This window comes from Streptomyces sp. 3N207, assembly GCF_052246355.1.
GTDB lineage: Bacteria > Actinomycetota > Actinomycetes > Streptomycetales > Streptomycetaceae > Streptomyces.
In genome coordinates this window covers 222030-336056 of the sequence record NZ_JBQQBV010000006.1, presented here as the reverse complement: position 1 = coordinate 336056, position 114027 = coordinate 222030, and the positions used below count along the sequence as shown (strand labels likewise).

Annotated in this window: 96 protein-coding genes and 6 pseudogenes (2 of these 102 running past the window's edge); 40 read left to right on the top strand and 62 right to left on the bottom strand. The window is 71.6% G+C overall.

The features are described 5' to 3' along the window. From kdpB to ACTWP9_RS12950, 4 genes are all read right to left on the bottom strand, one after another. Positions 1-668, bottom strand: the 5' end (the start) of a protein-coding gene (gene kdpB, locus ACTWP9_RS12965) for a potassium-transporting ATPase subunit KdpB (RefSeq protein ID WP_443246223.1). 1489 nt of this gene lie to the left of the window's left edge; 668 of the gene's 2157 nt are visible here — the first part of the coding sequence; its start codon is at positions 666-668; the stop codon falls past the left edge of the window. Next, complete coding sequence (gene kdpA / locus ACTWP9_RS12960) at positions 665-2329, bottom strand: potassium-transporting ATPase subunit KdpA (protein WP_443246222.1); 1665 nt, start codon at positions 2327-2329, stop codon at positions 665-667. Before kdpA ends, kdpB begins: the two co-directional genes overlap by 4 nt. 8 nt (positions 2330-2337) lie before the next feature. After that, on the bottom strand, positions 2338-2427 hold the full coding sequence (gene kdpF / locus ACTWP9_RS12955; RefSeq protein WP_443246221.1) for a K(+)-transporting ATPase subunit F: 90 nt from the start codon (positions 2425-2427) through the stop codon (positions 2338-2340). 263 nt (positions 2428-2690) lie between these two features. Continuing rightward, positions 2691-4661, bottom strand: a complete 1971-nt coding sequence (locus ACTWP9_RS12950) for an APC family permease (protein WP_443246248.1) — start codon at positions 4659-4661, stop codon at positions 2691-2693. A 172-nt stretch (positions 4662-4833) separates the two neighbouring features. Between ACTWP9_RS12950 and ACTWP9_RS12945 the strand changes: the two genes are divergently transcribed. Beyond that, a complete protein-coding gene (locus ACTWP9_RS12945) occupies positions 4834-5523 on the top strand; it encodes a DUF6882 domain-containing protein (protein WP_443246220.1) in 690 nt (229 codons plus the stop codon). Positions 5524-5650: 127 nt separating this feature from the next. Here the strand turns inward: ACTWP9_RS12945 and ACTWP9_RS12940 are convergent, their stop codons facing one another. Together ACTWP9_RS12940 and ACTWP9_RS12935 are read right to left on the bottom strand one after the other, a co-directional pair. After that, positions 5651-6283: a helix-turn-helix transcriptional regulator gene (locus tag ACTWP9_RS12940; RefSeq protein ID WP_443246219.1), complete on the bottom strand. Its 633-nt coding sequence runs from the start codon at positions 6281-6283 to the stop codon at positions 5651-5653. Continuing rightward, entirely contained in the window at positions 6280-7443 is a 1164-nt protein-coding gene (locus ACTWP9_RS12935; RefSeq protein ID WP_443246218.1) for a threonine synthase, read from the bottom strand. Before ACTWP9_RS12935 ends, ACTWP9_RS12940 begins: the two co-directional genes overlap by 4 nt. A gap of 104 nt (positions 7444-7547) precedes the next feature. Between ACTWP9_RS12935 and ACTWP9_RS12930 the strand changes: the two genes are divergently transcribed. Further along, positions 7548-8246, top strand: coding sequence for a formylglycine-generating enzyme family protein (locus ACTWP9_RS12930; RefSeq protein ID WP_443246217.1), 699 nt, complete (start codon positions 7548-7550; stop codon positions 8244-8246). Here the strand turns inward: ACTWP9_RS12930 and ACTWP9_RS12925 are convergent. From ACTWP9_RS12925 to ACTWP9_RS12910, 4 genes are all read right to left on the bottom strand, one after another. Next, on the bottom strand, positions 8234-9157 hold the full coding sequence (locus ACTWP9_RS12925) for a glycosyltransferase family 2 protein (RefSeq protein ID WP_443246247.1): 924 nt from the start codon (positions 9155-9157) through the stop codon (positions 8234-8236). The two genes, ACTWP9_RS12930 and ACTWP9_RS12925, sit on opposite strands and share 13 nt — an antisense overlap. Positions 9158-9204: 47 nt before the next feature. Continuing rightward, positions 9205-10152 carry a glycosyltransferase family 2 protein gene (locus ACTWP9_RS12920; protein ID WP_443246216.1) on the bottom strand — a complete coding sequence of 316 codons (948 nt, stop codon included), beginning with the start codon at positions 10150-10152 and terminating at the stop codon, positions 9205-9207. A 48-nt stretch (positions 10153-10200) separates the two neighbouring features. Beyond that, positions 10201-10392: a DUF2795 domain-containing protein gene (locus ACTWP9_RS12915; protein ID WP_443246215.1), complete on the bottom strand. Its 192-nt coding sequence runs from the start codon at positions 10390-10392 to the stop codon at positions 10201-10203. A gap of 142 nt (positions 10393-10534) precedes the next feature. Continuing rightward, positions 10535-11881, bottom strand: coding sequence for an MFS transporter (locus tag ACTWP9_RS12910; RefSeq protein WP_443246246.1), 1347 nt, complete (start codon positions 11879-11881; stop codon positions 10535-10537). A gap of 571 nt (positions 11882-12452) precedes the next feature. Between ACTWP9_RS12910 and ACTWP9_RS12905 the strand changes: the two genes are divergently transcribed. The 12 genes and pseudogenes from ACTWP9_RS12905 (at position 12453) to ACTWP9_RS12850 (ending at position 25428) form a co-directional block, all read left to right on the top strand. Beyond that, the gene (locus ACTWP9_RS12905) at positions 12453-13433 is read left to right on the top strand and encodes an NAD-dependent epimerase/dehydratase family protein (RefSeq protein WP_443246214.1); all 981 of its coding nucleotides are present in this window, start codon (positions 12453-12455) and stop codon (positions 13431-13433) included. Between the two features lie 46 nt (positions 13434-13479). Next, positions 13480-15168 (top strand): annotated as a pseudogene (locus ACTWP9_RS12900) (carbamoyltransferase family protein). After that, positions 15165-16247 (top strand): glycosyltransferase family 2 protein, encoded by a 1083-nt coding sequence (locus tag ACTWP9_RS12895; protein WP_443246213.1) that lies wholly within the window; start codon positions 15165-15167, stop codon positions 16245-16247. The pseudogene ACTWP9_RS12900 and the gene ACTWP9_RS12895 overlap by 4 nt, the downstream one beginning before the upstream one ends. Next, the gene (locus ACTWP9_RS12890; protein WP_443246212.1) at positions 16244-16957 is read left to right on the top strand and encodes a D-glycero-alpha-D-manno-heptose-1,7-bisphosphate 7-phosphatase; all 714 of its coding nucleotides are present in this window, start codon (positions 16244-16246) and stop codon (positions 16955-16957) included. Before ACTWP9_RS12895 ends, ACTWP9_RS12890 begins: the two co-directional genes overlap by 4 nt. Further along, the gene (locus ACTWP9_RS12885; protein WP_443246211.1) at positions 16954-18033 is read left to right on the top strand and encodes a glycosyltransferase family 9 protein; all 1080 of its coding nucleotides are present in this window, start codon (positions 16954-16956) and stop codon (positions 18031-18033) included. Before ACTWP9_RS12890 ends, ACTWP9_RS12885 begins: the two co-directional genes overlap by 4 nt. Continuing rightward, positions 18030-18995 (top strand): glycosyltransferase, encoded by a 966-nt coding sequence (locus tag ACTWP9_RS12880; protein WP_443246210.1) that lies wholly within the window; start codon positions 18030-18032, stop codon positions 18993-18995. Before ACTWP9_RS12885 ends, ACTWP9_RS12880 begins: the two co-directional genes overlap by 4 nt. Further along, the gene (locus ACTWP9_RS12875) at positions 18995-20320 is read left to right on the top strand and encodes a glycosyltransferase (protein WP_443246209.1); all 1326 of its coding nucleotides are present in this window, start codon (positions 18995-18997) and stop codon (positions 20318-20320) included. Before ACTWP9_RS12880 ends, ACTWP9_RS12875 begins: the two co-directional genes overlap by 1 nt. A gap of 11 nt (positions 20321-20331) precedes the next feature. After that, the gene (locus ACTWP9_RS12870) at positions 20332-20940 is read left to right on the top strand and encodes a D-sedoheptulose-7-phosphate isomerase (RefSeq protein WP_443246208.1); all 609 of its coding nucleotides are present in this window, start codon (positions 20332-20334) and stop codon (positions 20938-20940) included. A gap of 147 nt (positions 20941-21087) precedes the next feature. Next, complete coding sequence (gene rfaE2, locus ACTWP9_RS12865) at positions 21088-22596, top strand: D-glycero-beta-D-manno-heptose 1-phosphate adenylyltransferase (RefSeq protein ID WP_443246207.1); 1509 nt, start codon at positions 21088-21090, stop codon at positions 22594-22596. Continuing rightward, a complete protein-coding gene (locus ACTWP9_RS12860; protein ID WP_443246206.1) occupies positions 22593-23762 on the top strand; it encodes a glycosyltransferase family 9 protein in 1170 nt (389 codons plus the stop codon). Before rfaE2 ends, ACTWP9_RS12860 begins: the two co-directional genes overlap by 4 nt. Then, positions 23759-24715 (top strand): polysaccharide pyruvyl transferase family protein, encoded by a 957-nt coding sequence (locus tag ACTWP9_RS12855; RefSeq protein ID WP_443246205.1) that lies wholly within the window; start codon positions 23759-23761, stop codon positions 24713-24715. The genes ACTWP9_RS12860 and ACTWP9_RS12855 overlap by 4 nt, the downstream gene beginning before the upstream one ends. 149 nt (positions 24716-24864) lie before the next feature. Continuing rightward, positions 24865-25428 (top strand): type 1 glutamine amidotransferase domain-containing protein, encoded by a 564-nt coding sequence (locus tag ACTWP9_RS12850; RefSeq protein ID WP_443246204.1) that lies wholly within the window; start codon positions 24865-24867, stop codon positions 25426-25428. 125 nt (positions 25429-25553) lie between these two features. Here the strand turns inward: ACTWP9_RS12850 and ACTWP9_RS12845 are convergent, their stop codons facing one another. From ACTWP9_RS12845 to ACTWP9_RS12780, 14 genes are all read right to left on the bottom strand, one after another. Continuing rightward, the gene (locus ACTWP9_RS12845) at positions 25554-26135 is read right to left on the bottom strand and encodes a universal stress protein (RefSeq protein WP_443246203.1); all 582 of its coding nucleotides are present in this window, start codon (positions 26133-26135) and stop codon (positions 25554-25556) included. Positions 26136-26474: 339 nt separating this feature from the next. Continuing rightward, a complete protein-coding gene (locus tag ACTWP9_RS12840) occupies positions 26475-27431 on the bottom strand; it encodes a lantibiotic dehydratase C-terminal domain-containing protein (RefSeq protein WP_443246202.1) in 957 nt (318 codons plus the stop codon). Next, positions 27428-29932: a hypothetical protein gene (locus ACTWP9_RS12835; protein ID WP_443246201.1), complete on the bottom strand. Its 2505-nt coding sequence runs from the start codon at positions 29930-29932 to the stop codon at positions 27428-27430. Before ACTWP9_RS12835 ends, ACTWP9_RS12840 begins: the two co-directional genes overlap by 4 nt. After that, positions 29929-31038 (bottom strand): PqqD family peptide modification chaperone, encoded by a 1110-nt coding sequence (locus tag ACTWP9_RS12830; RefSeq protein WP_443246200.1) that lies wholly within the window; start codon positions 31036-31038, stop codon positions 29929-29931. Before ACTWP9_RS12830 ends, ACTWP9_RS12835 begins: the two co-directional genes overlap by 4 nt. 187 nt (positions 31039-31225) lie before the next feature. Further along, positions 31226-31396, bottom strand: a complete 171-nt coding sequence (locus ACTWP9_RS12825; protein ID WP_443246199.1) for a thiocillin family RiPP — start codon at positions 31394-31396, stop codon at positions 31226-31228. A 49-nt stretch (positions 31397-31445) separates the two neighbouring features. Continuing rightward, complete coding sequence (locus tag ACTWP9_RS12820; RefSeq protein ID WP_443246198.1) at positions 31446-31622, bottom strand: thiocillin family RiPP; 177 nt, start codon at positions 31620-31622, stop codon at positions 31446-31448. A 64-nt stretch (positions 31623-31686) separates the two neighbouring features. Continuing rightward, a complete protein-coding gene (locus ACTWP9_RS12815; RefSeq protein WP_443246197.1) occupies positions 31687-31866 on the bottom strand; it encodes a thiocillin family RiPP in 180 nt (59 codons plus the stop codon). A gap of 38 nt (positions 31867-31904) precedes the next feature. After that, the gene (locus ACTWP9_RS12810; RefSeq protein WP_443246196.1) at positions 31905-32072 is read right to left on the bottom strand and encodes a thiocillin family RiPP; all 168 of its coding nucleotides are present in this window, start codon (positions 32070-32072) and stop codon (positions 31905-31907) included. A gap of 97 nt (positions 32073-32169) precedes the next feature. Next, positions 32170-32907 (bottom strand): nitroreductase family protein, encoded by a 738-nt coding sequence (locus tag ACTWP9_RS12805; protein ID WP_443246195.1) that lies wholly within the window; start codon positions 32905-32907, stop codon positions 32170-32172. Next, a complete protein-coding gene (locus tag ACTWP9_RS12800) occupies positions 32904-34679 on the bottom strand; it encodes a TOMM precursor leader peptide-binding protein (RefSeq protein WP_443246194.1) in 1776 nt (591 codons plus the stop codon). The genes ACTWP9_RS12805 and ACTWP9_RS12800 overlap by 4 nt, the downstream gene beginning before the upstream one ends. Beyond that, positions 34631-35317, bottom strand: a complete 687-nt coding sequence (locus ACTWP9_RS12795; RefSeq protein ID WP_443246193.1) for a TOMM precursor leader peptide-binding protein — start codon at positions 35315-35317, stop codon at positions 34631-34633. The genes ACTWP9_RS12800 and ACTWP9_RS12795 overlap by 49 nt, the downstream gene beginning before the upstream one ends. An 84-nt stretch (positions 35318-35401) precedes the next feature. Continuing rightward, on the bottom strand, positions 35402-36802 hold the full coding sequence (locus ACTWP9_RS12790; protein ID WP_443246192.1) for a YcaO-like family protein: 1401 nt from the start codon (positions 36800-36802) through the stop codon (positions 35402-35404). Continuing rightward, positions 36802-37917, bottom strand: coding sequence for an ABC transporter permease (locus ACTWP9_RS12785; RefSeq protein ID WP_443246191.1), 1116 nt, complete (start codon positions 37915-37917; stop codon positions 36802-36804). Before ACTWP9_RS12785 ends, ACTWP9_RS12790 begins: the two co-directional genes overlap by 1 nt. Further along, complete coding sequence (locus ACTWP9_RS12780; RefSeq protein WP_443246190.1) at positions 37914-38909, bottom strand: ABC transporter ATP-binding protein; 996 nt, start codon at positions 38907-38909, stop codon at positions 37914-37916. Before ACTWP9_RS12780 ends, ACTWP9_RS12785 begins: the two co-directional genes overlap by 4 nt. A 360-nt stretch (positions 38910-39269) precedes the next feature. On the opposite strand from ACTWP9_RS12780, the gene ACTWP9_RS12775 reads away from it, so the two are divergent. After that, positions 39270-39587 (top strand): LysR family transcriptional regulator, encoded by a 318-nt coding sequence (locus ACTWP9_RS12775; RefSeq protein ID WP_443246245.1) that lies wholly within the window; start codon positions 39270-39272, stop codon positions 39585-39587. 145 nt (positions 39588-39732) lie between these two features. Here the strand turns inward: ACTWP9_RS12775 and ACTWP9_RS12770 are convergent, their stop codons facing one another. Together ACTWP9_RS12770 and ACTWP9_RS12765 are read right to left on the bottom strand one after the other, a co-directional pair. Continuing rightward, entirely contained in the window at positions 39733-40068 is a 336-nt protein-coding gene (locus tag ACTWP9_RS12770) for a winged helix-turn-helix domain-containing protein (protein WP_443246189.1), read from the bottom strand. Beyond that, the gene (locus tag ACTWP9_RS12765; RefSeq protein ID WP_443246188.1) at positions 40065-40493 is read right to left on the bottom strand and encodes a hypothetical protein; all 429 of its coding nucleotides are present in this window, start codon (positions 40491-40493) and stop codon (positions 40065-40067) included. The genes ACTWP9_RS12770 and ACTWP9_RS12765 overlap by 4 nt, the downstream gene beginning before the upstream one ends. Before the next feature lie 482 nt (positions 40494-40975). Between ACTWP9_RS12765 and ACTWP9_RS12760 the strand changes: the two genes are divergently transcribed. Both ACTWP9_RS12760 and ACTWP9_RS12755 read left to right on the top strand, forming a co-directional pair. Then, positions 40976-42046: a PucR family transcriptional regulator gene (locus ACTWP9_RS12760; RefSeq protein ID WP_443246187.1), complete on the top strand. Its 1071-nt coding sequence runs from the start codon at positions 40976-40978 to the stop codon at positions 42044-42046. A gap of 20 nt (positions 42047-42066) precedes the next feature. After that, positions 42067-42486, top strand: a complete 420-nt coding sequence (locus ACTWP9_RS12755; protein ID WP_443246186.1) for a pyridoxamine 5'-phosphate oxidase family protein — start codon at positions 42067-42069, stop codon at positions 42484-42486. A gap of 21 nt (positions 42487-42507) precedes the next feature. Here the strand turns inward: ACTWP9_RS12755 and crcB (ACTWP9_RS12750) are convergent, their stop codons facing one another. Genes crcB (ACTWP9_RS12750) through crcB (ACTWP9_RS12740) form a run of 3 tightly spaced genes read right to left on the bottom strand, consistent with a single transcriptional unit; the run spans position 42508 to position 43744 of the window. After that, positions 42508-42882, bottom strand: coding sequence for a fluoride efflux transporter CrcB (gene crcB / locus ACTWP9_RS12750; RefSeq protein WP_443246185.1), 375 nt, complete (start codon positions 42880-42882; stop codon positions 42508-42510). Then, entirely contained in the window at positions 42879-43298 is a 420-nt protein-coding gene (locus ACTWP9_RS12745; protein ID WP_443246184.1) for a DUF190 domain-containing protein, read from the bottom strand. The genes crcB (ACTWP9_RS12750) and ACTWP9_RS12745 overlap by 4 nt, the downstream gene beginning before the upstream one ends. Beyond that, positions 43295-43744 (bottom strand): fluoride efflux transporter CrcB, encoded by a 450-nt coding sequence (crcB, locus tag ACTWP9_RS12740; protein ID WP_443246244.1) that lies wholly within the window; start codon positions 43742-43744, stop codon positions 43295-43297. Before crcB (ACTWP9_RS12740) ends, ACTWP9_RS12745 begins: the two co-directional genes overlap by 4 nt. A 393-nt stretch (positions 43745-44137) precedes the next feature. Here crcB (ACTWP9_RS12740) and ACTWP9_RS12735 point away from each other — a divergent pair, with 393 nt between their 5' ends. Together ACTWP9_RS12735 and ACTWP9_RS12730 are read left to right on the top strand one after the other, a co-directional pair. Further along, positions 44138-44950, top strand: a complete 813-nt coding sequence (locus ACTWP9_RS12735) for an endonuclease I family protein (RefSeq protein ID WP_443246183.1) — start codon at positions 44138-44140, stop codon at positions 44948-44950. Between the two features lie 289 nt (positions 44951-45239). Next, positions 45240-45905 carry a LysM peptidoglycan-binding domain-containing protein gene (locus ACTWP9_RS12730; RefSeq protein WP_443246182.1) on the top strand — a complete coding sequence of 222 codons (666 nt, stop codon included), beginning with the start codon at positions 45240-45242 and terminating at the stop codon, positions 45903-45905. Positions 45906-45992: 87 nt separating this feature from the next. On the opposite strand, the gene ACTWP9_RS12725 is transcribed toward ACTWP9_RS12730, so the two are convergent. From ACTWP9_RS12725 to ACTWP9_RS12675, 11 genes and pseudogenes are all read right to left on the bottom strand, one after another. After that, positions 45993-47522, bottom strand: a complete 1530-nt coding sequence (locus ACTWP9_RS12725; protein ID WP_443246181.1) for a YfbK domain-containing protein — start codon at positions 47520-47522, stop codon at positions 45993-45995. 105 nt (positions 47523-47627) lie between these two features. Beyond that, positions 47628-51371: a hypothetical protein gene (locus ACTWP9_RS12720; RefSeq protein ID WP_443246180.1), complete on the bottom strand. Its 3744-nt coding sequence runs from the start codon at positions 51369-51371 to the stop codon at positions 47628-47630. Positions 51372-51432: 61 nt separating this feature from the next. Beyond that, positions 51433-51915 (bottom strand): Tad domain-containing protein, encoded by a 483-nt coding sequence (locus tag ACTWP9_RS12715; RefSeq protein WP_443246179.1) that lies wholly within the window; start codon positions 51913-51915, stop codon positions 51433-51435. Then, positions 51912-52337, bottom strand: a complete 426-nt coding sequence (locus ACTWP9_RS12710) for a TadE/TadG family type IV pilus assembly protein (RefSeq protein WP_443246178.1) — start codon at positions 52335-52337, stop codon at positions 51912-51914. Before ACTWP9_RS12710 ends, ACTWP9_RS12715 begins: the two co-directional genes overlap by 4 nt. Continuing rightward, positions 52337-52798, bottom strand: coding sequence for a TadE family protein (locus ACTWP9_RS12705; RefSeq protein WP_443246177.1), 462 nt, complete (start codon positions 52796-52798; stop codon positions 52337-52339). The genes ACTWP9_RS12710 and ACTWP9_RS12705 overlap by 1 nt, the downstream gene beginning before the upstream one ends. A 5-nt stretch (positions 52799-52803) precedes the next feature. Continuing rightward, entirely contained in the window at positions 52804-53058 is a 255-nt protein-coding gene (locus tag ACTWP9_RS12700) for a hypothetical protein (protein WP_443246176.1), read from the bottom strand. A 76-nt stretch (positions 53059-53134) separates the two neighbouring features. Then, entirely contained in the window at positions 53135-54064 is a 930-nt protein-coding gene (locus ACTWP9_RS12695) for a type II secretion system F family protein (protein WP_443246175.1), read from the bottom strand. Further along, on the bottom strand, positions 54061-55053 hold the full coding sequence (locus ACTWP9_RS12690) for a type II secretion system F family protein (RefSeq protein ID WP_443246174.1): 993 nt from the start codon (positions 55051-55053) through the stop codon (positions 54061-54063). Before ACTWP9_RS12690 ends, ACTWP9_RS12695 begins: the two co-directional genes overlap by 4 nt. 4 nt (positions 55054-55057) lie before the next feature. After that, positions 55058-56359: a CpaF family protein gene (locus ACTWP9_RS12685; RefSeq protein ID WP_443246243.1), complete on the bottom strand. Its 1302-nt coding sequence runs from the start codon at positions 56357-56359 to the stop codon at positions 55058-55060. Positions 56360-56883: 524 nt separating this feature from the next. Beyond that, positions 56884-57768, bottom strand: a pseudogene (locus tag ACTWP9_RS12680) (hypothetical protein); the annotation flags it as partial. A gap of 168 nt (positions 57769-57936) precedes the next feature. After that, positions 57937-58695 carry a hypothetical protein gene (locus tag ACTWP9_RS12675; protein WP_443246173.1) on the bottom strand — a complete coding sequence of 253 codons (759 nt, stop codon included), beginning with the start codon at positions 58693-58695 and terminating at the stop codon, positions 57937-57939. 418 nt (positions 58696-59113) lie between these two features. Between ACTWP9_RS12675 and nhaA the strand changes: the two genes are divergently transcribed. Together nhaA and ACTWP9_RS12665 are read left to right on the top strand one after the other, a co-directional pair. Further along, a complete protein-coding gene (gene nhaA, locus ACTWP9_RS12670) occupies positions 59114-60472 on the top strand; it encodes a Na+/H+ antiporter NhaA (protein ID WP_443246172.1) in 1359 nt (452 codons plus the stop codon). A gap of 140 nt (positions 60473-60612) precedes the next feature. Beyond that, complete coding sequence (locus tag ACTWP9_RS12665; protein WP_443246171.1) at positions 60613-61083, top strand: YbaK/EbsC family protein; 471 nt, start codon at positions 60613-60615, stop codon at positions 61081-61083. 21 nt (positions 61084-61104) lie between these two features. Here the strand turns inward: ACTWP9_RS12665 and ACTWP9_RS12660 are convergent, their stop codons facing one another. Continuing rightward, positions 61105-62328 (bottom strand): hypothetical protein, encoded by a 1224-nt coding sequence (locus ACTWP9_RS12660; protein WP_443246170.1) that lies wholly within the window; start codon positions 62326-62328, stop codon positions 61105-61107. Between the two features lie 187 nt (positions 62329-62515). Between ACTWP9_RS12660 and ACTWP9_RS12655 the strand changes: the two genes are divergently transcribed. The 3 genes from ACTWP9_RS12655 to ACTWP9_RS12645 all read left to right on the top strand — a co-directional run bounded on the left by ACTWP9_RS12655 (position 62516) and on the right by ACTWP9_RS12645 (position 66189). Continuing rightward, positions 62516-63880 carry a hypothetical protein gene (locus ACTWP9_RS12655; RefSeq protein WP_443246169.1) on the top strand — a complete coding sequence of 455 codons (1365 nt, stop codon included), beginning with the start codon at positions 62516-62518 and terminating at the stop codon, positions 63878-63880. Continuing rightward, positions 63880-64692 (top strand): SDR family NAD(P)-dependent oxidoreductase, encoded by an 813-nt coding sequence (locus tag ACTWP9_RS12650; protein ID WP_443246168.1) that lies wholly within the window; start codon positions 63880-63882, stop codon positions 64690-64692. The genes ACTWP9_RS12655 and ACTWP9_RS12650 overlap by 1 nt, the downstream gene beginning before the upstream one ends. Positions 64693-64797: 105 nt before the next feature. Continuing rightward, positions 64798-66189 carry an alkaline phosphatase PhoX gene (locus ACTWP9_RS12645; RefSeq protein ID WP_443246167.1) on the top strand — a complete coding sequence of 464 codons (1392 nt, stop codon included), beginning with the start codon at positions 64798-64800 and terminating at the stop codon, positions 66187-66189. A gap of 45 nt (positions 66190-66234) precedes the next feature. Here ACTWP9_RS12645 and ACTWP9_RS12640 read toward each other — a convergent pair whose 3' ends face one another. The 3 genes from ACTWP9_RS12640 to ACTWP9_RS12630 are packed head-to-tail and all read right to left on the bottom strand — an operon-like array spanning position 66235 to position 69551. Next, entirely contained in the window at positions 66235-68640 is a 2406-nt protein-coding gene (locus ACTWP9_RS12640; RefSeq protein WP_443246166.1) for an ATP-binding protein, read from the bottom strand. Positions 68641-68668: 28 nt separating this feature from the next. After that, positions 68669-69289, bottom strand: a complete 621-nt coding sequence (locus ACTWP9_RS12635; RefSeq protein WP_443246165.1) for a DUF6879 family protein — start codon at positions 69287-69289, stop codon at positions 68669-68671. Next, a complete protein-coding gene (locus ACTWP9_RS12630; RefSeq protein WP_443246164.1) occupies positions 69282-69551 on the bottom strand; it encodes a hypothetical protein in 270 nt (89 codons plus the stop codon). The genes ACTWP9_RS12635 and ACTWP9_RS12630 overlap by 8 nt, the downstream gene beginning before the upstream one ends. A gap of 162 nt (positions 69552-69713) precedes the next feature. Here ACTWP9_RS12630 and ACTWP9_RS12625 point away from each other — a divergent pair, with 162 nt between their 5' ends. Continuing rightward, a complete protein-coding gene (locus ACTWP9_RS12625) occupies positions 69714-70172 on the top strand; it encodes a MarR family winged helix-turn-helix transcriptional regulator (protein ID WP_443246163.1) in 459 nt (152 codons plus the stop codon). A 255-nt stretch (positions 70173-70427) separates the two neighbouring features. On the opposite strand, the gene ACTWP9_RS12620 is transcribed toward ACTWP9_RS12625, so the two are convergent. The 6 genes from ACTWP9_RS12620 to iolC form a co-directional block, all read right to left on the bottom strand. Continuing rightward, positions 70428-72743, bottom strand: coding sequence for an FUSC family protein (locus ACTWP9_RS12620; RefSeq protein WP_443246162.1), 2316 nt, complete (start codon positions 72741-72743; stop codon positions 70428-70430). Positions 72744-72803: 60 nt separating this feature from the next. Further along, positions 72804-74300, bottom strand: coding sequence for a CoA-acylating methylmalonate-semialdehyde dehydrogenase (locus tag ACTWP9_RS12615; RefSeq protein ID WP_443246242.1), 1497 nt, complete (start codon positions 74298-74300; stop codon positions 72804-72806). A gap of 86 nt (positions 74301-74386) precedes the next feature. Continuing rightward, the gene (iolD, locus tag ACTWP9_RS12610) at positions 74387-76273 is read right to left on the bottom strand and encodes a 3D-(3,5/4)-trihydroxycyclohexane-1,2-dione acylhydrolase (decyclizing) (RefSeq protein WP_443246161.1); all 1887 of its coding nucleotides are present in this window, start codon (positions 76271-76273) and stop codon (positions 74387-74389) included. Further along, positions 76270-77217 (bottom strand): 5-deoxy-glucuronate isomerase, encoded by a 948-nt coding sequence (gene iolB, locus ACTWP9_RS12605; protein WP_443246160.1) that lies wholly within the window; start codon positions 77215-77217, stop codon positions 76270-76272. Before iolB ends, iolD begins: the two co-directional genes overlap by 4 nt. 15 nt (positions 77218-77232) lie before the next feature. Further along, complete coding sequence (locus tag ACTWP9_RS12600; RefSeq protein ID WP_443246159.1) at positions 77233-78120, bottom strand: Cgl0159 family (beta/alpha)8-fold protein; 888 nt, start codon at positions 78118-78120, stop codon at positions 77233-77235. Positions 78121-78186: 66 nt separating this feature from the next. After that, positions 78187-79194: a 5-dehydro-2-deoxygluconokinase gene (gene iolC / locus ACTWP9_RS12595; RefSeq protein ID WP_443246158.1), complete on the bottom strand. Its 1008-nt coding sequence runs from the start codon at positions 79192-79194 to the stop codon at positions 78187-78189. A gap of 185 nt (positions 79195-79379) precedes the next feature. Here iolC and ACTWP9_RS12590 point away from each other — a divergent pair, with 185 nt between their 5' ends. Together ACTWP9_RS12590 and ACTWP9_RS12585 are read left to right on the top strand one after the other, a co-directional pair. After that, positions 79380-80324: a sugar phosphate isomerase/epimerase family protein gene (locus ACTWP9_RS12590; protein WP_443246157.1), complete on the top strand. Its 945-nt coding sequence runs from the start codon at positions 79380-79382 to the stop codon at positions 80322-80324. 181 nt (positions 80325-80505) lie between these two features. Next, complete coding sequence (locus ACTWP9_RS12585; RefSeq protein WP_443246156.1) at positions 80506-80700, top strand: helix-turn-helix transcriptional regulator; 195 nt, start codon at positions 80506-80508, stop codon at positions 80698-80700. A 243-nt stretch (positions 80701-80943) separates the two neighbouring features. Here ACTWP9_RS12585 and ACTWP9_RS12580 read toward each other — a convergent pair. After that, a pseudogene (locus ACTWP9_RS12580) lies at positions 80944-81351 on the bottom strand (DedA family protein); the annotation flags it as partial. Between the two features lie 305 nt (positions 81352-81656). On the opposite strand from ACTWP9_RS12580, the pseudogene ACTWP9_RS12575 reads away from it, so the two are divergent. Next, positions 81657-81872 (top strand): annotated as a pseudogene (locus ACTWP9_RS12575) (heavy-metal-associated domain-containing protein); the annotation flags it as partial. Between the two features lie 494 nt (positions 81873-82366). Here ACTWP9_RS12575 and ACTWP9_RS12570 read toward each other — a convergent pair. Continuing rightward, positions 82367-83683, bottom strand: coding sequence for a citrate synthase (locus ACTWP9_RS12570; RefSeq protein WP_443246155.1), 1317 nt, complete (start codon positions 83681-83683; stop codon positions 82367-82369). Positions 83684-83846: 163 nt separating this feature from the next. Then, a complete protein-coding gene (recD2, locus tag ACTWP9_RS12565) occupies positions 83847-86084 on the bottom strand; it encodes an SF1B family DNA helicase RecD2 (RefSeq protein ID WP_443246154.1) in 2238 nt (745 codons plus the stop codon). A 269-nt stretch (positions 86085-86353) separates the two neighbouring features. On the opposite strand from recD2, the gene ACTWP9_RS12560 reads away from it, so the two are divergent. The 5 genes and pseudogenes from ACTWP9_RS12560 to rbsD all read left to right on the top strand — a co-directional run bounded on the left by ACTWP9_RS12560 (position 86354) and on the right by rbsD (position 92434). Beyond that, positions 86354-87361, top strand: a complete 1008-nt coding sequence (locus ACTWP9_RS12560; RefSeq protein ID WP_443246153.1) for a LacI family DNA-binding transcriptional regulator — start codon at positions 86354-86356, stop codon at positions 87359-87361. Next, positions 87358-88923 carry a sugar ABC transporter ATP-binding protein gene (locus ACTWP9_RS12555; protein WP_443246152.1) on the top strand — a complete coding sequence of 522 codons (1566 nt, stop codon included), beginning with the start codon at positions 87358-87360 and terminating at the stop codon, positions 88921-88923. The genes ACTWP9_RS12560 and ACTWP9_RS12555 overlap by 4 nt, the downstream gene beginning before the upstream one ends. Then, positions 88913-90901: pseudogene (locus tag ACTWP9_RS12550) on the top strand (ABC transporter permease/substrate-binding protein). The gene ACTWP9_RS12555 and the pseudogene ACTWP9_RS12550 overlap by 11 nt, the downstream one beginning before the upstream one ends. 109 nt (positions 90902-91010) lie before the next feature. After that, positions 91011-92048 carry a ribokinase gene (locus ACTWP9_RS12545; RefSeq protein WP_443246151.1) on the top strand — a complete coding sequence of 346 codons (1038 nt, stop codon included), beginning with the start codon at positions 91011-91013 and terminating at the stop codon, positions 92046-92048. After that, a complete protein-coding gene (rbsD, locus tag ACTWP9_RS12540; RefSeq protein WP_443246150.1) occupies positions 92045-92434 on the top strand; it encodes a D-ribose pyranase in 390 nt (129 codons plus the stop codon). Before ACTWP9_RS12545 ends, rbsD begins: the two co-directional genes overlap by 4 nt. Before the next feature lie 204 nt (positions 92435-92638). Here rbsD and ACTWP9_RS12535 read toward each other — a convergent pair whose 3' ends face one another. From ACTWP9_RS12535 to ACTWP9_RS12525, 3 genes are read right to left on the bottom strand one after another with little or no spacing between them, the layout of a single operon-like run. Then, a complete protein-coding gene (locus ACTWP9_RS12535) occupies positions 92639-93487 on the bottom strand; it encodes a sugar phosphate isomerase/epimerase family protein (RefSeq protein WP_443246149.1) in 849 nt (282 codons plus the stop codon). Next, positions 93484-94701 (bottom strand): dihydrodipicolinate synthase family protein, encoded by a 1218-nt coding sequence (locus ACTWP9_RS12530; protein ID WP_443246148.1) that lies wholly within the window; start codon positions 94699-94701, stop codon positions 93484-93486. Before ACTWP9_RS12530 ends, ACTWP9_RS12535 begins: the two co-directional genes overlap by 4 nt. Then, positions 94698-95870 (bottom strand): Gfo/Idh/MocA family protein, encoded by a 1173-nt coding sequence (locus ACTWP9_RS12525; RefSeq protein WP_443246147.1) that lies wholly within the window; start codon positions 95868-95870, stop codon positions 94698-94700. Before ACTWP9_RS12525 ends, ACTWP9_RS12530 begins: the two co-directional genes overlap by 4 nt. A 175-nt stretch (positions 95871-96045) precedes the next feature. Between ACTWP9_RS12525 and ACTWP9_RS12520 the strand changes: the two genes are divergently transcribed. Both ACTWP9_RS12520 and ACTWP9_RS12515 read left to right on the top strand, forming a co-directional pair. After that, positions 96046-97224, top strand: coding sequence for a LacI family DNA-binding transcriptional regulator (locus ACTWP9_RS12520; protein WP_443246146.1), 1179 nt, complete (start codon positions 96046-96048; stop codon positions 97222-97224). Positions 97225-97306: 82 nt separating this feature from the next. Continuing rightward, on the top strand, positions 97307-98134 hold the full coding sequence (locus ACTWP9_RS12515) for a sugar phosphate isomerase/epimerase family protein (protein ID WP_443246145.1): 828 nt from the start codon (positions 97307-97309) through the stop codon (positions 98132-98134). Positions 98135-98182: 48 nt separating this feature from the next. On the opposite strand, the gene ACTWP9_RS12510 is transcribed toward ACTWP9_RS12515, so the two are convergent. Next, positions 98183-99607 (bottom strand): S28 family serine protease, encoded by a 1425-nt coding sequence (locus tag ACTWP9_RS12510; protein WP_443246144.1) that lies wholly within the window; start codon positions 99605-99607, stop codon positions 98183-98185. 158 nt (positions 99608-99765) lie between these two features. Between ACTWP9_RS12510 and ACTWP9_RS12505 the strand changes: the two genes are divergently transcribed. Continuing rightward, positions 99766-100263, top strand: a complete 498-nt coding sequence (locus ACTWP9_RS12505; protein ID WP_443246143.1) for an NUDIX hydrolase — start codon at positions 99766-99768, stop codon at positions 100261-100263. Between the two features lie 202 nt (positions 100264-100465). Here the strand turns inward: ACTWP9_RS12505 and ACTWP9_RS12500 are convergent, their stop codons facing one another. Further along, on the bottom strand, positions 100466-104266 hold the full coding sequence (locus tag ACTWP9_RS12500; protein ID WP_443246142.1) for an ABC transporter ATP-binding protein: 3801 nt from the start codon (positions 104264-104266) through the stop codon (positions 100466-100468). A gap of 624 nt (positions 104267-104890) precedes the next feature. Beyond that, complete coding sequence (gene speB / locus ACTWP9_RS12495) at positions 104891-105883, bottom strand: agmatinase (protein WP_443246141.1); 993 nt, start codon at positions 105881-105883, stop codon at positions 104891-104893. A 113-nt stretch (positions 105884-105996) separates the two neighbouring features. Between speB and ACTWP9_RS12490 the strand changes: the two genes are divergently transcribed. Then, the gene (locus ACTWP9_RS12490) at positions 105997-106821 is read left to right on the top strand and encodes a phosphatase (protein ID WP_443246140.1); all 825 of its coding nucleotides are present in this window, start codon (positions 105997-105999) and stop codon (positions 106819-106821) included. Positions 106822-106830: 9 nt separating this feature from the next. On the opposite strand, the pseudogene tesB reads toward ACTWP9_RS12490, so the two are convergent. The 3 genes and pseudogenes from tesB to ACTWP9_RS12475 all read right to left on the bottom strand — a co-directional run. Then, a pseudogene (gene tesB / locus ACTWP9_RS12485) lies at positions 106831-107712 on the bottom strand (acyl-CoA thioesterase II); the annotation flags it as partial. A 76-nt stretch (positions 107713-107788) separates the two neighbouring features. Further along, complete coding sequence (locus ACTWP9_RS12480; RefSeq protein WP_443246139.1) at positions 107789-108946, bottom strand: acyl-CoA dehydrogenase family protein; 1158 nt, start codon at positions 108944-108946, stop codon at positions 107789-107791. A gap of 199 nt (positions 108947-109145) precedes the next feature. After that, the gene (locus ACTWP9_RS12475; protein WP_443246138.1) at positions 109146-109769 is read right to left on the bottom strand and encodes an SACE_7040 family transcriptional regulator; all 624 of its coding nucleotides are present in this window, start codon (positions 109767-109769) and stop codon (positions 109146-109148) included. 173 nt (positions 109770-109942) lie between these two features. Between ACTWP9_RS12475 and ACTWP9_RS12470 the strand changes: the two genes are divergently transcribed. The 3 genes from ACTWP9_RS12470 to ACTWP9_RS12460 all read left to right on the top strand — a co-directional run. Beyond that, positions 109943-111619, top strand: coding sequence for a carboxyl transferase domain-containing protein (locus ACTWP9_RS12470; RefSeq protein ID WP_443246137.1), 1677 nt, complete (start codon positions 109943-109945; stop codon positions 111617-111619). A 92-nt stretch (positions 111620-111711) separates the two neighbouring features. Further along, a complete protein-coding gene (locus tag ACTWP9_RS12465) occupies positions 111712-113898 on the top strand; it encodes an ATP-binding protein (RefSeq protein ID WP_443246136.1) in 2187 nt (728 codons plus the stop codon). Further along, on the top strand, positions 113895-114027 hold the beginning of the coding sequence (locus ACTWP9_RS12460; RefSeq protein WP_443246135.1) for a hydroxymethylglutaryl-CoA lyase. Its footprint extends 1037 nt past the window's final position; 133 of the gene's 1170 nt are visible here — the first part of the coding sequence; it begins with the start codon at positions 113895-113897; its stop codon lies beyond the right edge, outside the window. The genes ACTWP9_RS12465 and ACTWP9_RS12460 overlap by 4 nt, the downstream gene beginning before the upstream one ends.

The window sequence follows — 114027 nt, the reverse complement described above, 5'->3', positions numbered from 1 at the left end:
AACGACTCACCGGGCTTGGTCGTGATCTTGACGACGATCCGGTCGGAGAGCACCTTCGTACCGCCGGTGACGGCGGACCGGTCGCCGCCCGACTCCCGGATGACGGGAGCGGATTCGCCGGTGATCGCCGACTCGTCGACACTCGCGACGCCCTCGACGACATCGCCGTCGCCGGGGATGATGTCGCCCGCCTCGCAGACGACGAGATCGCCGACGCGCAGTTCGCTACCGGGCAGCTGCTCCTCGGTCTCGCCGTCCTTCGAGAGCCGCCGGGCAACCGTGTCCGTCTTCGCCTGGCGCAGCGTGTCGGCCTGCGCCTTGCCGCGCCCTTCGGCCACCGCCTCCGCCAGGTTGGCGAAGATCGTGGTCAGCCACAGCCAGCCGGTGATCGCCCAGCCGAACCAGTCCCCCGGGTCCTTGACGGCCAGGACGGTGGTGACCACCGAACCGACCAGCACCACGAACATCACCGGGGACTTGACCATCACCCGGGGGTCCAGCTTGCGCAGCGCGTCCGGGAGCGACTTGGCCAGTTGCTTCGGGTCGAAAAGGCCCGCGCCCACCCGGCCCTCGGGGGTCTTGTGCCCGGAGGGTACGTCGCCGTGCGGAGCCCGGGTCGAAGTGGCGGTGGACATCGAGTCCTCTTGCTTCTCTGTACGAGTGGTCATCCAGCCAGTCCTTCAGCGAGCGGGCCCAGCGCCAGCGCCGGGAAGTACGTCAGCCCCGCGACGATCATGATCACGCCGACCAGCAGACCCGCGAACAGCGGTTTGTCGGTGCGCAGGGTGCCTGCTGTCGCGGGGACCGGCTTCTGTTCGGCGAGCGAGCCGGCCAGCGCCAGGAGGAACACCATCGGCACGAACCGGCCCAGCAGCATCGCCAGCCCGATGGTGGTGTTGAACCACTGGGTGTCGGCGTTCAGCCCGGCGAAGGCCGAGCCGTTGTTGTTGGCCCCGGAGGTGTAGGCGTAGAGGATCTCGGAGAATCCGTGCGCGCCGCTGTTGGTCATCGAGTGCGCCGGGGTGGGGAGCGCCATCGCCACGGCGGTGAAGCCGAGCACCAGCGCCGGGGTGACGAGGATGTAGCAGGCCGCCAGCTTGATCTCGCGGGTGCCGATCTTCTTGCCGAGGTATTCGGGCGTACGGCCCACCATCAGCCCCGCGATGAACACCGCAATGATCGCCATGATCAGCATGCCGTACAGCCCCGAGCCCACACCGCCCGGCGCGATCTCGCCCAGCTGCATGCCCAGCATGGTGATGCCGCCGCCGAGCCCCGTGTACGAGGAGTGGAAGGAGTCGACCGCACCGGTGGAGGTCAGCGTCGTGGAGACCGCGAAGATCGACGATGCACCGATCCCGAATCGGGTCTCCTTGCCCTCCATCGCGCCGCCGGCCACCTCGAAGGCCGGGCCGTGATGCGCGTACTCGATGGCCCACATGAGGAGGATGAAACCGATCCAGATGGTCACCATCGTGCCGAGGAGCGCATACCCCTGCCGCACGCTGCCGACCATACGGCCGAAGGTGCGCGTCAGCGCGAACGGGATCAGCAGGATCAGGAAGATCTCGAAGAGGTTGCTGAACCCGTTCGGGTTCTCGAAGGGGTGGGCCGAGTTGGCGTTGAAGTAGCCACCGCCGTTGGTCCCCAGCTCCTTGATGGCCTCCTGCGAGGCGACAGCGCCGCCGTTCCACTGCTGCGGGTCCCCCAGGAACTGGCCGACCTCATGGATGCCGGAGAAGTTCTGGATGGCACCGCAGGCGACCAGCACGAGCGCGCCGATCACCGAGATCGGCAGCAGGATCCGGACCACGCCCCGGACCATGTCGGCCCAGAAGTTGCCCAGCTCACCGGTGCGGGATCGGGCGAAACCTCGTACGAGGGCCACCGCGACGGCGATACCGACGGCGGCGGAGACGAAGTTCTGCACCGCCAGACCGGCGGTCTGCACGACGTGGCCCATGGCCTGTTCGCCGTAGTAGGACTGCCAGTTGGTGTTCGAGACGAAGGAAGCGGCGGTGTTGAACGCCTGGTCCGGGTCGATGGAGGAGAAACCGAGCGAACCGGGCAGCGAGCCCTGGAGCCGCTGCAGCAGATACAGGAACAGCACGCTGACCGCGGAGAAGGCCAGAACACCGCGCAGATAGGCGGGCCAGCGCATCTCGGCGTCGGGGTTGGCGCCGATGGCCTTGTATATCCACTTCTCCACCCGCAGATGGCGGTCGGAGGAGTAGACGCGGGCCATGTGGTCGCCGAGCGGGCGGTACGCCAGGGCGAGCGCGCCGATCAGCGCGCCGAGCTGGAGTACGGCGGCGAGGAACGGACTCATATGCGTGCTCAGAACCTCTCCGGGCGCACCAGGGCGAGGACGAGGTAGCCCAGCAGGGCGACGGCCACGATCAGGCCGACGATGTTCTCGGCAGTCACAGCTTCGCCACCCCCTTGGCAATGAACGCCACCAGCGCGAAGACCGCGATCGTGGTGACAACGAAGGCCAGGTCGGCCATCGGTGCTCCTCAGTAAGGCTCGGGGTTGAGATGACCCCTTGAGGAAAGCGCCTTTTCAGCCAGTTGAGCCTTCCGTTGACGGGCCTCTTACGGCCACAAGACCGCCTTTGACGCCTTCCTGACCTTTCGCCTCGCGCGTCATGCTCTGACCTGCGGTAACGCAGGCGGAGTGGCCGGTGTCCGTCAGTGAGGCGGTTCGCCGCGGCGAACCGAGCCCGGTGCGCGGGCGGCCGGACGGTCGGCGCGGGCGGAGGAGGTGAGCTGCCAGGGCACGCTGATCACCATCACCCCCGGGGTGAACAGCAGCCGGCCCTTGAGCCACAGCGCCGACTGGTTGTGCAGCAGGTTCTCCCACCAGTGGCCCACGACATATTCGGGGATGAAGACGGCGACCACATCCCGTGGGCTCTCCCGGCGGATGGAGCGGACGTAGTCCACAACCGGGCGGGTGATCTCCCGGTACGGGGAGTCCAGCACCGTCAGTGACACATCGATGTCCAGGTCCTGCCACTGGCGCTCCAGCGTCCGCTCCTCGTCGCGGTCGACGGCCACGGTGAGGGCTTCGAGCCGCTGGGGCTTGAAGGCGCGGGCGTAGGCCAGGGCGCGCAGTGTGGGCTTGTGAAGGGTGGAGACCAGCACGATCGCCAGCACGCGGGAAGGCGGGCGGAGCAATTCCTGCGGCTCGGTGACCGCCAGCTCGGCGGCGGTGGCGTCGTAGTGGCGTTTGATGCCGTGCATCATCAGCCACAGGATCACGGCGGCGACCACCGCCAGCCAGGCCCCCTGCGTGAACTTGGTGGCCAGCACGATGACCAGCACCAGACCTGTGAACACCGCCCCCAGCGCGTTGACGACCCGGATCAGCCGATGGCGGCGGCGCAGCCTCGGGTCGGTCTCGACGCGCAGCTCGCGGTTCCAGTGCCGGACCATGCCGGTCTGGGAGAGCGTGAACGAGGTGAAGACGCCCAGGATGTACAGGTGGATCAAGCTGGTGACATCGGCCTTGAAGCCCCACAGCAGCAGTCCTGCCGCGGCAGCCAGCGCGAGGATGCCGTTGGAGAAGGCGAGCCGGTCACCGCGGCTGTGCAGCTGACGGGGCAGATAGCGGTGCTGGGCCAGGATCGAACACAGGAGCGGGAATCCGTTGAAGGCGGTGTTCGCCGCCAGGATCAGGATGAGCGCGGTCGCGCCTTGGATGAAGTAGAAGCCGAAGCTGTTCTCGCCGCCGAAGACGGAGGCCGCCAGCTGGGCGATCACGGTGCGCTGGTGGTACGAGGAGCAGTTCCCTTGGAGCCCGGTCAGATGGCAGGGGTCCTCGGTGATGTGCACCTTCGCGACGACGGCGAGGGTGGTGATCCCGGCGAACATCGTGATCGCGGTGATCCCCATGGCGGCCATGGTGGTCGCGGCGTTCTTCGACTTCGGCTTACGGAAGGCAGGAACCCCGTTGGAGATCGCCTCCACACCCGTCAGGGCCGTACAGCCGCTGGAGAAGGCACGCAGGACGAGCATCACCAGGGCGAGGCCGACCAGGTTTGCGTCGGCCGGTTCGGGTTCGATGCCGTACTTGGCGCTCTCCGAGACCGGCGCATCACCCAGCAGATAGCGGAACAACCCGGTGCCGACCATGATCAGCACCCCGCCGACGAACAGGTAGGTGGGCGCGGCGAACGTTCGCCCCGACTCGCGTACGCCGCGCAGATTCATGGCGGTGAGCAGAGCGACGAAGCCGATGGCCAGCAGCACCCGGTATCCAGCCGCTTCAGGCACCGCCGAGATGATGTTGTCCACGCCGGAGGCGACCGACACGGCCACCGTCATCACGTAATCGACGAGAAGTGAGGCGGCGACCACCAGACCGGCGTTGGCTCCCAGGTTCCGCGAAGCCACCTCGTACGAGCCGCCGCCGCTCGGATAGGCGCGTACGACCTGACGGTAGGAGATCACCACCACCGCCAGCAGAGCGACGACCGCCGCGGCGATCCACGGGGTGAAGTGCAGATACGCCATCCCGCCGAGGGTGAGGACCAGCAGGATCTCCTCCGTGGCGTACGCCACCGACGACAGCGGGTCGGAAGCGAAGATCGGCAGCGCCAGTCGCTTGGGGAGCAACGTCTCCCCCAGCTCCTCGCTCCGCAGCGCACGGCCGATCATCAGCCGCTTCAGCACGCCGGTGACCTTGACCACGGCACGAGCCTAGGCAGGTTCCCCCGGCCGCCGCCCGGGCTGTTACGCCAGCAGAGGACCCCGCGGAGAGCGGTGTGGCGATGACGGCCGACCGACCCCTGCTCGGTATGCGGTTGCCGCACCCCCCTAGGGTCGGGGCATGGCGAGTGAATTCAGCGAAGCGTTCCTCCTCGAGGCCGAACGGCATGCCGCGTGGGGCGCGGTCCAACTCGAGGCCCTGACCGCGTTCTTGCCCGAGGGGCCGTGGACCGCGGACCTGCCGTCCTGCCTCTACCAGCAGGGGGAGCTTCAGCTGCGGGTGGCCGTGCTGGGCACCTACGACATGGACGAGCAGTCCTGGATGTGGGGCTGGGCGAACCCGGGCCTGCAGGGAACCGAGGTGGTTGCCCTGAGCGCCGCCGTGGAACGGTACGGGCGGGCGCAGGGCATCGCCGAACTGTCCGAGGGGGTCCTGCAACTCTCCGGGTTCGACGACCCGCGGCGCGCGGCGGAGATGCTCGCCTTCACCGGGATGGGAGTGGCCGAGGCACCCGGGTACATCGGCGTCCCGGCGGGAGGGGGCACGCAGGTCTACTTCCTGCCCGACGACGCACAGGTTCCCCGCGTCGGCCTGGATCCGGTCACGCTGCCCCGGACGCTGCTCACCGGAGCGGGGCTGATCGGGTACTCGGCCCGGCACGTCGTCGGCGGGTACTTCGACCACCACGGCGTGCCCCGGCGCGTCGAGGGCGACCGGATCGTCGCCGACCTGCCCGGCGGCAACGCGGTCGAGGTCGACTTCGATGCTGCCGGGCGGATCGCGGGCGTCCGGGGCAAGGTCTCGCCCTGAGCGCCTCCGATGTTCCGGTAAGGGGGTGCCCCCGCCCACCGCCGCGGACTGCGGGCACGTCGTGGCTTGTCGCGCAGTTCCCCGCGCCCCTTCGGGGCGCAGTCCGGCCCTCCTGCGCGTTCGGCGTTCAGCGGCGCAGGTCGTTGTAGACGGTGGCCCGGGAGACGCCCAGGAGGCCGGTGAGGGTCTGGACGGCGCCTTTGAGTTCCAGGAAGCCCTGGTCCTTCAGGGTGTGGACGAGGGTGGCGCGGTCGGCGGTGGCCAGGGCGCGCGGGGTGGTGCCGCGGGCGGCGGCGAAGGACTCGGTGGCGGCGCGGAGTTCGTCCACCGTGCGGGCCCGCAGGGTCTCGTGGACGGGCGGCTGGTGCTCCTCCGTACGCAGCAACTCGGTGAGGCCGCGGGTGAGGGTGGACAGCAGGGAGACGTCCAGGTTGAGGCAGACGGCGGCGACGTAGGTGCCCGCGCTGTTCTTGATGCCGATCGATGTGCTCTTGGCGGGGCGGCCGTCGGGAAAGCGGCCCGGGTAGTTCTGGAGGACCTCCGGGTATGCGGGGTCCGCGATACGGGCCAGCCCGAGCTCGGTCGCGGGGTCGCCGGCCCGGCGGCCCGAGAGGTTGTTCTCCACGGTGCGCACCGCGTGGTCGGGGCGGCGCAGATCGTGCAGTACGGCCTCGCACAGTCCGGGGAACATCCGGCCGACCGCGGTGACGATCTTCTCCGCCTCCCGCAGCAGCACCTCGTCCTCGGTGAGGCTGCTCATACGACCCCCTTGACGATCTTCTCCGTGGCAGTGGGTGCCTTGAGGGCCGAGCCCGTGAGGATCACCACCGCCGTCTCGCCCGGCCGCAGATCGCCGCCTGTCGCGAAGACGTCGACGGCCGCCGCGGCGGTGGCGCTGGTGGGCTCCGCGTACAGGCCGGTGGCCGCGAGACGGCGTACGGCGGTGGCGATGTCCTCCTCCGGGATCGCGGCCATGGTCCCGCCCGAGCGGCGTACGGCGGCCAGCACCTCGGGCAGCCGGATCGGCTCCTTGATGGCCGTGCCCTCGGCCAGCGTCGGCTTCCAGGTGCCCGCGGCGGCCACGGGGCTGTCGGCGCCGGTACGGAAAGCGGCGTGCAGCGGGGCGCAGTTGGCGGGCTGGGCGACCAGGAGGCGGGGCAGCGCCGCGATCTGCCCCGCGGCGAGCAGTTCGGTGAAGCCCAGATCGCAGCCGAGGACGGTGCTGCCCGCGCCGGCGACCGTGACCACCGCGTCCGGGGCCCGGAAACCGAGGTCCTCCCAGATCTCGTACGCCAGCGTCTTGGTGCCCTCCAGGAAGTACGGGTGCCAGTTGTGGCTCGCGTACACCGTGTGCTCCGCCTGGCGCAGCGCCTCGGCGGCCGTCGCATCCCGGTCGCCGGGCACCGGGGTGACCCGCGCCCCGTAGGCCGTGGCCTGCAACGTCTTGGCCGGCGAGGTGTGTTCGGGTACGAGGATGGTGGCGCCGATTCCGGCGGCGGCGCAGTAGGCGGCGACGGACGAGCCGCCGTTGCCGGAGCTGTCCTCCAGGACCTGGCCGACGCCCTGCGCGGCCAGCGCCGAGATCATCACGCTGCTGCCGCGGTCCTTGAAACTGCCGCTGGGGTTGAACCACTCCAGCTTGAAGCCGACTTCGACCCCGCCCCACGTCCGCCGCAGCAGCGGGGTGCACCCCTCCCCCAGGCTGATTCCCGGCGCCGCGGGCGGCACCGGAAGCGCCGCGCGGTAACGCCACAGCGAACGGTCGCCCCGCTCGATGTCGCCGGGCGCCGTCCCCCGCGCAGCCGAGACGAGCAGCGGCGTCCCGTCGTCGCCGCGCCAGCGCAGCGGGTCCAGCGGATAGCGCCGCTCCGAGCGCGGGTCGTACAGATCGCGCGGCTCGCGGGGCGGGGATTCGTCCACGGCAGTTCTCCTCGGCTCGGCCCGGCTCGGTCGCGAGGCGCTTTACAGAGCGTCTAAAACTAAACCACATGCCTAGGCAAGGTCGAGCCGTAGGATCGCCTGTCATGGAGGCGCAGGCGGGGAGCGGGTTGATCGCTGTTCCGGCGGGACAGGTGACGCTGTCGGACCGGCGGACGCAGCGCAGTTGGACCGTGGGACTCGCGCCGTACGAGCTCGCCGCGGTCCCTGTCACCCAGCAGCTGTATGCGCAGGTCACCGGGGAGTGGCCGAGCACCGCCCGAGGGGACCGGCTGCCCGTCGAAGGCGTCTCCTGGTGGGACGCCGTCCGGTTCTGCAACGCCCTCTCCCGGCGCGCCGGACTCACGCCCGCCTACCGCCTGGGTACTGACGGCGAAGGCCAGGAAAGCGCCGAGTGGGACGGTGACGCCGACGGGTACCGGCTGCCGACCGAGGCCGAGTGGGAGCACGCCTGCCGGGCGGGTACGACCGGACCGCGTTACGGGCCGCTGGACGAGATCGCCTGGTACCGGGGCAACTCGCAGGAGCGCCTCCGCGAGGTGGGCGGCAAGCGACCGAACGCCTGGGGGCTCTGCGACATGCTCGGCAACGTCTGGGACTGGTGCTGGGACCGGTACGACCCCGAGGTCTACGGCGGTTACCGGGTGCTGCGCGGGGGCGGCTGGTTCGACGAGCACTGGAGCTGCCGGGCCTCGGCGCGGCGGCGCAGTCACCCGGCGTTCCAGGTGGACGACGTGGGATTCCGGATCGCACGCGGCCGGGTGCCAGGGGGTCAGCCCACGTAGCGACGGGCCGTCGACCGGCGCTGGGCGCGCTCCAGGGTGACCAGCCGTTCCTCCACGGTGGCGGGGACAGGGCGGCGGTTGGCCAGCACCCAGGGGAGCGCTGCGGCGGCCCGGGTGAAGGCGCGGGCGCTGGCCGCGTCCCGTGGGACCGTACGGGCCAGGTACCAGGTGCGGCGCAGCGCGGCGGGGAGGGGGCGGCGCAGCCAGGTGTACCAGAGGGTGTTGCGCAGCCCGTCCACCCGCCGGCCGGTGGCGTCCCGTACCAGGGAGGGGGCGTGATGGACGGTGAGCTGCTCGGCGAAGGACAGCCACCAGCCGCGTACGGCCAGGTCGGTGGCGAGCAGTTCCTCCTCGCCGCCGAGCCACAGCCGGGGCTCGAAGCCGCCCGCCGCACGGAATGCGGAGACCCGCAGACAGGTCGCCGCGGCCAGGAACGAGCCCAGCGCCGGGCCGGGCAGCCAGTCGGGGCCCGGCACCGGGGAGTTGCGCAGCTCCGCCACCACCGGGTCCTCCGTCCCCTCCGGCTCGACGACGATCCGCGCGACCACACCGGCCAGCCGGGGATGTGCATCCAGCCGGTCGGCGGCGCCCCGCAGCGAGCCGGGCGCCCACCAGGAGTCGTCGTCGCAGAAGGCCACGTACGGGGTGCCGACCTGGCGAACGGCCAGGTTGCGGCCCACCGCACCGGTGTTGCGGCCCGGCGAGAGCAGGGTGATCTGCGGATGCCGGGCCTGAACGGCCCGTACGGCACCGGCGGTTCCGTCGGTCGAAGCGTTGTCGACGACGATGACCGGGGGCCGCTCGGGCAGTTGAGCGAGCAGACCGAGGGTGCGCAGGAGTTCGTCCTTGCGGTTGCGGGTGATGACGACGACCGTCACGCGCGGGTCCGGTCCCTCCTCGGGCTGCGTCATGTGCCCCTCCGGCGCCTGGTGCGGATCGTGTGGCTCGTGTGGCTCGGTCATCGCGCCGCCCCCTCCACCAGGCGGGCCGCTTCCTCCACCGCGGGCGGGAGGGGGCGGCGGAGGCGGAGCGCTGCCGGGAGGCGGGGCAGCAGGCCGCGGGCGGCGCGGCGGGCCTGCGCGTCCCGGGCGGCCTCCGCACACAGGGCCGCCGTGCGGCGCAGCGCCACCGGCAGCGGCCGACGCAGCCAGGCGATCAGCAACTCGTTGCGGCGGATCAGCGCCCGGCGACCGGGCCGGGGGGCGTCAGAAGCCGAACCGTCGGGGCCGTCGGCCGGGGAGTGCCGGGCCACGACCTCGGGGCAGTGCACGACATCCCAGCCGGCTGCAGCCAGGTCGTACGCGAGGAGGGTCTCCTCCGCGCCGAAGAACAGCAGCGGGTGGTAGCCGCCCACATCCAGGTATGCCTGCCTGCGGGCCACGGCGGCGCAGCCGAGGAAGCCGAGGACTTTACGGCTGTGCGGTACGGCGCCGTCACCCAGGGGCGAGCCGGCCAGCACGGAGTTGAGCGGGTCGGGGCGGCCGTCCGGGCCCACGGCGATGCCCGCGGCCAGCAGCCCCGTTGCGGGGTGCGCCGCGAGGAGGTCCACCGCCTTGGTCAGGGCGCCCGGCTCCCACCAGGAGTCGTCGTCACTGAAGGCGATATAGGGGGTGTGCAGGGCGCGGACTCCGTCGTTCCGGGCCAGCGCACCGCGGTTGACGGGCAGCCGCAGCACCTGCACGGCCGGGAAGCGGTGCGCCACCATGTCGGCAGTTCCGTCCGTGGAGGCGTTGTCCACCACCAGCACGCGGGGCCGCTCCGGGAGGGCCAGCAGCCTGTCGAGCGTACGGGCGAGGGTGTCCCGTCGGTCCCGCGTGGCGATGACGACGCCGAGCCGGTCGTACAGCCCCCGCTCGGCGCCGGACACGCTCTGCTGTGCGCGGCTGCTGGGGGGAGCCGGGTCCATGGCGCCTCGTCTTCTCAGCTCGACCGGGAGGAGGTGCGGGGGCTGTGGTCAGCCCCGGAACATCTCCTTCTCGACCTGGTCGGGGCCCTCGATGCGGTCGCTCTTGAGGTGGGCGATCTTGTCGACGACCTTGTCGCTCGCGTTGTTCTTCTTGGCGAGCTCGGTGAGGGTCTTGCGGTCGGTCGGGTACGAGGCTCCCTTGAGGGCCTGCTGGACCTCGATGGGGTTGGTCTCAGCCATCGTTTCCTCCGGGTGGTCGTATGGTTCGCCGGTGGAATTCGCCGCTTGCTGCGCGTAATTCCCTTTTGCTCTTCCTGCTCACCCCATGGTGGGAGCCATTCGCGTGACCCGCAACACAAGCCCCACCCCCTCAGCGCCGCCCTCACACAGTGGCGGGCTCCACCTCGCGCGCGACCATCGCCGGAGCGGGCGTCGTACGCGGGGCAGGCACCACCGGGGCCTCCCGCAGAGCAGGCGCAGCCTCGGCAGCCACGGCCTCCGCGGCCACGACCTCCGCGGGCTGCGATGCCGTACGACGCTGCGGGAGCAACACCGCGGCGCCGGTGACGGCGACGATGGCCAGGCCACCCGCGATCAGTCCGCCCCGGGCGCCGCCGAACTCCATCAGGGCGCCCAGCAGCGGCGGGCCGACGAGGCCCCAGCCCGTGCTGGCGCTGCGCCATACGCCGAGCACCCGGCCGCGCAGATGGCTGGGCGGCTCGGTCTGCAGGACGGTGGTGCCGGCGGTGTCGGAGACCGACTCCACGACGGCCATGGGCGCCACCACCAGGATGAGGAAGACCAGCGACGGGGAGAGGCCGGCGACGGCCTGGAGCAGCGCGCCTGCCGCGGCCAGCAGCGCCACATGCCGCACCGACGGCTTGCGCAGACAGCCCGCGACCACGGCGCCGACCATGCCGCCGACCGCGAGCACGGTGGAGACGGTGCTGAACGAGCCGGCACCGGCCGCCAGCGGGCCCGTCACCAGGACGGCCAGCGTCAGCTGGTAGTTGCGGCCGAAGATCGCGGAGACCCCGGTGATCGTGGCGAGTGCCACCAGGCGAGGGTTGCGGACGAAGTAGGCCAGGCCCTCGCGGCTGCCGCCGCGGGCAGGGCGCTGCTTGCCGTCGGCGACGGCCGGAGCGGGACGCTCCTGCGCCGTCTGCGGTTCACGCTCCTCCTTGGGCACCAGCTTCAGGAAGGGGATGACAGCGGCGACCGCGAGGAACGACAGCCCGTTGACCACGTAGGCGGACGACATCCCGAACCAGGCGACGGTGGCACCGGCGGCGGCCGTACCCAGCAGCCGTCCGGCGCTGTGCACCACCGAGCCCAGAGCGATGGCCGAGGCCACATCCTTGCGCTTGACCAGGTCGTTGCCGAGCAGCGAGCAGGCCGGGTTGTCCACCGTGGCGATGGTCCCGGTGACGGCGGCGAGCACCATCAGCAGCGGCACGGTGAGCATGCCGAAGGCGACGAACGCGGCGGTGCTGAAGGCGACCACGCCGAGCAGCGCCTGGCTGACCGAGGCCGTCAGCTTGCGCGGCCAGGAGTCGACGAGGCTGCCGCCGACCAGGCTGAGCAGCAGGCCGGGGGCTGCCTGTACGGCCAGCGAGAGGCCGGTCGTGGCGGCGGAGCCGGTGAGTTGGAGCACCAGCAGGTTCTGCACCGTCAGCTGCATCCACGTGCCGACGTTGGAGACGAGGTTGGCCGCCGACCACCAGCGCATGCTGCGGTAGCGCAGAGAACGCCAGGGGCTGCGGTCGGAACGGTCGGAGTGCTCGGAGCCCGCGGAGCGGCGTCGAAAGCGCTCGGCCCAGCGGGTGGCAATCGAGTGAGAAGCCATAGGGAATTTCGCGCAGGGAGGCAGGGGACAGGAAGGGAACGGGGCGGAAAACCAGAGAACCGGAAGAACCCGAAGAACGGGGAGAACGGGAGCGGAAGCAGGACCGAGAACGGTCGCTCCCGATGCCTTCAGCCATATTCACAGACGGCTCTCGCCGAGTCGGTGCACAGCGCTGTCACCGGCGCCGGACGACACCCGTCGCACACATTCTGAGCTGGGACGAAACCCGCCCCGTTGCCTTGCTCACAGGCCCGGAAAAGGCGCGGAGCGCTGACTGTGTGTCCATGACCGACCGCGTAGCACCACCAATTCGACCACGCTGCGCAGCGCTACGGTCAGCAGCGCTCACCAGTTCTTCGGTTGCGGCTCCCGGTGGCTCACCTCAGGCTGGGGACAGCGGCGTCGAATTCCCTTGCCTCCTCCTTTCGCCCCCTCCTCACCTGTAGGAGCGCTCATGGATGTGCCCACCGCTGCGATATCCCGCTTCCGGCACTCCGTCGTCACCGGCGGTGCGGGATTTCTCGGCTCGCATTTGTGCACGGCGCTGCTGGAAAGCGGCAGCCAGGTCACCTGTGTGGACGACTTCTGCACCGGTCGCCGGGAAAATGTGGCGCATCTGACGGGGCGGCCGGGATTCACGCTGCTGGAGGCCGATATCTGCCATCCGTTCGAGGTGGATACCGCCTCTCCCCCTCCCGACCTGGTGCTGAATTTCGCGTCCCCGGCCTCTCCCGCCGACTATCTGCGGATGCCGCTGCACACGCTGGAGACGGGAAGTTCCGGCACCCGCAACGCGCTGGCGCTGGCCCGGCGGCACGGGGCGCGGTTTGTGCACGCCTCGACCTCGGAGGCGTACGGCGACCCGCAGGAGCACCCGCAGAGCGAGCGGTACTGGGGTCATGTGAACCCGGTCGGTCCGCGCAGCGTGTACGACGAGGCCAAGCGGTTCGGCGAGGCGCTCACGGCGGCGGAGGCCCGCACCCATGGCAGCAATGTGGGCATCGTCCGCCTCTTCAACACCTACGGGCCGCGGATGCGCGGCTACGACGGGCGGGCCGTCCCCACCTTCGTACGGCAGGCGCTGGCGGGCGAGGAGCTGACGGTGACGGGTGACGGGCGGCAGACCCGTTCCCTCGCGTACGTCGACGACACGGTGCACGGCGTCCTCGCCATGGCCGGTTCCGAGCTGCTGGGCCCCGTCAACATCGGCAACCCGGACGAGATCACCATGCAGGAGCTGGCCGAGCTGGTCATCGAGCTGACCGGCTCGTCCTCGGGCCTGCGCTTCGTGGAGCGGCCCAGCGACGACCCGGCCGTGCGCTGCCCCGACATCACCCTGGCCCGCGGAAAGCTGCAGTGGGAGCCGTGCGTCGCCGCCCGCGAAGGGCTGGAACGGACGATCGGCTGGTTCCGCCGGCACCACACCAGCGGCTGACCCCGGGCCCGTTCCCCGCCCCGGCCCTCCCGGCGAAAGGCAGACCATGCGCGTTCTCGGTATCAACGCCCTCTTCCACGACCCCGCAGCCGCGCTCGTCATCGACGGACATACGGTCGCGGCGGCGGAGGAGGAGCGGTTCTCCCGGCGCAAGCACGGCAAACGGCCGGTGCCGTTCGCCGCCTGGGAGCTTCCGTACAAGGCCGCCGCCTGGTGTCTGGCCGAGGCGGGGCTGCGGCCGGAGGACATCGACGCGGTCGCCTACTCCTTCGACCCGGACCTGGCCAAACCCGCCGTCGACATGGGCCTCGACGACCCATGGGACCCGCTGCGGCTGACGTACGCGCGGGAGGCACCGTCCTTCCTGTGCGAGGCACTGCCCGGCCTGGACCGCGAGAAGGTGCGCTTCGTGGCGCACCACATGGCGCACGCGGCCTCCGGTGCGTTCGCCGCGCCGGACGCGGAGCGCTCCTCGGTGCTGGTGGTGGACGGACGCGGCGAGTCGACGTCCCATCTGGCGGCGCGGCGCCGCGGCGCGGCCCTGGAGGCGCTGCACAGCCAGCAGTTGCCGCACTCGCTCGGCCTCGTCTACGAGGAGCTGACCGCGCATCTGGGGTTCCTGCGCTCCAGCGACGAGTACAAGGTGATGGCGCTGGCCTCCTACGGGAGGCCGCGGATGGCCGCCGAACTGGCCAAGTACGTGCATTCCACCGGGGACGGCGGATTCGTCGCCAAGGACGTGCCCTGGGAGAGCTTCGCCCCGGCCGCCCGGCCGGACGAGGGCTGGTCGCAGGAGCAGGCCGATCTGGCGGCCAGTGCGCAGCGCTGCCTGGAGGACACGCTGCTGGACATGGTCCGCTGGCTGCACGGCCGCACACACGACGAGCTGCTCACCATGGCGGGCGGGGTGGCGCTCAACTGTGTGGCCAACTCACGGCTGGCCGCCGAAGGCCCCTTCTCCCGCGTATGGGTGCAGCCGGCGGCCGGGGACGCCGGTACGGCACTGGGCGGCGCACTGGCGCTGGCCTCCCAGGGCGGGGATGCGACCGCACCGATGGGCGGGGCCGACCTGGGACGGCAGTGGGACGAGAGGCAGCTGCGGGAGTGGCTGACCACCGCGGGGGTGCCGTTCGAGCGGCCCGACGATGTGGCGTAGACGGTGGCGCAGGCGCTCGCCGAGGACGCCGTCGTCGCCTGGTTCCAGGGGCGCTCCGAGTACGGCCCCCGTGCGCTGGGCCACCGCTCGCTGCTGGCGCACCCCGGGCGGGCCGCCAATCTGGAACGCCTCAACGATGTGAAGGGCCGCGAGCAGTTCCGCCCGGTGGCGCCGATGGTCCTCAAGGAGCGGGCGCCGGAGATCTTCGAAGGGCCGCTGCCGAGCCCGTACATGCTCTTCGTGCACGAGGTGCGGCCCGCCTGGCTGGACCGTATCCCCGCGGTGGTGCACACCGACGGCACGGCGCGCATCCAGACCGTCGACCGCGAGCAGGAGCCGTGCCTCGCCCGGATGCTGGCGGCGTTCGAACGGCTCACCGGGCTGCCGGTCGTCGTCAACACCAGCCTGAACACGGCGGGACGGCCGATGGTGGACGGCCCGCGGGACGCGCTGGAGTGCTTCGGTTCGGCACCGGTGGACCTGCTGGCGCTCGGCCCGTACGTGGTGCGGCGGGCGAGCTTCTTCCACCGTCCCGAACCGCCCCAAGCGTTCGACGCCGTACGAGGGGAGCCCACGTGAGCACCGGACATCCGGACCCCGCGCCCGAGTTCGCCGTCGTCGTCCCCACCCTGGGCAGGCCGTCGCTGGCGCGGACGCTGCGGGCGCTGGCCGATGCCGGGCCGCCGCGCCCGCGCCGGATCGTCCTCGTCGACGACCGTCCGGCCCGCGAGTGCGGCCCGCTGCCCGTCCAGGTGCCGGCCGAAATAGCGTCACTGGTCGAGGTGGTGACGAGTACAGCTGCCGGGCCCGCCGCCGCGCGGAACGTGGGCTGGCGGGCCGCCGAGGAGGAGTGGATCGCGTTCCTGGACGACGACGTGCTCCCGGGCGAGCACTGGGCCCGGCGGCTCGCCGCCGATCTGGCCGCCGCCGACCCGGCCACGGCCGGCAGTCAGGCCCGGATCACCGTCCCGCTGCCTGTACACCGGCCGCACACCGACTGGGAGCGCAACACAGCCGGACTGGCCGACGCGCGCTGGATCACCGCCGACATGGCCTACCGGCGTACGGCCCTGGAAGCCGTCGGCGGCTTCGACGAGCGCTTCCGGCGGGCCTTCCGGGAGGACGCCGATCTGGCGCTGCGGCTGCTCGACGCCGGTTGGCGGCTGGAGCAGGGCGGACGCCATACGGTGCACCCGGTGCGGCCCGCGGACCGCTGGGTCTCGGTGCGCACCCAACGCGGCAACGCGGACGACGTGCTGATGAACCGTATCCACGGCCCCGACTGGTGGCGGCGCGCCGGAGCAGCCCGCGGCCGGCTGCCGCGGCATGTGGCCGTCACCGCGGCGGCCGGTGCCGCACTCGGCACGCTGGCCGCCGGGCGCCGCCGCGCGGCAGCCGTGCTGGGCGGGCTGTGGCTGCTGGGTACGGGCGAGTTCCTGTACGCCCGGCTGCGCCCGGGTCCGCGCACCCGCGACGAGAGCCTCACCATGCTGCTGAGCAGCCTGCTGATCCCGCCGGTCGCCAGCTATCACTGGGCGGGCGCCTGGCTGCGGGCGCTGCCCCCGCGCAGCACCGGGGCCGGGGAGCCGGGCTTCGCCGGGCAACCGGGCCGCGGTGACGAGGAGATGGCTGTCGGTGCCCGGGAGGTGCGGGCATGAACGGCCAGGCATCCGTGGAGCCCGCCTCCCGGCCCGGGGCCGCGAGTGCGCGCCCGGCCGCCGTGGTACTCCGTTCGGCGACCGCCACCTGGTACCAGGACGGCCCCGCGGAGCCACTGGTGCGGCTGCCCCACACGGATCCGGCCCCCTGCGCCGCGGTACCGGCGTGCGGGCGGCCCCGCGCCGTGCTCTTCGACCGGGACGGCACCCTGATCGAGGACGTACCGCACAACACCGACCCCGGGCGGGTACGGCCGCTCCCCTCCGCGCGGGAGGCACTGGCGACGCTGCGTGCCGCCGGAGTGCCCGCGGGCGTGGTGAGCAACCAGCCCGACATCGGGCGCGGCATCCTGCGGCTGGAGCAACTGGACGCGCTGCACGCCCGGATGGAGGCGCTGGTGGGGCCGCTCGCGGTGACCGCCGTGTGCCCGCACCGCCCGCAGGAGGGCTGCGGCTGCCGCAAGCCGGCGCCCGGGCTGGTGTTCGCCGCATGCCGGGTGCTGGGGGTACGCCCGCCCGAGACCGCCGTGGTCGGGGACATCGCCGCCGACCTGGGCGCCGCACACCGGGCCGGGGCCACCGGCGTGCTCGTGCCCAACACCGCCACCCGCACGGCCGAGACCCGCGCGGCACCCCGCACCGCGGCGCATCTGGCGGCTGCCGTCCGCGCCCTGGTCGGTGCCCCCACCCGCCCTGGAGGCCCGGCATGACCCGACCGCACACGCTCCTGGTACGGCTCGACAGCGTCGGCGACGTACTGCTGGCCGGGCCCGCCGTACGGATGGCGGCGGCCGGTTCACGGCGGGTGACGCTCCTGGCGGGGCCGCACGGCGCGGGCGCGGCACGGCTGTTGCCCGGGGTGGACGAGGTGCTCACCTTCGACGCGCCCTGGGTGGGACGGCCGCCCGCGGCGGTGGACCGCGGTGCGGCTGCCGCACTGATCGAGGCGCTCGCCCGGCGGCGCATCGACCGCGCGCTGGTGCTCACGTCGTTCCATCAGAGCCCGCTGCCCATAGCGCTGCTGCTGAAGCTCGCCGGGGTGCCGTGGGTGGGTGCGGACAGCGAGGACTACCCCGGCTCGCTGCTGGAGCTGCGACACCGCAGGGCGGCGGGCCGGCACGAGGCGGAGGCGGCCATGGAGCTGGCGGACGCTGCCGGGTTCCCGCTGCCGGAGGGCGACCATGGCGGCCTGGCGATCCACCCTCCGCCCGACACCGGCCCGTTGACCGGGACCGACCCGTACGTCGTCGTACACCCCGGCGCCTCGGCACCCGCCCGTGCGTGGAGCCGCGAGCGGGCGGCGCGCGCGGTGGCGGCGCTCGCCGGTGCCGGGCACCGGGTGGTGGTCACCGGAGGGAGGTCGGAGAAGGAGCTGACGGCCGACGTCGCCGGGGAGCACGCGTTGGACCTGGGCGGCCGGACCGGGCTGCACGAGCTGGCGGGGGTGCTGGCGGGCGCCCGCGCGGCGATCGTCGGCAACACCGGCCCCTCCCATCTGGCGGCTGCCGTGGGCACTCCGGTCGTCTGCCTGTTCTCCCCCGTCGTACCGGCCGACCGCTGGGCACCGTTCGGGGTGCCGCACGTGCTGCTCGGGGACCGGAACGCGCCGTGTGCCGGTACGCGCAAGGTGACCTGCCCGGTGCCGGGGCATCCGTGCCTGGACGCGGTGGACGACGCGGAGGTGCTGGCGGCGCTCGACCGGCTGCCGTCCGCCTCCCCCTCGCCGACGGCACGGACGGCATCCGCTTCCGCACCGGACCGGACGGCTCTGGAGGCCCGCGCATGAGGATTCTGCTGTGGCATGTGCACGGCTCCTGGACGACGGCGTTCGTCCAGGGCCCGCACACCTATCTGGTGCCCGTGCTGCCCGACCGCGGCCCGGACGGACTGGGCCGGGCCGAGACCTTCGCCTGGCCGGAGTCGGTGCGGGAGGTGAGCCCGCAGCAGCTGGCCGGAACGGACGTGGACGTCGTCGTGCTGCAACGCCCGCACGAGGAGGAGCTGGCGGCGCGCTGGCTGGGCGGGCGCCGTCCCGGCCGCGACATCCCCGCCGTCTACCTGGAGCACAACGCGCCCGACGGCAACGTGCCCGACACCCGCCACCCGTGCGCCGACCGCCGCGACCTGACGCTGGTCCACGTCACCCACTTCAACCGGCTCTTCTGGGACAACGGCGCCACGCGCACCACCGTCATCGAGCACGGCATCGTCGACCCGGGCCACCAGTGGACCGGGGAACTGGCCCGTGCGGCCGTCGTCGTCAACGAGCCCGTACGGCGCGGCCGGTATGTGGGCACCGACCTGCTGCCCGCGCTGAGCGAGGCAGCGCCGCTGGATGTGTTCGGGATGGGTACCGAGTCGCTCGCCGCGCATCTGGGCCTGCCGCCGGAGCGCTGCCGGGCACAGGATCTGCCGCAGGAGCAGCTGCACTCCGCGCTGGCGCTGCGGCGCTGCTATCTGCACCCGGTGCGGTGGACCTCGCTGGGCCTGTCGCTGCTGGAGGCCATGCATCTGGGCATGCCGGTGGTCGCGCTGGCCACCACCGAGGTGGTCGAGGCCGTACCGGAGGGCGCCGGCACCCTCTCCACCCGCCCCGAGGTGCTGGCCGAGGCGGCACGCCGGTACGTCAACGAGCCGCAGGCCGCCGCCGAGGACGGGGCCCGCGCCCGGCGGGCCGCGCTGAGCGCTTACGGGCTCAAACCGTTCCTGCACCGCTGGGAGCAGCTTCTGGAGGAGGTGACACGCTGATGACGGCCCAAAAGCCGGCCCGGACCGCCAGGACCGACCGGACCGACCGGAGTGCCCGGACCGCCCGGAAGAAGGAGCAGCTGCGCATCGCGCTCGTCTCGGAGCATGCCAGTCCGCTGGCGGCGCTGGGCGGCGCGGATGCGGGCGGCCAGAACGTACATGTGGCGCGGCTGGCCGAGACGCTGGCCGCGCAGGGGCACCGGGTGACCGTCTACACCCGCCGCGACTCCCCCGACCTGCCCGAGCGGCTGCCGCTGCGGCACGGTGTGGATGTCCACCATGTGCCGACGGGGCCGCCGCGCCCCGTACCGAAGGACGAACTGCTGCCCTACATGGGGCTCTTCGGTACTTTTCTGTCGTCCCAGTGGGCTGCCGAGCGGCCCGACCTGGTGCACTCGCACTTCTGGATGTCGGGCCTGGCCACCCTCCAGGCCGCACAGGAGCGCGCCCTGCCGTTTCTGCACACGTACCACGCGCTGGGCACCGTCAAGAGGCGGCACCAGGGCGAGGCGGACACCAGCCCCGGCGAGCGCATCCCCTGCGAGACGGCGATCGGCACCTGCTGCGACCGGATCATCGCCACCTGCCGGGACGAGGTGACGGAGCTGGCCGCGATGCAGGTGGGTGCCGAGCAGGTCTCCGTCGTCCCGTGCGGCGTCGACCCGGAGGTGTTCACCCCGACAGGGCCGCAGTGGCAACGCCCCGCACACCGCCCGCTGCTGGCGCACATCGGACGGCTGGTGCCGCGCAAGGGGGCCGCGCTGTCCATCTCCGCACTCAGCCGGATACCCGAGGCCGAACTGGTCATCGCCGGCGGCCCGAAGGGCGCGGAACTGGCCCGCGACCCGGAGGCCCGGCGGCTGCGCGAGCTGGCCCGCGAACTGGGCGTCGCCGACCGGGTGCATCTGACGGGCGGACTGAACCGGGACGAGGTACCGCGGCTGATGCGCGCCGCGGACGCCGTGCTGTGCCCCGCCGACTACGAGCCGTTCGGCATCGTCCCCCTGGAGGCGATGAGCTGCGGAACGCCCGTGGTGGCCACCGCTGTCGGCGGCCAGTGCGACACCGTCGCACACCGCGGCACCGGGCTGCTGGTGCCGCCCCGTGACCCGGAGGCGCTGGCGCAGGCCGTACGGACGCTGCTGGCGATGCCCGCGCGGGGCAGGGCGTACGGCGCCGCCGGGCGGCGGCGGGTGCTGTCCCGGTACAGCTGGGCGCGCGTGGTGGCGCAGACCGAGGACGTCTACCGGCGCGTTCTGGACGCCCGCGCGGCGCGGGCCGCCGCACAGCCGACCGCCGTGCCGGTGCTACCGGCCGTCCCCTGAGGAGCCCCGAGATGCTTTCTGCCGACCCCGCACACGCACACTGCCAGGCACTCGAACAGGCCGTGGCCGCCTTCCGGGAACAGCGCACGGCCCAAGTGACCGCCTGGGGCGAGCGGCTGGCCGAGGTACTGCGCGCCGGCGGACGGCTGCTGGCCGCGGGCAACGGCGGCAGCGCGGCCCAGGCCCAGCATCTGACCGCCGAACTCGTCGGCCGCTACCGGAGCGAACGCAGACCGTACTCCGCCATCGCGCTGCACGCCGACACCTCCGCTGTCACCGCCATCGGCAACGACTACGGCTTCGCCGATCTGTACGCCCGCCAGGTAGCCGCACACGGCCGCGCCGGCGACGTACTGCTGCTGCTGTCCACCTCGGGCCGCAGCGAGAACTTGCTGAACGCCGCGCTGGCGGGCCGCGAGGTGGGACTGCGGGTATGGGCACTGACCGGGCCCGCGCCCAACCCGCTGGCCGCCGCGGCCGATGCGGCGCTGTGCGTGACGGCGGACACCACAGCGACCGTCCAAGAGGTGCACCTGGTGGCCGTGCATCTGCTGTGCGAGGCGTTCGACGCGGCGCTGCAGCCGTCCGAAAGCCTGCTCTCTGCTGTCGAGGCTCAATGACAGACCTCCCAAGCGCAGCACGGCGCAGGGAAGACGCGCCCCGAAGGGGCGCGGGGAACTGCGCGACAAGCCACAGCTCACCCGCAGCCTGCAAGCCGTGGGGCAGGGGCACCCCCTCCCCAGGCCGACGGAACAAAGGAAGCACTCATGCCTCGCAACCGCCCGCTCGTCGTCGTCGGCGACACGCTGCTGGACACCGACGTCGAGGGCCAGGCCGACCGGCTGGCCCCGGACGCGCCCGCGCCGGTGCTGGACGTGTCCGAGGAGCACAACCGGCCCGGCGGGGCCGGGCTCGCCGCGACGCTCGCCGGGACCTTCCCGCAGGACGCGGCGGACCATCCGGAGATCGTCCTGGTCACCGCGCTGGGCCGGAGCAGGTCCGACCAGACGGTGCGGGATCTGCTCTCGCCGCGGGTGCGGCTGCTGGAGCTGCCGCTGCGCGGGAGCGTGCCCGTCAAGACACGGCTGTGCGCGGACGGCCGGCCGCTGCTGCGGGTGGATCGCGGCGGCGGCACGGTCGGCGCTGTCACCGACGAGGTGCGTACGGCGCTCGCCGGGGCGCACACGGTGCTCGTCTCCGACTACGGGCGCGGGGTCGCGGCCCGGTTGCGGGCCGAACTCGCCGTGCTGGCCGGGCACACCCAGGTGGTGTGGGACCCTCACCCGCGCGGTGAGCCGCCCGTCCCCGGTGCCCGCCTGGTGACGCCGAACGCGGCGGAGGCGATGGTGCTGTGCTCCGGGGAGTATCCGGACACCGACGGCGACGGGCTGCACGGGCACGGGTGGCGCGGCGCCTCCCTCGCCTCGGTGTGGCGCAGCGCGGCCGTCGCGGTGACGCTGGGCCGGCGCGGCGCGGTGCTGGCCCGGCCCGGGGACGAGGCGCCGCTGTACTTCCCCGCGCTCCAGGAGGCCGACGGCGACCCGTGCGGCGCCGGTGACTGCTTCGCGGCAACCGCGGCGCGGGCCCTGGCCGACGGAGCGCTGCCGGAGGAGGCCACCCATGAGGCGGTACGGCAGTCCGGCGCCTTCGTGGCCGCGGGCGGGGTACGCAACCCCGCGCTGTGGGGCGGAGTTCCCAGCCCGCCGCCGCCCGCGCCGCCGGTCTCCAAGACGGACGATGCGCGTGCCCTGGCCGCCGCCGTACGGGCGCGCGGTGGCACGGTCGTGGCCACCGGCGGCTGCTTCGACCTGCTGCACGCGGGACACGTCGGGATGTTGCAGAACGCGCGCCGTACGGGCGACTGTCTCATCGTCTGCCTCAACTCGGATGTGTCGGTGCGCAGGCTCAAGGGCGAGGGCCGGCCGATCACCCCCGAGGCGGACCGGATCTCGGTGCTGGCCGGGCTCGACTGCGTCGACGCGATCGCCGTCTTCGACGAGAACACCCCCGAACGTCTGCTGCGGGAGCTGCGCCCGCATGTGTGGGTCAAGGGCGGCGACTACGGGACGGAGCGGCTCCCCGAGGCCGCCACCCTGGAGGAATGGGGCGGACGCGTGCTCCTCCTCCCGTATCTGGACGGCCGCTCGACCACGGCACTGGCCCGCCGTGCCGCCGGCCAGCACGGCACGGTGCGGTCCGCCGGAATGGACGGTCCGAACGAACTGGACGACCTGGATGGGCTGGGTGGTCTGGGTGGGCTGGAGCAGTCGTCATGAGCCCTCGCCCGGCGGGTGACCCGCCGCCGGGCAGCGGTGCCCGGCGTGGCCGGGGTCAGCCCGGTGGGGCGTGGCCCGGGCGGCCCGGGGGTGAACCGGAGCGGCCGGGCCCGCTGGTCCTGCGGGAGGGGGCGGGCAGCGACCGGGACCGGCCGCGCGTCCTGGTGCTTCGTGCCCTGGGGCTGGGCGACCTGCTGACCGCCGTCCCGGCCCTGCGCGCGCTGCGCCGCGCGCTCCCACGGCACGAGCTGGTGCTGGCGGCGCCGGGGTGGCTGGCCGACGCGGTGCGGACGGTCGATGCCGTCGATGTCCTGCTGCCCGCCGGGGCGCCCGACCGCGAGGTCCCGGCCCGGGTGCCGTGGCCGTGGTCCCCGCCCGACCTCGCCGTCGATCTGCACGGCAACGGCCCGGCGAGCCGCGCGGTGCTCGCCCGGCTCACCCCGCGGCGGCTGCTGGCGTACGCGGACGGGTCGGCACCCCGCTGGCGGCCCGACGAGCACGAACGGGAGTGCTGGTGCCGCCTGTTGACCTGGTACGGCATCCCCGCCGACCCGGACGATCTGCAGCTGCGGCGGCCTGCCGCCGCGTCGCCGGCGCCCGGAGCCGTGGTGCTGCATCCGGGCGCCGATGCCGGGGCGCGATGCTGGCCGCCCGAGCGGTTCGCGGCCGTCGCACGGGAGATGCGGGCACGCGGCGCGGAGGTGGTGCTCACGTCCGGGCCCGGCGAGGGCGAGCTCGCCTCCGGCATCGCCGAGCAGGCCGGGTTGCCGCCCGCGGCTGTGCTGGGCACACCTGCGGGGCTGCCGTTCGGCACGCTGGCCGCGCTGGTGGCTCAGGCGCGCGTTGTGGTGGTCGGCGACACGGGAGTGGCCCACCTGGCCTCGGCCCTCGCAGCGCCGTCGGTCGTGCTGTTCGGGCCCGTTTCCCCTGCTCTGTGGGGGCCGCCCGCACGTGCGCGGCATCGCGCTCTGTGGCGGCCGTTCCCCGGTGACCGAGTACGCGCCGGTGACCCGCACGGGGCGCAGCCGGATCCGCGGCTGCTGCGGATCACACCGGAGGAGGTCGTGGAGGCGTGCGCGGCGCTGGGTGGGGATACGCCGCCGTCGTCGGACGCGGACCCGTTGTGCGCGCCCTCCCCCGGTCTCAGGGCGGAGTCGGCGCCGTGACGTACCGGCGCGCATTGCTCACGGGGTGGTTCAGCTTTGTGGAGGGGGAGGTCACGGCCGGGGACGTGCTGGCGTTGCGGCGGGCCGAGGAGGTGGTGCGGGAGGCGGGGGTGGCGTACGACGTGGCGTGGAGCCCCGGATTCCGGCCGGGGGAGCCGTCGTTGGAGACCGTACGGCCCGACGCGTACGACCTGCTGCTGTTCGTCTGCGGGCCGTGCAGCGGCCCGCAGCCGGCGGCGCTGCACGAGCGCTTCGTGCACTGCCGCCGCGTCGCCGTCGGCGTCTCCGTGATCGACCCCGAGGACCCGGCCGTGCGGGGGTTCCACGAGGTGATCGCCCGGGACGGCGGCGCCGCCCTCCCCCGGCTGACGCCGGGAGGTGCCCCCGGCCCGTCGCCCGATCTGTCGGCGGGCACCAGGCCACCGCATCCGCTGCCGCCCGTGGTGGCGACCGTCCTCACGACGGGGCAGCACGAGTACGCGGGCCGTCGGCGGCACGAGGAGTCGGCCCGCCACGTCACCGACTGGCTGGGCGGACAGGACTGTGCGCGGCTGGAGTTGGAGACCCGGCTGGACACCCGTGACTGGCGGCTGTGCGGCACCCCGGAGCAGTTGGACGCCGTGCTGGCCCGCGTCGATCTGGTGGTGACCAACCGGCTGCACGGCATGGTGCTGGCGCTGCGGTCGGGCGTGCCCGCCATCGCCGTCGATCCGGTTGCCGGGGGCGCGAAGGTCAGCGCGCAGGCACGGGCGCTCGGCTGGCCCGCGGTGATCCCCGCCGAGCGGCTGGACGACGCGGCGCTGGCGCACTGGTGGGAGTGGGCGCGCGGGGAGGGCCGGAGCCGCGCTGCCGCGTACGCCGGCACGCCGCAGCCCGAGCCGCTCGCCGCTGCCCTGCGCGATTCCCTCGGGCGGAGCGGGGAGAGCACCGATCACGCCATTCGCCCCGTTTGACACTTTTTGCAGGGATGAGAACCTGTTCGAAGAAGGTGTGGCCGGCGTTGCGAGGCCGCGCCCGCCAGCGCCGAGACCGCCATGCTCCCCCGCGCTCCTCGAGCAGGGGGTACCCCCAGGGGAGGCCCGGGGCCGAAGGGAGTCGCATCATGACCGGCGAACTGCACGGCAAGAGGGTTGCCCTCCTCGCCACCGACGGCGTGGAACGCGTCGAACTGGAGCAGCCGCGCGGCGCCTTGCACGGCGCCGGGGCGCGTACCGAGGTGGTCTCGCTGCACACCGGGGAGATCAACGCCCGCCAGATGGACATCGACCCGGCAGGCACCTTCTCGGTGGACAGGACGGTCGCCGACGCGTCCGCCGACGACTACGACGCGCTGGTGCTGCCCGGCGGCGCGATGAACCCCGACCAGCTGCGGACGGATCCTGACGCGGTCGGCTTCGCCCGGGAGTTCATGCGCGCGGGCAAGCCTGTGGCGGCCATCTGCCACGGGCCGTGGACCCTGGCGGAGGCGGACGTGATCCGCGGCCGCCGTCTCACCTCGTGGCCCAGCATCCGCACCGACCTGCGCAATGCGGGAGCCGAGGTGGTCGAGGAGGAGGTCGTCATCGACGGCAACCTCATCACCAGCCGCGGCCCCGACGATCTCCCGGCCTTCTGCTCCGCGCTTGTTGAACTGGTCGCCAAAGAGAGGGCCCCCCAACCGGCCTGACCTGGGGGTGCCCCTACCTGGCGCCCGCGGTCTGCGGGCACGTCGTGCTGGGGGTACCTCCCGGCCGAAGTCCCCCAGCCTCCGGCCGGGAGGTACCCCCCGGGGGGAGCAGTTCCCCGCGCCCTTTACGGGGCGCGTCCCCCTGCGAAGCTGAAGTCACCCGGCGAGGCATGGCGCAGCCGGGTGCGCATGTATGGGGGGAAGCGCGGCGCCGGGACGGTGAGGACCGGGCACGAGGCCCGGGCGAGGACGCGGCGCCGCGTACCGCCGTAGCGGAACAGGCCCAGGCGCCCCACCCGCGTGCCGATGACCAGGCGGTCGTCCCCACGGTCCGCCGTTCTGCACAGCGCACGCCAGGGCCGGTCCCGGACCAGCCGCCGTTCGACCGCGACGACTCCGGGCGGATCGCCCCCGAACGCCTCGTCGAACGCGCGGTCCAGCCGTGCCTCGGCCTCCCGGCGCCAGTTCTCCGCCCACACCCGGTCGGGCCGCAGCATGTACCCCGTCTCACCCTCCGGCGGTTCCCAGGCGAGCACCGCCAGCAGCGGGCACCCGCTGGTCCGCGCTTCACGCGCCGCTGCCCGCAGCGCAGCCAGACTGGCGAGGGATCCACTGACACCGACGATCAGCCGCCCCTCGCGGGCTGCGCCGTCGTTCCCGCCCGGCGTCGCCCCCCTACCTCCGGTGGCGCCACCACTGCCTCTCATCGCTCCCCCTTCCACGGGTTCCACTTCGGCGCGGTCCGCCCAACGACCGCCGTGAAAGGCAGTTTGGCGCTGATTGGACTGCTGCGACAGAGCCAATGCGCAGCAATTGGCCTGCCGTGGACCCTGGCCCTCTCAGGCCACCGGGGCGCCGATCGGCTCGGCGGGGAAGTCGGGCAGCGCTAGATCCCCGAGCCCGAGCAGCTCACCGGCTGGGAGTTCGTCAAGGACCTGGCCTCCCGGACCGAGGGCACCGCGGATGCGCCCCGTCAGAGGCGCGGGGAACTGCGCGAGCAGCCACAGCGGACCCGCAGACCGCGGACATCGGGCAGGGGCACCCCCTCACCGGAACGACGGAGCGGTGGCGCGAGCAACCACCACCAGCGCAGCCTCCTCAGCCGGCGGAAAGCCGAGCCGGTTGAAGGCCATATGGACGTGGTGCAGCAACAGTTCGACGCGGGAGACGGGGACATGGGACGCGGCGCAGTGGTCCAGGGACGCGGCCACCACTTCCGCGTGGGCTGCCAGCCTGCCGTGCACGCGGCCCCGCGGCCACGGCGCTGCCCGTACGCCGGACGCCAGGGTGCGCAGCCGGTCCCGCATCTCGTCCGCCGGGAGGACCATCCGCAGCCGGGCCAGCCAGTGGCGCCGGTGCGCCGTCCAGAACGCGTCCCGCTCCTCGGGCGCCAGACAGGACGCCACCAGCATGCCGGTGAGGTCCACGGCAGCCGCGGCCCGCTCGTAGGCGGCCGGGAGCGCCACCAGTCGGGTCTCGGCCAGCATCGCGCAGCAGTCGGTGAAGACCTCCTCGGCCGACCGGATGCCCACCGCGCCGCCGTACTTGGCCAGTTCGGGCGCGTAGGGGGCAGGGCCCACCCCGGTGGGCTGGTGCCGGGGAGCCATGGTGGGCTCGGCGGGCAGCAGACCGCCGCCGGGCTCGTCCGGCTCCTCGGGCAGGGCCGACATCAGCGCGCGCAGCTCCGGGACACAGGCGTGCAGCACGTCGGCCTGTTCGGGGGTGCAGCGGATGCGCAGCCGCAGATGGTGGCCGGTCGCGTCCCAGTAGCGCAGGAAGTGCCAGGCGGGCGCCTCCAGTTCGGCCGCGCGCCCTGCCAGCCACGGCAGCGCCGCGCGGACTCCCGCATCCATGCGTGCGGGTCCGCCGGGATAGGCCCGTACGTACCACCAGTCCGTTGCCGCGTCAGGGGCTACGTCAGGGGCTGGTTCAGGAGCCGCGTCAGGGGCCGCGTCGGTGGTCTCCTGCGGCGCTTCCCGGGCGGGGACCGAGGTCGCGGTCACCGGTTCTCCTTCCCGTGGGTGCCGGTCTCGGTGCCGGCCCAGTGCAGCAGCACGGCGTGCTCGGCGGCGCGCCGTTCGCCGTCCGCGTCGCGCAGCGGGTGCTGGTCGTGTGCGGGCAGCGCCTCGACCAGCCGTACATGGCCGGTCCCGGGGGTGATCCAGTGGGCCAGGACGTCCAGCGAGACGGCCGAGTCCAGCCGGATCCACAGCGGTTTCCGGTCGTGGTCCGGGCTCATCCCGCCCGCGGCGGCGGGCAGCAGATAGGCGAACAGTTCGCGCGGCATGCCGTGCGAACGGCGGAACGCGTCCGCTGCCGCGACGGCCTCGGCGTCGCTGCCGGACTCCGGGGAGGGAAGCGGGAGCCGGTCCACCGGAACGATCCACGACGCCCGCCGGGTCACCACGTGGCCCTCGTCGCCCAGCGTCTGCCGCTCCAGCGCGAGCACCCGTCCGGGGTCGCGGGGCAGCTGGAAGGACATCCGGTAGTCCGACAGCAGCGAGCCGTTGACCCATGGGTCGGCCAACACGGCAAGGAACCGGGCGAACTTGGGGAACAGATGCGTGGGCACCAGCCCGGTGTAGGCGGCGGCCAGCGGCAGCCCGTCCGGCGCCAGCAGCGTGAGGGTGTCCTGGTGCGGGTCGTGGACCAGGCGGGTCGCGCTCAGCGCGAGGGCGCCGGGCGCCTCCAGCTCCCCGGGGAGGGTGAGCGGGGGCAGCAGACCGGCGGACTGGGCCTGCGCGGTGCTGCACTCGGTCCACAGCACCAGCTCGTGGTGGTGCGCGGCATACGGCCAGCAGCGGCGTACGTGGGTGCGGAGCGCCTCCGCGAAACCGTCGCCCAGCAGCCCTTTGAAGCGGGTGAGCAGGCCGCCCGTACCGGGGTTGAACTGGTTGACGACCATGCGGGGGCCGCCCGCTGCCTGCACATGCTGGAACAGCACGGCAGCCGAGGGAGGCGCGCTGCTCGGGCCGACCGGGAGCCAGGCCCGCTCCCCCGGGTCCTCACGCGCGGCGAGGTCGAGCTGCACGGCCCGCTCCAGCTCCGGGTCGCGGTCGGTCTCGGCGCCGCAGCGCATGGCGAAACCGAGCACGTCGTCGCAGCTGCCGCCCCTCCCGTACACGGCGACGAACCGGCGCACCAACTCGTCGTACAGGTGCGAGCGGAACAGCCGGGGGCGGATCCGGGCGCCGAGGCGGCGCAGGTCGGCCGCCGTCTCCTCGTCCTCCAGCACGGGCGGCAGCCGCAGTTCGGTGACGGCGTCCTCGTACCAGACCTCGGTGGGCTCGAACCGGTCCCAGCCCGCGGCCCGCGCCCATCCCTGCCCCAGCTCCCGGACGCGCGCGACGGCACCGGCACGCTGCCGGGGGCCGTCCGGTGCTGCGCCGACGGGTGCCGCCAGCCGCTCCCGCTCGGTGGCCAGATCGCGCAACTGCCGTACGACTGTGAGGTCGTCGTCCCTCGCACCTTCCGTCAGTGCCAGCAGAACCGACACCGCGTCCTCGCCACGCCGCCACGGAGCGACGGGTGCCAGGACACCGCTGTCGAGCATCCGCAGGAAGCGGCGGAACGGGTCCGCGCCGCCGAGTGCGCGCAGCGCCGCCTCGTGGGAAAGCGTCCCGTCGTCCTCGTCGCAGGCCGCAGCCAGTGTGCGGGCCCACCCGGCCGCCGGGCCCGCCTCCACCACATGGTCGAGGCGCCAGGTGACGCCGCCGGTGGCGATGTACTCGGGATACAGCAGCAACTCCCCCGTTGTGGGCGAGGGACGGTAGCGCAGCAGCGGTGCCGTGTGCGGTGAGCGGGCGAGGGCGTAGAGCGCGGTGAAGGCGACCGTGGCGGACACCTGTTGCGCAGCGTGGCCGTCGTGGGCCCGGCCAGGTACGCCGACCGTGGTCAGCCGGGCGAAGGGGCTGGTTTTGGCGGCGGCGCGGGTGGTGTACGAGTACAGCGTCCGCATGGCGCGCTGCCGTTTGCGGGTCTTGTGGTGCTTGCCGGCGCTGCCGTAGCGCACCCAGTCGGGCGTGGCCAGCGCGAGGGAGTGCGCGAAGGCCGGGTCTTCCAGCGCCGCGGCCAGGGTGTCCTCCGCGGCGGCACGGTCCCGTGCGACCTCCTTGTCCAGCTCCGCAGCCACCGCCTGCGCGGCGGCGGTCAGCTCCTGCCAGCGGTGCAGCGCGGCGCGCGCTCCCTCGTCGGCGTACTCCGCGATCCGTGCCCCGGTCCGCTCGTCCCAGCCCGGCGGCGCCGCACGGTGCGCGGCGCGGCGGGCCGCCAGGACGGCACGGCGCAGTTCGCGCGCATCGTCCAGCAGCGGTACGAGGGCGTAGAGAACGTCCTCCACCCGGGGCCGCAGCTCCTCCAGCGCGCCGCTCAGCTCCGCGTGCCGGTCCAGGAGTTCGGCGGTGCGGGCGCCGGGGCGGGGACAGCAGGCGGCGGGCAGCCCGGCGACGCGGGTCAGCTCGGGGGTGCCCAGCCGGACGGGGGTCTGCGGCACCGTGGCTGTCACCGGCCCCACATCCCCTGGACGCTGCCGTACGAGAACGCCGTACCGACCACCGCCACGTAAGCGAGCACCAGTATGTACAGCGTGCACAGCGCCCCGTAGGCCAGGTACAGCCTGCGTGCGGCGGGTGTCATGGCGGCCAGGTGCGAGGGCAGCGGGCGGCGCAGCAGTGTGTGTTTGAGCAGCCCGAAGGCGCGGCCACGGGCGTCGACGGTGCCCATACCGGCCTCCAGCGCGGCGTAACCGTCACTGGGCAGCAGCGGGTTGAGGTTGGTGATGACGCTGAAGACCTGGAAGAGCAGCATCGTCGCGGCAACGGTCGCCACGGTGCCGTCCGCCATGGTGGCGACCAGCGCGGTGACCCCGGCGACCCAGCCGTCGTTGACGGGACCGGCCAGCGCGAGGACGACTCTGCTGCTGCGGGAGCGCAGCCGGTAGGCGTCCGTACGGTCGACGTACGCCAGCGGCATGAAGTAGAAGAGCAGCGCGAACCCGAAGCCCCGCACAGGCACCTTCAGGATCTGCGCAACCATCGCGTGCGCCGCCTCGTGCAGCACGATCTGGCCGAGGAAGAGGACGAGCGCGATCAGCGTCGTCCAGTGTGCGAGCTTCGGATCGGCGGAGGGCCCCGCCAGCACCGCCCACACGGCGAGGGCGGTGCCCAGCACGCCGCCCACGATGTGGCCGCCCGCCAGCGCGCCGCCGGGCACCTTGCGCAGCACGGCCGCGAGGGGTTCCAGCAGCCGGGGCAGCAGCGTACGGCTGACGACGAAGCGCGGCATCATCTGGTTGCGCTTGCCGCGCCGCCCCGCGTTCTTGGCCCGCTGCGGGGTGGGCGAGCCGTCCAGCAGGCCGCTGTCGTAGAGGTTCTTCACGAAGCGGTCCAGCTCGGTGCGGGCCGCCTCGGGGGTCTTGGTGCCGCGCGCCGCCATCAGGCCGGCGATGTCGTCGAGCGACTGGGATCCGTCGAGCCGCTGGACGAGGCCCATGGCCGAGCGGCTGAGCCGGTGGTAGATACCGGATGACGCGTCGTACAGCAGCGGGTGGTCGTCCATCCCGCGAATGACTTCGAGTCCCTCGCGGAGCTTCGGTCGGGTAAGGGTCTCCATGAACAACTCCCTGGTGGCGGCCGGTGCGCGGGCCACGTCGTAGCCTGAGCGTGCTCGCGGGTCGCATCCGCGAGCACCCGGTTCCGGGGCGCTTCGCCCGCTCCGGAACCGGGGTCTCACCTCACGGCGCGGTCCGGTGTTCGCATGTCACCAGGCCGCTGGGCGGAACAGTGCTCGTTCCGTCTGGTCAGCCACCGTTGGAGGAGAGGCAGCCGAACGTTCCCGCACTTCCGACCGGGCAGCTGCCGCAGGCCGCTGTGCCGGCGCAGGCGTAGGTGGTGAACGGGCTGTCCGACTCGGGCAGGGCCTCCATTTCGAGGTCCTCGGCCCACAGTTCGAGGTCGATGGTGTGGTCCATGTGTTGTCTCCTTTCTGAGAGATTCGCTGTGGTGCGGTGCTCTTACTGATCAGCCCATGCTGGAGCCTGTCGATGCGGTACCAGCCGTGCTCCCGGGGCAGGATGCGGAACCCGCACAACCGAAAGTGCCCCAAGTGCCCAGCGCGGTGCCCTCGCTCAGTTCCTCGACCACCAGGTCGTCTTCGAACGCTTCGACGAACAGGTCGAGGTCGTCACTGTGCTGCATGTCTCATCTCCTTTCTCGCGAATCGACTGCCGGTTGCCCCGACCGCGTCAGACGTCGGCTCTCATCAGCCGATGCAGGACGCGCTGCCGACGGTGGCCGCCGACGAACCGGGGCAGGACGCCGTTGAGGCCGAGCCCGCGCAGGCGAAGCAGCCGCCGGGCGCATTGCCGTCCGGGAGCTCCTCGACGGAGAGGTCCTGATCCTCGATGTAGAGGTCGAGCTCCAGGTTGTCCATGGACTCCATGGGTGTACCTCCTTCTGGTTGGTTACGAACCGGTGCGATCAGCCGTAGGTCGAGGCGCTGGAGGCGCTCGACGCGCTGGTCGCCGGGCAGGACGCCGTGCTGGCGCTGGTGGCGCTGGAGAGGCTCGCCAGGGCGTTGCCCTCGGGCAGCTCCTCCAGGGCCAGCTCGTCCTCGGCCACGGCGTACAGGTCGATGATGTCTTCCACTGCGAATCACTTCCTTTCGTTGTTCGGTGCGGATGGGTGGTGCATCCGACGGCGCGTGCCGGGGGCTCGTGGCCGGCCCGGGGCGCGCCTCGGACGATCAGGGGGCGGCGGATTCGCCGCCGGGCGGGGCCGCAGGTGGGTAGCCGAGTGCGAGCGCGAACACCTGCTGGCGGCTGGTGCCGTCGGTGCGCAGCGGCGTCCGGACGGCGGCGGGGATGAACCCGGCGAACGCCGAACCGGTCAGCCCGTGCGAGACGCCGGCCAGCCACATGGTGTGGACGGCCGCGCCGGTCCGGGTCAGCAGTGTCCGGTAGCCGTGGCCGCCGTCGCGCGCCTCGGCCGTCCGCAGATCCACGGCGACGGAGACGATCGCCGGCGCGTCACCGAACTCGGCCTGCAGGGTGAGGGAGCGGCGCTGCTCGGGCGGCGGCAGCTCCATCACCGGGCGGGCGGTGCGGGTGAGCCCGTCGAAGTGGTGCACAGCGGGTGCCAGACCGGTCACGCGGAAGGCCACGACGGTGATCTCCAGCGGTGTGTACGGCTGTTCGTCCGGCCACTCCTCGACGTCCGCTTCGACGCCCTCGCCGATGATGTCGGCGAGCAGCGGCGCAGGCAGCGGCTCGGGGGACCAGACGCGGTTGGCGCGGCGTGTCTGGAGGGTGGCCGCCAGGTCGAGCCGGGGCGCTCCGGGGTCGGGTTCCTGGCCCACTTCGACAGCCGGACCCAGCGGTGCCGGTGGAGCCGCGCGCCAGGGTGCCGCCTCCGTACGCGGGCTCGCGGGCGCGGACGCGAAGGAGTCGACGAGCTGGAAGGCGAGGTCGTCAGGGGCGATCACAGCGGCCTCCCGAGGTCGGTGACGGCGGTGACGGGCTCGACGCGCGGGTCGACACCGAGCGCCCCGGTGACCGCCCGCTCGTCCCAGCGCCGCACCGGTGTGCGGGGCAGTCCGAGGGTGCGGCAGACGCGGCGCAGGGTGGCCTGGGCGCAGCCTGCGTCGAGCAGCGTCACCCGCAGTGCGAAGGAGTGGTACTTCTTGGCGACCTTGCCGAGGTTGCCGGTCAGCACCAGCGTGGCCGGGCCCCGTCCCGGTATCCCGTCGAGCACGGCGGTGCCCGGCGCGAGGAGGGCCAGCCGGTGGCCGCCGGGCACATAGCCGTAGATGCCCGGCTCCAGTCCGTTCGCATCGCGTACGGCCACGTGGGCGAGGACGGAGCCGATGTTGCCGCCGCTGGGTGTCCACCGGCGCAGGAAGTCCGGGTCGCCGAGGCGAATGCCCGCAACGGTGGCCAGGACGAGCGAGAGGGTGTCCAGGTCGACGGCGGCGTCCCGGGCGGGTTCCTCATGGCCGTACGGCTGCCCGGCCAGGCGTGCGGTGTCCGGGGGCGGCAGGTCGATCGGCGGGCAGACGGGCCAGGTCTTCTCCTGGCGCTGGAGGGCCAGGTTGGAGGGCTTGTAGTGCTGCTGGTGGCCCTTGAGGTCCAGGTACTCGTGCGGCGGGAAGCCGATGAACGCCTCGTAGCGCGCGGCCAGCGGCGCCGGTTCGGGAGCCTCATGGCCCTCGGGAGCGGGCGCGGAGGCCGAACAGGTGGGGCAGCCGGGGCGGGTGGCGCCGCTGTGCCGCCGCTGCTTGAGGTCGTCCAGCGCGACGGTGCGCCACTGGTTGGGGTAGGGCGACGGTACGGAGCGGGAGAGGAAGCCGAACAGATCGTGCGCCGCGAGCGCTGCGGTGAGCGCTGCCGGCTCCTCGTCGGTCTCCGTACCGTCCGCGGTCCGGACGAGAGCCTCCTCCGTACCCGCCTCCTCCGTACCCGCCTCCTCCGCCAACAGGCAGTCCAGGCACGGTGTGTAGCGGGGATGGACGAACGGGCCCAGGCGGGCGCGCCCGTTGAAGACGGCCACCCGCACCAGCGGAATGTTCCGCTCCCGGCAGTCGGCGGCGACGGCGGACAGTTCGCCGGGCGGCAGGTCGGCGGTGACGGCCAGCGTGGTGCCCGCGGGCGGTACGCCCTCCGTTCCCGCCAGGCGGATCACCTCGGCGGACGGCGCCAGCTCCTCCGCCAGCGCCGAGGCCGTGGGCCCGGTGCCGAAGACGGCGACCCGTGCCGTGGCCAGCCGCAGCGCGCCCTGCTCCCAGCAGCTGTTGGCGCCGGTGGAGTCGCCCATCCGGGAGAGGTAGTCGGCGAGTTCGGCGGCGAGCGCGGCCCCGGCGTCGGCCTGCTCTCCGCCGGGCGGCGGGCTGTCCTCGATGACCCCGCACATCCACAGCAGCGAGAGGGCCTTGAAGACGGCGCGGGGCGCCATGCCCAACTCCTCCGCGAGAGCCGCGCAGTCCTTGCCGCCGTCCAGCAGCGGCAGCAGCCGGGGCAGCAGTGCGGTGGCGGCCTTGCCGCGGAACACCTGGGGGCTGGGCAGCCCTTCGACGACCAGGCCCTCGCTGACCGGGTGGACCGCCACGCCGCGGCGGAGCCTGGGCAGCGCCGGTACGGACAGCTGCGGGTCGCGGAGCGCGGCGGCTCCGGTCTGTTCGGCGGTGAGTACGTCCCCGTTCGGCATGGTGCTCAGCTCCCCACCGGTGCGGCGGTGGTCAGCCGCTCGAAGGTCCGCCACGAGGTGTCCTCGCCACCACCGCGCGCCGGGCGGCAGCGCGGGCACTGGTCGACGGCGACGACGTGGTGGCGGGCCGTCCTGCCGTCGGCGAGGTTGACGGAGCGCACCCGGGAGGCACCTGCGGCCTCGCCCTCCTGCTCGTCGAAGAGATCGTGCACGGCGGCGCGAGCCAGCGCGACGGCCATGCCGATGTGGTGCGGCGCATAGCCGGTGACCCGCACATCGTCCGATGTGTGCGCGGCTTTGGTCTCCCGGCTGTGCTGCCCGCGCGCCTCGCGGGGGACGGGTGCGCGGTCGTGCTGGGCGCGGCGCCGGGTGAAGCAGCGGTGGCAGGCGCCGGCGCCGGGCCGTACGGCAGGTCCGCAGCGCAGCTCGGTGGGCTCCAGCTCGATCGGGAACCAGGGCACGCGCCAGACGTACGCGGAGGACTCGACCGCCTCGGCCAGCACCGGCCTGGGGTGGTCGGTGACCAGCACCAGCAGATCGCTGACCGGCCAGAAGCTGGGGTGGCTGCCCTCGTCGACGCCCATGACGACGGCGCCGGTGTACGTTTTGGCCAGCCGCTCGGTGACGGCGTGCCCGAAGGAGCCCGCCGCGAGAAACAACGGTCTGCGGGGACCGGTCGTTCCGGTGTGCATCGCTTCTCCTGCCCAGGTGGTGTGGTGGATGTGCACGGGTGCCGCGCTGTGCGTGGGTGGCGCCGGTGCGCCATGGGCGGTAGGTCAGGCAAACGGCTGCGGGAGCTGGGTGATCTCGTCCTCGTCCAGCACCGGATGGCCCATCGCGCGCGGTGCCTCGTACAGCCGCGGATGGCCGAGGTAGCGGGCCCGGTGCACGAAGGAGAGGGGCATCAGCTGGGGCACCACCACTCGGACGACGGTGGCGCCGACCTGGCGGGCCTCGTCGGTGGTCAGATCGACGGCGACGACTTCGCAGCCCCGCGCGTGCAGCCGCTCCAGCAGCCAGCCCAGGACGGTGCGTGAGTCGGTGGCGGCGGGGCGGGGCAGCGCGGCCAGCGGCCGTTCCTCCCGCTCGCCGTCCAGGAGGAACGAGAAGCGGTCGCGGGCCGCGAGGGGCCCGGCTTGAGCCGCACCTCCGACGACGTCGACCAGCTTCTCGCCGCTCTCCGCCGACGTGCTCGCCTTGTTCGCCGAGTTGGTGATGTGGTGGCGCAGCGCGATGCGCAGCGACGCGGCCTCGCGGTAGAGCTTGGCAACGGCGTCGCCGGGGTCCGGATCGCAGGTTGCAGCGACGATCTGCGCCAGTTCGGGGTCGTTGTCGGCGAGCTGGACGCCGTAGATCACCGGGATGCCGAGGTCGGTGGTGGCGTCGTAGAGCTGGGTGCGGACGTGCGGGTTGGCGGCGCGCTCGATGAACTGACGCTGCCGCTCCGTGAGTTGTTCCGAATCCACCGTCAGCCGGGGCAGTCGTAGCCGCTGCAGCCAGGTCAGGGCGATCGAGTCGCGCTCGACCACCTCCAGCAGCCCGTTGACGACGGCCGCCGTCACATCGGTATGGACGGCGCAGCCGGTGGAGACGGGGTGGCTGATGCGCTCGCCCAGGGCCTCGGGCGGGTTCTTCAGCCACACATGCACCGCGGGCACCCACACCGGTCGCTGTCGGGTGAACGACCAGCCGCGCACCCAGCGCATGGGCGCGTCCGGATCGGGGCCGACCAGCCCGTGTCCGCCCGCCGCGAGTTCGGCGGCCGACAGCTTGGGCCAGGCGTCCAGCGGCACGGCCTCGTCGCCGAGTTCGCCGGCCGTCGCCCAGCGGTAGCGGCCCGAGTCCCGGGCGCAGGAGGAGTAGCGCTCCAGCGACTCGGCGACCGCCAGCAACGCGGCGCGCTCGGGCGACAGATCACCGCCGGCCCCGTCGAAGTTGCCTTGCTCGGCCCCCATGTTCCAGTCCTCGTGCCCGGTCAGCACGTGTACGGGGTCGCCGAGGGAGGCGGTGAAGATGGGGAAGTCCGGGTCGCCGGGGCTGCCGGCGAGGCGTACGGCGCCGCTGACGAGGCCGTAGGGCGAGAGGAGATCGCCCATCCGGCGCAGTGAGGCGGGCGGCGTCGCGGTGGCGGCGTCCGCGGGGGCCTCAGCACTGTGCGGCGTGGTGGTCACGGTCATCAGTTCCTCTTCTCCGTGTCCCAGCGGAAGGCGCGGACAGCCGCGACGGTCAACAGGGCGGCGCTGCCTGCGATCAGCAGCCAGTCGAGCCACTGCGCATGCCGGGTGACACCGCCGGTGACGTCGTGCCGCAGTGCGTCGCCCAGCAACGCGACGGGGTTCCAGGACAGGACATCCGCGACCCCGTCGGGCATCAGCTCCAGCGGGAAGAGCACGCCGGAGGCCATCAGCAGCAGGGGGGTGAGCAGTCCGGAGATCGCGTTGGTCAGCTCCGGCGAGCGCAGTGTGCCGCCGAGCAGGAAGCCCACGGCCATCAACAGCCACATGCCGAGCGCTGTCGTCAGCAGCATGGTCAGCCCGGACAGTGGCGTCAGCAGGCCCAGCACCGTGGCGACGGCCCCCGCGACGGCGAGCAGCGCCAGGCCGAGCGCGCCGCGCGCCGGCAGCAGCGAGGTGAGGATGGCCTGCGGCCGGGCCGGTGTGGTACGCAGCAGCCGCAGCGTGCCGTTGGCACGGAGCGACACCAGCGTGCCTGCGGTGGCGCTCAGGGCGAGCGACATCAGCGCGAAGACCAGGACGCCGGGCAGCACGAACGGCATCGGTTCGAACGGCGGGCTGCCGTCGGTGCCCACGGCGTCGACGTTCCGCCCGTCCCAGCCGGTCTGCGGCAGCGCGTCGCGCAACGCGGAGACGACCGAGGGGCTTTCCGGATCGATGACCACCTTCAGGCTGTCGCCGTCGGCGGACGGTGCCGCCACCGCTTCCGTGCCCTCGGGCGCACCGCGCGGCGAGCTGACGGCGGTGACCTTGGAGCCGTCGCCGAGCGCGTCCTGCAGCTGGGCCGCCTGGCTGCTGCTGCCCACCACCGCGATCTTGTACGGGCCGCCGGCCCAGGTGAGCTGCATGATGGTGACGAAGAGCCCGGCGAGCAGGACCGGGAAGACGACGCTGAAGAACAGCGCCATCGGATCGCGGACCAGCTCCTTGGTCATGCCCCTGGCCAGCGCCTTGAACTGGCCTTGCGGGACTGCCCCTTCGGGACCCTCGGGGTTGTCGGGGACGGGGGTGCGTGCCGCGGTGCCGGTGCGGGTCGGGCTCGTGTCGATCGTGCTCACTCCTCGCTCCCCTCGTCGGGGTCGGTGGCCCGGGTGCCGGTCGCGGCCAGGAACGCGTCCTCCAGCGTCGGGCGGTGGATGCGTACGTCCACTCCGGGCGCGCGTTCCTCGAGCCAGGCGACGGCCCGCTCGGGCCGCTCGGCGGCCACGGTGAACCGCGAGGTGCTCCCGGGGTCCGCCTGCACCGCGTCCGTGCCGAACTCCTCGCGCGCTGCCCCTATCAGGTCCTCCTGGGCCGACCGGACGGTGACGGTGCTGCCGTGGGTGAGGCTCCGCACGATCTGCGCCGGGGTTCCGGAGGTGCGCAGCCGGCCCTCGTGGAGGACGGCCAGCCGGTCGCACATCTCCTCGGCCTCCTCCATCGCGTGGGTGCTCAGCAGGAAGGTGGTGCCGCCGGCGCGGGCTCGGTTGATGACGGCCCAGGCGTCGCGGCGGGCGTGCGGGTCGAGCCCCGTGGTGGGCTCGTCGAGGACGACGAGCGGGGTGTTGCCGACCAACGCGGTGGCGAGCAGCAGCCGTTGCTGCTGGCCGCCGGAGAGCTTGGCGGCCCTGGTGCGGGCCTTCTCGGCGAGGCCCAGTTCCTCGATGAGCTCCGGTACCGGACGCGGGTCGGGGTAGAGCGAGGCCCACATGTGCAGCGTCTCGTCCACCTGGAGACGGGGGAAGAGGCTGGTCTTCTGCGGCTGGAGGGAGAGCGCGCTGCCCAGCCAGCCGCTCCGCCGGCCCGGCTCCACGCGCCTGCCGAGGACGGAGACCCGGCCGCCGGCGGGCCGCAGCAGTCCGGTGACGGCCGCGATGGTGCTCGTTTTGCCTGCGCCGTTGCGGCCGAGCAGACCGAATATCTCGCCGCGCCCTACGGTGAACTCCACGTTGTTCACTGCCGTGAAATCCCCATAGCGGACCGTGAGTTCGCTGACCGCGAGAGCGAGTGACGCCTCGTCTTCGGCGACTTCGCCATCCGAACGTTCGCTGCGTTCTTGAAGATTAAACATTTGGCGCTGCATCCCCACGTCCCGCGCAATAGTTGACACGTTCTGCGCTGTGCGTCATGCCGACTGGTCGGAGGTGATCACGAGCAATGTTGACCGCTCGGCGGAACGCCGGGCAAGGGGCGTTCGGAGAGACCGAATACGGGAACTACATCCCCTGGACCAAGAGTTGGGCAAAGATCCAACCTGCTACTCGCCAGTCTCCTTGTGCCGCCTGAGACTTGAGGGAATAGTAACGAGCCGACCAGGCGGATACCGCGGGGGACCGACCACCCACGTCCGGGCACCACAACAAGTGCTCTATGTCCGTTACACACCGAGTTTGCATGATTTGCTATACGGGGAGACTCAGTGAATGATCGGATGCTTCGCGCGTTCGTGACGTGTGCGCGAACAGGAAGTGTGACCAGGACCGCCACCGAATTGGGCTACTCGGCCGCCAGCATCAGCGACCAGATCCGCCAACTCGAAGTACACACACGGCAACCGCTGTTCCTGCGTACACCGGGGGGCATGAGCCTGACAGAAGCGGGTAGGCGCATGGTCCCAGTAGCGCACGACATTCTCTCGCGGATGGATCTGCTCTGCCACTGCGAAGCAATGCCCGAGTATGGCCGACGCCGCCGCGGCAACCAGGCGGCGCCACGACAAGAGGTGTACGCCGTACGACGCACCGCGTAATACCTCCGCAATAGCGGGAATATTCGCGAGCGAAAACACGAAAGGCGCTACACAGGTAACGGAAAGGCAACACGAAGGCGGGGAGCGATGGGCGAAGCATCGCTCCCCGCACTTCTGTTCGCACCGGCCGGACGGCGGCCGGCGACTAATCGAGGGGTTCCGCCGACGGGCTCATCTCCAGGCCCCGGGCAATCGCCTGCAAGCCTGCGCAGTGTTCCTCGAAGACCTTTCTGCCCTCCCCGGTGGCCTTCAGCCAGGTGCGGGGCCGCTTGCCGAAGTACCCCTTCTCGACCTCGACCAGCCCCGCCTCCTCCAGCGCGGCGGACTGCTTGGAGAGCGCCGAGTCGCTGACCTCGACCACGTCCCGGACGAACCGGAACTCCAGCCGCTCGGCCGAGGCCAGCGCCGCCATGACCGAGAACCGCACCGGGGACTGGAGCAGCGGCTCCAGCCGGTGCCGCGGGTGCCGGGCGCTGCTCACCGCGCGCCCGCTCTGCGCACCAGCAGCGCCGCGCCCAGGGTCCACACCGCGAGTACGGCCAGCGAGGCCGACCACCACAACAGCGGCGCGCCCCCGCTCCAGACCGAGCCGACGACGACCGCGGCCACGTACAGCCCGGTCCAGCCGACGGTGAAGACGACGTGGAAGCGGCCGAAGTCGCGGGTGACGACAGGGCGGGTTCCCGCATACGCCATGGCAAGCGCGCCGATCAAAGCGCCGGCCGCGTGGAGCGTCATGGCCACAGCGGGCTCGGTGCGGGCCGCCGCGGCGCCGCAGAGCAGCAGCACGGTGTAGCCGAGAAAGCCGAGCAGATACCGCGCGTACCAGTCGGCGTGCGCTCTCCGTCCCGTCCGCTGCACCGCCTCCCGCCGCTCCAGCGCGGCCCGTGCCTCCGCAGCTTCCATGACATGCCCTCCCCGTGCAGTCGGCCACTCAAGTTCTTTCAGACTAGACATCTACTTTCCAAGTTGGCAAGTCCCCCTGCGCGCAGGTCTGTCCAGGCCGTTGCACCGACGGCGACGAGGAGCCGGCGACGACAACCACGAACGCCGCGGCGGCAGTTCGCCGAGGACGCCCGCCGGAGGGCAGCAGCGCGGCGGAAAACGACGGAGGGGCCGGCCATGGCCGCTCCCCAAAGCGCTCCCATGACCGGCCCCTCCCCCGCCCCCCGTTGCCTCGGTGCCGCGGCCTGCCGATGAACGGCACCCCCTGCCGGTGCACGGCACCGAGGCTCCCCCCGGATTCCCCCGTTCTCCCCCCTCGGCAAGCATTTTGGTTCCCGCACGCCCCACCGCGCATTGCCGGAGCCGGGCAGAGTTCTCTAGGGTCTGCGTGCCGGGCGGCGTCAAGGAACCGTCAGCAGAGCATCAGGAGAGCGGAGATACGGGTGAATGGCGCTTCAGGCATACCGGAGGCGTACCTGGACGGATATGTCGTCCTCCTGACCGAGGTCTGTGCGACCGGCCGACGCCTGAAGCGGGACGAGCTGGAGCGCAGACGGGAGTTGGGGGAGCGTGCGGCCGACGCCGGGTACGGACTGCGCGATCTGGTCAGCGCCCACCTGACGGCGGCCCGTACCGCCTGGCCCTCTCTGCCGGGCGATCCCGACAGCCTGCTGGCGGTGACGCACCAGGTGATCGACGCGGTGGCCGAGGGCTACGAGCGCGCCCAGCGGCAGGCGGTGCGCCAGGAGGAGGCCACCCGGCGGGAGTTCATCGACGACCTGCTGCACGGGCGCAGCGATCTGGGCCGACTGGCGGAGCGCGCCGAGCGGTTCGGGCTGCGGCTCTCGCACTCCCATGCGGTGGCCGTCGCGCACGGCCCGGCCGCGTACGACGAGGGCCATCAGGTCGCCCAGCAGATCGAACGGGCGCTCATCGCCCGCTTTCGCGACCGCGGCATCCTGCTGACCACCAAGGACGGCCGGGTGCTCTGCGTCGCGCCGGGTGACCAGCCGGAGGTGCTCACCTACTTCGCGAAGCAGTGCTACGCGGCGATGGACGGCGGTCAGGTGGCGATCGGACGCGTCCAGCCGGGGCCGGGCGGCGTGGTGCAGTCGTACGAGGAAGCCGTGAGCGTCCTCGACCTCGGTGAGCGGCTGGAGTTGAGCGAACCGGTGCTCCATGCCGCGGATCTGCTCGTCTATCCCGTGCTGACCCGCGACCGGCAGGCCATGGCCGACCTCGTACAGGCGACCCTGGGCCCGCTCACCGCGGCGCGCGGCGGGGCCGAGCCGCTGCTGGAGACGCTCACCGCCTACTTCGACTCGGGCTGCGTGGCGGCGGAGGCGGCCCGGCGGCTCTCGCTCAGCGTGCGCGCCTTCACCTACCGGCTGGAGCGCATCCACCAGCTGACCGGGGCCGGCCCCACCGACCCCGCCCACCGCTACAAGCTCCAGACCGCGGTGATCGGCGCCCGGCTGCTCGGCTGGCCCGGCACACCGCTGGGCACAGGATGACGGCCGGTAACGTTCTGTCCATGAGCACACACACCTCACCCGGGGCCGCCTCCGACGAGCCGGGGTTCTGGGAGGAGCGCCGCACCTGCTTCCTCACCACACCGCGGCCGGACGGCACCCCGCACCTGGTCCCGGTCGGGGTGACCTACGACCCAGGGACGCGGATCGCCCGGGTGATCAGCAGCCGCTCCAGCAAGAAGGTGCGCAACGTGCTGGCCGCCGGGCCCGCCGGGGTGCGTGTCGCGGTGAGCCAGGCGGAGGGGCGGCGCTGGTGCACGCTGGAGGGCCTGGCCGTGGTCCGGGAGGACGCGGAGTCGGTGGCGGACGCCGAGGAGCGCTACGCCCGGCGCTACAAGCCGCCCCGGCCCAACCCGGAACGGGTCGTCATCGAGATCGCCGTCACCCGCGCGCTGGGCACCGCGAAGCCCCCAGGCTGGTGACCCGGTCCGCCGGAGCGCCGTTCACCCCCAGACCGCCCGGGCCATCGTGACCCCCGCGTAGGCGGCGCCGAGTCCGGCCGCCAGGCTCGCGGCCATATTGAGGAGCGCGTACCGGGCCGCGCCCTGCTCAGCGAGCCGCAGTGTCTCGTACGAGAACGTCGAGTACGTGCTCAGCGCCCCGCACAGCCCGGTGCCCAGGAGCAGTTGGACGTTCGAGGAAGCAGCCCCCTCGAGCGCCGCGCCGGTGAGCAGGCCCAGCAGCAGACAGGCGGTGACGTTCACCAGGAACGTGCCCCAAGGGAAGAGCGCATCGTGCCGGGCCTGGACGGCCCGGTCGGTCAGATAGCGCAGCGGCGCGCCGACGGCGGCCCCGGAGATCACGAGCAGCCAGTTCACGCGCCCGCCCCGCCCCCGGCAGTCTCGCCGCCGGCCGCCGCATCGCGGCCCTGCGAGGCGTCGCGGGCCGGGAAGTGGACGGCCTCCACCTCGTCCAGCAGCACCAGGCCCCCGCGGGTCAGCTCCTCCAGCTCGGGGAGAAAGGCCCGGATGCGAGGGGCCTCGTCCACGATGACGACGGCGACCGGCAGCTCCTCGCTCAGCGACAGCAGCCGGGTGGTGTGCACCATCGAGGAGGCGCCGAAGCCCTCGACGCCCCGGAAGACGCTGGCGCCCGCGAGCCCGGCGACATGTGCCCGGTGCACGATCTCGGCGTACGCGGGACGGTGGTGGAACCGATCGTTCTCCCTGAGCAGCACCGTCAGCCGCAGCGCGTTGCCGTGGGCCCGCGCGAGCTCCTGTTCGGTGTCCGTCATCGCCGCCTCCCTTCGATCAGGCGGCGGGTGACCGCCGCCGTGAGCCAGACCGCCGCCATCGCGCCCAGCAGCGTCAGTCCGAGGTAGCCCAGCGCGGTGCCGGGCTCGTGCGCGTCCAGCAGCTGCTGGATGTCCACCGCGTACGTCGAGAAGGTGGTGAAGCCGCCCAGCACGCCGGTCCCGAAGAACGGCCGCACCAGCCGGTGAGCAGCCCATACGTCGGTGATCAGCACCATGAACACCCCGATGACGGCGCATCCGGCCACATTCACCAGCAGGGTGGTCCAGGGGAAGGCTCCGTGCGGGGTGGGCCACAGCAGCGCGGCGCCGTAGCGGGCGCAGGCCCCGAGTACACCGCCGAGGGCCACCACCGCGACGACCGGGCCCTGGCCGCGCAGCACCGCCGCCCGACGCGGGGACCGCGGCGGTTCTCGCCGTGGCCGCACGGGGCGCCGTGATATCTCCTCCACGCCTGTCTCCTACTCGCCGGGCGCCCACAGGCGCGCGCCATCGCAAGCAGGGACCGTTGGCGGCAGCGTTGCCACGGTTCGTGTACGGCGAGCCCCACCGCCGCGCGGGACCCAGCGGGTCGCCGTGCCCCCAGATTAACGCCGGTCCCAAGGGCCCCGCACCCCCGGCGGCGGGCGTGAGCCCGGCGCCGGGGCCGGCCTGGATCTGCCCCTGCGCAGCGGCGGAACCGGAGGATTGGGCCGATCTTCATGTTCGACCCTCTTGCGCGTGTTCGAAAATCTGGCAGGCTCCCCCCGTCCCATGCCAACACGGGGCGCACTCGGGGGAGTTGACACCGGGGGTGTCCCGTGCCATCGAGAGGACCCCCCATGCGTGCTTCTCACGCTCCTCTGGCCGCCGCCCTCGGCACCGCAGCACTGCTGGTGCTGTCGGCGCAGGCACCGGCCACGGCAATGCCCCTCACCCCCGACTCCGCCGTCACCGCGAACGACGCACCCGCCGACTACTACAAGGACGCCGAGGGCAAGACGGGCCCCGAACTGAAAACGGCGCTGCACGGCATCATCAAGGAATCCGACGCGCTCTCCTACGACCAGGTGTGGGATGCGCTCAAGGCCACCGACAAGGACCCGGACAACCCCTCCAACGTCATCCTCCTCTACACCGGCCGCTCGCAGAGCGCGGACGACAACGGCGGCGGTGCCGAACAGTGGAACCGGGAGCATGTGTGGGCGAAGTCGCACGGTGACTTCGGTACCTCCACAGGCCCCGGCACCGACATCCACCATCTGCGCCCCACCGATGTCTCCGTCAACAGCACCCGCGGCAGCAAGGACTTCGACGCGGGCGGCGAGGAGGTCGGGGAGGCGCCGGGCAACTACACCGACGGTGACTCCTTCGAGCCGCGCGACGAGGTCAAGGGCGATGTGGCCCGCATGATCCTGTACATGGCCGTGCGCTACGAGGGCGATGACGACTTCCCCGACCTGGAGCCCAACGACAAGGTGGACAACGGCTCGGCGCCCGCCCATGGCCGGCTCTCCGTACTGAAGAAGTGGAACGAGCAGGACCCGCCGAGCGCCTTCGAGAAGAACCGGAACGACGTCATATACGACCAGTTCCAGCACAACCGCAACCCGTTCGTCGACCACCCGGAGTGGGTCGACGCGATCTGGTCCTGACCGGATCCGGGGGTGGGGCCGACCGTCGGCCCCACCCCCGGCCAACCCATAGCAAAACGCCCATATCCTGTGACGCTTGTCATCCAACGGCTATGTCACACCCGGCCGAACCGATCTCCGCGCATCCGCATTACCAGCACGGATGTCGCTGTTGGGTGTCAAGCCGCTGTAACGATCTTTACTGCCCCCTAATTGGAGCATTCGGACAGCTGTGCTTACGGTCGCTCCCGCTCGACAGGTTCGCCGCGAACTCGCAGGCGGACAGCCGCGACCGAAGGAAAGAAAGACCATGCTGTTCTCCGGCAAGGGCCGTCACCGTCGTCCCAGCAAGGCCACCCGTATCGCCACCCTGACCGGTGTCGCGGGCGCGGCAGTCGCCCTCCCGCTGGTCTCCGCCACGGGCGCGCAGGCCGCTTCGGTGGACACCTGGGAGAAGGTCGCCCAGTGCGAGTCCTCGGGCAACTGGCAGGCCAACACCGGTAACGGCTACTACGGCGGCCTGCAGTTCAACAACTCCAGCTGGGCCGCGGCAGGCGGCACCAAGTACGCGCCGCGCGCCGACCTGGCCACCAAGGACCAGCAGATCGCCACCGCCGAGAAGCTGCTGAAGATGCAGGGCCCGGGTGCCTGGGCCTGCGCCGGTGCGGGCGGTCTGACCTCCGGCGGCCCCGCGGCCGAGGTGAACCCCGACGGCGGCAACAAGGCCCAGCCGCAGCAGGAGTCGGCGCCCAAGCAGGCGGCTCCGCAGAAGCCGGCCCAGCCGAAGCCCGCCCAGCCGCAGCAGCAGGCCCCCAAGAAGGGCCACGGCAACTACACCGTCAAGCCGGGCGACACCCTCGGCGAGATCGCCGAGGCGCACGACACCACCTGGCGGCAGATCTACGCGGACAACAAGTCCACCATCGGCGGCGACGCCGACCTCATCCTGCCGGGCCAGAAGCTCCAGGTCGGCTGACGCCGCCGAGAGCTTCCCCGCCGGACTGCCGTGGCCCGCGCCTCTTCCCCCGAGGGCGCGGGCCACGGCCCCTTTCGTCTCCCCGGATCAGGGCGTGTTCTGCGCCCGGCTGATGTTCTTCGCCAGGCCGGCGGCCGAACGCAGCCCCGGCTCCTCCGCGAGGCGGTCCGCCTCACTGTGCAGCTTTCCGAGCGAGGGCGCGGCGGGCAGCGGCTCGGCCGCCGTCTCCGTAGGCCGCGGTTCCGGGCCGGGCGAGGCGCCGCCCTCCCCGGTGCGCAGTGCGTCGGCGAAGTAGGCGGCGACGGCCGACAGCCGCAGATACGGGGAGACCTCCGCGCCCTTCCAGAGGTCGGCGCCGGTCAGCGCCGTGGTGGCGATGTCGTGCGACTTCTCGTGCGGCTTCCGGTTGTCGGGATCCTGCCAGCGGACCGTCGCGGTCGCGGCCCTGCCCGTCGCGCCGTGCTTCAGCCGGACCGCGTACAGCGCCGTGACGGTATGGCCGGGGCCGACCTCGCCGCCGTCCACCTTGTCGTCGCGGAAGTCGTCGTCGGCCACCTTGCGGTCCTCGTAGCCGACCAGCCGGTAGTCCGTCACCGCGTCCCGGTCGAAGACGACCTGTGCCTTGGCGTCGCGGGCGCGCAGCTCGATGTTGCGGGGCAGCTGGTTGACGAAGACCTCCCGCGCCTCCGTACGGGTGGAGATGTAGACGGTGTTGCCGTCGCCCTTGTTGGTCAGGCGCTCCATCAGGGCATCGCCGTAGTCGCTGCCCACGCCGACGCCGAAGAGGGAGATGCCCTGCTCCTTACGGTGCCGCGCAACCTCGCTGAGGATCGCCTTCGCGTCGGTCTGCCCCGTGTTGGCGAGCGCGTCGGACATCAGGACGACACGGTTGGTGGCGCCGGAGCGCCGGTGCTCGGCCGCCTGCTGATAGCCCTCCTTCATCCCCGCGCCGAGGTTGGTGCTCGACTGCGGCTCCAGCTCGTCGACGGCAGTGCGGAGCTTGGCACGGCCGCCGTCGTCCAGTCGTGTCATGGGCAGCACGGTCTCGGAGTCACCGCTGAAGGTCACCAGCGACACGGAGTCGCTGCCGCGCAGTTGGCCCGCCGCCGTCCGCAGTGCGTCCTTGACCAGATCCAGCCGTCCCGGCTCGGCCATCGAACCCGATACGTCGAGCACGAAGGTGAGCGCGGCCGGGCGGCGCGGCGCCTTCGGGTCGCTGTTCCTGGTCGCCAGCCCGACCCGCATCAGCGACCAGTCCGCCGCACCGGTGCGGGCGCCGTCCGCCGAGACGGAGAAGCCGTCGCCCTTCGGCCGCCGGTAGCCCTGCGGGAAGCTGTTGACGAACTCCTCGGTCCGCACCGTCTGCGGGGCCGGCCGGGCGCCGTCCCGCAGGATGCGCCCGGCGTAGCTGTAGGACGCGGTGTCGACGTCGAGTGCGAACGTCGACCGGAAATCCGCTGGTTCGGTGGGTTTTACGGAGGCGGCCTCCCCAGGTGCGGAGCCGCCGCCCTTGGCGGTGTCGCTCGTTTCCATGTTCTTCGTGCCGCCGCCCGTACATCCGGCCAGCACCCCCGCAGCGACCGCCACAGCGGCCCCCGCCATCCATCCCCGCTTCATCGCTTCCCCTCACACCGTCGTTCGGCTCCGTGCGCCGGTATGACGGCCCTGGCCCCCGCCGGGACCCATGTAAAAGGTCGCTTTTTGATGACAACCGGGAGGGCGTCAGCCGCGGTACGCCCCCGGGGCCAGCTCGTCCAAGAGGGCCTGGGTGCGTGGGGGAAGCCCCCGCTCGGCGCCATGGAGGGCGGCGGCGCGCTCCGCGACCCAGCGCACCGCCTCATCGAGGGCGCCCGGTTCACCGGTGGCGTGCGCGGCCCGCAACAACGCGTCCCAGAGCCGCTCGTCCGCCGAAGCACTCCGCAAGGCGATCCGCACAGCGCCCACCGCGGCGTGCGGTTCCCCGAACCGGAGATACTCGGCGGTGAGGGCGAGGCCGACCTCGGCGACGAGGAGCGGATGCTGCGCCTCGACGACGTCGTACGCCAGCCATCCGTACCGCCCCTCGGGCCGGTCGGCCAGCAGCGGACCGCGCGCGAGCTCCAGCGCCTCCGCGAGCTTCTGGCGCCGCACCTGCGGCGCCAGCTTCGCGCCGCGTTCCCCGGTGCAGCCGTGGTGCAGGGTGCGCAGCACGTCCCAGTCGGAGACGACGGAGGGGCGCAGCACGAGCCGCCCGTCCTTGTCGGTGGACAGCCGGGGCCTACCGTCGGTCTCGATGCCCAGCCAGCCGCGCAGCCGTTCGACGAGCGCGTCCCGCACATCGTCGGTGACGCCCTTGGGCCACAGCGCGGAGGCCAGTACGCGCGGGTGCACACCGTCCCGGTTGAGCAGCAGCAGCGCCAGCGCCTCGTGCAGCAGCGCGCTGCGCGACTCCTCCGGCGGCTCGATGCCGGTGACGTCGTAGCTGCCCATGATCCGCGCGTAGACCGCCGGACGGCCGCCTTCGCTCAGGTCGACGCGGAAGCCGGGGCCGCGCCCGCCCTCGGTCTGCTCGTCGTCCGCGTCGGCGAACAGCTCGACCACCGCAGCGCGCAGCTCCTCGGGCAGCAGCTGGGCCCGTACTTCCAGGCCCATGCGGGGTGCGGCGAGCGTTCCGTCCGCATCGACGGTGAACTCCCATACGACGCTGGGCAGCCGTCCACCCGGGACACCGACCACGAAGCCGACGCGTGGCCCTTCGCTTTCGGTGGCGAGCGCGGCCAGCCGGCGGGCCTCGTCCTTGGTGGGCTCGAGGCCGATCAGCACCACCTGCGGAGCCGCAGCCTGCGGAGTCAGCGTGTCTTCCCGCTCGCGCAGCAGCGCCGGGACATCCGCCAGGTACCGCACCCGCTCGGGGGCGAGTGCGGTCAGTTCCGCACCGAAGCCCACGAGGGTCAGATCCATGCCCCGGGACCAGCTTCCGGTGGCGAGTTCGGCGGCGATGGAGGCAAGGACGGCGGCGCGCCGCTCCTCGTCCCCCGCCACCGAGACCAGCCCGGGCACCGACTCCAGGTTGAGCAGCAGCCGTGCCTCGCCGCGCAGGCCGAGGCTGACCAGCGCCGGGTAGGGCGACGGCCCACTGGTGTCCACGTCGAAGCGGGTGTGGGAGCGCTGGATGGTCCAGAAGCTGGGGCTCTGGCCGAATCGCCAGGGCGCCGGCGGCTGTCCGGACTCCTCCGCGAGTTGCAGATGCAGGTCCTGTCCGGTCAGCCAGGCCGCGTAGACGACGGGGAGTTCCCGGCCCGCGTCGGCGAGGTCCTCGGCCAGCCCGCGCAGCGCACGGTCGAGGAAGCGTACGGCGGCGGGGTCGGCGCTGACCAGGAGCGCGTCGCGGGCCTGCGCTGCCGGGTCGGACGGGGGCGTGAAGTCGTCGCCGGGCGCCCGCCGGGCGCCGCCGGTGACCGCCCTCCACAGCGCCGTCCGCCGTCGGCGGCCCAGCGCGGCCAGCACCCCGGCCGCCAGCAGCGGAGCCCCGAGCAGCGCTTCGGGCAGCCCGACGGTCCCGAACACCCCGCCGTCGTCCGCCTTCGCGGAGCGGTGGAGCTTGTTGGTGCGGTCACCGTCCGGGACGTCGGCGTGGTCGAGCTCGGAGGGGGTCTCCTCGCCCTTGCCGCCGTCGCTGTCGTCCTGTGACGGTGCGGCCGGCTTGTCCGGCGCGGGGGTGTGCGGTGCCGTACCGCCCGGACGGGTGTCCGGGGCACCCGGCCGGATGTCGTTCGGCTGGGAGATTCCGGGGCCGGGCAGCCCGTCGTCGTCCTCCGCGTCGCCGAGGTCGTCGGTCCGGGTCGGCTGCTCCTCTGCCGGGCTCTCGGGGACGGACTGCTCCTCACGGTCGGGCGTGTGTTCACCCGGCGGGACATCGAGCTTCTCCTCCGTATCGGGCCGCACATCGACATCCGAGTCGTCGGAGCTGCCCGCGTCCTGGTCGGCCCGGCCGTCTCCGGCGTCCTGGTCGGCCTGGCTGTCCTGGTCGCCGGGGCTCGGCCGGTCGCTGGGCCGCGCTTCGTCGTCCGGAGCGTCGGGGATCTCCTGGTCCGGCTGGGTGGGCGCCAGATCCTCGCTCCCGTCGCCCTCTTCGCTCTCGTCCGGGATGCTCGGTTCGAGTTCGGTCTTGTCGGAGCCGTCGTCGGAGCCGTCGTCGGAGCCGCCCGCGTCGGGGTTGGAGGGAGCCTGGTCCGACGAATCCTTCTCGGAAGAATCCTGGTCCTGGGAGCCCTTCTCCTGGGAGTCCTGGTCCTGGGAGTCCTGATCCGACGAGTCATCGTCCGGTGCGGTGGGCTCCTCCCGCCCCGACCGGTCCCCGTCCTTGCCCTGGCCGTCGTCCCGGCGCTGGTCCTGGTCCTTGCCCTGGTCCTGGTTCTGGCCCTGATCCTGGTCCTGACGCTGGTCCTGGCCTTGGTCCTGGTCCTGCTGGGGTGGCTGCTGCTGGCGCTGACCGCCGCCGGGGGCCCGGCCCTCCTGGTAACGCTCGTACTGGGCACGCTCCTTGGCGCCCAGTTCCTCGGCGTCGTCCGGCATCTCGACCAGTTCGCCGCCGTGCGCTTCGGCGGGCATCTCCATGATCCAGCCGGGCCGGATGAGGCTGGCCTCGGACAGCCGGGAGCCGTCCGGCTGTACCCGGTCCTTGTTGAGGCGGTAGATCTCCTTGTAGCGGCGGCCGTCGTCCAGGTGCCGTTCCGCGATCTCCCACAGGGAGTCGTGGTGGCGGCCGACCGGGGGCTGGATGCGGTAGAACTTCGTCTTCCGGGCCTGGGAGGTGTCGCTCAGCGCCGACGACTGGTGCGCCGCACCGGCCCGCTCGCTGCCGCCTCCGGCCAGTACGACGGTGTCCGAGCCGCTCCCGCCCATGACATGCGCACCGGCACCGTCCCCCTGTGCGGCCACCTCGCCCGACCGCTGCTGGCCGGGGAGGAGCTGGGCACTCGCGACGGTCTGCGAGGGCTGGTGCGGCTGCTGTACGGAGTGGCCGAGGTCGGCCAGGCCCGGCGCAAAGCCGGCCGTGCTGGAGCCCAGCAGCAGGATCGCGGTGACGAGTTGTCGCGCCAGCAGCTGGCTGGGGCCCGCGCCCGGCACCCGCGCGGGCAGGCCGACGCCCGAGAGCGCGGCCTTGACCTCGACCAGCACACAGGCGGTGAACTGCGCCCAGGCGAGCCATACGACGACCGTCAGTACGTTGATGAAGACGCCGACGCTCACTTCCTCCCGCAGCATGGCCGGCGACGGCATCCGGTGCGGCAGCGGCCAGCCGATGAAGTAGGCCAGCGCCAACGGCACCCCGGCCACCAGCACGGCCAGCGCGACGAACGCACAGAACGCCTTGAGCACGTCCCCGAACGTGCGCCGGGTGCGCACCGGTACGGGCGTGCGCGAGCGCGAGTTGGCCCTGGGCCCGCCGGGGGCCGGTGCCGGTGTCGAACTGCGGCGCGCCATGTCGTGTGCTCCCAGTGTGAGAAGTGCGGACGTGGAGGAGGGGCGGTGGTTCCGGGCCGGTTCAGCCGGTCACGGATTCCGCCGTCGCCGTGCCGTGGACGGTGATGGGTGCGCTGTAGAACAGCCCGGTGAGGACCGGACGGTAGGTGAGCCGGATCCGGACCTGCACCTGCTGTGCGCTGGCGGACACACAGCCGGAGGCTGCCACGTCGGCCCCGGTCAGGCCGGACTGGGTGGCGAACTGGTGGACGCGGGAGGGACAGTTCTCGTAGTTGATGGGCGCGTTGCGGCCCTGGCTGGCGCGCAGGGCCTCCTCGTCGATGTCCTGCGCCGCGTAGCGGGCTGCCTGCTCGGCGATGTCGGCCGCACGCTCACGCTGCGAGATGGACAGCCCGCCGTCCACCACGAACGCGGCCAGCACCATGAACAGCAGCGCGAACATGATGACCGCGGCGGCACCGGACCCGCTGTCGTCGCAGGCCGTACGCCGGGCCTGCACCCAGCTGCCCACCCTCTCGGAGAGGGCCCGTCTGCCCCGGTTCATCCGGTCCTCCGGTACGGGTCGATCGGCGAACTGGAGCGGCCGGAGATGTCCTTGGCGATGTCCAGACCGAGGATGCCCAGGCCGCGCACCCGGCAGCTCACCTCGACGGTGAACAGCCCGCCGGAGCGGTAGTCGCTGCCCGCGTCCCGTACGGTGACGTTCCCCGCGCAGGTGCCCTTGAGGGTGGCGGTGGCCGCCTGCTGCGCAGCCGCCATCGCAGCGCCGTGGCTGCCGTGCTGGAGCGACCCGGCACGTGCGGCGTCCCGCGCCGCGCTGTCCACCGCTCCGCGCCCGTCCACGAGCTGGCCGAACGCGACGAGTACCAGGATGAACAGGATCATCACCGGCGCGAGGATGACGACCTCGATCGTCGACATCCCGGCGTCGCCGCCCCGCGGACCGGCCCACCGTCGCTCTCTCATCACCCGCCCCCGTCCGGTACGAACCGCTCCACCGGTCCCCGGGAGATCGCGTACACATCCATGTCCAGGCCGGGGAAGACGGAGGGCACCTGGGCGCGGATCTCCACACCCACGGTGTTGTCGTCGGGCCCGAGCAGCTTCACATCGGGGTTGAGGATCAGTTCGGGGCCGAGCTGTTCGATGTATTCGCCGGAGGTCTGCCTCGCCTCGGCGCGCCAGCCTCCCGGGTCGGCGTCGGCCTCCTGCCGCGCCTTACGGGCACCGGCCTGCGCCGCCGCCTGCGCCACATGGTCCGCGAAGAAGTACAGCGCGAACTGCACCGTCGCGAAGATCAGGAAGAACAGCACCGGGGTGAGCAGCACGAACTCGATCGCGGTCATGCCGCTTTCGCCGCGCTGGGAGGCGGCCTCCCATCTGCGGCGTATCCCTGCGACGAACCGTCGCTCAGCTCGCACCGGCACTGCTCCTACTTGCAGGTGCCGTCCTCGTCGGCGCCGTCGATGCAGTCGCTCACCTTGTCCGCGCCGTTCCGGAGCGCAAGGTTGATGATGGCGGCGACCACGCCGACGATGGCCACCACGACTGCCGAGATGATCACCCACTCGACGGCGGAGGCGCCGCGGTCCAGCTCGCCGGAGCGGGCGCGCTGTATCCGGCCGCGCAGAAACGTGACGAGGAATTCGACGGCGGGATGACTGATCGAACGCATCGGATTCGGCATCGTTCTCAGTCCTTTCTGGGTCTTCGGGCTTCGGGCTTCGAACCCGGGCTTCGGGCTCGGGTCTTCGGACAGGAGGTCAGATCTGGAAGACGCGCATCGCCGCCGGATAGATGAGAAAGACGAGGAAGCCCGCGCAGAGCATCAGCTGGGCCACGAGCATGGACTGGGACTTCTCACCCGCACTGCCCTCGATCTCGGACAGCTCCCGGTGCCGCATGGTCTCGGCGCGGGAGGAGAGCGAGGCACGCACCTTGGCGCCGTCGTCGGCGACCAGCGCCAAGGATGCCGACAGGTCCTTGAGTTCGTCGACCCCCAGTCGGATTCCCAGGTCCCCCAGGGCCGCCCACTGGCTCTGCCCGGTGATCCGCGCGTCGGCGAGGGTGTCGCGGATACGGCGCAGCGCCCAGCCGTCGCTGACCTCGCTGGCCGCCTTCAGCGCCTCGGGCAGTCCGCGCCCGCCCGCCAGGTTCATGGCCACCAGGTCGAGATAGGCGCCGACCACCCGTCGCAGGTCGCGCCGCTTGGCGGCGGCGTCGCGGCGCACCTCCAGGTCCGGCAGCATGAAGAACAGCCCGGCGAAGAACAGCGCCAGCCACAGCGGGATCAGCGGACTGCGGCCGAAGCCGATCAGCCAGCCGATCGAGAACAGGAACGGCCCGAAGAACAGCCCCGCGGCGCCCAGCAGCACCTTCGTCGCAAGGAAGTTCTCCCAGCGGCGCTCCAGCACCTCCAGGTCGGAACGGAGGTTGCGCTGCTCCCAGCCCTGCCGCAGATACAGCTCTGCGACCCGGACGCCGATCCGTGCCCGGAGGGCGCCGAACCGGCCGGTCTCCTCCGGGCTTCCCGCGACGCCCGACTGGTGAGCGGCGGTACGGGCGCGCAGCGCGTCGATCTCGGCGACGGAGGCGACGGCACCCCGCTTGCCGGGCGCCAGCGCCCGTACAAGCAGGAACAGACCGAGCCCGGCGAGGGCTCCGGTGAGTGCGGTGAGGGTGAGGGTGTTCATCGGTCCAGCGCCTCCTTTCCGCCGACGGCAGGCTGCTCGCCCCGCTCGGCGGGCTGCTCGGCCCGTTCCGCCGGGTGGCCCGCGCGGGCCGCCGGTGCCGGCTGGTCGGCGTGGATCAGGAAGCGCTGGGGGGTCTCGATCCGCGACAGCTTGCGCAGCCACCAGAAACCGCAGGCGAACATCGCGCACACGCAGGCGAGTACGACCTGGCCGAGCGGGCTCCCGTAGGGCTTGACGAAGTCCCGGTTGAAGACGGCGAGGCCCAGTACGAAGGCCACGCTGACGCCGACGACGATCTGCACGCTGCGCCGCGTGGAGGCGCGCTGCGCCATCACCCGCTGCCGCATGTCCACCTCCTCGCGCGCCGACTTGGCGAGCGCGCCCAGCACCTCGCGCAGACCGGGGCCGCGCAGCCGGGAGTTGAGGATGAGGGCGGCGACGACGATGTCGGCCGAGGGGTCGTCCAGCTCGTCCGCCAGGTTCTGCAGCGCGGTGGGCAGCGGGGTGCGGGCCCGCAGCCGGTCGATGAGCGCGTCCAGATGCGGGCGCAGCGAGGGCGCTGCGGCGCGGGCCGAGGCGGGGATGGCCTGTTCGAGGCCGACGGCGCCGGCGATGGTGTCCCGCAGCGACTCCGTCCACGCCGCCAGCGCCTCCACCCGCTTCATCGCGGCCCGCTCCTCGGCGGCACCGCCGAAGAGCCGGTCCCAGACGAAGACGAGGATGCCGGTGGCGATGGCGGCGACCGGCCAGCGCGTCAGCAGCAGCACCAGCAGTCCCGCGCACACCGCGATGGAGCCGCGCCGGCTCATGAACCGGACCAGCTCCGAGGCGCGCTTGCCCGCGTCCCGCTTCTCGTCCGGCGCCTTGGCGGGCAGCCCGCGCAGGGCGACGATCAGCAGCGCGATACCGCCGCCGACGGCGACGCCGCAGGCGAGCGCGTAGAGGGTGGGCAGGGAGAAGATGCCGCCCGTACCGCCGTCGAGAGGCACGGTCTCACCCCCAGTTTCCGGTCGGCTGGTATCCGTAGACGGCCAGCTCCTGCGCACAGGAGACCGGCGCATGCGCCAGCAGCCGCCCGTCGGGGGCCTCGGCGAACACCTCGCTGGAGAGCACCCGGCCGTCCACGCCGTTGATCTCCCGTACGGAGGTGACCGAGCGGGACAGCCGTCCGCCGCTGGCGAAGGCGTTGCGGCGCTCGATGAAGACGACGAAGTTGATGGCCCCCGCGATCAGCATCTGGGTGGCCTCGATGGGCAGCCGCTCGGCGGCCTGGAGCGCATAGGTGGAGATGCGGTTGAAGACCTCGCTGGAGCTGTTGGCGTGGATCGTGGACAGCGAGCCGTCGTTGCCCTGGGACATGGCGTTGAGCATGGTGACGATCTCGTCGCCGAGCACCTCACCGACGATCACCCGGGAGGGGTTCATCCGCAGCGAGCGGCGGACCAGTTCGGCCATGCTGATGGTGCCCTGGCCCTCGGAGTTGGGCAGCCGCTCCTCGAACGCGACCACGTTCGGGTGCAGTTCGGGGAACTGGTCCAGGCCCAGTTCCAGCGCGCGCTCGACGGTGATCAGCCGCTCGTGCGGCGGGATCTCGTTGGCGAGGGCGCGCAGCAGCGTCGTCTTACCGGCGTTCGTCGCGCCCGCGATCATGATGTTCTTGCGGGCCCGCACCGCCGCCGTCAGAAAGCTGCCCAGCTCCGGGGTGAGCGTCGCGTTGCCCACCAGGTCGGAGATGAAGACCTTGCCCATCCGGGCGCGCCGGATCGACAGCGCGGGGCGCCTCGTCACGTCCATGACGGCCGACAGCCGGGAGCCGTCGGGCAGCCGCAGGTCCAGCTGCGGGTTGGCGGAGTCGAACGGCCGGGAGGACAGGCCCGAGTAGGCGCCGAGGATCTGGATCAGCTCGACCAGTTCCTCGTCGGACTCGGCAACCGGTTCGCCGCGCATCTCACGGCCGTCGGCATAGCCGACGAAGACCTGGTCGTAGCCGTTGACATCGATGTTCTCGACCTCGGGGTCGTCCAGCAGCGGCTGGAGCCGCCCCACGCCGAACAGCGCGGCGTGCACGGCAGCCGCGTACGCCTCCTCGGACTGCGCGTCCGGCGGGGTGCGTCCGGAGGTGATCTCCGAGCGCGCGTACTCCTCGAGGATCTGCGCGATCACCGCACGGGCGAACTGCCGCTCGTCCTCGGTGGTCATCGGCGCCACACCGGACGCCTGGTCTATTCGGCGCTGCTCGGCGATCCGGTCCCCGGCCTCCTGCCGGAACCGCTTCACCAACTGGTGGTCGACCATGCTCGCGCTCACGATGCGGCTCCCCCGTCCCGCGACCGCTCCCCGCTGCCGGGCAACGGCACCGGCGGCGTGGGCGCGGGCGCGGGTGCCGTGGGCCTACGCCGCCCGCGGAAGCCCTTGAGCCCCCGCGCCGGCTCACTCTGCGCGGGGCCGCCCGGTGCCGGTGAGGCGGGTGCCTGCGTCGGCGGCGCCTGAACGGGGGGCAGCGCACCAGGAGTTTGCGCACCGGGCGTCTGCGGACCCGGCGCTTGTGCACCCGGCCCCGGCGTCTGTGCACGGCGCCCTTGCGAACGCGGCGCGCCGTAATCGGGCCCGACGGGCGGCGGGCCCTGCTGCGGGGGCGGGCCCTGCTGCGGGGGCGGGGTCCGATGCGGCGGCGGTCCCTGCTGCGGCGGCGGTCCTTGCCGCGGCGGCGGGGTCCGGTCCTGGCCCGCACCGGGTCGGCCCGTAGGGGCGTGCGGCGCCGAGGCGGGGGCGGACGGGAGGGGCTCGGCCGGGCCGGTGGGCTGCCCGGCGACCGGCGCCGGACCGGGGCCCTGGCGCCGAACCTGGTCCTGGCCGCGCGACGTCGGGGGCTGCTGCTGCGGCTGCGCTGCGGCCGGCGCCCAGGCCGCACCGTACTGCTGGTGGAGGTCGGTGGCGATCTTGCGTACGGAGCGGACGAGCAGCGAGCGTTCGACCCGCCCCCGGCGGCGGCCCGCCAACTGCTCGGCGCCCAGCGGGTCATGTGCGAGTACGCCCAGGACCTGGGCACCCGCGCGGGAGGCGACCAGCATGTCGTTGACCTGACCCGCGATCTTGGCGGCGCCCTGCGCCTCGGAGACCAGCAGCACACCGAGCAGCGGCTGGGCGAGCGGCGACATGCCGCGGCCCGTGCCGTGCAGCCGCGCGGTCAGAGCCAGGGCGCGGTCCCGCACCCGGGCGATCTGCTCCGGTTCGTCCCGCGCGATCAGCAGCACCAGCGCGGCATGCGGAAAGAGCGCCACCGAAGCGGACTCCGGGCCGATCCGCCCGCAGTCGGCGATGACATCGGCGGCCAGCTGGGGATGCGGCGAGTCCGCGAGGGACGCGAAGGCGCGGCCCAGGGTGTCCCACTGTCCGGCCAGCCCCGCCGACTGTTCGGCGTTGCCGAGTCCGACGAGGACTTCGAGCCCTCCGGAGAGCCGCTGCGTGTGGTCCCACAGCTGCTCGGCGGCGAGCCCTCTGCGCGCGGTCGCGGCCAGCGAGAGCAGTCCGGTGTTGGGGTCCAGCGGACGGCCGTCCGTGGCGGGGCTGCGGTAGACGAGATCGCCGCCCGCGGTGTCCATCTCGGCCAGCAGTGCGCGGCGCGGCCACACCGCCGAGAGGGCGACGGCGGCCGTGGTGACCCCCGGTGCCCCTTTGTCGGCGGCGAGTGCGATCAGCGCCATCCGGCTACGCCTTTCCTTGGTGTCGTGTCGTCCCTGCCGTGCTGCCCCTCGTTGCGTCTGCCGTCATGTCCTGCCGTAGCCGACGACGATGCTCCGCGGCGGACGGTTCCGCGGGCCCGTTCCCGTCCTCCATGGCGCGGGCACGGCGCGGTCCGGCTGCGCGTGCCGTCAGCTTCCGCTGTCGGAGTCGAGGACGAGGGACACTTCCCCGTTGGACGCGGCCGCGGTCAGCTCGGCGGCGTCGCTCTTGTCGACGACGACGGAGACGGGAAGGTTGCCGCTGGAGGCGAGGGAGTCGTCGGAGCCGGACCTGATCGACTGGACCCTGGCACCCTCGGCGATAGTCGCGTTGCCGGAGCCGTTGTTCCGGCCGGACGCGTCGCCGCCCGTGTCGTCGGTCCCGCCACCGGTCGCGTCGCTGCCGCCCGAGGAGGTCTCGCGGCCCACGCGGTACGCGGAGACCGTGTCGCCCTCCTTCAGGCGCGGCGGGTACTGGCCGCTCTTGAGCGAGAGCCCCACCACGGCCTTGCCGGATGCCAGGCCCTTCTCCTTGGTGAGCATGCTGCCCACCAGCACCGTTCCGTCGACCAGATCGGCGGCCGAGCGGTACTTCTTGAGCAGACCGCGCTGGTCCCAGCGCACGTACTTGATGTCGCTGTCCTCGGCAACCATCACCGATTTGATGGCCGAGTCCGGGATCGGCTGCCCCTGCGGGACCCGCTTGGTGATGGCGACGGCCTCGACCCGGTCCCCCGCGCGCATCACCAGGACGGTCGCGCCCAGCGCGCCGAGCAGGACGAGGAGGACGGCGAGCGCGGCGAGTGCGGGCTTGCGTTCGCGTGGCGGGGACGGAAGCCGGTCCCCGGCCGGTGCGGTGAGTGCTGCCCCGCGCCCGACCCCGGCGGAGCTCCGCTCCTGGGTCTTCACCTCACCACCCCCGTGTTGTGGTCTTTCCCCGTCTTGTGGTCTTTGTGCGTCTCACGTCGTGTCACTGAGAACCTGCCCCGTGCCGACATGCCGCTACCGCCATGTCGGACATACCCCCGCGTACCAACAGGCGACCACGCCATGTAAATCCCGGGCACAGTATCAACACCCCCCGACCCCCTCAAGGCGGATCCGAACGCCACGGAGGCCGGATTCCGGGCGCCCTCGCGGCCCGAGGCCGCAGGGCTGCTGAGGTGAAGATCCCATAACTGGGGCGGTGCAGATCGCCGCTGTTCGAGTACGGTGTGAGAACGGCGTCAAGATCGCGCCAAAATTCTCATAGGTGTGCCGGGAAGTCTGGTCGGCGGTACGGGGGCCCTCCCCCGTATCTCTGCACGCGCCGATCCAGGGGAGCGCCATGACACCGCCGGGCACAGACGAGCACCGCACTTCACTCTTCGCCCTGCCGTCGGCCCGTGAGCGCAGGCTGCTGTCGGACGCGCTGCGTACGGAGACCGTCGGCGGAACGGTGCTGCTGGCCGCCGCCGTGCTGGCACTTCTCTGGGCCAACACCCCGCTCGCGCATCTCTACGAGACGGTGCGCTCCTTCCACTTCGGCATCCCCGCGCTGGGCCTCGATCTGTCGGTGGAGCACTGGGCCTCGGACGGCATCCTGACGATCTTCTTCTTCGTCGCCGGAGCGGAGCTGAAGCGGGAACTGACCGTCGGCGAGCTACGCCGTCCGGCCGCCGCCGCGCTCCCCGTCGTCGCCGCGGCCAGCGGCATGGTCGTGCCTGCCCTCTGCTACGTCGTGGTGAACCTGGCGCGCGGCGGCGATCTGAACGGCTGGGCCGTCCCGATGGCCACCGACATCGCCTTCGCCCTCGGTGTGCTCGCCGTGATCGGCACCAATCTGCCCTCCGGCATCCGCGCCTTCCTGCTCACCCTCGCCATCGTCGACGACCTGGGCGCGATCCTCGTGATCGCCGTCTTCTACACCTCCACCCTCAACTGGATGGCGTTCGGCGGCGCCGTCGCGGGGCTGGTGCTCTTCCGCGTCCTCCACGTCAACCTGCGGGTACGCGGCTGGTACGTGTACGTACCGCTGGCCGTGGTCATCTGGGCGCTGATGTACAACAGCGGCGTGCACGCCACCATCGCGGGCGTCGCGATGGGCATGCTGCTGCGGGTGCAGCCCGACAATCCGGACGACCCGGAGAGCCGCTCCCCCGCCGAGCGCATCGAGCACCTGGTCCGGCCGCTGTCCGCCGGCTTCGCCGTGCCCGTCTTCGCCTTTTTCGCGGCAGGCGTCGGCGTCTCGGGCTCGGCGCTGAGCGAGACCTTCCGGCAACCGGAGGCGCTCGGGGTGATGGTGGGGTTGTTCGTCGGCAAGTTCATCGGCGTCTTCGGCGGCACCTACCTGGCCGCCCGCTTCACCCGTGCGCGGCTCAGCTCCGATCTGGCCTGGGCGGACGTGGCCGGGGTCGCGATGCTGGCGGGGATCGGCTTCACGGTCTCCCTGCTGGTGTCCGAACTGGCCTTCCAGGGCGCGTCCGTCACCGAGCACGCCAAGGCCGCCGTCCTCCTGGGCTCCCTGTTCTCCGCACTGGTCGCCTGCGTCATGCTCAAGCTGCGGGACGCGAAGTACCGGGCTCTGTGGGAGGCGGAGACCCGCGACGAGGACCAGGACTCCATCCCCGACATAGACCAGGAACTGGACCCGATAAACCGCCCCACGGAAGCCGCCCGCCGCGCCCGCGAGCAGAACAACGATTGACGCACCCCGAAGGGGCGCGGGGAACTGCGCGAACTGCGCGACAAGCCACGACGGACCCGCAGCCCCCACAGCCTGCGGACGTCGGGCAGGGGCACCCCCTCTCCGAAACAGAGGCGTCCGGCAAGCCGTAGGCTCCCCGCATGGATGGAGCACAGCGCGTCGCCGAGCACCTTCGGGAGTTGGGCGCCAACAGTGAGATCCGCACCTTCTCCGCACCCATGCCCACCGCGGCGGCTGCCGCCGAACAGCTGGGGTGTGCCGTGGGCGCGATCGCCAACAGCCTGGTGTTCGCCGTGGACGGCGAGCCGCTGCTGGTGGTGGCCAGTGGGGCGCACCGGGTGGACACCGGGCTGGTGGCCGCGCTGCTCGGTGTGGGGAAGCGGAAGATCCGGCGGGCGAGCCCGGAGTTCGTCACCGAGGTGACGGGGCAGCTGGTGGGCGGGGTGGCCCCGCTCGGGCACGAGAAGCCGCTGCGCACCCTGGTCGACGTACAGCTCAAGGAGTACGAGGTCGTCTGGGCCGGGGGCGGCGACAAATACACCATGTTCGCCACCGACTTCGACGAGCTCGTACGGCTGACGAACGGACTTGCGGCGCAGGTGGGCGACTGACGCGCGGGCGAACGGACGAAGTCACCGCACCGGGCCGAGGGTGAGCCTCAGAAACCGCGGCCGGTAATAGGCGACGTTCCGATGGATGGCGGAGCCGGAATCCAGCACGTTCACGTCGTAGCCGACCAGCAGTCCCTTTCTCCCCGACTGTGCGAACTCCGGGTGCCCCTGCGGGTTGTACGGCACCACGCCGGACTGTGCACCGCCCTCGGGGAGCGGCGGTTTCGCCACCCGGCCGGGCCCGTGCCAAGGGCCGGTCGGCGAGCAGGACCAGTACGAGACGATGTCGGTGATCCCGCCCCCGTCCGGCGCCCCGGCGTCCATGGTCAGCAGCAGCCAGCTGTCCTTGTGCCGTACGACCGAGTAGGTGCCGGTCGCGCCGCGCTGCACGGTCTTGCCGACGAGTATCGGCTGCGACTTGGCGGGGTCGTCCTGCCACGCGCCGCCCTCGTCTGCTGGACCTGCCCAGAACTGCCACGCTCCCGCGTCCCCGAGCCTTCCCCGTGGGGCGCGGGCGACGTGCGCCCGGGATGCCTTGCCGCTGACGCTGCCCTCGTCGGCGCCGAAGACGTAGGTCCACCCGCCCCGGTTGATCGCCGAGGTGCCGTACAGCACGCGGCGCTCGACATCGGTCTGTTGCGGCCGGTGGATCGACGCGATGCCCTCCAGCCGCAGATCCGGCAGCGACAGGGTCGCGACCTCCGAGGCGCGGGGCACGCCGAAGATCCACGGCGGCTGCCCCGCCTCGCGCTGCCACAGCAGTACGCGTACCACCTTCTCGGACGACCCCGGGGTGCGCGGCTCCACCACGGCCTGTACCGGCCAGCGCCACGCCTCGCGCCCGTCGGGGGTCGCGGTGCCCGGGAAGAGCGCCGTGGGACGGGTGTCGGTGCCGCCGAGCAGCGTCCGTTCGAACCGCCCGCCCTTGGACATGGCCAGCCCGGAGTTGCGCACCCAGACCGCGTGGGGCTCGCGGCTGTGGTCGTCGTTCACCCGGTCGAGGAAGGTGTCGGCGGACAACCACAGCGTCCGCCCGTCGGGCAGCCGCACCGAGCGGGTGCCGTCGCCACCGGTCCAGTCGTCCAGCTGCGCGTTGTCGTCGCCGTACCGGGCCAGCTCGCGGGTCATCCGCTCGTCGGTACGCCAGCCGGTCACCCGTGCCCCGGAGCAGCCGTCCCGGCGCTCTTTTCCGTCGGGCACCGACACCAGTGCCCCGACCAGCACCATCACAGCCAGCGCTCCCACCCCGAGTCTCCATCGGGTGCCGCTGGGTAACCCGTTCCCCTGGCCCGCCATCGGCCACAGGCTAGTGCGCGGCCGGGCAAGGGGGCACCCCCTCTCCAGCACAGGGGGTGGGGCGGCGCAGCATCCGCCGGACAAGCCATAGAGTGCTGGCACGAGAGCGGGGCTCGAAGCGAACGGGGGCAGGAACATGGCGAGCGCGGCCGAGGGCGACCAGGTGCGGCCCGCGAACGACGACTCCGCGAACGACGACCGCGCGCACGACGACTCCGCGTACGGCGAAGCCCTCGTGCGCGCCGAACTCGCCCCCGGCGAGCTGTGGGCGCGGGTCGCGCTGATCGTCGGGCTGTGCGCCGGCTGCGGCTTCCTGGCCTCGGGGATCTACGACTACACGCACGTCGGCCGCCCCAAGGGACTGGCCGCGAACCTGTCGCTCGGCATCGGCACCGCGCTGGTCCCGGCGACGCTTGCGCTGCTGCTGACGCTGCGCGGCAAGAGCCGCGACCGGCGCAGGCTCATCGAGCTGTACGGGGTTGCGGCCCGGCGGGGCAAGACCGAGCAGGCGCTGCACGGGCGCCGCGCGGGGTGGATGACGGTCTGCGTGCTCGCGCTCGCCCTGGCGTTCGTCTTCTTCGTCGGAGGGCTCACCCAGGCGTTCTCCTCCGACCCGTACGAGGAGCCCGACCCCACCGTCTACGGCGCCCTGCTGACGTGGGCCGCGATCCTGACGGTTGCGGGTTGCGCGGGCATCGCCAAGGCCCGCCGCTACCGCCCGAGCAGCAGCGCCGACGGCGGATACGGGAGCGGCACGGCTGCCGCCGGAGGCCGTACGGGACGCCGGCCGGAGCCCACCTCGCCCCGCGCGGCCCTCTATGCGCGGCTCGGCTCCCGGCCCGCCGCCCCGCACCGGTTCAGCCCCCGGCTGGACGCCCGTATCCAGCGGCTGTCCCGTCCCGCGGCCGTGGCACTGGCGACGGCCGCGACGCTGGTGGGCTGCGCGCTGGCAGCCGCCACCATGCTGATGCCCCGGTACATAGGCGGCGGCAGACCGCTGTTCTGGACGCTGACGCTGGTCACCGCGGCGTATTTGATCGCTCTGCTCCTCGAGCTGACGCACTACGGACCGCGCCGCCGCTATCTGCTGCTCGTCATTTTCGCGGGCATAGCGCTCTTCCCGATCGCCGGGCACGGCTACTCCACGTCCGTGCTGCTGGAGCGCGGTGAGTGGGTGCGCGTCGAGATGACCGAGGTGCACCACCACGCCAAGGGCGGGCCCACCTGCGATCTGCGTCCGCTGACCGAGGGCAGGGTCACCGAGGACGACAACCTGACCATCTCGTGCAACGAGGACGAGGCGGGCGACACCCTGCGGGTTTTCGCCGACCCGCAGGGCGATGTGCGACCGCGCCGTTCGGCACCGGCCGGCATGACGAGCTTCTTCGTCGGCTGGGGCATCTCCTCCGCCGTCCTCGTGAGCTGCGCGGTCGGCGCCGCGCTCTACGGCCACCGGCGCCGCAGGGAACTGGGCCTGAACACCACCGAAGGGGACCGCTGATGACGACCGAGCCCGAGGACGCCGCCCACCGCTCCGAGGACGCCCCCACGCACCCGGTCTACCCCGATCTGGCGGGCAAGGTGGCGGTGGTCACCGGCGGCTCCCGCGGCATCGGTGCCGAGACGGGGCGGGCGCTGGCCGCACAGGGCGTCGCCGTCTGCCTGGTGGGGCGGGACCGGCCCGCGCTGTTCGACGTCGCGGAGAGCATCGGCAAGCAGGGCGGCACCGCGATCGGCGTCGTCGCCGATGTGACGGACACCGCCGCGCTGGACCGGGTGGCCGAACGGGTCGCCGACGAGCTGGGCCCGGTCGACATCCTCGCGGCCTTCGCGGGCGGCCAGAGCACACCCACCCCCTCGCCCGAACTGACCGAGGACCGCTGGCGCCAGGTCCTCGATGCGGACCTGACCTCTGCGTTCCTCACCATCCGCACCTTCCTGCCCGGCATGGTCGAGCGGTTCAGCGGCAACATCCTCACCCTGTCCTCGTCGGCGGGCCGCCAGCCCGGCCAGGCCAACCTCGCCTACGGCGTCGCCAACGCGGGCCTGACCATGCTCACCCGGCAACTCGCCACCGAGCTGGGCCCCCAGGGCATCCGCGTCAACTGCCTCGCCCCCACCACGGTCCGCACCGAAAAGGTCGCCGCAGGCATGTCCAAGGAGCTCCAGCACAAAGCCGCCCTCCGCCATCCCCTGCGCCGTCTCGCCGAGCCCGCCGACATCGCCTCGACAGCCGTGTTCCTCGCCTCCGACGCCGCCGGTTATCTGACGGGCGTCACCTTGGACGTGGCGGGCGGCCGGATCACCAACTAGAGCTTCGCCGCCCGTTCATCTCGGCAACACCTCGCGGCGCGCCCGCGGGTCGAGCCAGGCGGTTTCGATGGCCACGGTCCCGGTATTCGAGACGAGGAGGGGACCTTGTCCTCATCACTGTCCAGAAGAGATGTGCTCCGCACCAGCGCCTTCGGCGGATTGGGCTTCGTGGTCGCCGGCAGCGTGGATGCCATCGCGGCGCCCGCGGCCGGGGCGGTCACCCGCGGCGCGGGCGGCTACGGCGAGCTGGTTCCCGACCCGGCGGGCCTGCTGTCGCTGCCGAAGGGGTTCAGCTACCTGATCGTCGCCGAGGCCGGTGCGACAAAGCTGGAGAGCGGTGAGCCCACGCCGTCCGATCCCGACGGCACCGCCTGCTTCGCACGCGGCGGGGGCCAGGGCTTCGTGCTGGTCAACAACCATGAGAACGACGGCAGCGAGGCCCACGGCGTGCCGCCGCTGCCGGGTCTGACCTACGACCCGGGTGCCAAGGGCGGCACCACCAACATCGTCGTGGAAGCCGACGGCCGGCGCGTCAGCGAGTACGTGAGCCTGGCCGGGACGCACAACAACTGCGCCGGCGGCCAGACCCCGTGGAACACCTGGCTGACCTGCGAGGAGACCGAACAGCGCGCCGGGGGCGGGTTCCAGAAGGACCACGGCTACGTCTTCGAGGTCGACGCCTTCGACCGCGACGCCAACGCCGAGCCGGTGCCGCTGAAGTTCCTGGGCCGCTACTCGCACGAGGCCGTCGCCGTCGACCCCCGTGGGCCCATCTATCTCACGGAGGACGCCAACGACCCGCACGGCCTGTACTACCGGTGGACCCCGCCCAAGGACTTCCGCCCCGGGAAGGGCGCACTGCGGGCCCTCGCGCTCTCCGAAGGCGGCGCCACCGCAGGCAGCCTGCAGGCGATGAGCTGTTTCAAGGGCAGCAGGCAGATCGCTGACCTGTCCGAGGCCACCCGGCCGGGCACCCGCTACAACGTGAAGTGGATCGACGTGCCCGACCGCGACGCCACCCGCGAGTCGGTCCGCAAGCAGTTCGACGCCGGGCAGGTGACCGCCGCCCGCAAGCTGGAGGGCGCCTACTGGGCCGACGGCGGCGCCTACTTCGTCGCCAGCTACGCCCGCACCAGCGACGGCAGCACCAACGAGCACGACGGTCAGGTCTGGTTCTACGACCCGGCATCGGAGACGGTGACGCTGAAGACGCTCTTCGGCGTGAACCCCGATCCCGACGCCGACACCAACTACGACGGCCCCGACAACATCGTGGTCGACCCGCACGGCGGCCTGATCCTCGCCGAGGACGGCGAAGGCATCCAGCACCTCGTCGGCGTCACCGAGCAGGGCACCTCCTACCCGATGGCCCGCAACGAGCTCAACGACAGCGAGTTCGCCGGTCCGACGTTCAGCGACGACGGCCGCATCCTCTTCGCCGCCATCCAGAGCCCGGGCCACATCTTCGCCATCACCGGCCCCTGGGCCCAGCAGTAGGCCCGACGCACCCGACGGTCATGAGCCCCCGGCCGGGCCGGGGGCTCACGCCTCTCTCGGCCCGGCCAGCTCCTCCTCGATACGGGTGCGCAAGGCCACAGCACGCGCATCGGTGTACCCGGCGAGGCCGCTTCGGGCTTCGGCCCAGTGGGCGCGAGCCGCCCCGGGGTCCTCCGGCTGCACGGCGGCGGCAAGGCAGTCGAGCTCCAGGGCACGCTGCCAGGTGTCGGAGAGTTCGGCGTGTACGGCGGCGGCCTGCCGATGGAACGCGAGGGCCTCGTCATGCCGGCCCATCGCCACATACGTCTGCCCCGTGCCGCGCCAGGCGAGGGCTTCCCGACTGCGGTTCCTCAGGCCACGGTGCAGCTTGGCGGACCGATGGTACGAGGCCAGCGCATCGCCGAGCTGACCAGTGGAGCGCTGGATGTCGCCGAGGGTGAGCAGCCAGAACCCTTCCAGGGTGTGGGATCGCAGATTGAGTGCGATGTCGAGGGCTTCCTCGATCGCGCTCAGTGCCGCTCCGTGCCGGCCCTGCTCCCGGCGAAGTTCGGCGAGGATGTTGAGCGCGTTGCCGACACTCCGCTGGTTGTTCAGAGCCCGATGAGCGCCCAATGCCTGCTGCGCGGCCGACTCCGCCTCCTGCAGACGCCCCGCGTCAAGCCTTGTGCTGGCGATGTTGGACAGGGCCATGGCCGCTCTGCGGGGCTCGTCCAACTCGCGGAACTGCGCAGCCGCCCGCGCGAAATGCTCGGCCGCCGGATCGAGCTGACGGCTGTCAAGGTGAATCAGGCCGATGAGATTGTTCGAGCGGGCCTCATCGAAAGGCACCTCTTCAGCACGAGCCAGTTCCAGAGCCCGTCGGTGACAGTCCAGACCTTCCTCAAGTCGATGGCACTGCCGACAGGCCATGCCGAGATTGTTGAGCAGCCGGATCTGGGCAACCGGCTTGTGCTCGCGTTCAGCAGCAGCGAGGCCGGCACGTCCGGTGTCGAACCAGTCGCTGACCGACGATGACGGTGAGCGAGCGTTCCACAGCGCCTCGGCCAACTGCCGGGCGAGGGCATCGAATCCGGCGGAGAAGGCTGTCGACGCCAGCCGGATGAGGGTCGGGTGTTCGCGGTCCGCCCAGTCCACCGCCGCGTCGTAATCGGGAAAGCTGGTGGGAGGTACCGTGCCCGCGGGCTCGGCCAGAGTGAGGCGTTCCTCGATCGGCTTGATCCAGCTCTGAGCTGCGTCGGCAGTGTGCAGATACCACTCCAGCACCCGGTGCAAGGCCATGGCCCGCTGCTCGGACGGCTCATCGCTCTGCGCCTGGTGCGCGGCGAAAGCACGGAGCAAGTCGTGGAATTGAAAGCGATCCGGTGCGATCTGCTCCAGCAGATGGGCGCCGACGAGATCGTCCAGGAGGGGCCTTGTGCGCCGGGGCGGAAGCTCGGCCAGGGCCGCAGCCGCATGCAGGCTGAATTCCGGGCCGGGATGGAGCCCCAGCAGACGAAAAAGCCGCGCGGACTGCGCGGGCAGCGCTCGGTAGGACCAGGCAAAAACCGAGCGGACTGCCTCGGCTTCCTCGTCAATTCCCGTACTGAGCGCATCCCACAAGGCCGACTCGTCCCGCAAATCGGCGATCAGATCGTCGATCCGCATATGAGGATGGCTGGCGGCCCGCTCCGCCGCTATACGCAAAGCAAGTGGCAGTCGGGCGCAGAGCCGGCTCAGCTCGGAGAGCTTCGCTTCGCCGTCCTCCGGCCGGTAGTCGCTGGTGACCGCGCGCAGCAGGGCAATTGCCTCCTGCTCCGGAAGGGTGCCGAGCGAGAGATGACGGGCACCGTCACGAACCGCCAGTCCGGCCAGGCGGCTCCGGCTGGTGACGATGACCAGGCTGTTTCCACTGCCTGGGAGCAACGGCCGCACCTGACTGACGGTGGCGGCATTGTCGAGCACGATGAGAACGCGCCGCTCCGCCAGCAGGGAGCGATACAGGGAGGCGGCTTCATCGACGTCCTGGGGAATGCGATCGGCGGGCACGCCGAGTGCACCCAGGAAACGGCGCAGCGCCTGGTTTGCGGTGACCGGTTCGCCGGGATCGTAGCCGCGCAGATTGATGAAAAGCTGCCCGTCCGGAAAATGGTCCTTCACCTCGTGCGCCCAGTGCAGCACGAGCGAAGTCTTTCCCGCGCCTGCGGTACCCGCGACCACATGCACGGAGACAACCAGCCGGTCGCCGCTACGGTCGGTCAGGATTGCCTTGAGCTGGCGCAACTCGTCGGTGCGGTTGACGAAGGCGTGGACGTCGGCGGGAAGCTGACGCGGAGTGGGGCCGCCCCCTTCCCGTCCCCCTCCCCGGTGAAAGTGGATGCCGCCTGCGACATTCCCGGCCTGCACGACGTCGCGAGAAGTCCCTGAAAGGTCGTTCCGGGACTCCTGCGAAGGTCCGTCCCCGTTTCCGGACACGCTGTGATCCGCTCCTCTCAGGCCGCTCTCACGCCGCCGGGGGCGGTGGCAGGTGCACCACCGCGCGCTCGAAGTACGACTGGATGTCCTCGGCCGCAGCGTAAGCCTGCTTCACAAAGGCCACCCAGGGTTTCACCACGTCCGGATCGGTGAAGCGGCGTGCGCTCTCGAAGGCGCCCTTTTCGGTGTAGAGGATTTCGTACAGCGTCTTGCCGTCCAACACGACGATCTCAGGAAGCAGACCATCGGTCTCGGCTGTGGCAACTTCCTTTGCGTGCAGCACGCGGCATTGATGCCCGGCTTCCGCGCGCAGGTGCAGCCAGTGCAACTCCCACCGCATGTACGGCGTCAGCGGCTCCTCCACCACGCGCAGGCGGCGGAAGGGAGAAAAGCGCCTTCTGTCGTCCTCGGCAGTCTTCCGTGCTTCGCCAAGACGTGCCTCGAACAGGCGGAGTGCCTCCGGCCAGTCACCCCGGCGGAGCGCATCCCGGGTGGCACTCTCCTCCTCGAAGTGCTGGAGCCGCTCCAGCTTCCAGGACTCGCCGTTACGGATTGCTTTGCGCCGCGCTCGGAAATCGCTGACGTAGGTGTCATCGTCGAGGGGTTCGCCTTGCTCCTGCGGGAGAGACGGAGCACGAAGATCAAGCATCAGGAATGTCTGCCTTTGCTGCGCTGAGCATATTGCCGGGGATCACGACCAGCCGCTCGTCGGAACCAAGAGAAACACCGTTCGGCAAGCGGGAACCGTAGTCATCGGTGAGATCTCGGCCGATGACGGCGATATCGCCGTTGTCCAGCTGCCAGATGTCCGGGCACTTCTCCTCTTCGTCCGAATTCCCCAGCTCTGCTGCGGACTTCCCCAGTCGCCGGAGGAATAACGCGGACGGGTCGGCTTCCCAGGTACGGGCCATAGCTACCCCCAGTCATTGTCACGTGACGGACTTCACGGTACCGGAAGTGTTTGGACGTGTGCAGTCCGTGTTCAGCCAGCTGACTTGACTTGAAGTTCGGTTCAACTTCTACGGTTGGTTCCGCCGCACCGGCTCGAGCCAAGAGAGACAGAGGAACCGGCCATGGAGTACTCGCACAGCGACGCCGAACTGATCCAGCAGCCCATCGGCTACTGGAGTTGGGCGGCCTACAACGCCGTCGTCACCCGCACCCGGGCAGCCCTCGCCGGGATCGGCACCACCCAGCCGCAGTGGTGGGTCCTCGCGCAGGCCGCACGCGCCGATGTCGTCAAGACCCGCGACGAGGTGTCCCGCCTCCTGCGGAACTACCTCGACACGGGCCCTGAAGCCATGGAATCCGAGATCGACCGCACCGTCGCCCAGGGCTGGATCACCGAGGACTCGGAGGGACACTTGGGCATCACAGCCGAGGGCAGGGCGTTCTACGACAAGGCCGCGGCGCTCCAGGACGAACTGTGGGCGGAACGGCACGCGAACATCTCCGACGAGGAGTACCTGACCACGCTGAAGGTGCTCCAGCGCTTCATCCACAACACGGGCGGCAGCGCCTGGCACCACTAGTGCTGTGGCCGGTGGCTCTTGTCCGGCCCTCTCTGGTGTTCCGGTAAGGGGGTGCCCGTGCCCGCCGCTCGCGGTCTGCCGGCGTGTTGTGGCTGTGGGGGCACCTCCCGGCCGAAGTCCCCCAGCCTCCGGCCGGGAGGTACCCCCAGGGGGAGCAGTTCCCCGCGCCCCTTCGGGGCGCCTAGTTGGCCCGCTTCACCCCGGCAATGAACGCAGCAAGCAGGGATCAGCGTGATTCATGGGCAACGCCCGGCGTCAGGACCGGGGTCGGCGTTTGGGGCCGACCGCCTGGGCGAGGTCGTCCAGCGCGTCGGTGAGGAGTTCGGCGGTGCGGAGGGCGACGGGTGGCGGGTACTCGGCCTGTTCCCACCAGCGGGCCAGCGCCTCGTGTACGGCGGTCCACTCCAGCGGCTCGCTCTGCTGGACGGCGGTGACGGCGGTGGAGATGTCCGAGGCGAGGGCCGCGGAGAAGTCCGCGGCGGCGCTGTCGGGCCGGAAGCTGGGGTGGGGGCCGGGCAGATGGGCCTCCAGCAGCATGCAGGCGCGGCCCATGGTGACCAGCGCGGACTGCGCTTCACCGGCGGAGCGGCGGGAGAGCCGACCGTGGTGGCGGACCGGTTCGACCTCGGCGCGGCTGAGGGTCTGCTCCCAGTTCTGCCGCGCCGCGCGGGTGTCGAGCAGGGCTTCGCGTACCTGGCGGGAGGCGTGTGCGGCGGGCCGCGCGAAGGCGTCCAGCACAGCGATGGCGTACCGTCCGGTGGCCTCCAGCCAGTCGGCGAGCCGGTCGCGCAGCAGCGGGGTCTCCCAGGCGGGGAAGAGTGCGTAGCTGAGCATGGCGAGCACCCCGCCGAGCGCGGTGAGTCCGGCGCGCTCGTAGGCGGTCTGGTACCAGTCGGCGCCCAGGATGCCGAGCAGGAAGATCACGTACGCGCCGATGCAGACGGAGGCGACGACGTACCCGGTGTCCAGCAGGAGATACATCAGGCCCACACTCAACACGGCCAGCGCGGCGCTCAGATACGGCCCGGGGCCCGCCAGCGCCATCACCGTGCCTGCGACGGCGACGCCGATCAGGGTGCCGACGGCCCGGCCGACGCCTCGCTCGTACGTACGGGAGAAGTCGGGCCGCAGCACCATGACGGCGGTCAGCGGCACCCAGTAGCCGTGTGCGGGCGGCAGGGCCCTGCCGATCAGATAGCCGAGGGAGACGACGACGCTGACCCGCAGCGCGTGCCGCAGGATCGGCGACTTCCAGTGGAGTTCGCGGCGCAGGGCGCGGAGTGCGACCGGTACCAGGCCGGCGAGGGTGGGCATATGCAGATGGCGTTCGCGGGCGAGAGCGTGCCCGGCGGCGGGGGTGTGCTTGCCGCCGGCCGCCTTGTGGCGGGCGCGTTCGACCGCTTGGGCCGCGGCTTCCTCGGCGGCGACCTCTTCCGGGTCGGGGCCGTAGGGGCCGTCCAGGCTGGCGTCGACCACCGGGGGCTGGTCGGGGAAGCCGCGGCGACGGCCCTCACGGTCGGCCACATGCCAGGTCACCCGCGCCAGTACCCCGCCCTTGGTGACCTCGACGGGTTCCTGCGCGGCTTCCACGGCGTCGTCGGTGAGGGCGATGAGGCGCAGCGCCGCACGCCGTGCGGGACCGCTCAGCACGGGGCCGCTCTCGGGGACTTGGAGTACGTCCAGCGCCTGGTCGGGCAGCCGGACGCGTTCGCCGCGCCGGACGGCACGCGCGGTGGCGTCCAGCACGGTCGCGGCGGCGGCCAGCAACTCGCGCACCCGGTCGCGTTCCGGCCCCACCATGGGCGCCCCGCCCACCACGGGGTCGGCGAGGGAGGCCAGCACCGGGCGGAAGCGCTCGGCCATCGCGCGGTAGCCGTGCAACTGGCGGGGCCTGCGGCGGGCCTGACGCGGGGTGACGGCGGCGGCGCTGCGGGCCTCGATCAGCGGTTCGGGATCGAAGGGCGCCATCGGGTCGTGCCGCAGCCGCCGCGCGTAGTCCGCGACCCCGGCCAGCGCGTCCGCGAGCGTGTCGCGGCGCTCGCCCCACGGCCGTACGGGGAACAGCACGATCAGTCCGGCCTGTATGACGCCGCCGGCGGCGATCAGCACGGCGTGGCCGAGCGCGCCCAGACTGCTGGTGGGCAGGTGGACGGTGATGAGCATGACGGCGATGTTGAACGCCGCCACCACGCCGGAGGTGGGGCCCACCCCCCACGCCATCCCGGCCAGGAACGCCCATAGCGCGAGGAGCAGTACGAACGCCCACGGCATCCCGATGAGCAGATAGCCGAGGAAGGTGGAGATCGCCAGCCCCGTCGACGCGGCCAGCGCCAGCACGGGCCGGGGCCGCCAGCTGCGCTGGAAGGTCGCGATACCGGAGGCGAACGCGCCGAACGCGCTGGAGACCGCCAGTTGCGGGGTCCCGATCAGCAGTGCCAGCCCGACCACCAGGCCGACCCCGCACGCGCCGCGCAACGCGGTCAGCGGCGTGAGCGAGGCCCGCTCCACGCTGACCCCGGAACGGGCGGTGTCCTTCAGCGCCCGGAGCCAGGGCAATGGTGCGGCGAACATGCCGCGAGCCTATCGAAACCGAACGTTTCGGTTTCGGCCGTCACCTTTGCCTCCGCGGCCTCAGTGATTGCTGGGGAAACCGAGGTTGATGCCGGAGGCTTCGGCGGGGTCGGGCCAGCGGGTGGTGACGACCTTGCCGCGGGTGTAGAACTGCACGCCGTCGTTGCCGTAGATGTGCAGATCGCCGAAGAGACTCTGCTTCCAGCCGCCGAAGGAGTGGTAGCCGACCGGGACGGGGATCGGCACGTTGACGCCGACCATGCCGGCCTCGACCTCCAGCTGGAACCGCCGGGCTGCCCCGCCGTCCCGGGTGAAAATGGCCGTGCCGTTGCCCCACTTGCTGGAGTTGATCAGCGCGATGCCCTCGTCGTACGTCTCGGCGCGCACCACGCACAGCACGGGGCCGAAGATCTCGTCGTCGTAGGCGGCCATGCCCGGCTTGACCTTGTCGAGCAGCGAGACGCCGAGGAAGAAGCCGTCCTCGTGCCCTTCCACCGTGAAGCCCGTGCCGTCGACCACGACCTCGGCACCCTGCACCTCGGCGCCGCTCACATACGAGGCGACCTTGTCGCGGTGCTCCCTCGTGATCAGCGGGCCCATCTCGCTGGCCGGGTCGTCGCCGGGCCCGATCCGCAGCCGGCCGGCCCGTTCGGCGATCTTGGCGACGAGCTCGTCGCCGATCCCGCCGACGGCGACCACGACGGAGACGGCCATACACCGCTCGCCCGCCGAACCGTACGCGGCGTTGATGGCGTTGTCGGCGGCGTGGTCGAGATCCGCGTCGGGCAGCACCATCATGTGGTTCTTGGCGCCGCCCAGCGCCTGCACCCGCTTGCCGTTCGCGGTGGCCTCCGCCTGGATGTGCCGGGCGATGGGCGTGGAGCCGACGAAGGAGACGGCTGCCACATCCGGGTGGGCCAGCAGCCGGTCGACGGCCACCTTGTCACCGTTGACCACGTTGAGGACGCCCTCCGGCAGCCCCGCCTCGGCGGCGAGTTCGGCGAGCCGGTAGGAGGCGGAGGGGTCCTTCTCACTCGGCTTGAGGACGAAGGTGTTACCGCAGGCGACGGCCAGCGGGAACATCCACATCGGCACCATCGCGGGGAAGTTGAACGGGGTGATGCCCGCCACCACGCCGACCGCCTGCCGGATGGAGGAGACATCCACCCGGGAGGAGACCTGGGTGGACAGCTCGCCCTTGAGCTTCTCCGGGATGCCGCAGGCCAGCTCCAGGATCTCCATCCCGCGCGCGACCTCGCCGAGCGCGTCGGAGTGCACCTTGCCGTGCTCGGCGGTGATCAGCTCGGCGATCTCGTCCCGCCGCGCGTCCAGCAGTTCGCGGTACTTGAACAGGAACGCGGTGCGCTTGGCCAGCGAGGACTGCGACCACTCGGAGTAGGCCGCCTTGGCGGCGGCGACCGCCGCGTCCACCTCCTCGGCCGAGGCGAGGGAGACCTGGGTGGGCTGGGCTCCGGTGGCCGGGTTGTAGACGGGGCCGAAGTTGCCGGAGGTGGACTCCACCGGCTTGTTGCCGATCCAGTGGCCGAGGGTCTTCATGGGGACGGGACCTTTCTTGGTACGTGACATGCTGCGGAGAATCACTGCACGTGCTGCGGAGAATCACTGCGGCCGGCACCGAGGGCTTACAAGTGCCGCCGTTGCCGGGCGCGTTGCCGCTCGTACTCCTCGCGGGCCCGGCGCGCTGCCGGGCGCTGCGAGGTCTCGGCGACGGCCACGTCCCACCACGCCTGCGGCCCGGGCGCCGGAACGTCCGGGTCCGGATCGGTCTCGACGTAGACACAGCTGGGCCGCTCGGAGGCGCGGGCCGCGGCCAGCGCCTCGCGGAGCTGGTCACAGGTGGCGGCCCGGTGCACCTCCATGCCGAGCGAGGCGGCGTTGGCGGCCAGGTCGACGGGGAGCACCTCGCCGGTGTAGCCGCCGTCGGCGTCGCGGAACCGGTAGGCGGTGCCGAAGCCTTCGCCGCCGGTCACCTCGGACAGCCCGCCGATGGAGGCGTAGCCGTGGTTCTGTACGAGGACGACGTTGATGTTGACGCCCTCCTGCACCGCGGTGACGACCTCGGTGGGCAGCATCAGATACGTGCCGTCGCCCACCAGCGCCCACACCGGGCGGTCCGGGGCCGCCAGCCGTACGCCGATGGCGGCCGGGATCTCGTACCCCATGCACGAGTAGCCGTACTCGACGTGGTACTGCCGCGGGGAGCGGGCGCGCCACAGTTTGTGCAGGTCGCCGGGCATGGACCCGGCGGCGTTGATGATCACGTCCTCGTCCCCGACGACGGAGTCGAGCGCGCCGAGCACCTGGGTCTGCGAGGGGCGGGCCTTCTCGTCCAGCGGGTGCGGGGCGAACGCCTCGGCAACGGTGCGCTCCCACGCCTGCTTGCCGCGCCCGTACTCGGCCTCGTAGTCCGGCGAGACCCGGTGCCCGCGCAGTGCGCCGGTCAGCGCCTCCAGCGCGGTCCGCGCGTCGGCGACGACGGCGAGCGCGCCGAGCTTGTGCCCGTCGAAGGACGCGACGTTGAGGTTGAGGAAGCGGGCCGTGGACGGGAAGAGGGTGCCGGAAGCCGTGGTGAAGTCGGTGAAGCGGGTGCCGACGCCGATCACCAGGTCGGCGCTGCGGGCCAGCTCGTCGGCCACGGCGGTGCCGGTGTGGCCGATACCGCCCACGTCGCAGGGGTGGTCGTGGCACAGAGAGCCCTTGCCCGCCTGGGTGGAGGCCACCGGGATGCCGGTCACATCGGCGAATGCCCGCAGTGCTTCCTCGGCCTCGCTGTGGTGCACGCCGCCGCCCGCCACCAGCAGCGGACGCCGCGCGGCCCGTACCGCTTCCGCGGCCTGGTCCAGCGCCTCCGGTTCGGGCACCGGCCGCGCCACCCGCCAGACCCGCTCGGCGAAGAAATCCTCGGGCCAGTCGTACGCCTCGGTCTGCACGTCCTGCGGCAGCGCCAGGGTGACGGCGCCGGTCTCGGCGGGGTCGGTGAGCACCCGCATGGCCTGGAGCGCGGCGGGGATCAGCGCTTCAGGCCGCAGTACCCGGTCGAAGTATCGGGAGACGGGCCGCAGCGCGTCGTTGACGGAGATGTCCCCCGCGTACGGCACTTCCAGCTGCTGGAGCACCGGGTCGGGGATGCGGCCGGCGAAGATGTCGCCGGGCAGCAGCAGGACGGGCAGCCGGTTGATGGTCGCCAGCGCTGCGCCGGTGGTCAGGTTGGTGGCGCCGGGGCCGATGGAGGTGGTGACGGCCTGCGCGGAGAGCCGGTTGCGCTGGCGGGCGAAGCCGACGGCCGCGTGCACCATCGCCTGCTCGTTGCGGCCCTGGTGGAAGGGGAGCGGCGCGCCGGGACCCTGCCCGCTCTCGACGAGCGCCTGGCCGAGCCCGGCGACGTTGCCGTGCCCGAAGATGCCCCAGCAGGCGTCGATGAGCCGGTGCCGCTGCCCGTCGCGTGCGGTGTACTGCGCGGCGAGGAAGCGTACGAGGGCCTGTGCGACGGTCAGTCTGACGGTCGTCATCGCTCGCCCTCCTCTTCTCGCGTGCCTGCTCGCGCTTCCGCGGATTCCTTCGCCCCGTAGAGCGGAAGCCTTGGATCCATAGCCGTTTCGGCCCACGCACCACGAATCCACGCGTGGTCTGGATGGTCGCAGATGAGCCAGGCGCGATCCAGACCCGGACCAGCCATCACGTTCAGGTAGTACATGTCGTGTCCCGGCGCCGCCATGGAGGGGCCGTGCCAGCCGTCCGGGATCAGCACCGCGTCGCCGCTGCGCACCTCGGCCAGCACATCGGTGCCCTGGCCGTGGCCGCTGGGGGTCACCCGCTGGTAGCCGAGCCCTTCGGTGGTGCGGCCGTCGGGGTGGTGGTGCGGGGCGATCTCGTAGTAGTAGATCTCCTCCAGTTCGCTCTCCACCCCCTCGCGGTGCTCATCGTGTTTGTGCGGCGGGTAGGAGGACCAGTTTCCGCCCGGGGTCAGCACTTCGACGGCGATGAGCCGGTCGGCCTCGAAGGTGTGTGCGGCGGCGAAGTTGTTGACCTGCCGCGAGCACTGCCCGCTGCCGCGCAGCTCCACCGGCACATCAGCGGCGGCGCCGTAGCGGACCGGCAGCCGCCGCTCGCAGCGCGCGCCGGTGAGCGCGAACCGGCCGCCCGCCGCGCTGCCCAGCGTCACATCGGCGTCCCGCGGTACGTACGCGAAGTCGCTGGCGGCGGTGAAGACGCTCTCCCTGCCGTGCAGTTGGAGGGTCTGCCCCTCGGCCTCGACGGTGCAGCCGCCGCGCAGCGGCAGCACGATCCACTCGCTCTCACCGGTCGGGAACGTATGCGACTCCCCCGGGCCCAGCTCCAGCACCCGCAGCGAGGAGTAGCCCCAGCCCGCGCTCTCGGGACCGATGTCGAGGGCGTACGGGCCCGCTGCGGCGCTGCCCGCGCGCAGCTGGAAGTCGGTGATGGTGCGGTTCATCTCCTGCAGCCCCTTTCAGAGCAGTCCGACGGCGGTGTCCACGGCCGCGCTGACGTCGCCGTCGGCCGGGTAGAGCAGGGAGCGCCCGACGACCAGCCCGCGCACGGTCGGCAGGCTGAGCGCCTTGCGCCACTTCTCATAGGTGCCCTCCTGGTCGCCGTGCACCTCGCCGCCGAGCAGAACGACCGGCAGCGTGGAGGTCTCGCACACCCACGCCATGTCGTCCGGGTCCTCGGTGACCGGCAGCTTGAGCCAGGTGTAGGCGGAGGTGCCGCCCAGCCCGGAGGCTATGGCGACGGAGCGGGCGACGGTGGGCCCGCTCAGCTCGTTGATCACCTTGCCGTCCACCCTCGCACTGAGGAACGGCTCGACGAAGACGGGCAGCCCGCGCGCCGCCATGTCGTCGACGGCGCGGGCTGCGGAGTACAGCGTGCGCAGCGAGCCCGGGTCGTCGTAGTCGATCCGCAGCAGCAGCTTGCCCGCGTCGAAGCGCATCCGCTCGATGTCCTCGGCACGGTGCCCGGTGAAGCGGTCGTCCAGCTCGAACGAGGCACCGGCCAGCCCGCCGCGGTTCATCGAGCCGAGCACCACCTTGCGCTCCAGCGCGCCGAGCAGCAGCAGATCCTCCAGGATGTCGGCGGTGGCCAGCACCCCGTCGACGCCGGGCCGGGACAGCGCGAGGACCAGCCGTTCGAGCAGTTCGGCACGGTTGGCCATGGCGAACTCGTCACTGCCGACACCCAGTGCGCCGCGCGCCGGATGGTCGGCGGCGACGATCATCAGCCGCTCGTTCGCGTCCACCAGCGGCCGGCGCACACGCCGCTCCGCCGCCTCGGCGATGGCCTCCGGATGCCGGATCCGTACGGACGCCAGCTCGGAGATGCTGACACTGCTGGGGGTCAAAGGGAGCTCTCTTTCGGGGCGTTGTGGGGGGTGGGCACGGGCGCGGGGCTCCGGCAGGCGCGCGGGTCAGCCGCGCAGCAGGTCCCCCACCTCGGCGGCCGTCGGCATGGCGGAGGAGCAGGCCAGCCGGGAGGCGACGAGTGCTCCCGCCGCGTTGGCGTACCGCATCGTGTACTCCAGGTCCCAGCCGGACAGCAGCCCGTGGCACAGTGCGCCGCCGAACGCGTCCCCCGCGCCGAGGCCGTTGACGACCTCCACCGGGTGCGGGGGCACCTCGGCCACGGTGCCGTCGGCGTGCACGGCGAGCACTCCCTTGGGCCCCTGCTTGACCACGGCCAGTTCCACCCCGGCCGCCAGCAGGGTCTCGGCGCAGGCGTGCGGCTCGCGGGTACCGGTGGCGACCTCGCACTCGGCCAGGTTGCCCACGGCGACGGTGGCATGGGCGAGGGCTTCCCGGTAGTACGGCCGCGCGGCCTCGGCGGCCTCGGCGTCCGTGCGCTGTCCATCGGTGCCCGCGCCCCAGAACATCGGCCGCCAGTCCAGGTCGAATACGGTGGCGACCGCCTCGTCCCGGCCTGGCGCGCGGATGGCGAGCGCGGCGAGGGTGGCACTGCGGCTGGGCTCCTCGCACAGTCCGGTGCCGGTCATCCAGAAGATCGGCGCAGCGGTGATGCCCGCGCGGTCGAGCTCACCGGAGTGGATCTCCAGGTCGGGCGCCTTGGGCTGCCGGTAGAAGTAGAGCGGGAAGTCGTCGGGCGGGAAGATCTCGCAGAAGGTCACCGGCGTCGGGTATGCGGCCACGCTGGTCACCCACCGGTCGTCGACGCCGAAGTCGCGCAGCGCCTCATGGCAGTAGACACCGAACGGATCGTCACCGGTGCGGGTGATGACCGCGGTGGAGCGGCCGAGCCGGGAGGCGGCGACGGCCACGTTGGTGGCGGAGCCGCCGAGGAACTTGCCGAAGCTCTCCACGTGCTGGAGCGGTACGCCGGTCTGGAGGGGGTAGATGTCGACCCCGATGCGGCCCATGGTGACCACCTCGTGCGGCGTGCCCCCGTCGTGCGGCTCGGCCATGGTCCGTCCTCTCTTCACCGGAACAGGTGCCTGGCACATCGTCCGCCGGGCCGACGGCCACTGTCAATAATTTGTCCTTACATATTGACGTCGCCCCTCTGAAGGTGCATAGCGGATTCGGCAGTATGAAGCGTTGTCCTGACAAACTCTTGACCCAGCCGGGCCGACCGGATTTGCTCTGAGCCATGACTGGCACTTCCGCCCCTTCCCCGTCCACCCCCTCTCTCTCCGTCCCCTCCCTCGACCACATCCGGGTCGGCTCCGCGCCCGACTCCTGGGGCGTGTGGTTTCCCGACGACCCACAGCAGGTGCCCTGGCAGCGCTTCCTGGACGAGGTGGCACAGGCGGGCTACAGCTGGATCGAGCTGGGCCCTTACGGCTACCTGCCGACCGACCCGGCGCACCTCACCGACGAGGTCGAAGCGCGCGGGCTCAAGGTCTCCGCCGGCACCGTCTTCACCTCGCTGCACCGGGGACCGGACGTCTGGGACGGGACCTGGGCGCACGTCTCCAAGGTCGCCGAGCTCACCCGCGCGATGGGCGCCGGGCACCTGGTGGTCATCCCCTCCTTCTGGCGCGACGACAAGACGGCCGAGCTGATCGAACCCGCCGAGCTGACGGTGCAGCAGTGGCACCATCTCGCCCAGGGCACCGAGCGGTTGGCGCGCGAGGTGGGCGAGAAGTACGGGCTGCGCATCGCCGTCCACCCGCACGCGGACACCCATATCGACACCGAGGAACATGTCGTCCGTTTCCTGGACGCGACCGACTCCGGCCTGGTCAACCTCTGCCTGGACACCGGGCATTACGCCTACTGCGGCGGCGACAGCGTCGAGTTGATCGAACGGTACGGCGAACGCATCGACTATTTGCACCTCAAACAGGTGGACCCGGAGATCCTCGCCGACGTCGTCCGCGAGGGAACACCCTTCGGCCCCGCGGTGCGCCAGGGCGTGATGTGCGAACCGCCCGGGGGCGTACCGGATTTGGAGCCGGTGCTGGCCGCGGCGCAGAACCTGGGCGTCGATCTGTTCGCCATCGTCGAGCAGGACATGTACCCGTGCCCGCCGGACCAGCCCCTCCCCATCGCGGAGCGGACCCGGCGGTTCCTGCGGAGCTGCGGGGCCTAGCACGGCGAACGGCGAGTTGTGGGGCGCAGTACGCCAACTGCGAGCGACAACTGCGTCACCAATGTCACCGTTTCACGGGTTCGGTGTCACAGCCGTCGTACGGCCCCCCGTCGGTGCTCACTCTCCGTCGTTCACCAGGCACAGGCTGAGTGATCACCAGCCACCCTGGGAGGTGCGAGAGATGGCCGACCGAAAACTTTGGTCGTACAAGGAAATCGCCGCGCACATCAGCGTCCAACCGGACACCGTTCGTTCCTACCGGAAGCATGGCCTGCTACCGCCGCCCGACCTGGTGGAGGCAGGCAGGCCCTACTGGTTCGCCGACACCATCCGCGAGTGGGTCACCCGCAGGCCGGGGCACCGCGGCGGCCGCTGAGGAAGCCCTGGCCATGACATCCGGGATATCTCCGACCGCCGCATTCCCCTGGGGCGGCACCACGGGTGCCGCCCCAGTAAGCATGTCGGGGGCGGCCTTTGAGCCGGGCCGCCGCAACGCCCGCCGCCCCAGCAGCCACTGCACCGCACAGGCGGCCCCCGCCAGCACCGCGGAGGCGCCCGCCCCGATCAGCGCGCCGGACAGTGTCCCGGCCAGCGCCCGTCCACCCCAGTAGCCGACCCCCACCGAGTAACAGGCCCACAGCAGCTCGGCGATGCCCGAGCCCAGCAGGAAGCGCCGGGCCGAATAGCCCACCGTGCCGGTGGCGAGCCCGCCGACGACCCGGCCGCTGGGCAGGAACCGGACGGCGATCACGAACGGCACCCCGTACCGCCGTACATGCGCGGCCGTCCAGTCGAGCGCGGCCTTGCGCCGCGGACCGACCGACAGCCAACTGCGGGTCCGTGGGCCCGTCCGCCGCCCCAGCCAGTACACCAGCGCATCCCCGGCCAGCGCGCTGCCCGCCACGGTCACCAGCACGAGCGGGAGGGGGAGCCGCCCGTCGGCCGCCAGCGCCCCCGCCGCCGCGATCAGCGCGGAGTTGGGCACCAGCGGAGGCAGGGTCGTCAGCCCTACGAGCGCAAGGGTCATCCACAGCGCGCCCTCCACGCCGACCACCTGCCTTCCACCGTGCGCCCACCGTGGACGCCTCACCTGTAAGCCTCAGCTGACAGGTGAAAGACCCGGGGCACAACCGCCGTCCGACCATTACGGGGACATCTCAGGGCGGGGTCGAGCGAACCCCTAATGGCCGCCGGGCAGCGGGTTCGACGGGGAAAGCAGAGCTTGGCACATACCCAGAGGGGGTATAACGTTAGCCTCGCGCGCGCCACCCGAGCACCCCGCGCCGGGGTCCCGTTCGTGCGGTTCCAGCGAGAGTTGAGGAGTAGGCCATGAGCACCGTCACTACCACCTACAAGGTTTCCGGAATGACCTGCGGCCACTGCGAGGGCGCGGTCTCCGAGGAGATCTCCCGGATCGAGGGGGTCTCGGCAGTGAAGGCCGTGGCCGACTCCGGAGAGGTCACCGTCACCTCCTCCGGCGAACTGGACGAAGCCGCCGTACGCGATGCCGTGGACGAGGCGGGGTACGAGCTGCTCGGCCGGGCCTGACGGCGCCGACCGACCCCCCGCCGCCGAAGGGGCACCACCCCTCCATTGTCACCCCGCAGCGGCAAAGGCCCGCGCCCAGCGAAAAGCGCCCCGCCAGCCAGGTCCCCCCACGGGCCCGTCGACGGGGCGCTTCCGATTCCCGGTCACGGATTCCCCCCACGGGATCCTGGCCGGGCGCTCCCTGGGTGTCCGTGCGAGCGGGAGGGCCGCTCAAAGCTCCCCGTGCACGTTCACCGTTTCTTCACCTCGCGTCCGTCCCCCAAGACGGACGTGAAGCAGTGGCGAAGGCTCCGCCGGGAGGCCGACGCCACCCGGTTAGACCCACGAACCCCACCTATGGTTACCCCCCAATTTCTGTGACCTACGTCTCGTCGTCAATCCGCACAAATGGAAGATCCCGGTCCGCCCCGGACCGGGATCTTCCGTTTGTGCTGGTGCGGGGGCGACGGCCTACGCGGAAGCGCCGGCCGATTTACCCCGAAAGGGCGTCAGGGTCAGCGAGCCTCGACGGGGACGTAGTCCCGCTGGACGACGCCCGTGTAGATCTGCCGCGGACGGCCGATGCGCGAGTTCGGCTCCTTGATCATCTCGTGCCACTGGGCAATCCAGCCCGGCAGCCGGCCGAGCGCGAACAGCACGGTGAACATGCTGGTCGGGAAGCCCATCGCGCGGTAGATCAGGCCGGTGTAGAAGTCCACGTTCGGGTAGAGCTTGCGCTCCACGAAGTAGTCGTCGGACAGCGCGTGCTCCTCGAGGCGGAGCGCGATGTCCAGCAGCTCGTCGCTCTTGCCGAGGGCCGAGAGCACATCGTGGGCCGCCGCCTTGATGATCTTCGCCCGGGGGTCGAAGTTCTTGTAGACGCGGTGGCCGAAGCCCATGAGCTTGACGCCGTCTTCCTTGTTCTTCACCTTGCGGATGAAGCTGTCGACGTCGCTGCCCGAGGCTTGGATGCCCTGGAGCATCTCCAGCACGCTCTGGTTGGCGCCGCCGTGCAGGGGGCCCCAGAGCGCGTTGATGCCCGCGGAGATCGAGGCGAACATGTTCGCCTGGGAGGAGCCGACGAGGCGCACCGTCGAGGTCGAACAGTTCTGCTCGTGGTCCGCATGCAGGATCAGCAGCTTGTCGAGAGCGCTGACCACGACCGGGTCCAGGTCGTACTCCTGCGCCGGGACCGAGAAGGTCATCCGCAGGAAGTTCTCCACATAGCCGAGGTCGTTGCTCGGGTAGACGAAGGGGTGACCGATCGCCTTCTTGTAGGCGTACGCGGCGATCGTCGGCAGCTTGGCCAGCAGCCTTATTGTCGACAGGTTCCGCTGCTCTTCGTCGAACGGGTTGTGGCTGTCCTGGTAGAAGGTCGACAGCGCGCTGACCACGGAGGAGAGCATCGCCATCGGGTGGGCGTCACGAGGGAAGCCGTCGTAGAAGCGTTTGACGTCCTCGTGCAGCAGGGTGTGCTGCGTGATCTCGTTCTTGAACGCGCTCAGTTCGTCGACGGTGGGCAGCTCGCCGTTGATGAGCAGATACGCGGTCTCCAGGAAGGAGCCGCGCTCGGCGAGCTGCTCGATCGGATAGCCGCGGTAGCGCAGGATGCCCTGCTCACCGTCGAGGTAGGTGATGGCGGATTTGTAGGCGGCGGTGTTGCCATATCCCGAGTCCAGGGTCACCAGACCGGTCTGGGCACGCAGCTTGCCGATGTCGAAGCCACGGTCGCCCACCGTGCTGTCGACGACCGGATAGCTGTACTCGCCGTCCCCGTAGCGGAGTACTACGGAGTTCTCGCTGTCGCGGTGTTCGCTCACGTCATCCCTCACCGACGTAGTGCCTCTTCTTCGAGGTGCCCTGACTTCTTCCACTCTCCCTTATCCAGCGCCGTGCGGTGCACTGGGGGTCAGCCAGAGGGCTCCATGGTGGCACGCAGTGCCGCCCATCTAGCTATCCTGCACCCTCTTGGCCGTCATGGTCACCCCCTGGCACTCATCCCGCCTCCCGAGATGGCAGTGCGGCGCGCAATCGGTGATCGAGCGCCGTGCAGCGCCGCCCCGCCGAAACCGTGCGGACCGCCTGTCCAAGTGCTCTGCGCGACCCCACCAGCACCACCAGCCGCTTGGCTCTCGTCACCGCTGTGTACAGCAGGTTTCGCTGGAGCATCATCCAGGCACTCTTGGTCACGGGGATCACTACCGCCGGGTATTCGCTGCCCTGCGAGCGGTGGATGGTCACCGCGTAGGCGTGGGCGAGCTCGTCCAACTCGTCGAAGTCGTAGCCGACCTCCTCGTCCTCGTCGGTCAGCACGGTGAGCCGCTGGTCGTCGGGGTGCAGCGCGGTGACCACCCCGACCGTGCCGTTGAAGACGCCGTTCGCGCCCTTCTCATAGTTGTTCCTGATCTGGGTGACCTTGTCACCCACCCGGAAAACCCGACCGCCGAACCGCTTTTCGGGCAGCCCCGGGCGGGCGGGGGTGACGGCCTGCTGGAGCAGCCCGTTGAGCGCGCCCGCGCCGGCCGGGCCGCGGTGCATGGGCGCGAGCACCTGCACATCGCGCCGCGGGTCGAGCCCGAACTTCGCCGGGATGCGCCGGGCCACCACATCGACGGTCAGCTGTCCGGCCGCCTCGGTCTCCTCCTCGACGAAGAAGAAGAAATCCTCCAGCCCCTGGGTGAGCGGCTGGGTGCCGGAGTTGATGCGGTGAGCATTGGTGACCACACCCGACTGCTGGGCCTGCCGGAAGACCCGGCGCAGCCGCACCGCGGGCACCGGCCCGTCCTCGGCCAGCAGATCGCGCAGCACCTCCCCGGCACCCACGGAGGGCAGCTGGTCCACATCCCCGACCAGCAGCAGATGGGCGCCCGGCGGGACGGCCTTGATCAGCTTGTTGGCGAGCAGCAGATCCAGCATGGACGCCTCGTCCACCACCACCAGGTCGGCCTCCAGCGGGCGCTCCCTGTCGTAGGCCGCGTCGCCGCCCGGCTTCAGCTCCAGCAGCCGGTGGACGGTGGACGCCTCGGCTCCGGTCAGCTCCGCCAGCCGCTTGGCCGCCCGGCCGGTGGGGGCCGCCAGCACCACCCGGCCCCGCTTGGCGCGGGCCAACTCGACCACCGAGCGCACCGTGAACGACTTGCCGCAACCGGGCCCGCCCGTCAGCACCGCGACCCGGCTGGTGAGCGCCAGCCGCACCGCCTCCTCCTGCTCGGGCGCCAGCCGGGCCCCCGTACGCTCGGCCAGCCAGCCGAGCGCCTTGTCCCAGTCGACGTCCTGGAACCACGGCAGCCTGTCCTCCGGCGTCCGCAGCAGCCGCTTCAGCTGGGCGGCCAGGGCCACCTCTGCGCGGTGGAAGGGGATGAGATAAACGGCGGTCTCGGTGCGCTCCGGATCCTCCGGGTCGGGCACCGGTTCGCGTACGACACCGCCCTCCTCGTCCGCCGCCAGCTCGCCGAGGCAGTCGATGACCAGGCCCGTGTCCACCTGGAGGAGCTTGACCGCCTCGGAGATGAGCCGCTCCTCGGGGAGATAGCAGTTGCCTTGGTCGGACGACTGGGAAAGGGCGTGCCGCAGGCCCGCCTTGACCCGCTCGGGGCTGTCGTGCGGGATGCCGACGGACTGGGCGATGCGGTCGGCCGTCAGGAACCCGATGCCCCACACATCGGCCGCCAGCCGGTAGGGGTTGCTCCGCACCACGGAGATCGACGCGTCGCCGTACTGCTTGTAGATGCGCACGGCGATGGAGGTGGAGACGCCGACGCCCTGCAGGAAGACCATCACCTCCTTGATGGCCTTCTGCTCCTCCCAGGCGGCGGCGATCAGTTTTGTGCGCTTGGGACCGAGCCCCGGGACCTCGATCAGCCTGTTCGGATCGGCCTCGATGACCTCCAGCGTGTCCACGCCGAAGTGGCTGACGATCCGGTCGGCGATGCGCGGCCCGACGCCCTTGACCAGACCCGAGCCCAGATAGCGGCGGATGCCCTGGATGGTGGCCGGCAGCACCGTGACGTAGTTGTCCACATGGAACTGGCGCCCGTACTGCGGGTGGGAGCCCCAGCGGCCCTCCATCCGCAGCGACTCGCCCGCCTGGGCACCCAGCAACGCACCCACGACCGTGCGCAGTTCGCCACCGCCGCGACCGGTGTCGACTCGCGCAACTGTGTAACCATTGTCCTCATTGGCGTAAGTGATCCGCTCTAGTACCCCTTCGAGCACGGCAGGCTGGAACGTCATGTCACCGACCGTAGCTTCGAGCGCCGACATCGCGGCAGCCCTGTGGATAACTCTGGGCTCACTGCCGGAAGTGTCCGGGTGACCACCGCAGTTACGTCTGCACGAGCATCATCACGATCGTGCATCGGCCACGTCTGCAACTTGCGTCACCATGCGCACATCACATTGCATGACCGATGTAATCGTTTCCATGCGCAGCGCGGCACCCCTGAGTGCCCTGCGTCCGGAGGCACTCCACCCCCCTCTCCCCAGCTTGGAAAAGCACGGCAATGGCAGGCATCAAGGACGTCGCGGCACGCGCAGGCGTCTCCGTCGCCACGGTCTCGCGCGTCCTCAACGACCACAGCGGAGTCCGTGAGGAGACCCGCGCCCGGGTGCTGACCGCCGTCTCCGAACTGAGCTACCGGCCCAACACGCTGGCCCGGTCACTGCGCACCGACCAGACCCGCACCCTCGGGCTGGTCATCAGCGACGTACTGAACCCCTTCTTCACCGAACTGGCCCGCGCGGTCGAGGACGCGGCCCGCGAGGGCGGCTACAGCGTGATCATCGGCAACGCCGACGAGCAGCTCACGCTCCAGGACCACCATGTGCGCACCCTGCTGGACCGCCGGATCGACGGGCTGCTCGTCTCCCCCGCCGACGGCGACTCCGTCGCGCTGCGGGAGGCTGCGCTGCTGGGCATCCCCATGGTGTTCGTCGACCGGTGGATCGAGGGCCTGGACGTACCGCTGGTGCGCGCCGACGGACGACCCGCCGTCCGCGATCTGGTCGCTCATCTGTACGCGCTCGGACACCGCAGGCTGTCCATCATCACCGGGCCCGTCGCGAGCACGACCAGCAACGAACGGGTCCGCGCCTTCCGTTCGGCGCTGCACGAGCACGGCCTGCCGCTGCCCGACGCCTACATCGGACAGGGCGACTTCCAGACGGCGAGCGGACGGCGGGCCACCGAGAAGTTCTTCGCACTGCCCGAACCGCCCGACGCCATCTTCGCGACGGACAACCTGATGGCGCTGGGCGTCATGGAACAGCTGCGCACGCTGGGCCTGCGGGTGCCGTACGACGTGTCGTTGGCCGCCTTCGACGACATCCCCTGGTTCCTGCACACCGACCCCCCGATCACCGCCATAGCCCAGCCCACCCAGGAGCTGGGCCACCGCGCGGTCGCCGCGCTGACCGACCTGGTGGAGGGCAGGAGCGCCGGTTCCGTCACGCTCTCCGCCCACCTCATAGCGCGCCGCTCCTGCGGCGAAGACGAAAGGACGCGTCGTTGACCACCCCAGACCCGCCCCCGGCACGGGAACTGCTGCGCACGGAGGGCATCCGCAAGACGTTTCCCGGCGTGGTCGCCCTCGACGGTGTCGACTTCGACCTGCGCGCCGGTGAAGTGCACGTCCTGCTGGGCGAGAACGGCGCCGGCAAGAGCACACTGATCAAGGTGCTCTCCGGTACCTACCGCGCGGACGCGGGGCGGGTGCTGCGTGAGGGCAAGGCGGTGCGCATCTCCGGCGCGGAGGCGGCCGAGAAGCTCGGCATCGCCACCATCCACCAGGAGTTCAACCTGGTGCCGCATCTTTCCATCGCGGAGAACATCTTCCTGGGCCGGCAGCCGCGCCGGCTGGGTCTGCTGGACCGCAAGAAGATGGAGGCCGACGCACAGGTGCTGCTGGACCGGGTCGGCGTCACCGCGCCCCCGCGTACCCCGGTCGGCAAACTGGGCATCGCCGGGCGGCAGATGGTCGAGATCGCCAAGGCGCTCAGCCTGCGCACCCGCGTCCTGATCATGGACGAGCCGACCGCCGTGCTCACCGCCGAGGAGGTCGGCCGCCTCTTCGGCATCGTCCGCAGGCTGCGGGCCGAGGGCGTGGGCATCGTCTTCATCACCCACCACCTGGAGGAGATCCCGGCCATCGGCGACCGGGTCACCGTGCTGCGCGACGGCCGCAGCGTCGGCCAGGTCCCGGCCGACACTCCGCAGGAGGAGCTGGTGCGGCTGATGGTGGGCCGCAGTATCGAGCAGCAGTACCCCCGCGAGACCGTGGCCGCGCAGCAGGCCGCCGCCTCGGCCGCACCGCTGCTGCGGGTGACCGGGCTGCGCAAGCAGGGCGTCTTCGAGGACATCAGCTTCGAGGTGCGCGCCGGTGAGGTCGTCGGCATCGCCGGGCTGGTCGGCGCGGGCCGTACCGAGGTGGTCCGCGCGGTCTTCGGCGCCGACGGCTACGACGCCGGCCGCGTCGAGGTGGCGGGCAAGCAGCTGCGCGGCGGCGATGTGTGGGCCTCGCATGCGGCGGGGCTCGGGCTGGTCCCCGAGGACCGCAAGGGGCAGGGCCTGCTGCCGGACGCCTCGGTCTCCGAGAACCTGGGCCTGGTCACCCTGCGCGAGGCGAGCACAGCGGGACTGGTCAACCGCGCCGGGCAGCGCAAGGCGGCCTCCCGGATCGCCGACCGGCTCGGCGTCCGGATGGCCGGACTCGACCAGCACGTACGCACTCTCTCCGGTGGCAACCAGCAGAAGGTCGTGATCGGCAAGTGGCTGCTCGCCAACAGCCGCGTGTTGATCCTCGATGAGCCCACCCGCGGCATCGACGTGGGCGCCAAGGTCGAGATCTACCAGCTCATCAACGAGCTGACGGCCTCCGGCCACGCGGTGTTGATGATCTCCAGCGACCTCCCCGAGGTGCTGGGCATGAGCGATCGGATCCTGGTGATGTCCCAGGGCCGGATCGCCGGTGAACTGACCGCGCGGGAAGCGACCCAGGACGCCGTCATGGCCCTGGCCGTCGGCACCTCCGCGCCAGGAACGAGCGAGATGGAGGATTCTCCCCGTGGCCATTGACACGCAGCCGGGTCACCGCCTGGACAAGCGCCCCGGCGGCAGCGGGCCGCCGAACCTCGTACGCCGCGTTCTGCTGGACAACGGTGCGCTGAGTGCGCTCATCGTCCTGATCGTGCTGCTGGCGATCATGTCGGGCGACTTCTTCACCACGACGAACCTGCTGAACGTCGGCGTGCAGGCGGCCGTGACGGCGATCCTCGCCTTCGGCGTCACCTTCGCCATCGTCTCCGGCGGAATCGACCTGTCGGTCGGCTCGGTGGCGGCCTTCTCCGGGGTGATGCTCGGCTGGTTCACCACAACTCAGGGCATGCCGGTCTATCTGGGCGTCGCCCTCGCCATCCTCTCCGGCACCGCATGCGGGCTGTTGAACGGTGTGCTGATCTCCTACGGCAAGCTGCCGCCGTTCATCGCGACCCTGGCGATGCTCTCGGCGGCGCGCGGTCTGGCGCAGGTCGTCTCCGAGGGCAACCCGGTGCTGCTGCCCGACTCCCTCTCCTGGATCGGCAAGACGATCGGCGAGTGGCTGCCTGTGCCGGTCATCGTGATGATCGTGATGGGCCTGCTGGCGGCGCTGATACTCAACCGCACCTACAGCGGCCGGTCGATGTACGCGATCGGCGGCAACGAGGAAGCCGCGCACCTGTCCGGTATCCGGGTCCGTCGCCAGAAGCTGGTGATCTACACCCTGGTGGGCACCTTCGCCGCCATCGCCGGAATCGTCCTGGCCTCCCGGCTCGCCTCCGCACAACCGACGGCTGCCAATGGTTACGAACTGGACGCGATTGCCGCCGTCGTGATTGGCGGGGCCAGTCTTGCGGGAGGTGTCGGCAAGGCTTCCGGAACGCTGATCGGCGCGCTTATCCTCGCTGTTCTGCGCAATGGGCTCAACCTTCTCGATGTTTCCGCTTTCTGGCAGCAGGTGGTCATTGGGGTAGTTATTGCGCTTGCAGTGCTCCTCGATACACTGCGTCGCCGCGCGTGATCTTTGCGCGACGGGGGAGCTCGCGTAGTTCATCCACCGACTGCAAGGAATGCAGCAATGAGCAAGAGAACGAACACGTCTGTCGTCATCGTGGCAACGGCAGTCGCACTGACGGCAACGGCCTGCGGTTCCGGCAACGGTTCGAGCGGCGGTAAGGACAAGCCCAAGATCGGCTTTGCCATATCCGCGCTCAACCAGCCCTTCATGGTCGAGATGAAGAAGGGCGCCGAGGAGGAGGCCAAGGCGCAGGGCGCGGAAATCAGCGTCCAGAACGCCTCGGACGACGCTTCCCAGCAGGCGAACCAGGTGCAGAACTTCACCTCGCAGCAGGTGAAGTCGATCATTATCAACCCTGTCGACTCCGATGCCGCGGCCCCCTCCGTCAAGGCCGCGAACAATGCGGACATCCCGGTCATCGCCGCCGACCGCAGCGTCAACAAGGCCGATGTGAAGGCAACGGTCGCCTCCGACAACGTCGCGGGCGGCAAGCAGGCTGCCAAGGAGATCGCCGACCAGCTCGGCGGCAAGGGTGAAGTCCTCCACCTTCAGGGGCAGACCGGCACCTCCGCCTCCCGCGAGCGTGGCAAGGGCTTCACCGAGGGCCTCAAGAAGTACCCCGGCATCAAGGTCGTCACCAAGCAGCCCGCGGAATTCCAGCGGACCAAGGGCCTGGACGTGACCACCAACGCGATGCAGTCGCACCCGGAGATCGACGCGGTCTTCGCGGAGAACGACGAGATGGCGCTCGGCGCGGTCAAGGCGCTCGGCTCCAAGGCCGGCAAGAGCGTCAAGATCGTCGGCTTCGACGGCACTCCGGACGCGATGAAGGCCATCAAGAAGGGCACCATCAACGCGACCGTCGCCCAGCAGCCGGCCGAGCTCGGCAAGATGGCCGTACGCAACGCCATGCGTGTCGTGGACGGTTCCACCGTCGACAAGCAGATCAAGGTCCCGGTGAAGGTCGTCACCAAGAAGAACGTCGACCGGTTCTCCTGACCGGGAGCCGCACGGACGACAGGCTGAACGACCCGTCGCGGGCAGGGCTGCCCGCGCGGGAACCCGGGTGGGCCGCCCTGCCCGCACGGGACGAGAAGGAGCACCCCGGATGCACGGATACGACCTGCTGGTCGTAGGTTCCGCCAACGCCGACCTGGTCATCGGTCTCGACCGCCGACCGGGCCCCGGCGAGACGGTGCTCGGGTCGGATCTGGCGATCCACCCGGGCGGCAAAGGCGCGAACCAGGCGGCGGCAGCCGCCCGGCTCGGCGCCCGCACCACGCTGCTGGCGCGCGTCGGCGACGACGCGTACGGCCGGATGCTGGCCGAGGCACAGCGTGCGGCGGGCGCCGCGTCGGCGGGGCTCCTCGTCGGTACGACCGACACCCCCGGCACGGTGGGCAAGGACGGCGCCGCACAGGACGCGGAAGAGGGCAAGGGCGCACCGACCGGCGTCGCTCTCATCACCGTCGATGCTGCCGGTGACAACAGCATCGTCGTCTCCCCCGGTGCCAACGCCCGGCTCACGCCGGACGATGTGGCGGCGGCACGGGACCTCTTCGAGGCTGCTGCCGTTGTCTCCCTCCAGTTGGAGATCCCCCTGGAGACGGTCGCCGCGGCGGCACGGTCGGCCGGGGAGCACGGTGCCCGGCTGGTGCTCAACCCCTCGCCCCCCGCCCGCCTGCCCGAGGACGTACTGGCCCTGTGCGACCCGCTCGTCGTCAACGAGCACGAAGCGCGGCTGCTGTTGGACGACGGGCAGTCGCTGAGTGCCGATCCTGAGGAGTGGGCGACCGCGCTTCTCGCACTGGGCCCGCGCAGCGTCGTGGTCACCCTGGGAGCCGAGGGTGCGCTGGTGGCCGGGCCCGGAGTGGGCACCGAGGCCACGGACGGGATCGGCACGGTGCGCGTACCCAGTCCGCGGGTACGCGCCGTGGACACCACCGGAGCGGGCGACGCCTTCACCGGTGCGCTCGGCTGGCGGCTGGGCCGCGGTGACGGGCTGGAGGAGGCCGTGCGCTACGCAGTACGCGTCGGCGCCCTCGCGGTCACCCGCCCGGGCGCGCAGGAGTCCTACCCCAGCGCGGAGGAGCTCCGAGCCGCCGGGCAGGAGAGAGCGGCCGACGGCCAGGAGAGAGCCGAATGAAGAAGTCCGGGATACTCAACCGCCATCTCAGCGGCGCCCTGGCACAACTCGGGCACACCGACCTGGTCGTGGTGTGCGATGTCGGGCTCCCCATCCCGGAGGGGCCGACAGTGGTGGACCTCGCCTTCCGCACCGGAGTGCCCTCCTTCGCCGAGGTGCTCACCGGACTCCTGGAGGAGCTCGAGGTCGAGGGCGCGGTCGCCGCAGCAGAGGTGGGCCGGGCCAATCCGGATTGCGCCGCGCTGCTGGACGGTCACTTCCCCGGACTGGAACTGGTGCCGCACGAGGATCTGAAGGCGCTGACCCGGCAGGCCAGACTGGTGGTGCGTACCGGTGAGGCCAGACCGTACGCCAACGTCGTGCTGCGCTGCGGAGTGCCGTTCTGAGCGCAGCAGTGCTGCGAAAACCCGCTGTGCTGCAAAAGCTTCGAAGGGCCCGGTCCGTGGACCGGGCCCTTCGTATCCCCCCTCGGGCTCCCGCTTTCTTCCCCCCAGGGAGCGCCGACACAGGTTTGACCCACCATTGAGCGAAAGGGTTGCCCAACAGTGGTGACTTTTTTCGCGTCCCTTGAGGCAGCTCGGCGCGCGGCGCTACAGGACGTGCTGGAGGTACCTCGCCGCGGTCTCCCGTAGCACCTCGGCGCCGTCCCGCTCCCACAGTGCCGGGTTGAAGATCTCCACCTCGACGGGGCCCCGGTAGCCGGCCGCCTCCGTCCATGTGCGGAAGGCCCGCAGGTCGACCGCGCCGTCCCCCAACTGGCCCCGGCCCAGCAGTACGCCCTCGGGCAGCGGCGTGACCCAGTCGGCGAGCTGGAACAGGGCGATCCGGCCCTGCTCGCCCGCCCGCGCGATCTGCTGCGGCACCCGCTCGTCCCACCACAGGTGGTAGGTGTCCACCACCACCCCCACCTCGTCGGCGGGGAACCCTTCGGCGAGTTCGAGGGCCTGGCCGAGCGTGGAGACCACGCACCGGTCGGAGGCGTACATCGGGTGCAGCGGCTCGAGCGCCATCCGTACGCCGCGCTCCCGCGCGTAGGGGGCGAGTTCCGCAAGCGCGTCGGCGATCCGTTCGCGGGCCGCCGCCAGATCCCGCTCACCGTCCTGCAGGCCGCCCGAGACGAGCACCAGGACACCGGTGCCCAGCTCGGCCGCCTCGTCGAGGGCTGCCCGGTTGTCGTCCAGCGCGGCACGGCGCGCCTTCGCCTCCCGTGCCGTGAAGAAGCCGCCCCGGCAGAGCGAGGTGACGGCCAGTCCGTGCTGGCGCATGAGGCGGGCTGCGGCAGCCGCTCCGTAAGCGCGCACCGGATCGCGCCACAGTCCGACGCCCCCGATACCCAGTTCGGCCGTCTGCCGGGCCAGTTGCGGCAGGGACAGCTGGCGGACCGTCTCCTGGTTGACCGAGAACCTGGCCAGGCCCTGCCCAGGCTGTCGGGGGCTCACTGGGCCACTCCCTGGACGGCGAGCAGCTGTTTCATCCGGTGCTCGGCACGCTCCGGGTCGGGGAAGAGGCCCAGGGAGTCGGCGAGTTCATAGGCGCGTGCCAGGTGCGGCAGGGAGCGGGCCGACTGGAGTCCGCCGACCATGGTGAAGTGCCCCTGGTGTCCGGCCAGCCAGGCGAGCAGCACCACACCGGTCTTGTAATAGCGGGTGGGCTGCTGGAAGAGGTGGCGCGCCAGAGGGACGGTCGGGTCGAGCACCGCCCGGAACTCAGCGGTGTCTCCGGAATCCAGCAGCCGTACGGCGTGCGCGGCGAGCGGGGCAAGTGGATCGAAGACGCCCAGCAGTGCGTCGCTGTGGCCCGCCTCGTCGCCCTGGATCAGCTGGGGGTAGTTGAAGTCGTCACCGGTATAGCAGGTGACGTTCTGCGGAAGCCGCCGCCGCAGTGCCACTTCACGGTCGGCGTCGAGCAGCGAGACCTTCACCCCGTCCACGCGTTCGGGATGCGCCGCGATGATGCGCAGGAAGGTGTCGGTGGCCTCGTCCAGCTCGCCGCTGCCCCAGTAGCCCTCCAGTGCGGGGTCGAACATGGGGCCCAGCCAGTGCAGCACGACAGGGCGGCTCGCCTGCCGCAACAGGGTGCCGTAAACGCGCTCGTAGTCCTCGGGACCGCGCGCGACAGCGGCCAGCGCCCGGGAGGCCATCAGGATGGCCTGCGCACCGGTGTCCTCGGTGAGCGCCAGCTGCTCCTCGTAGGCGGCGGTGATCGCAGCCAGCGCCTTCTCCCGATCCGGCGCCGGGCCCGCTCCGCGCGGGCTCAGCTGGTCGGTGCCCACGCCGCAGGCGAGCCGGCCGCCGGCCGCCTTCGCCTCGGCGGCCGAACGCCGGATCAGCTCGGCCGCACCCGCCCAGTCCAGGCCCATGCCGCGCTGTGCGGTGTCCATCGCCTCGGCCACGCCCAGCCCGTGCTCCCACAGATGGCGGCGGAAGGCGAGCGTGGCCTCCCAGTCGAGCGCTGCCGGACCGTAGGGCGAGGTGTCGGCCAGCGGGTCGGCCACCACATGCGCGGCGGCGAAGACGGTACGCGAGGCGAGCGGCACTCTCCCCGCCGTGCTGCGGGCGCCGCTGCCGTGGTGGCTGCGTACGGCCTCTGCGGGCGTTCGGCGCGGCTCGTAGGCGCGGATGCCCCCGGTGGCGAGGTCCGGCAGCCGGATCACAGCGCCAGCTCCGGTACCTCGCAGCGGCGGCCCTCGGCCGACGACTTGAGGGCGAGTTCGGCCAGCTGCACCCCGCGCGCACCCGCGAGCAGGTCCCACGGGTAGGGCCCGGCCGCGCCCTGGTCCGCGACGTGGCGCAGGAACAGCTCCCACTGCGCCTTGAAGCCGTTGGTGTCCTCGTCGCCGTCGTTGTCGGGCACCTCCTGCCACTGGTCGCGGAAGCGCTCGGTGGCGGGCAGGTCGGGGTTCCACACCGGTTTCGGGGTGCCTGCCCGGTGCTGGTAGCGGCAGCCGCGCAGCCCGGCGACGGCCGAGCCCTCGGTGCCGTCCACCTGGAACTCGACCAGCTCGTCCCGGTGCACCCGTACCGCCCAGGAGGAGTTGATCTGTGCGACGGCACCGCCCTCCAGGGTGAAGATGCCGTACGCGGCGTCGTCCGCCGTCGCCTCGTACGGCTCTCCCCGCTCGTCCCAGCGGCGCGGGATGTGGGTGGTGGCATGCGCCTGGACGGAGGTGACGCGGCCGAAGAGGTTGTGCAGCACATACTCCCAGTGCGGGAACATGTCGCTGACGATGCCGCCGCCGTCCTCCGCGCGGTAGTTCCAGGAGGGGCGCTGGGCGCTCTGCCAGTCGCCCTCGAACACCCAGTAGCCGAACTCGCCCCGCACCGACAGCACCCGGCCGAAGAAGCCGCTCTCGGCCAGCCGTGCCAGCTTGCGCAGCCCGGGCAGGAAGAGCTTGTCCTGGACGACGCCGTGTTTGATCCCCGCCCGGGACGCCGCCCTGGCCAGCTCCAGGGCGCCGTCCAGCGAGGTGGCGGTGGGCTTCTCCGCGTAGATGTGCTTGCCGGCCGCGATGGCCTTCTTGAGGGCTTCCTGGCGCGCCGAAGTGACCTGTGCGTCGAAGTAGATGTCGATGCTGTCGTCGGCCAGCACCGCGTCCAGGTCGGTGGAGACAGCCTCCGGGTCCAGCCCGTACTGGTGCGCCAGGGCGCGCAGCGCGTGCTCCCTGCGGCCCACCAGGACCGGTTCGGGCCACAGCGTCTCGCCGCCGCCGAGGTCGATGCCGCCCTCCTCGCGCAGCGCGAGGACGGAGCGTACGAGGTGCTGGCGGTGTCCCATCCGGCCGGTGACGCCGTTCATGGCGATCCGGACTGTCCTGCGTGACACGTGTGCTCGTCTCCCTGCTGTCGCGGGTGGTTAGCGGGGTAGCGGCGCGCAGTAAGCGCTTTCTGCCGCTCACCGTAGACGCAGGGGAAAGCTCGCACAAGGGACATGACACCCGGTGCGGCGGCACCGGCGCCCGTGGGAACATGTCCTCGATCGGGACGAGGCGGAGGAACGGATGGCAGTGACCCTGGCGGACGTCGCCGCACGCGCGGGCGTCTCGTCTGCGACCGTCTCCCGCGTGCTGAACAGCAACTATCCGGTCGCCGACGCCACCAGGAACCGCGTACTGCGTGCAGTGGACGAGCTGGAGTACGTGGTCAACGGCCCCGCCAGCGCGCTGGCCGCCGCCAGCTCCGACCTGCTGGGCATCCTCGTCAACGACATCGCAGACCCGTTCTTCGGCATCATCGCCGGCGCCGTACAGGGCGCACTGGAGGGCCGGCAGGGCGCTGCACACGGCGAACCGGAGGGCGGGCAGGGCGGACCGCTCCCGCAGAAGCTCGCTGTGGTCTGCAACACGGGCGGCTCGCCCGAGCGGGAGCTCACCTACCTCACGCTGCTGCAACGCCAGCGCGCCGCAGCGATCGTGCTGACCGGCGGCGCTGTGGAGGACCCGGAGCACAGTGCCGCACTGGCCGCCCGGCTGCGCCGGCTGGCCGCGGGCGGCACCCGGATCGTGCTGTGCGGCAGGCCGCCGCTGGAGGGGACGGGGACGGAACAGGCAGCCGGGCCCGGCACCTCGCAGCGCGCCCCGCACAGCGCCCCTGAACCCGCGCAGGGCGCATGCGGCACCGTACTGACAGTCGCCTTCGACAACCGCGGCGGAGCACAGGCGCTGACCGCGCATCTGCTGACGCTGGGCCACCGGCACATCGGCTATGTCGCGGGCCCGGCCGAGCGCACCACCACCCGGCACCGGCTGGAGGGCCACCGCGCCGCGCTGGCCGCGCACGGCGGCCTCGACGCAGGGCAGGCCGAGCGGCTGACCGTTCACGGCGGCGGCTACGACCGCTCCTGCGGCTACCAGGGCGCCCGCGAACTGCTGCACAGAGCACCCGGGACGACCGCCGTACTGGCCGCCAACGACACCGTCGCGCTCGGCGTCTGTGCGGCACTTCGCGAGATGGGGCTGCGGGTGCCCCAGGACGTGTCGGTGGCGGGCTTCGACGACCTGCCCTTCAGCGCCGATGCCTCCCCCTCACTGACCACCGTACGGCTGCCGCTGCACGAGGCGGGCGCCCGCGCCGGACGGCTCGCACTGGGCACCCTGCCGCCTCCGCCGGGCGGGGTGACGGCCGTGGGCCACGAACTGGTGGTCCGCGCCTCCACGGCGCCGCCGCGCGCCGGAGATTGAGCGCTCGCGCCGGCAGCCCGGTGTGGCCGACACGTGCTGTCGGCACCTTGCCGGACGGAGGGGCATCTGATCGGGTGAGCGCATGCGACTCGCGTTCTCCACTCTCGGCGTCCCCGGCATGCCCGTCCCCGAGGTGCTGCGCCTGGCCGCCCGCTCGGGCTTCCACGGGGTCGAACTGCGCGGCCACCCGGAGGAACCGGTGCACCCCGGACTCGACCGGAGTGAGCGGCAACGGGTGGTGCAGCAGTTCGCCGAGGCGGACATTGCACTGCTGAGCGTGGCCGGATACCCGCGGATGGCCGAGAGCGGCGACGACGCTCCCGTACTGGGCGAAGTGCGCGCACTGTTGGAGCTGGCACACGACCTGGGCGCACCGTACGCCCGGGTCTTCCCGGGCGGCGGCCCGGACCTCGCGGAGGGCGACACGACAGCCGTACGGCGGCTGAGGGAGGCTGCTGTGATCGCGGCCGACCTGGGCGTGCGGGTGCTGCTGGAGACGCACGACTCGCACAGCACCGGCGCCGATGCGGCGCGTGTGCTGCGCGAGGTGGACCACCCGGGCGCGGGCGCCCTGTGGGACGTGATGCACACCTGGCGCGGCGGTGAGGACCCGGAGGAGACGTACCGGCTGCTCGGCCCGTATCTGGGCTACGTACAGGTGAAGGACATCGCCTCCCGGGAGGACACCACCCCGCTGCCGCCCGGCGAGGGCGTACTGCCCCTCACGGACGTCGCGGAACTGCTCACCCGTGCAACGGACGCCGAGACGCCCGCCCCCGGGGAGGGGACGGGCGTCGAGTGGCTGTGCTGGGAGTACGAGAAGCGCTGGTACCCCGAGGTCCGTGAGCTGCCCGCGCTGCTGCCACAGGTCCGTGAGCATCTGCTGGGCCTGCTGGCCGACGCGGCCTAGTTGTCCTGGCGCACGCGGGCCGTCACACGGCCACGTGGGCGTGGACCGTCAGGGACGGAGCTGCAGCGCGTTCTTCTGCGGCTTGTCCAGCTGCTTGTCGTAGGCCGTCAGCCGCTTGGGCTTCTTGTCCGGGTCGACCTTGAGGCCGGCGAACTTCATCACCATGCGGGTGGCGGCTGCCCGGTCGTCCTCCTTGAGCGTGGCGATCTTCGCTCCGTGGTGCTGCCCGGGTGCCGTGTAGACGGCGGTGTCCTTGGTGTGCTTGCCGGGACGGAACGGCTCGGCGCCCCAGGGGTCGTTCTCGCCGTAGACGTAGAGCATCTGCGAGGAGCTGTTGCGCACCCAGCGGTCGATGTCACGCATCGCCTTGTCGTGCTTGTTGAACTCCATCGGGATGTTGCGCGGCACGTAGGTGCGCGGCACGTTCAGGCCCGGGTACTTGCGCACGTCGTCGAGGAGCGGCTCCTCGTAGTCGGGCGATCCCATCTGGGTGCCCGCCTGGTAGTAGTACGGGGTGTACGGCAGCATGCCCTGGTCGGTGCCGGCCTCCCAGCCGCCGATCTCGTTCGCCCACTTGTAGAGCGCGTCCGTGGAGGCGTCGGTGGCGGGCACCTTGTCGCACTCGCTCTCCAGGTGGTACTGCCAGAAGCCCCAGACGAGGTCCTGCCCGACCAGCTCGAACGCCTTGTCGGCACTGCCGGCCAGTTCGAAGGTGTAGTCGTTCTCCTTGGCCCACGCCTTGATGCGGGAAACCATCTCGCCGCGCCGCTCGAAGATCTCGTGCTGCGCGCCGTTCAGCAGGTCGCGGCACTCTTTGGAGCCCACGTTCTTGAAGAACTTGTAGTACGCGGAGTCCTCGTCGTTGCGGGCGTCGTTCGGGGCGACGTAGGGGACGGTGCCGTCCATGTCGTTCGGGTAGAAGCGGCGGTAGTAGGTCGCCGTCATTCCGCCCTTGCTGCCGCCGGTCGCGATCCAGTTCTTGTTGTAGATCTGCTTGAGCGCCTTATGGATGCGGTGCTGGTCGCTGGCGGCCTGCCAGATGGTCAGCTTCGACCAGTCGGCAGGCTGCGGCCGGGAGGGGGTGAAGAAGCGGTACTCCATGGAGACCTGGTTGCCGTCCGTCAGCTGCGTCGGCTCACTGCGGCTGGGTTTGGTGTTGAGGTCGTAGCCGCTGGTGAAGAAGACGGTAGGACGGTTGGTGTCCTTGTGCAGGATGGAAATGCGCTGCTTGAAGGTGCCCTTGCCGGGGCGCCGATGGTCCACCGGCTGTTCGTAATTGAGCAGGAAGAAGCGGTACCCGTCGACCGGCTTCTCCTCGATGAGGCTCATCCCGGGCACCGCGAGGATGCGGTCCTTGATATCCGTATCGGCTGCGGTACCGGCCGCGGTGGCGGCCCCCGCCGTGGCACTGCCCACGCTGAAGGTGCCTATGAGCACCACCAAAGAGAGCAGCCATCTGAGCGTTTTACGCATTCACCCTCCCCTTACTGCGCCAAAAGTCGTCGAGAACCTATCGGCGCGGGACCGGCTCCGCCAGACCCTGGCAACCGCCACGCGTACGGAATACGGAGGAGCGCACACCGCTCAGCGGTGTCGGCAGCACTGTCGGTGGCCGGGTCTACGCTGCCGTCATGACTGATCCCGCCACCCCGCCGACGCCCGCCCCGCTGGCCACGGGCCCGCGCGGGATGCGGCTGCTCTCCTTCCACCGCGAAGAGGAGGACGCCCGCTTCCCCGACGCGCCCGTGGGCTATGTCCTGCTGGCCGTGCGGCACGCGGACCGGCTGCTGATGGTCCATGTGCGCGACCGCGCCTGCTGGGAGCTGCCCGGCGGCGGCATCGAGGAGGGCGAGAGCCCGCGCCAGGCGGCAGCACGCGAACTGCGCGAGGAGACCTGCCAGCTGGTCGACCCGAGAGCACTGCGCTTCGTCGGCTTCGCGCGCACCGCTCTGGGACCTGAGCAACGGGTGCTCTACGGCGCCGTCTACACCGGCAAGCTGGCCGAAGTGCTGCCCTTCACCCCGACCGACGAGATTTCCGCCATCCACTGGCGCGCAGGTGAGGAACCGTTGCCCTACGGCGAGGTGCAGACAGTGGACGAATATGTGGTCGGCCTCTGCGGCAGCTGAGGCGCAACAGCGCATACCGCTTGTCCGACGGGACCTGCTGCCTGGCGAGCGCAGGAGGAGACGTGCGCCCCGAAGGGGCGCGGGGAACTGCGCGCCCAGCCACGACGTAGCCGCAGTCTGCGGGCGGCGGGCAGGGGCACCTCCGTCCCAGAACAGGGGAGGGCAGGACAGAATCCGTCGGACAAGCCCTGGGCGCCGCCGATCACGGGGCCAGCGCGTGCTCCGGGCCCCCCGTGGCGGGCTCGCCCGCGAAGGTGCGCCACAGCTCCGCGTAGCGTCCGCCGCGTGCCACCAGCTCCTCGTGCGTGCCGTCCTCGACGATGCGCCCGTGGTCGAGGACGACCACCCGGTCGGCGCGCGCGGCAGTCGTCAGCCGGTGCGCCACCACCAGCGTGGTGCGGGACCCGGCCAGTTGGTCGGTGGCCTGGTTGACCAGCGACTCGGTCGCCAGGTCGAGCGCCGCCGTCGCCTCGTCCAGCAGCAGGATCGCCGGGTCCACCAGTTCGGCCCTGGCCAGCGCGATCAACTGCCGCTGTCCGGCGGACAGATTGCGGCCCCGCTCGTCCACCTCGTGCAGATAGCCGCCCGACAGGGAGGCGATCATGTCGTGTGCGCCGACCGCCCGTGCCGCCGCCTCCACTTCGGCGTCCGTCGCGTCCATCCGGCCGTAGGCGATGGCGTCCCGCACGGTGCCCGGGAAGAGGTAGGGCTCCTGGGGCACCACCCCGAGCCGGTGCCGATAGCCCGTCAGGTCGATGTCGCGCAGATCGTGGCCGTCGACCAGGACGGCGCCCCCGCTCGGGTCGTAGAACCGGGCGACGAGCTTGACCAGGGTGGACTTGCCCGCGCCGGTCTCCCCCACGAAGGCGACGGTCTGCCCGGCCGGAATGGTCAGCCGGACGCCCGAGAGCGCCTCCTCGCTCTCCTGCGCACCGGCCGGGTCGGCGGTGGCGTAGCGGAAGTGCACGTCCTGGAACTCGATCCGGCCGCGCAGTGCCGTCAATTCGCGCGGAGACGCCGCCGGGGGCGTGCTGCTCTCCTCGCGCAGCAGCTCCTGGATGCGGCGCAGCGAGACGGCCGCCTGCTGGTATCCGTCGAAGACCTGTGAGAGCTGCTGTACCGGTGCGAAGAACAGCTCGATGTAGAGCAGGTAGGCCACCAGCGCGCCCGCCGTCAGTGTGTTGTTCTCGATCCGTCCCGCGCCGACGACCAGCACCGCTGCGGTTGCCACGGAAGCGAGGAGCTGAACGAAGGGGAAGTAGACGGATATCAGCCACTGGCCGCGCACCCGCGCCCGGCGGTAGCCGTCGCTGCGCCGCTCGAACTGCTCGGCGCCGCGCTCCTCTCCCCGGAACGCCTGCACCATCCGCAGCCCGGCCACCGACTCCTGAAGGTCCGCGTTGACCACGCTCACCCGCTCGCGGGCCAGTTCGTACGCCTTGACGCTCTGCCTGCGGAAGAAGACCGTCCCGACGACCAGCAGCGGCAGCGTCGCGAAGACGACCAGGGCCAGCTGTAGGTCGAGCACCAGCAGCGCGCCGAGGATGCCGAGGAAGGTGAAGAGCGAGACGACGGCGGTGACGAGGCCGGTCTGCAGGAACGTGGACAGCGCGTCCACGTCGGTCGTCATACGGGTCATCACGGCACCCGCCAAGTGCCGTTCGTAGTAGTCGAGTCCGAGCCGCTGCAACTGCGCGAAAATCTTCACCCGCAGGGCGTACAGCACCCGCTCTCCGGTGCGTCCGGTCAGCAGCAGTGAGCCGACCTGTGCGGCCCACTGGGCGACGACCACGGCCAGCGCCAGTCCGGAGGCGAACCAGACGGCGCCCAGCGCGCCCTTCTCCACGCCGTCGTCGATGCCGTGCCGGATCAGCACGGGCAGCAGCAGCCCGAACCCGGCGTCCAGCGCGGCGAAGACCAGGGCGACCAGCAGAGCGGCTCCAAAACCGCGCAGCAGGCGGCGCAGCCCGTAGGAGTCCTCCCGCCGCTCGGCGCGCTCTTCGTCCACGTCCGGGGTGTCGTCGGCGGGCGGCAGCGCGGCCACTCTGGCGAGCAGTTCGGGGCTGCCGGGCAGCCCCGCGAGTTCGGCTCCGAAGGTGCCGGGCCGTCCGGCCTGCGCGGCGGCGGTGCCGGTGCTGCCCGCCGAGGCCGCACCGTCCGCTGCCGGCTCCTGCTCGCGCACCCACAGTTCGGGGGTCACCCCGTCGATGGTGTCGTGTGCGTCGTGCACCGCCATACCGGCGGGGTCGCGCTCCACGTCGCCGAGTTCGTCCGGGTCGGTGAGCAGCCGTCGGTAGAGGGCGCAGCGCTCGGTCAGCTCCTCGTGGGTGCCGATGTCGGCCAGCCGCCCGCCTTCCAGCACCGCGATGCGGTCGGCCAGCGCGAGGGTGGACTGCCGGTGGGCGATCAGCAGCGTGGTGCGGCCCGCCATGACCTCGCGCAGCGCCTCGTGTATCTCGTGTTCCACGCGGGCGTCCACGGCCGAGGTGGCGTCGTCCAGGAGCAGCAGCCGCGGGTCGGTCAGCAGGGCGCGGGCGAGCGCGATGCGCTGCCGCTGACCGCCGGAGAGGGTCAGTCCCTGCTCGCCGACGGCGGTCTCGTAGCCGTCGGGCAGCTCCTGGATGAAGCGGTCGGCCTGCGCGGCCCGGGCGGCGGCGCGGATCTCCTCGTCGGTGGCGTCGGGTGCGCCGTAGGCGATGTTCTCCCGGAGGGAGGAGGAGAACAGGAACGGGTTCTCGGGTACGAGGCCGATGGCGGAGCGCAGGGAGTCCAGCGTCAGCTCCCGTACGTCCTGGCCGCCGACGCGCACCGCTCCGCCCGTCACGTCGTAGTAGCGCGGCAGCAGCATGGAGACGGTGGACTTTCCGCTGCCGCTGGCGCCCACCAGAGCGACCGTCTCACCGGGCTCGATGCGCAGGCTGAAGCCGTCCAGCACCGGGTTGTCCGGTGCGTAGCCGAAGGTGACGTCCTCGAACTCGACAGACGCGTCGGCGGACTTCGGCAGGGCACGCGCATGCGGGCTCTCGGCCATCTGCGGTTCGGTGTCGATCAGGTCGTAGACCCGCTCGACACCTGCCCGTGCCTGCTGTCCTACGGTGAGCATCATGGCCAGCATCCGGACGGGGCCCACCAGCTGCGCCAGGTAGGTGGAGAAGGCGACGAAGGTGCCCAGGGTGATCTCCCCGCGGGTGGCCATCCAGCCGCCGAGCGCCAGCATGCCGACCTGCCCGAGGGAGGGCACTGTCTGAAGGGCCGGGGTGTAGCGCGCGTTGAGGCGTACGGTGCGCAGCCGCCCGGCGAACAGCTTCCGGCTGATGGTCCGCAGCTTTCCGGTCTCCTGCGCTTCCTGACCGAACCCTTTCACCACGCGGACGCCGGTGACCGATCCGTCCACCACGGAGGCGACCGCACCGGCCTGCTGCTGCGCGTACCAGGTCGCCGGGAAGAGGCGCTTGCGGCTGAGGTCGGCGACCCACCACAGCAGCGGGAAGACGGCCACCGACACCAGGGTCAGCAGCGGCGAGAGGACGAACATCACGACGAGCGCCACCAGGAACAGCAGCACGTTGCCGATCATCATGGGCAGCATGAACAACAGGCTCTGCACCAGCTGGAGATCGCTGGTGCCGCGCCCGACGACCTGCCCGGTGGACAGCTCGTCCTGGCTGCGCCCGTCCAGCCGCACGATCGAGCGGTACATCTCGGTCCGCAGGTCGTGCTGGACGTCCAGCGCGAGCCGTCCGCCGTAGTAGCGGCGCGCGTAGGTCAGTACGTAGATGACGGCAGCGGCGGCGATGAGCAGCCCGATCCAGGTCCACAGGCTGCCCTTCCCGCCGACGACCACGTCATCGATGATGATCTTGGTCAGCAGCGGAACGAGGCCCATGACGGCCATGCCGCCCAGCGAGGCGCCCAGCGCGAGCACGACCGCGCGTCGGTACCGCCAGCAGTACCCGGCCAGCCGCCGCGCCCAGCCCCGCGCATCCGCACTCTCCTTCGTCACGACGTCCCCAGTCCCTTCGCGTCGGGCCCTTCCCGGCCTTCCCTGCGGAAGGCCCAACAGCAAAGGATCGGATTTTCATCCCGGGGTGCCCAGGGGCGGGATGAGCGCACCGGGGGCAGAAGGAGAGCGCACGGGGCTGAAGGAGAGCGCCGGAAGGGGAGAGGAAAATGGCGGGGGCGGCGAGGAGTGACGGGGGCCGGGGAGGAGAGGGTGACCGAAGGCGGCCCGGTGAGCCCTTGGCTCTTCCGAGGCCGCCCCGGCCACCGACGGCGCGTCCCTGGGTGCGCGCGGGCCGGCACCCCCCACGAGGCCAGCTCCGCGATCGCTCCGCGCCGTCTTCCCGCGGGATCGCTTGTGCAGTCTGTCGAGAACTTCCACGGAATGCACATCGACCGATCAAATTTAGTAACGTCCCGTATTAAACCAGTGGCGTTCCGTGACTGAGCGGATGTTTTGCCGTGTACCGTCAAGCCCATCCCGACCTGCATCGTTCGGGATGTCGAACGCGGCCAATTCCCCCCATGGGTACAGGACAGGGGCAGAACGCGCACGGGGCACCGGAAGGACACGGTCCCCAAACACGGCCGGAACCCGCTCATCCAGGCCGCCGGAACAGCCCCCTCGTCAGCCGCGAGCTGCCGCGATCTGCCGTGTCATCAGCGTCGTCAGCTCGTACGCCGTGTGCGAGGCGGCGACAGAAGTGATCTCCGCGTGGTCGTAAGCGGGCGCGACTTCCACCAGATCGGCAGAGATCAGATTGCAGTCGGACAGGCCGCGCAGGATCTCCAACAGTTCCCGCGAGGTGAGTCCGCCCGCCTCCGGAGTGCCCGTACCCGGCGCGTGCGCGGGGTCGAGCACATCGATGTCGACCGAGACGTAGAGCGGACGGTTGCCGATGCGCTGCCGCAGCTGGTCGGTCACCTCGTCCACGCCCCGCCGCATCACATCGGCGGAGGTGACGATGCCGAAGCCCATCTTGGCGTCGTCGTCCAGGTCGCGCTTCCCGTACAGCGGCCCCCTGGTGCCGACATGGGAGAGCGCCGAGGTGTCCAGCAGACCCTCCTCGACAGCGCGCCGGAACGGGGTGCCATGGGTGTAGGCGGCGCCGAAGTAGGTGTCCCAGGTATCCAGGTGCGCATCGAAGTGCAGCAGTGCCACGGGACCGTGCTTACGGGCCATCGCGCGCAGCAGCGGCAGCGCGATGGTGTGGTCGCCGCCGAGCGTCATCAGTCGGGCACCGGTCTCCAGCAGGGAGCCGGCCGCCTCCTCCACCGTCTCGACGGCTTCATTGATGTCGAACGGGTTGACTGCGATGTCCCCGGCGTCCGCGACCTGCGCCAGCGCGAACGGCGCGGCGTCCTGCGCCGGGTTGTAGGGCCGCAGCAGCCGCGACGCCTCCCGGACGGCGTTCCCGCCGAAGCGGGCGCCGGGGCGGTAGGAGACGCCGGTGTCGAACGGGACGCCCACCACGGCGACGTCGGCCCGGCCGCCCGTCTCGTCGATCCGCGGCAGCCTCGCGAAGGTCGCGGGGCCCGCGTAACGGGGCACCCGGGAGGAGTCGACGGGGCCACGGGGCGTCGGAACGCTGTCGGAGGGATGTATTTCGCTGCTGGTCATACCGTCGAGCGTAGGCGGAACGGGCTCGTCCGCCGTTGGACGGTCCGCAGGGGCGTACTGCCGCCTTTTGGACACTCCGTCCATCCCGCGGCCGCACAAGCCACAATGGCTACATGTCACAGCCTCTCTTGCCCGTGTCGCTGCCCCTGCCGCTTCCGGAAGCGCCCTCCCGTGACGAGCTGACCAGCCACTTGGTGCGCACCCGGATCGCGGGGGACGTCGCCACGCCGCGGGAGAACAACCTGTCCCACTACCGCAAGCTCGCCAACGGCGACCGCCACTACTGGCTCGGCCTGGAGCTGGGCGACCGGTGGGCGGACGAACAGGACGTGCTGGCGGTGATGGCCGAGCGGTGCGGCGTCAACGACGACCCGGACTACCGCACGGGCCAGGACACCATCGACCCGGAGCTGACCGTGGCTGCGCTCGACCGGGCAGCCGCCGAGCTGCGCAAGGCGGCCGAGGGGCGCAGCCGGGTGCTGTTCGCCACCGGTCACCCGGGGGCGCTGCTCGACATGCACGGCACCCTCGCCGCCGCACTGCGTGCGGCCGGGTGCGACATCGTCCGCACTCCGCTGAACGTCTTCGCGGACGAGGGCGTCATCGTGCAGTTCCAGGGGGTCGCCGTCTACGAGCGGGGCGCCTCCCTGTGGCACACCCACTCCCCCGAGCCGATGGCGGGCGTGCTGCACGCTCTGGAGCAGGCCGGAGAGCCGCTGCCCGACCTGGTGGTGGCCGACCACGGCTGGGCGGGCCGCGCGGCACAGCACGGACTGACCGCTGTCGGGTTCGCCGACTGCAACGACCCCGCGCTCTTCCTGGGCGAGGCGGAGGGCACCCTGGAGGTCACCGTGCCCCTGGACGACCACGTGGTCGACCCGCGCTTCTACGAGCCGATGACGGCCTACCTGCTCGCCGCTGCGGGGCTGACCGGCTGACCGCCGCTCCCCCCGCGGGGCCCGGACAACGCCCTCCTGGATGACGGAGACGACCAGCCGGCCGTCCCGGGTGAAGATCCTCCCCCTGGCGAGTCCTCTGCCGCCCTGTGCCGTGGGGGACTCCTGGTCGTAGAGCAGCCACTCGTCCGCGCGGAACGGACGGTGGAACCACATGGCGTGGTCCAGGCTGGCCCCGACCACATCGCCGACCGCCCAGCCGCCCCTGCCGTGCGCGAGCAGCACGGAGTCCAGCAGCGTCATGTCCGAGACGTAGGTCGCCAGACAGATGTGCAGCATCGGGTCGTCCAGCTCGCCGTCCAGCTTCCCGTTGGTGCGGAACCACACCTGGGAGCGCGGCTCACCCGGCCTGCCCACCCTGCCGAACGGCGGCTCCTCGACATACCGCAGATCCACCGCGGCCCGCGCCCGCAGCAGCCGCTCGGGCACCTGAGGGTCGGCGAAAAGCTCCCGGTAGCGCGGCAGGATCTCCTCCGCGGTCGGCAGCGTCTCCGGGTCGGGCGCCTGGGGCATCGGCTCCTGATGCTCCATCCCTTCCTCGTACACCTGGAACGAGGCGGACAGATGGAAGATCGGCTGCCCGTGCTGTACGGCCACCACCCGGCGCGTGGTGAAGGACCGCCCGTCGCGTATCCGGTCCACTGTGTAGACGATGTGCGCCCCCGGGTCGCCGGGGCGCAGGAAGTACGCGTGCAGGGAGTGCGGCAGCCGCCCGGCGGGAACGGTGCGGCAGGCGGCGACGAGTGCCTGGGCGGCGACCTGCCCGCCGAAGACCCGGGGGACGACGGCGGGACGGCTGCTGCCGCGGAAGATGTCCTGCTCGACGCGCTCCAGGTCGAGCAGGTCGAGCAGGGACGTCAGTTCTTGGCTCATGTTCCTGATTCTGCCGAGGGGGGCTGCGGCGCGGTCCCGCCGCTCACCGGCCCGTGGTCCGGCACGGTCGCCTCGCTCACAGGCCCATGGACTTCGCGACGATGGACCGCATGACCTCACTGGTGCCGCCGTAGATGCGCGAGACGCGGGTGTCGGCGTACAGGTTGGCGATCGGGTACTCCAGCATGTAGCCGTAACCGCCGTGCAGCTGCAGGCACTTGTCGATCACCCGGGCGGCGATCTCGGTGGTGAACAGCTTGGCCGAGGCGGCGTCCGCGGGCGTCAACTCGCCGGCGTCCAGCGCCTCCAGGGCGCGGTCCACGACGGCCTCCATCGCGTCCACGTCCGCCTTGCAGTCGGCGAGCACGAACTTGGTGTTCTGGAAGGAGGCCACCTCCTTGCCGAAGACCGTCCGCTCCTTGACGTACTGGTGGGCGAAGCGCACGGCAGCCGCGGACATCGCGTAAGCGCCGATGGCGATGCCGAGCCGCTCCTGCGGCAGGTTGTGCGTGAGGTAGGAGAACGCCTTGCCCTCCTCGCCCAGCAGGTCCTCCACGGGCACCTTGACGTCGGTGAAGGACAGTTCGGCGGTGTCGGAGGTACGCAGCCCGAGCTTGTCGAGCTTGCGGCCGACCGCGTAGCCCTCGCTCTTGGCGTCCACCACGAGGATGGAGATACCGCCGCGCCGGTCCTCAGGAGTCGGGGGCGCGGTACGGGCGCAGACCAGGACGCGGTCGGCCTGGACGCCGCCGGTGATGAAGGTCTTGGCGCCGTTGAGGATGTAGTGCCTGCCGTCCTCGGAGAGCTTGGCGGTGGTCTTCATCCCGGCCAGGTCGGAGCCGGTACCCGGCTCGGTCATGGCGATGGCGGTCATCATCTCGCCGGAGACGAAGTCGGGCAGCCAGCGCTTCTTCTGCTCCTCGTCGGCGTACTTGAGCAGGTACGGGAGGCAGAGCGCGGTGTGCACACCGGAGCCACCGAAGCTGACGCCCGCGCGGGCGCACTCCTCGGTGATCACGGCGTTGTACTTGAAGCTGGTCTCACCCGCGCCGCCGTACTCCTCGGGGACCTCGATGCCGAAGACGCCCAGTTCGCCGAGCTTCTTGTAGAACTCCTTGGGCACATAGCCCTGCTCGGCCCACTGCGGGTAGTAGGGCACGACCTCCGCCGCGATGAAGTCGCGGATCGTCTGGCGGAACGCTTCGTGGTCCTCGTTGAACACCGTGCGGCGCACAGCACGCCTCCTCGTCACCTTGGCGATGGCTAAGCGCTTGCTCAGCCTATGGGAGCCAAAGCTACCGAGCGGTCAGCTCGACTGTCCAGGGCAGCCCCTGGCCGCCGGGCAGCGCGACACCTCCGCGGCCTCGGCCTCCGCCGCCTCGACTCTGGTTGCCCAGCGGGCTTTCAGGTGTTGCCCGGCGGACTCCCGGGGGTTACTCGGCGGGCTCTTCGGGCGCCGCGGCCGAGAGGGCGCCGCGTGCCAGGCGGTGCAGCAGCGCGGCCGTCGTCTCCCGGTCGGGCAGCACCGAGGGGCCGCTCAGATGCGGCGTCGAGTTCAGCAGCCCGAAGACGGTGTGCACCGAGACCCGGGCCTCCAGCTCGGTCAGATCCGGATACAGCGCACGGACGGCGGAGACCCACAGCTCGACGTACTGCCGCTGGAGCTTGCGGACCTGCTTGCGGTCGGCCTCCCGCAGCCGGTCCAGCTCACGGTCGTGGAGGGTGATCAGCTCGCGGTCGTCCAGCGCGAAGTCGATATGCCCCTCGATCAGCGCGTCCAGCGCCGCATCCGGAGGCAGGCCCGCCGTCGCGGACTCCTCGGATCTGCGCCGCCCTCCTTCGTAGAGCCGCTCGCTGATCCCCACCAGCAACTCGGCGAGCATCGCGTCCTTGCCCGCGAAGTGGCGGTAGAGGCCGGGGCCGCTGATACCGACGGCGGCTCCTATCTCGTCGACACCCACCCCGTGGAAACCACGCTCGGCGAAGAGCCGAGCTGCCTCCCGCAGGATCTGCTCCCGTCGGCTGGGTGCGGCTGTGCCTGCCGTCTTCGTGCTCATGCAGACCATTCTAGACAGCCGCGTTAGTGAGCGTTAACCTGGAGGCATCGAGTTAACGACGGCTAACCGATGTCCGGTTCTGGCGTCGGCTCGTGGTGCGCCGCGCCGGCTGTGCGGTGGCGTGGCGCGCGACTTGTTGTGGGTGGTGACGTGCGAGCAAGGGGGCTGGCCGAATGGACGAGCGAGCAGTGCGGGACGTGAGCGGGCACGGGCCCGCGGCGCCACGCCTGGGGAGCGCCCTCGACCCGGGCTCGGACACGGCGGCGGAGAACCGCAGGGCCCACCGCGAGCTGGCCGGGCAGCTCCGCGAAAAACTGGCGCGTGCCCGGCTGGGCGGCGGCGCCCGGGCCCGGGAGCGGCACACCGCACGCGGCAAGCTGCTGCCGCGCGAGCGGGTGGACGCCCTGCTGGATCCCGGCTCCCCCTTCCTGGAGCTCTCCCCGCTGGCTGCGGACGGGATGTACGAGGACGCGGCCCCGGCCGCGGGAGTGATCGCCGGCATCGGGCGGGTCTCAGGGCGTGAGGCGGTGATCGTCGCCAACGACGCCACGGTCAAGGGCGGCACCTACTACCCCATGACGGTCAAGAAGCATCTGCGTGCCCAGGAGATCGCCCTGGAGAACCGGCTGCCGTGTCTCTATCTGGTCGACTCGGGCGGCGCATTCCTGCCGATGCAGGACGAGGTCTTCCCCGACCGCGAGCACTTCGGCCGCATCTTCTACAACCAGGCCCGGATGTCCGCCTCCGGCGTCCCGCAGATCGCCGCCGTCCTCGGCTCCTGCACGGCGGGCGGCGCCTACGTCCCGGCGATGAGCGACGAGGCGGTGATCGTGCGTGAGCAGGGCACGATCTTCCTGGGCGGCCCGCCGCTTGTGAAGGCCGCGACCGGCGAGGTGGTCACTGCCGAGGAGCTGGGCGGCGGTGAGACGCACGCCCGGATCTCAGGCGTCACCGACCACCTCGCCGAGGACGACGCGCACGCGCTGCGCATCGTCCGTCATATCGTCGCCACCCTGCCCGCGCCCCCGGCCGCCTCGGCCCTCCCCTGGGCGGTGCGCCCCACGGAGGAGCCGGCCCTGGACCCCGCGCGGCTCTACGACGTGGTGCCGGCCGACTCCCGCACGCCCTACGACGTGCACGAGGTCATCGCCCGCCTGGTGGACGGCTCCTGCTTCCAGGAGTTCAAGGCGGAGTACGGCACCACGCTGGTCACCGGGTTCGCCCATATCCACGGCCACCCGGTCGGGGTGGTGGCCAACAACGGCATCCTCTTCTCCGAGTCGGCCCAGAAGGGCGCCCACTTCATCGAGCTGTGCGACCAGCGCGGCATCCCGCTGCTCTTCCTCCAGAACATCTCGGGCTTCATGGTCGGCAAGGACTACGAGGCGGGCGGCATCGCCAAGCACGGCGCCAAGATGGTCACCGCCGTGGCCTGCGCCCGGGTGCCGAAGCTGACGGTCGTGATCGGCGGCTCCTACGGCGCAGGCAACTACTCGATGTGCGGCCGGGCCTACAGCCCCCGCTTTCTGTGGATGTGGCCGAACGCCAAGATCTCGGTGATGGGTGGCGAACAGGCCGCCTCGGTGCTCGCCACCGTCAAACGGGACCAGATGGAGGCGCGCGGCGAGGAGTGGAGCGCGGAGGAGGAAGAGGAGTTCCGTGCCCCCGTCCGCGCGCAGTACGAGACCCAGGGCAATGCGTACTACGCCACCGCCCGGCTGTGGGACGACGGGGTGATCGACCCGCTGGAGACCCGCCAGGTGCTGGGGCTGGCGCTGACCGCCTGCGCCAACGCCCCCCTGCCGCAGCGCGATCCGGAGGCGCCCCGCTTCGGCGTCTTCCGGATGTGAGGGGGCGGGACATGACACAGCCGAGCGTTGAAGTCGGGGCCAGGAGCAAGAGGGCCAGGAGCGACGGGATCGTGAGGGCGAGGAGAGGGCCGATGTTCGACACGGTGCTGGTGGCCAACCGCGGCGAGATCGCGGTGCGGGTGATCCGCACACTGCGGAGGCTCGGAATCCGTTCCGTCGCGGTGCACAGCGACGCGGACGCCGACGCCCGCCATGTGCGGGAGGCCGACACCGCTGTGCGGATCGGGCCCGCGGCGGCGGTCCACAGCTATCTGAGCGCGGACCGGCTGCTGGAGGCGGCACAGCGCAGCGGCGCCCAGGCCGTCCACCCGGGGTACGGATTCCTCGCGGAGAACGCGGCATTCGCCCGGCGCTGCGCGGAGGCGGGCCTCGCCTTCATCGGGCCGTCCGCTGAGGCCATCGAGCTGATGGGCGACAAGATCCGCGCCAAGGAGACGGTGCGTGAGGCGGACGTCCCGGTGGTTCCGGGCTCCTCGGGCAGCGGGCTGACCGATGCGGAACTGGCCGTCGCGGCACGGGAGACGGGCCTCCCGGTGCTGCTCAAGCCGTCGGCCGGTGGCGGCGGCAAGGGCATGCGGCTGGTGCGCGACGAGGCGGCACTGCCCGACGAGATCGCCGCAGCGCGCCGCGAGGCCAGGGGCGCGTTCGGCGACGACGGGCTGCTGGTGGAGCGGTGGATCGACCGGCCCCGGCATATCGAGATCCAGGTGCTGGCGGACGGCCACGGCAATGTGCTGCATCTGGGAGAGCGCGAGTGCTCACTCCAGCGCCGCCACCAGAAGATCGTCGAGGAGGCCCCCAGTCCGCTGCTGGACGCGGCGACGCGGGAAGCCATGGGCCGGGCGGCGGTGAACGCGGCACGCTCGTGCGGCTATCTGGGCGCGGGGACGGTGGAGTTCATCGTGCCGGGCGACGGCTCCGGGTCGTACTACTTCATGGAGATGAACACCCGGCTCCAGGTGGAACACCCGGTCACCGAGTTGATCACCGGGCTCGATCTGGTGGAGTGGCAGTTGCGGGTCGCCGCCGGGGAGCCGCTGCCCTTCACGCAGAAGGACATCGCCCTGGACGGGCACGCGGTGGAGGCCCGGATCTGCGCGGAGACTGCACGCCTCGCGCCAGGTGCCGAGAACGGCCGCGTGGATTTCCTGCCCTCGGCCGGGAGGGTGCTGCTGCTGGAGGAACCGCAGGGCGAGGGGGTACGCACGGACTCCGGGCTGATCGAGGGCACGGAGGTGGGCACGACGTACGACCCGATGCTCGCCAAGGTCATAGCGTGGGGCCCCGACCGGGCCGCGGCGCTGCGTGGGCTGCGGGCGGCGCTGGCGCGGACGACGGTCCTGGGGGTGGACACCAACACGGCGTTCCTGCGCGCTCTGCTGGCCCACCCCGAGGTCGCCTCGGGCGAGCTGGACACCGGACTGGTGGACCGGGCGGCGGCCGGGCTGTTGCCCGACGGCGTGCCCCAGGAGGTGTACGGCGCGGCAGCACTGCTGCGGCAGGCGGCGCTCACCCCGGACACCGGTACGGCGCAGCTCCCCACCGGCACACCGGGTGCCGCTCCGGAGGCCGGGCCGACTCCGGGGGGCGGGGCCACCGGCTGGGTCAGCCCGTTCTCGGTGCCGTCCGGGTGGCGGCTCGGCGGGCAGCGGGCCTGGACGGTGCACCATCTGCGGGTGCCCGGCCGCGATCCGGTGGCGGTGCGGGTCCGCCCGGCCGCGCCGGACGGCAGGCGCCCCGAAGGGCCTCCGGCTCCGGGCGAGATGGAGGTCAGCGTCGACGGCGCCACCCCGGTGCGGGCGCGGCTGGCGCCGGGCGCGGCGGCCGACGGTCCGACGGTGCGGCTCGACTGGGACGGCATGAGCCGCACCTTCACCCGCGCCCTGTGCATGGACGGCGACACCCCGGGGGTGTGGCTGGGCCGGGACGGCGAAGCCTGGCAGGTGCGCGGCCACGATCCGGTGGCGGACGCTCTGCGGCGGGCCGGGAGCGCGCACGGTGCCGACGCGCTGACGGCACCCATGCCCGGCACCGTCACCGTGGTCAAGGCCGCCGTCGGCGACGAGGTGGCGGCGGGCCAGAGCCTGCTGGTGGTGGAGGCCATGAAGATGGAACACGTCATCACGGCGCCGCACGCCGGCCGGGTGGCCGAGCTGGAGGTGACGGCGGGCAGCACGGTGGCGATGGACCAGGTGCTCGCTGTGGTGGACCCGTACGAGGACGGCGAGCCGGCGGCCGGAACGGAGGCGGCGGAATGACGGACGTGACGACCCCCACGACACCAGGCGGCCGGCCCGGCGGTTCACCGGCGGACCTGCCCATGGTCTTCCCGCTGGAGGGCGAGGGAAGTCTGCCGGCCCGGGTGCGGATCCATGAGGTGGGCCCGC

Bases quoted from the DNA above. Each gene is read 5' to 3' on its own strand.
- ACTWP9_RS12515 (WP_443246145.1), top strand. From the start codon at position 97,307: ATGCGACTCGCGTTCTCCACTCTCGGCGTCCCCGGCATGCCCGTCCCC.
- ACTWP9_RS12625 (WP_443246163.1), top strand. From the start codon at position 69,714: ATGGAGTACTCGCACAGCGACGCCGAACTGATCCAGCAGCCCATCGGC.
- ACTWP9_RS12560 (WP_443246153.1), top strand. From the start codon at position 86,354: ATGGCAGGCATCAAGGACGTCGCGGCACGCGCAGGCGTCTCCGTCGCC.
- ACTWP9_RS12715 (WP_443246179.1), bottom strand. From the start codon at position 51,915: ATGAACCGGGGCAGACGGGCCCTCTCCGAGAGGGTGGGCAGCTGGGTG.
- ACTWP9_RS12780 (WP_443246190.1), bottom strand. From the start codon at position 38,909: ATGTTTAATCTTCAAGAACGCAGCGAACGTTCGGATGGCGAAGTCGCC.
- ACTWP9_RS12795 (WP_443246193.1), bottom strand. From the start codon at position 35,317: ATGCACACCGGAACGACCGGTCCCCGCAGACCGTTGTTTCTCGCGGCG.
- ACTWP9_RS12820 (WP_443246198.1), bottom strand. From the start codon at position 31,622: ATGCAGCACAGTGACGACCTCGACCTGTTCGTCGAAGCGTTCGAAGAC.
- ACTWP9_RS12620 (WP_443246162.1), bottom strand. From the start codon at position 72,743: ATGTTCGCCGCACCATTGCCCTGGCTCCGGGCGCTGAAGGACACCGCC.
- kdpA (WP_443246222.1), bottom strand. From the start codon at position 2,329: ATGAGTCCGTTCCTCGCCGCCGTACTCCAGCTCGGCGCGCTGATCGGC.
- rbsD (WP_443246150.1), top strand. From the start codon at position 92,045: ATGAAGAAGTCCGGGATACTCAACCGCCATCTCAGCGGCGCCCTGGCA.
- ACTWP9_RS12490 (WP_443246140.1), top strand. From the start codon at position 105,997: ATGTCACAGCCTCTCTTGCCCGTGTCGCTGCCCCTGCCGCTTCCGGAA.
- ACTWP9_RS12615 (WP_443246242.1), bottom strand. From the start codon at position 74,300: ATGAAGACCCTCGGCCACTGGATCGGCAACAAGCCGGTGGAGTCCACC.
- ACTWP9_RS12510 (WP_443246144.1), bottom strand. From the start codon at position 99,607: ATGCGTAAAACGCTCAGATGGCTGCTCTCTTTGGTGGTGCTCATAGGC.
- ACTWP9_RS12915 (WP_443246215.1), bottom strand. From the start codon at position 10,392: ATGGCTGAGACCAACCCCATCGAGGTCCAGCAGGCCCTCAAGGGAGCC.
- ACTWP9_RS12945 (WP_443246220.1), top strand. From the start codon at position 4,834: ATGGCGAGTGAATTCAGCGAAGCGTTCCTCCTCGAGGCCGAACGGCAT.
- ACTWP9_RS12860 (WP_443246206.1), top strand. From the start codon at position 22,593: ATGAGCCCTCGCCCGGCGGGTGACCCGCCGCCGGGCAGCGGTGCCCGG.
- ACTWP9_RS12910 (WP_443246246.1), bottom strand. From the start codon at position 11,881: ATGCGCTGGTGGTCGGCGGCCAACCTCGTCTCCAACGTCGGCACGTGG.
- ACTWP9_RS12885 (WP_443246211.1), top strand. From the start codon at position 16,954: ATGACCCGACCGCACACGCTCCTGGTACGGCTCGACAGCGTCGGCGAC.
- ACTWP9_RS12830 (WP_443246200.1), bottom strand. From the start codon at position 31,038: ATGGAGACCCTTACCCGACCGAAGCTCCGCGAGGGACTCGAAGTCATT.
- ACTWP9_RS12765 (WP_443246188.1), bottom strand. From the start codon at position 40,493: ATGGAAGCTGCGGAGGCACGGGCCGCGCTGGAGCGGCGGGAGGCGGTG.
- iolC (WP_443246158.1), bottom strand. From the start codon at position 79,194: ATGGCCGAGCCGCACGACGGGGGCACGCCGCACGAGGTGGTCACCATG.
- ACTWP9_RS12725 (WP_443246181.1), bottom strand. From the start codon at position 47,522: ATGAAGCGGGGATGGATGGCGGGGGCCGCTGTGGCGGTCGCTGCGGGG.
- ACTWP9_RS12700 (WP_443246176.1), bottom strand. From the start codon at position 53,058: ATGCCGAATCCGATGCGTTCGATCAGTCATCCCGCCGTCGAATTCCTC.
- ACTWP9_RS12710 (WP_443246178.1), bottom strand. From the start codon at position 52,337: ATGAGAGAGCGACGGTGGGCCGGTCCGCGGGGCGGCGACGCCGGGATG.
- ACTWP9_RS12505 (WP_443246143.1), top strand. From the start codon at position 99,766: ATGACTGATCCCGCCACCCCGCCGACGCCCGCCCCGCTGGCCACGGGC.
- ACTWP9_RS12585 (WP_443246156.1), top strand. From the start codon at position 80,506: ATGGCCGACCGAAAACTTTGGTCGTACAAGGAAATCGCCGCGCACATC.
- ACTWP9_RS12925 (WP_443246247.1), bottom strand. From the start codon at position 9,157: ATGACGCAGCCCGAGGAGGGACCGGACCCGCGCGTGACGGTCGTCGTC.
- ACTWP9_RS12475 (WP_443246138.1), bottom strand. From the start codon at position 109,769: ATGAGCACGAAGACGGCAGGCACAGCCGCACCCAGCCGACGGGAGCAG.
- speB (WP_443246141.1), bottom strand. From the start codon at position 105,883: ATGACCAGCAGCGAAATACATCCCTCCGACAGCGTTCCGACGCCCCGT.
- ACTWP9_RS12520 (WP_443246146.1), top strand. From the start codon at position 96,046: ATGGCAGTGACCCTGGCGGACGTCGCCGCACGCGCGGGCGTCTCGTCT.
- ACTWP9_RS12870 (WP_443246208.1), top strand. From the start codon at position 20,332: ATGCTTTCTGCCGACCCCGCACACGCACACTGCCAGGCACTCGAACAG.
- ACTWP9_RS12905 (WP_443246214.1), top strand. From the start codon at position 12,453: ATGGATGTGCCCACCGCTGCGATATCCCGCTTCCGGCACTCCGTCGTC.
- ACTWP9_RS12745 (WP_443246184.1), bottom strand. From the start codon at position 43,298: ATGACGGACACCGAACAGGAGCTCGCGCGGGCCCACGGCAACGCGCTG.
- ACTWP9_RS12875 (WP_443246209.1), top strand. From the start codon at position 18,995: ATGACGGCCCAAAAGCCGGCCCGGACCGCCAGGACCGACCGGACCGAC.
- ACTWP9_RS12635 (WP_443246165.1), bottom strand. From the start codon at position 69,289: ATGCTTGATCTTCGTGCTCCGTCTCTCCCGCAGGAGCAAGGCGAACCC.
- ACTWP9_RS12720 (WP_443246180.1), bottom strand. From the start codon at position 51,371: ATGGCGCGCCGCAGTTCGACACCGGCACCGGCCCCCGGCGGGCCCAGG.
- ACTWP9_RS12695 (WP_443246175.1), bottom strand. From the start codon at position 54,064: ATGAACACCCTCACCCTCACCGCACTCACCGGAGCCCTCGCCGGGCTC.
- ACTWP9_RS12815 (WP_443246197.1), bottom strand. From the start codon at position 31,866: ATGGAGTCCATGGACAACCTGGAGCTCGACCTCTACATCGAGGATCAG.
- ACTWP9_RS12775 (WP_443246245.1), top strand. From the start codon at position 39,270: ATGCTTCGCGCGTTCGTGACGTGTGCGCGAACAGGAAGTGTGACCAGG.
- ACTWP9_RS12650 (WP_443246168.1), top strand. From the start codon at position 63,880: ATGACGACCGAGCCCGAGGACGCCGCCCACCGCTCCGAGGACGCCCCC.
- ACTWP9_RS12665 (WP_443246171.1), top strand. From the start codon at position 60,613: ATGGATGGAGCACAGCGCGTCGCCGAGCACCTTCGGGAGTTGGGCGCC.
- ACTWP9_RS12825 (WP_443246199.1), bottom strand. From the start codon at position 31,396: ATGGACCACACCATCGACCTCGAACTGTGGGCCGAGGACCTCGAAATG.
- ACTWP9_RS12730 (WP_443246182.1), top strand. From the start codon at position 45,240: ATGCTGTTCTCCGGCAAGGGCCGTCACCGTCGTCCCAGCAAGGCCACC.
- ACTWP9_RS12950 (WP_443246248.1), bottom strand. From the start codon at position 4,661: ATGATCGGCCGTGCGCTGCGGAGCGAGGAGCTGGGGGAGACGTTGCTC.
- ACTWP9_RS12630 (WP_443246164.1), bottom strand. From the start codon at position 69,551: ATGGCCCGTACCTGGGAAGCCGACCCGTCCGCGTTATTCCTCCGGCGA.
- ACTWP9_RS12755 (WP_443246186.1), top strand. From the start codon at position 42,067: ATGAGCACACACACCTCACCCGGGGCCGCCTCCGACGAGCCGGGGTTC.
- ACTWP9_RS12470 (WP_443246137.1), top strand. From the start codon at position 109,943: ATGGACGAGCGAGCAGTGCGGGACGTGAGCGGGCACGGGCCCGCGGCG.
- iolD (WP_443246161.1), bottom strand. From the start codon at position 76,273: ATGACGACCGTCAGACTGACCGTCGCACAGGCCCTCGTACGCTTCCTC.
- ACTWP9_RS12685 (WP_443246243.1), bottom strand. From the start codon at position 56,359: ATGGTCGACCACCAGTTGGTGAAGCGGTTCCGGCAGGAGGCCGGGGAC.
- ACTWP9_RS12930 (WP_443246217.1), top strand. From the start codon at position 7,548: ATGGAGGCGCAGGCGGGGAGCGGGTTGATCGCTGTTCCGGCGGGACAG.
- ACTWP9_RS12920 (WP_443246216.1), bottom strand. From the start codon at position 10,152: ATGGACCCGGCTCCCCCCAGCAGCCGCGCACAGCAGAGCGTGTCCGGC.
- ACTWP9_RS12880 (WP_443246210.1), top strand. From the start codon at position 18,030: ATGAGGATTCTGCTGTGGCATGTGCACGGCTCCTGGACGACGGCGTTC.
- ACTWP9_RS12940 (WP_443246219.1), bottom strand. From the start codon at position 6,283: ATGAGCAGCCTCACCGAGGACGAGGTGCTGCTGCGGGAGGCGGAGAAG.
- nhaA (WP_443246172.1), top strand. From the start codon at position 59,114: ATGACACCGCCGGGCACAGACGAGCACCGCACTTCACTCTTCGCCCTG.
- rfaE2 (WP_443246207.1), top strand. From the start codon at position 21,088: ATGCCTCGCAACCGCCCGCTCGTCGTCGTCGGCGACACGCTGCTGGAC.
- ACTWP9_RS12735 (WP_443246183.1), top strand. From the start codon at position 44,138: ATGCGTGCTTCTCACGCTCCTCTGGCCGCCGCCCTCGGCACCGCAGCA.
- ACTWP9_RS12590 (WP_443246157.1), top strand. From the start codon at position 79,380: ATGACTGGCACTTCCGCCCCTTCCCCGTCCACCCCCTCTCTCTCCGTC.
- ACTWP9_RS12890 (WP_443246212.1), top strand. From the start codon at position 16,244: ATGAACGGCCAGGCATCCGTGGAGCCCGCCTCCCGGCCCGGGGCCGCG.
- ACTWP9_RS12845 (WP_443246203.1), bottom strand. From the start codon at position 26,135: ATGAGAGGCAGTGGTGGCGCCACCGGAGGTAGGGGGGCGACGCCGGGC.
- ACTWP9_RS12545 (WP_443246151.1), top strand. From the start codon at position 91,011: ATGCACGGATACGACCTGCTGGTCGTAGGTTCCGCCAACGCCGACCTG.
- ACTWP9_RS12655 (WP_443246169.1), top strand. From the start codon at position 62,516: ATGGCGAGCGCGGCCGAGGGCGACCAGGTGCGGCCCGCGAACGACGAC.
- iolB (WP_443246160.1), bottom strand. From the start codon at position 77,217: ATGAACCGCACCATCACCGACTTCCAGCTGCGCGCGGGCAGCGCCGCA.
- ACTWP9_RS12790 (WP_443246192.1), bottom strand. From the start codon at position 36,802: ATGACCGTGACCACCACGCCGCACAGTGCTGAGGCCCCCGCGGACGCC.
- ACTWP9_RS12465 (WP_443246136.1), top strand. From the start codon at position 111,712: ATGTTCGACACGGTGCTGGTGGCCAACCGCGGCGAGATCGCGGTGCGG.
- ACTWP9_RS12850 (WP_443246204.1), top strand. From the start codon at position 24,865: ATGACCGGCGAACTGCACGGCAAGAGGGTTGCCCTCCTCGCCACCGAC.
- recD2 (WP_443246154.1), bottom strand. From the start codon at position 86,084: ATGACGTTCCAGCCTGCCGTGCTCGAAGGGGTACTAGAGCGGATCACT.